This window comes from Salana multivorans (genome assembly GCF_003751805.1).
GTDB lineage: Bacteria > Actinomycetota > Actinomycetes > Actinomycetales > Beutenbergiaceae > Salana > Salana multivorans.
In genome coordinates, this window is the sequence record NZ_RKHQ01000002.1 from 741,728 (window position 1) to 857,070 (window position 115,343).

Below are 115,343 nucleotides of genomic sequence, written 5' to 3' on the forward strand. Positions count from 1 at the left end.
GGCTCCGTCACGTCGGCCGGACGCGCGGGTCCGGAGCCGGTGGACGGGGAGGGCACGGATCGAGTCTACGGTGGGTACCGGCGCGGGTGCGGACCTCCGGCTCCCCGGAGGGCTCGTAACGCGACCGACACATTCGAGTCATGGCAGAGAAACGACGCGCTCGTAGCGTCGCCGCGTGTCCGGTCCACTCGCGGACCCCGGGACGAACCCTTCGATCGGAGCCTCATGTTCAGTTCAGCCGAGGAAGCAATCGCGTATACGCGCGAGAACGACGTCAAGTTCATCGATGTCCGCTTCATCGACCTGCCCGGGGTGCAGCAGCACTTCAACATCCCCGTCGAGGCCTTCAACGACGACGCCTTCACCGAGGGCCTCATGTTCGACGGATCGTCGATCCGCGGGTTCCAGGCGATCCACGAGTCGGACATGAAGCTCATCCCCGACGTGACGAGCGCGTTCATCGACCCGTTCCGGGCGGCGAAGACGCTGGTCGTGTACTTCTCGATCGTCGACCCGTTCACGGACGAGCCGTACGCCCGCGACCCGCGTCAGATCGCGAGCAAGGCCGAGGCGTACCTGCGCTCCACCGGGATCGCCGACACCGTGTACTTCGGCCCGGAGGCCGAGTTCTACCTGTTCGACTCGATCCGGTACGACGCGCGCGAGTGGGAGGCGTTCTACCACATCGACTCGATCGAGGCCGACTGGAACACCGGGCGCGAGGAGGAGGGCGGCAACCTTGGGTACAAGACCCGCTTCAAGGGCGGCTACTTCCCGCTGTCCCCCAGCGACAAGTTCGCCGACCTGCGCGACGAGATGGTCCTGACGCTGCAGCAGATCGGCCTCGAGGTCGAGCGGGCCCACCACGAGGTGGGCACGGCCGGTCAGCAGGAGATCAACTACCGGTTCGCGACGCTGCGCTCGGCCGCCGACGACCTGATGAAGTTCAAGTACATCATCAAGAACGTCGCCTACAACGCCGGCAAGACCGTGACGTTCATGCCGAAGCCGCTGTACGGCGACAACGGCTCGGGCATGCACTGCCACTCCTCGCTGTGGAAGGACGGCGTCCCGCTGTTCCACGACGAGTCCGGCTACGGCGGCCTGTCCGACATCGCCCGCTGGTACATCGGCGGCCTGCTGCACCACGCGCCGTCGCTGCTGGCCTGGACGAACCCCTCGGTCAACTCCTACCGCCGGCTCGTGCCGGGGTACGAGGCGCCCGTCAACCTCGTCTACTCGGCCCGCAACCGCTCGGCCTGCATCCGCATCCCGGTGACGGGGTCCTCGCCCAAGGCCAAGCGCGTGGAGTTCCGCGTGCCGGACCCGTCGGCCAACCCGTACCTGGCGTTCTCGGCCATCCTCATGGCCGGCCTCGACGGCATCAAGAACCGGATCGAGCCGCCGGAGCCGATCGACAAGGACCTGTACGAGCTGCCCCCCGAGGAGCACGCGCAGATCGCCCAGGTCCCGGGCTCGCTGCCCGAGGCGCTCAAGGCGCTCGAGGAGGACAACGAGTACCTCACGCAGGGCGACGTGTTCACCACGGACCTCATCGAGACCTGGATCGACTACAAGCGCACCCGCGAGGTCGACCCGGTCCAGCTCCGCCCGACGCCGCTGGAGTTCGAGCTCTACTACGACATCTGATCGGTCGACGCCTCGTCGACGATCGACGAACCGGCCCCTGACCCCGCGCGGGTCGGGGGCCGGTTCGTCTCTCCCGGGCCGGGTCAGCCGCGGACCACCCGCCGGGTTCCCCGACTCCCGCCGACTCGTCGAGCCCGGCCTCGCCCGGAGCGGTGACGCGGCGGAACGACGGCGTGGTCCCTAGGCTCGGGGGGTGACCTCCTCCCGGGCCCTCGCGCTCGTCCCCGCCCCCGATCACCTCAGCCCCACCGCGGAGGACGACGCCGACGTCGTCCTCCCCGCGGCGCCGCGCGTACGGATCGCCCCGGAGCTGACGGGCGCCCGGGTGCTCCTGCGCGACGTGCTCGGCGTGCGGCTCGGCCTCGACCTCGTCGGCTCCGACGGGACCGACGCCGACGCGGCCGAGACCGACGCCGACGTCGTCCTCCGCCACGACGCCGCCCTCGATCCCGAGGGCTACCGGCTCACGGTCGCCACGACCGGGACCGCGGTCACCATCGAGGCCGCCACCGCGCTCGGCGCGATCCACGCGATCCGCACGCTGCAGCAGCTCGTCGGCCCGCGCGCCTACCGGACGACCCCGATCGACGACGCACCGGTCGTCCTCCCGGCGGTCGTGGTCCAGGACGCCCCGCGGCTGGGCCACCGCGGCCTGCTGCTCGACGTCGCGCGCCACTACCTGCCGAAGGAGCAGGTGCTCCGGTACGTCGAGCTGGCGTCGCAGCACAAGCTCAACATGCTCCACCTCCACCTCACCGACGACCAGGGCTGGCGCCTGCCCGTCCCCGGCTACCCGCGCCTGGCCGAGGTCGCCGCCTGGCGTCACGCCTCCCCCGTCGACGCGGTCCGCGGCGGCCCGGTCGACGGCGAGCCGCACGGCGGCTGGTACACGGCCGACGACCTGCGCGAGATCGTCGCGTTCGCCCGGGGGCGGGGCGTCACGGTCGTGCCGGAGGTCGACCTGCCCGGTCACGTCCAGGCCCTGCTCGCCGCCTACCCGGAGCTCGCCCCCGGCGGTGCGCCGGCCGAGCCGCTCGAGGTGTGGACCAGGTGGGGTCTGAACCCGCACGTCCTCGGCGTGCACGAGGCGGCGCTCGACTTCGCCCGGGCCGCGCTCGACCAGCTCGTCGACATCTTCGACTCCGAGCTGATCTGCATCGGCGGCGACGAGGTGGACACGCGGGACTGGGCGGCCGACGCCGACACGCGCGCACTGGCAGCGGAGCTCGGGCTCGACGGCGTCGACGCGCTCCTGCCCTGGTTCTCGACGCAGCTCGCGGAGCACCTCGCCGCCAACGGTCGGCGCACGAGCGTCTGGGACGAGGTCTCGGGCGAGGGACTGCCGCGGGACGTCGTCATCACCGTGTGGCGCGCGGCGACGAGCGCCGTCGAGGCGATCGCCGGCGGGCACGACGTGATCCTGTGCCCGGAGAGCGTGCTCTACCTCGACCACCGAGCGGGGCTCGGCGAGGAGGAGCCGGTCCCCGTCGGCGGCCTGCACACGATCGAGGACGTCTACCGGTACGACCCCGCCTCGCCCGACGTCGTCGCGGCGACCGGGCTGCCCGGCGCCGGCCGGCTGCTCGGCGCGCAGGCGCAGGTGTGGCGCGAGTACCTGCCCGACTCCCGGCGCACCGACTACGCGACGTTCCCCCGCCTGGCCGCGGCCGCCGAGAGCTTCTGGTCGGACCGGCGGGACTGGACGGACTTCGAGTCCCGCCTCGCCGCGCACCTGGGCCGGCTCGACGCGGCCGGCGTCGAGTACCGGCCGCTCGACGGGCCGCTTCCCTGGCAGCGGCGTCCCGCGCTGCGGGGGCGCGTCATCGGCGAGCCCTGACGTCGGTCGCGTCGGCTATCCGGCTGAGCTCGTGCTCGGGCGGGCGCCCCGGCCGACGAGGACGACGGCCGTCGGTGCCGCGGACGCGAGCCGGGTGCGCACGGCTGCGCCCGCGCCGGCGAGGACCGCGGCGCGGTCGAGCACCGTCACGTCCTGGCTCAGCTGGTTGGTGACCCAGACCTCCTCGCCGTCCACGACGACGTCCCGCGGCCAGCGTCCGCCGGTCGGGGCGGAGGCGACGGCGACGAGGCGGTCACCGGCGATCCGGTGCACGGCCACGGTGTCGGGTCCGCGCACGCCGGTCCACAGGAGACCGTCCGCATCGACCCGCAGCGCCGACGGGTAGGCCGCGCCGTCGGCGCCGGGCGGATCGAGCGGCGCGACGTCCAGCGGCTCGACGTCGGGGCCGGCGACGCGCCCCAGCCACAGCTCGTTGCTCAGCTCGCCGGCGACGACGAGGAGCTCCCCGGTCCGGACGACGTGGCGGGGACCGAATCCGGCCGGCAGCTCGATCGGGTCGTGCCGGGTGCGCAGCCGGCCGTCGCCGTCGAGACCGAGCCGGTGCACCCGGTCGGAGCCGAGGTCGGCGACGAGGACCTCCTCGCCGTCGACGACGACCTGGTGGGCGTGCGGCGCCTCCTGTCGCTCGGCATCGGGACCGGAGCCGGAGAACGCGAGGTGGTCGACCTCCTCGGTGGGCCGCCCGGCCGGGTCGAGCCGCACGCTGGAGACCGAGCCGCTGCCGTAGTGCGCCACGACGGCGAACCGGCCGGCGACCGCGGCGTGGCAGGCCGCGACGCCGGACAGCGCCAGGACGTCGTCCAGCTCGAGCGACGGCGCACCGCCGTCCGACGCGACGCGCACGAGGCCGAGCGTCGACGGGTCACCCTCCCCGACGGCGAGCAGCCGCCCGTCGCCGAGGTCGACGAGCCACGACGGCTGCGAGGCCACCGTCTCGGCGACCCTGCGCCAGGCGCGGTCGCGGGCGTCGTGCGTCCACAGCTCGACGCCGACCCGACCGGGGTCCGCCTCGGGCTCGGTGTAGCCCCCGACCACCGCGACGCGGGTGTCGGGACGGACGATGGCCGCGCGCTCGCTGGACGTCACCCCCGCGAGGCTACGCGAGGTCGAACCGGACGGAGAGCCGCACCGGCGCGGGCCGGAACGTCGCGTTCGGCAGCACGCCGGGACCGCAGGCGGCCGTGCCCACACCGTGCGACGCCGCGTCGAGGTGCAGCCAGAGACGCCCGTCCGGCGTCAGGTCGTGCGGGTGCCGAGCCGCGGCGAGCTCCCGGTCGGTCCAGGGGCGGGCGGTGAGCTCGAGACCCTCGACCTCGGCGACGCCGACCTGCGTCGCGAGCGACGTCAGCGTGAGCGAGCGTCCGCCCGAGAGCGTGAGCGTCGCCGACGTGACGCCGCGCCGGGTCCCGTTCTCCTGCGGGTGCGTGTACCGGGTCTGCCAGTCGGCCACGCGGTGACGCCAGGCGCCGCCGAGCGCCGCCTTGGTGGAGTCGGCGTAGGACTCCTCGGGGCCGAGTCCGCACCAGTCGATCTCGACGGCGGCGGCATCCGGCTCCGTCACCCCGAGGAGCAGGCCGAGGCGCGGGAGGCTGCCCGTCCACCGTCCCTCGGGGACGATGGTGAGGTCGAGCTCGACGCCGGACGCGCCGGCGGCACGCCAGGTGCGGGTGAAGGCGAGGCCGACGTCGGTGGCCGGACCGGCGGCGCGTCCGGTGACGACGAGCTCGCCGTCGACGATCTCGGCCGAGTCGATCCGCTCGCCGAGCAGGGCGAGGCCCTGGTGCGCCCAGACGTCCTCGTCGCTGCGCTCGGCGTCCCAGGCGCGCGCGTGGTCGTTGTCCGTCGCGGCGCGCCAGGCGTCGACGCGCTCGGCGTCGACCTCGAGGCCGCCCAGCTCCAGGAGCCGCCCGGCCCGGTCGAACCGGGCGGGGCCGACCCGGAAGCCGTCGTCGGTCGCCTCCGCGGTGAGGGCGGCGGTCGCGGTCGACGGCTCCGTCGCGGACGACGCGGGGCGGGCCGACCGGAGCCGGAGCTGGCCGGCGCCCAGCTCGAAGTCCTCGGGGAGCCAGGCGGCGTCCGGCCCGGCGTCGGTCTGGACGGCGCGCACGGTCCACCACACGGGCGCCCCGCCCGGCGCGGCCTCGGCGAGCTCCAGCACGTCGTCGGGTGGGGAGAGGAGAAGCTGCTCGCCGGGCGCCAGCGTCTCGTCGACCTCGACATCGCCCGCCGCGAGGACGTCGTGGCCCTGGTGCAGGCTCCACCGCAGCGCGACGTGACCGGCGTCGCGGAAGGCGTACCGGTTGCGGACGAGCAGGTGGTCGGGCTCACCGGCCACGTCACCGTCGCCGGCGGAGCCGCCGAGCGCGACCGGGTCGATCCGGATCGGCGCGAACACGGCGGCGGCCTCGAGCATGCCGGGCGACGGCGTGCGGTCGGGCAGCAGCAGACCGTCCGCGATGAAGGTGCCGTCGTGGAAGGTCTCGCCGAAGTCCCCGCCGTAGCCGTGGATGAGCTCGCCCGTCCCGGCGTCGAGGTCCTCCCGGCGCAGGATGCCGTGGTCCTTCCACTCCCAGATGAACCCGCCCATGAGGCGCGGGTGGGCGTCGAACAGGTGGTCGTAGTCGGTGAGGCCACCCGGGCCGTTGCCCATCGCGTGCACGTACTCGCACTGCATGAACGGCAGGCCGCGGCGGCGGGCGTCGAGCTCGGCGTCGGCCAGGGCGGGCTCCTCGCCGCGCCCGATGAGCTCGACCTCGCCCGAGCCGGCGTACATCCGCGAGTAGACGTCGGCGCTCTCGCAGCTCCAGTCGCCCTCGTAGTGGATCGGCCGGCTTGGGTCGAGCCGGCGGATCGCAGCCGACATCGCGGCGAGGTTGCGTCCGGTTCCCGCCTCGTTGCCGAGCGACCACAGGACGATGCTCGGGTGGTGGGCGTCCCGGCGGACCATCCGGGTAACGCGATCGACGAGGACGTCCGTCCAGGCCGGGTCGTCGGTCGGGTTGCCGCGCCAGCCGGCGTGCTCGAAGCCGTGCGTCTCGAGGTCGTTCTCGTCGACGACGTAGAGGCCGTAGGCGTCGCACAGGTCGAGGAAGTGCGGGTGCGGCGGGTAGTGGCTCGTCCGGACGGCGTTCACGTGGTGGCGCTTCATCAGCAGCACGTCCTCGAGCATCTGCTCGGGTGCGACCGTGCGCCCGGTGGTCGGCTCGAACTCGTGGCGGTTGACGCCGCGGAGCTTGACCGGAACGCCGTTGACGCGGAACACGCCGCCGGAGATCGCGATGGAGCGGAAGCCGATCCGCAGCGTCACCGTCTCGGCGCCGCTGCTCACGACCGCGTCGTACAGACGCGGGACCTCCGCGCTCCACGGCTCGACCGGGACGCTCACACCGGTGCCCGTCTCGACGTCGATCCCCAGCTCCGGCACGCGGACCCGGGCGGCGACGGGGGCGCCGTCGACGTCGGTCGCGGTGACCAGGAGGGTGCCCTCGCCGGTCACGTGGTCGTACTCGGCGCTGACCTCGACGTGGTCGAGGCCGCCGTCGGGCCGGTGCTCGAGGCGGACGCCGCGGAAGATCCCCGACAGCCACCACTGGTCCTGATCCTCGACGTAGGTGTACGCGGACCACTGGGTGACCCGGACGGCGAGCAGGTTCTCCCCCGCGCGCAGCCGGTCGGTCACGTCGATCTCGGTCGGCAGGCGCGAGCCGTGGCTCTGCGCGACGACCTCGCCGTTGAGCGCGACCTCGAACCAGGAGTCGACGCCCTCGAACCGCAGCACGACCCGACCGGGCGTTGCCAACCACTCCGCAGGGACCTCGACGACGCGACGGTACTCCCCCGTCGGGTTCTCCCGCGGCACGCGGGGCGGGTCGAGCGGGATCGGGAAGAGCACGTTGGTGTACGCGGGCCGGCCGTACGGCCAGGAGTCCGGCGCACCCGCGAGCTGCCAGTGGCCGGGAACGGTCACGACGTCCCACGGGTCGTCGGCGTCGGTGCCCGCATCGCCGGGGTCGGCGCCCGTGAGCGCCTCGGGGAACAGCCGGAACCGCCAGTCGCCGTCGAGGTCGAGGACGCCGGCGTCGCTCGCTCCGGCCGGCGGGCGGAACCGGGCCGGACGGACGCCCCGCGGGGGCGTGACGCTCTCGTGGGTCGGCGTGTCGGTCGGCTTCGTCAGGGGTGACATGGCATCTCCGGTGCGGGGTGGCGCTCGGGTGTCGGCGCGGTGCGGAACGGCGGCGTTCTGTGAGCGTTAACGTTACAGCAGCGCGACGCCGATCGTCTCGTCAGTGGCCATCGCGCGCCACCCGGTCGGGGCTCGGTGAGCGCCTCAGTAGTCCGCGGGACGAACGCAGCCGACGCCAGTGCTGATGGACACCACGTCGCGTTCCTGCACGGGATCGATGAAGCGGACCCTCACTCCCACGCCAGGGCGTCTGAGGCCAATGTCCTTGGGGTCGATCTCGTCCTGGTCAAGGGTCCAGCCATCGTCCTCCAGGCCGGGCCAGAGCTCGTCGATGAAGTCCTCATACAGCGCGTACTCGGTCTGGACGACCGCGATCTGGTAGTAGTTCTCACCGCTCTGGTCCCAAGCAGGGTCACACTCGTACCATCCAGCCCCACCGCCAGGAACGATCTCGCCGAACAGCGCGGCGACCTCAGCGATCTCCGCCTGGACGTCGGCCTCGATCTCCGCCCGGGTGCGGTCATCACGAGGCGCGGAGCAGCCGGCGACACCCACGAGGAGACCCGCCAGGAGCGCCACCAACGCGACCCCCGCGCCACGCCTCACGGGACGTCCACCGTGGCGGCGCCGTGGCCAGGGACCGTCCTGCCGCGGGACGAGGACCGCCGAGGGTGCGAGATGTCCATCAGTAGTCCGCGGGGCGGACGCAGCCGACGCCAGTGCTGACGAAGACCACGTCGCGTTCCTGCGCGGGGTCGATGAAGCGGACCACGGCCCCCACACCGTTCCGCGTGAGCGTGATGTTCTTGGGTCTCCTTTGGTCCTCAGGGTCGTCGTGGAGGGTCCAGCCGTCGTTCTCCAGACGGGGCCAGAGCTCGTCGATGAAGTCCTCGTACACCGCGTACTCGGTCTGGACGGTCGCCGTGTAGTAGTAGCGTTCGCCGCTCTGGTCCCACGCGGGATCACACTCGTACCAGTTGGTAGCCCGGTCCTCCACGAGCTCCCCGAAGAACGCTGCCACCTCGGCGACCCTTGCCTGGACGTCGGTCTCGATCTCGGCGCGGGTGCGATCATCGCGAGGTGCCGTGCAGCCGCCGACTCCCACGAGGAGACCACAGAGGAGTGTCACCAGCCCAGCTCTTGCGACGTGTCTCATGGGATGTCGACCTGGGCGCCGTCGTCGGCGAAGCCGGCCACGCCCGACAAGGAGACGAACTGCTCCACGACCCCGCCGGTGAACGCCTTGATCGTGGCGGAGGGCAGGTACAGCGGTGTGCGGTAGGTCTCCACGACCCCGCCGGTGTAGACCCGGTAGAGCTGCTCCCAGGAGTCGGAGTGCTCGTCGTACACGCCGGAGTGGGCGTCCCCACCCAGGATGACACCAGCACGGCTGCCGTCGTCGTTCCTGTAGTAGCCGGTGTGGAGCCGGGTGATGCCGTCGAACTCGTCGGGGTCGGCGCCGTGCCGGCCGGTCGCCTGGGCCACCGTGATCGGGTCGCCCGGCGCGGTCATGACGTACCGGTCCACACCCTGCTGGGACGCAGGCAGGTCGTCGGGGGCGAACACCCCCTTGCCCATCCCGGCGGACTCGACGTGGACGACCCGGTCGGCGTCCAGCCCGTGGGTCTCGGCCAGCCCGACGACGGTCCCGCCGTAGGAGTGCCCATCGACCGTGATCGCGGGCCGGATGGTCGGGTCGACCCGGCCGGATGCGTGATCGATCTCCTGCCGCAGCTCGTGGGAGAACGCCGCCAGCTCGGGTGCCAGCCGCTCGGCGTAGCCAGGGTCGAACGCGTCGACGAACACCTCGTCGGGAAAGTCACCCCCGAGCCACGCGATCATCGCAAGCGACCCAGGGTTATCGTCCTCCGACTGCAGGTAGAAACCCTCGACCCGCTCGGAGAACCCCTGGAACTTGGACAGCTCCGACCCCGTCCCAGGAACGCTCACCACGACGTTCCGCGTCTCCTCGTCGATCCTGCCGTGCAGCTCGACCATCGCGCCGTCAGTGCCGGGGACGCGCGCCGGGTCCAGGTACAGGATCGAGCGGTCCTCCTCGAGGACCGACTCGTACAGCTCGATCCGACGCTGGGACTTCTGCCACTCCTCGACCCCGTCCGCGTCCAGCCGGCGATCGGCCAGCTCCTCCTGCCACGCCCGCTCGCGGGCGAGTGCGTCCACGACCAGGACGCGGTTGGCGTCGGCGCGGTAGGCGAACGGGACCCCGCCCAGCGAACCGACCACCCCCGGGTACAGGAGCGCGAGCATCCGGGCATCCTCCGCGGACAGCGACTCGAACAGCGCCCGAGCCCGGTCCCGCACCCCGGCGGCTCCCCCCGCCGCGGCACCGGCCAGGACAGCGCCCGCCCCGCCGAACACCAGCGACCCCGCGCTGCTCGCGGACGCGCTCACGAGCGCCGCGAGCTCTCCGACCGGCCCCTCCCCCGACATCGGGGTGGCCCGGGCCAGCACCGCCGCCACCTCGGGGTGGCCCTCCAACCACACCGCCAGCTCCTCGGCCCCCATCCCGGCCGTCTCACCGGGCAGCACCCCGGACGCCACCAGACCCGCGCGCGCCCGGTCGACCGCCTCGGACCGCGACGCCGCATGTTCCCGCGCCTCCGCCGCGGTGTCGACGGCCGCGAGCGCGGCGATCGCCCGATCCTCCGCGACCACGACCTCACCCCACCACCGCCGCACCTCGCCCTCGTGCGCGACGACCCGAACCCCCAGCAGGTTCGCCCGCACCTGAGCCCCCACCACCTGATCCGGACCCATCAGCGGCACCGTCCGCTCGAGCTCGTCCAGCTCCACATCGATCAGCGAACGCTGCTCGACCAGCCGCTCCCGCTCCAGCTCCAGCCCCACCAACGCCTCGGCGTACTCGTCCAGAGCCGTCACCCCGCACCACAGTGCCGCGACCGCATCGTCCAGATCCCGCGCCAACCGGGTCATCGCATGCTCCGCCCGCACACTCGCCGGCCCCGACCACGACGCCCCGATCGCCCCCGCATCCGCCTCGTCCGACGCCTCCTGCGTCCGCACCGCAGCAAGACGAACGTCCTCGGCCACCACCCGCGCGCTCGCACTGTCCCCCGTCAGCACGGGGACCGCCCGCGGGCGCCGCGGCAGCACCACCAGCGTCACGACGGCCCCGCGTCCCGTGCGTCACGCATCTCCACGACCCCCATGCATCACAAGTCATCCCAACCTCGATGAAACAGATCAGCGATGCTACTCATGCGTAGCAGTCAGGTGTCAACCTGCCCCTCCGCGCACGCGTCCCGGCGACGGCCGCGCAACCGTGGCGATCCCGCCGGAGCCGGTGCGCCGGCGCGACCCGTCTCATCAGGCGGCCACCGCGTGCCGTCGCGTCACGGCCGGGGAACGACTGCCTAGACTCACCCCGTGACGTCGATCCCCGGCGACGCAGCAGACGTCGACGCCGCCTCCCCCGAGGGTCGTCGCAGCCGCACCGGCCGCGACGACTCCCTCCGTTCGCGCGGTCGCCCCGGGCCGACGCCCGCCGATCGCGGCGATCGCGCGCGCCGGGTCCGGAGGCGCCGCCAGGCCGTCCCCGCCTACGCGATGCTCACGCCCAGCCTCATCGGGGTGTTCGTCTTCCTCCTCGTGCCGGTGGTCGCCGTCTTCGTGCTCTCGCTCATGAAGTGGGACCTCATCTCCCCGGCACGCTGGGTCGGCCTCGACAACTTCGTCGCCGTCCTCACCTCCGAGCGGTTCCTCAACTCCGCCTGGGTCTCGGTCGCGTTCGCGCTGCTGACCATCCCGTTCACGGTCGGGCTCGGCCTCCTGCTCGCCGTGGGGCTCAACCGCCGGCTGCCGGGCAGCTCGCTCCTGCGCATCGTCTACGTCCTGCCGTGGGTCTGCGCCCCGCTGACGCTCGGCATCGTGTGGAAGTGGATCTTCGACCCGACCAACGGCGCCCTCAACGCGATGCTCGGGCGCCGGATCGAGTGGCTGACGGACCTGTCGCTCGCGATGCCGTCCGTCGCGTTCGTCCAGGTCTGGTCCACCGTCGGGTACGTCAGCCTGTTCTACCTCGCGGGTCTCCAGCAGATCCCGGTCGCCGTCACCGAGGCCGCCCGGCTCGACGGCGCGGGCCCCGCCCGCATGCTCCGGTCGATCACGCTGCCGCTGCTCAACCCGACGACGTTCTTCGTCACCGTGACGAGCGTCATCGCGAGCTTCCAGGTCTTCGACCTCATCTACGCCCTCACCCGCGGCGGTCCCGGGATCCCCGGCCGGACCGACGTCATCGCCGCCCGGATCTACGACGAGGCCTTCGTCTCGCTGCGGTTCGGCCGCGCGGCGGCGATGGCGGTCATCCTGTTCGTCGTCCTCGTCGTCATCACGTTCCTGCAGCAGCGGTTCTTCCGCTCCCGACTCACCTACGACCTGTCATGACGAGCGCCACGCCCGCCGCGTCGGCGACCCCGTCCACCACGCCCACGCCGACGAGTGCACGGTCGCGCCGCTCGGGCTCCGCGGCCGGCGCGCGCCGGGTTGCCGACGCCCTGACCTACCTGTTCCTCGGCGCCGGCGCCCTCCTCGTGCTCGGCCCGTTCCTCCTCGCGGTCATGACGTCGCTCAAGACGGCGCACCAGTTCCGGACGACCTCGCCGCTGACGCTGCCCGCCCCGTTCACGCTGGAGAACTTCACCGCCCTGTTCGGGGAGCGCTACGACTTCGTCGTCCCGCTCGCCGTGACCGCCCAGGTCGTCGTCGTGCTCGTCGTGACCCAGCTCGTCTCCAGCGTCCTGGCCGCCTACGCGTTCGCTGTCCTCGACTTCCCCGGCCGCGACGCGCTGTTCTGGGTCTACGTGAGCTGCCTCATGATCCCCGCGGTCGTCACGATCATCCCGCTCTACTCGATGGTCGCCACGCTCGGCTGGCGCAACACGTTCGCCGGGCTCGTCGTGCCGTTCCTGTTCGCCGGGCCGTACGCGATCTTCCTGCTCCGGGAGAACTTCAAGATGGTCCCCCAGGAGATCCTCGACGCCGCCACGCTCGACGGTGCGGGCCCCGTCCGCACCCTGACGCGGATCATGCTCCCGATGAACGTGCCGATCCTCACGACGCTGCTGCTCGTCACCGTCGTGAGCCAGTGGAACAACTTCCTGTGGCCGCTCGTCGCCGCGCCGAAGCCGGAGTGGCACGTCATGACCGTCGCGACGGTCTCGCTCCAGACGCAGTACGAGGGCAACTGGACGCTCGTCATGGCCGCGTCCGTCCTCGCGCTCGCGCCGCTCATCGTCCTGTTCCTCGTCTTCCAGCGGCGGATCACCGCCGCGATCGGGGTCACCGGGGTCCGCTGACCGTACGTCGCGTCCCACGATGTGGGCGTTGCGGCACCTCCCGCGGGGCGGGAGGGTGGGAGGCTTCTAGAGTCGGACCGGCGCCCCCAGCGCCCCCACGGAACTCGGAGGTACCGAATGTCGACCAGCACCACCCGCCGACGCGCAGTCGTCGGCGCACTCGCGACGGCCGTCGCCGTCTCCCTCGCGGCGTGCTCGCCGGCGAGCAACTCCGGCGGCCAGACGCCGTCGGCGTCGTCGTCCGCGACCGACGGGGCGACGGACGGCACCGGCGGCGGTGACACCACGACGGTCACGTTCCGCCTCTGGGACGACGCGGCCGCCGAGGCGTACCGCACGTCCTTCGACGCGTTCGAGGCGGACCACCCGGACATCAAGGTCGAGATCGAGACCATCCCGTGGGCGACCTACTGGGAGCAGCTCCCGCTGGACCTCTCCTCGGGCGAGGCCGCCGACATCTTCTGGGTCAACACCTCGAACTTCGGCAAGTACGTCGACAACGGCAACCTGCTCAACGTCACGGACGCGATCGGCGACGACCACGACCCGTGGAGCGACCTCGTCGTCGACCTCTACACGCGCGACGGCAGCCTGTGGGGCGTCCCGCAGCTGCAGGACTCGATCGCGCTGTTCTACAACAAGACGCTCCTGGACGCGGCCGGCATCGACCCGACCACGCTGCGCTGGGACCCGACGGGCGCGAACGACACGCTGCTGCCCGCGCTCCAGACACTGACGACGGACGCCGCTGGGCACGCCGCGAGCGACGCCGAGTTCGACCCGGCCACGACGGCGGTGTTCGGCCTCAACGCCCAGAACGACCTGCAGGCCATCTGGGGTCCGTTCGTCGGCTCCAACGGCGGCGTCTGGCAGGACGGCGACCTGCTCGCCTTCGACTCGCCGCAGAACGAGCAGACGTTCCAGTACCTGGTCGACCTCATCAACACCTACCACGTCGCCCCGCCGGCGGCCGACACGCTCGCCAACGGCGACCTCTCCCGCGACTACTTCGTCCAGGGCAAGCTCGCGCTCTTCCAGTCCGGCCAGTACTCGCTGCCCGCGCTCGAGGAGATCGGCGACAGCTTCGAGTGGGCCATCGCCCCGCCGCTGGAGGGCCCGGCCGGTCGCGTCGGTCTCGTCCACGGCGTCGCCGCCGTCGCGAACGCGGCGTCGGAGAACCCGGAGGCGCAGCTCGAGGTGCTCCAGTGGCTCGGCTCGACCGAGGGCCAGCTCCCGCTCGCCGAGGCCGGCGCCGCGTTCCCGGGCGCGGTCGACGCGCAGGACGCCTACGTCTCCTACTGGGAGAGCAAGGGCGTGGACATCACGGCCCTGCAGGACGCCGCGAACGGCGAGGCCATCCCCGCCCCCGTCGGCCCGAACATCAACGCCGCCTTCGGTGCATTCGGTCCGTACTTCGAGGAGATGTTCCTCGGCCGCCTCCCGGTGGCCGACGCGCTCAAGCAGGCCGACGAGGCCGGCAACGAGGCGATCAACGAGGGCTGACCCGGCCTGACCTACGCGTGTGGGCGGTGACTCCCCTGGGAGTCACCGCCCACACGTGTCTCGGGTCTCAGGTGCCGCCCTAGACCCACCGCAAGCCACGGGGATAGGCGGTGATGATCCGGCCGTCGCTTCCGGCCACGATCACGAAGACGGTGTAGGTGGCGACAATCTTCCTGTTCGAGTAGATGTATCCGGGGGCCTGGATCGAGTAGGTGTCGTTGCCAGACTTGTAGTGCGCGACGGCATTCTTGCTCTGGAGAGTGCTCCGGATGTTCTTGTCCATCGACACATCCCAGCCAAGGAAGCTGTCGAGCGCTTCCCACTCGGCGGCATGGGAGTCACGGATGTGGAGAAAGCCCCATCCATCCTTGGTCGGGCGTCCGCACCTGAGGGTGTTCTTCCCGTTGGGAATGTTCCGGATGTTGGTGCGCGTGTAGGTCGCCATCGTCTCGTAGGGGTCGCCCCCCTTCGACGGACACCAGAAGATCGAGGCCGCCAACGGCGACGGTCCGGGACGCAACGAGGGTGGACCACCCGACACGAGAGGGCCGACGGAGGAGTGGTCGAGTGAGTTCAGCCGCGCGATATCGGCGGGAGAGAGGCCCTCGCCGCCCTGCGCCGGCGATGCGCCAGCATCGAGCTGGGTGCTGGGTGCTGCGGCCGACACCGGCCGACCGATGTCGGCCGCCGAGGTAACCGCCACACTCCCAACGAGCACCGCCGTCGACAGGACCAGACTCATCGCGCGGCCTCTGCGACGCATCATGCGTCCTCGCCGTTCGTGGTGACGACGTACCCCGGGCCAAGTTCCGCCTGCAGGCTGTCGACGATCTCGGCCAGGAGCTCCATGTACTCGCGTTCGAACGCCGGGGTTCGCCAACCGAACCCGGGGTACACCCCACGGTCGAAGACATCGACGAGCCTTGCCATCTTTGCCTGCAGCGGCGCGCTGACTCCGAAAGCCGTGAGGTCCTCCACGAGGCCGTGGCACCAAACTGGATTCTCCGCGCCGTAATCCGCGAAGACTCGAACCTTGATCGGAGCGTCGTCGGACATCCGCGAACGATGTCACATCAGCGACGGCGTGTCCAGCGATGTCGGACCTCCTCGAACCGGCGGTGGCAATGTCTCAGGTGCCGCCCTCGAGGGCGAGGCGCTCGGCCGCCGCGTGCGCCGAGGCCTCGTCGAGGTAGACACCGCCGCGCACCAGCGGCACGAGCAGACCGTCCAGCTCCGGCCCGGTCGGCTCCACCTCGTACAGCAGCGGGTGCCCGGTGGGCAGGCCAAGGGCGCGGATCTCGGCGTCCGGCAGCCGGTCGACGACGGCGCACAGCGCGCGCAGCGAGTTCCCGTGCGCGACGACGAGGACGTTGCCGCCCCGCCGCAGGAGGGGGTCGACCCGGTCGAGCCAGAACGCGCGGACGCGGACCATGACGTCGGCCAGCGACTCGGTCCGCACGAGGGCCTCCGGCGGGAGGCGGCGGAACAGGTCGGTCCCGGCGAGCGCGTCGTACAGCTCGTCGCCCATCGGCGGCGGCGGCGTGCGGACGCTGCGGCGCCAGGCGAGGAACTGCTCCTCGCCGTGCTCGGCCTTGACGTCCGCCTTGGTCAGCGTGGTGAGCCCGCCGTAGTTGCGCTCGTCGAGGCGCCAGTCGCGCTCGAACGGCGGGAGGTCGGGCAGCTCCTCGGCGAGGACGTCGGCGGTCTGCCACGCCCTGGCCAGCTCGGAGCAGAACGCGGCGTCGAACCGCAGACCCGTCTCGCGCAGCAGCCCGGCCGCGACACGCGCCTCCTCCATCCCGTGCTGGGACAGCGGGACGTCGAGCACGCCGGTGAACAGGCCGGCTGCGTTGGCGGTGCTCTCCCCGTGTCGAAGCAGGACGGCGGCGGCTCGGCGCTGGTTCACCCGGCCATTCTTCCCCCGGACGGCGCGGTGCGCCGCTCCGGAGGTCCCGCTCCGCGCTCGCGTCGGCGCGGACCCTGCCGCACCATCAGCCGACGAGGCCGGCCTCGTAGGCGGCGATGACGGCCTGGACCCGGTCCCGACAGCCGAGCTTGCGCAGGATCTGCGACACGTGCGTCTTCACCGTGTTCTCCGAGACGACCAGCTCGGCGGCGATCTCGACGTTCGACAGGCCCCGCGCGAGGGCCTCGAGCACCTCGCGCTCCCGGTCGCTCAGCTCGGCGATCCCGGGGTTGGCCACACGTGAGCCGCGCTGTGCGACGTCGGCGACGAGCCGCCGCGTCGCCGACGGCCCCAGCAGCATCGACCCCTCGGCCACGAGGTGGACGGCCTCGACGAGCCGCGCGGCCCGCACGTCCTTGAGCAGGAAGCCGCTCGCGCCCGCCAGGAGCGCGTCGTAGACGTAGGCGTCGAGGTCGAAGGTCGTGAGGATGAGCACGCGCGTCCCGGGGTGGTCCCGCACGATCCGCTCCGTCGCGCCGATGCCATCCATCCGCGGCATCCGGATGTCGACGACGGCGACGTCCGGCGCGTGACGCGCCACCGCACGCACCAGCTCGACGCCGTCGCCGGCCGTCGCGACGACCTCGAGACCCGGGTCCGCACCGATCATGGCGGCGATCCCGGCGAGCACCACGGGCTGGTCGTCGGCGACGACCACGCGCAGCCGCCCGGCTTCCGCATCCGGGCTCACGAAGCCGGCTCCGCGTCGTCCCGATCGACCGGCAGCTCGACGACGAGCCGGAAGACCGTCACCCCGCGCTGCTCGGCCGGCCCGTGCCCGAGCGTCCCGCCGAGCGACTCCACGCGCTCGCGCATGCCGGCCAGCCCTCGGCCCGGCCGGGCCTCCCGCGGGTGGTCCGCGGCCATCGGGTCGGCCGGGTCGGCCTGGGCAGCCGCGTCGACCAGGGCGTTGGTCACCTCGAGCAGCAGCTCCCGCCCGACGCGGCCGCGCCTGATCCGCACCGGGCTCCCCGGCGCGTGGCGTCGAGCGTTCGTCAGCGCCTCCTGGACGCACCGGTACAGGGCGTAGCCCTCCGCGTCGTCGACCCGGCCCCACGCCCCCGTGTCGAGCACGTCCTGCCCGGCGTCCCGCGCTCCCGCGACGAGGCCGTCGACGTCGTCGGCGCCGACCTGCGGCTCGCGCGGCGCGTCCTCCCCCTCGACCCGCTGGAGCACCGCGAGGACCTGACGCAGCTCCGTCAGGGCGCTGCGCGCATCCTCGGCCACGGCGGCGAGCACGTCGCGCGCCGCCGGGTCGAGGCCCGGGTACGCGTAGGGAGCCGACTCAGCCCGGACCGCGACGAGCGAGAGGTGGTGGGCGACGACGTCGTGCAGGTCGCGCGCCAGGCGGGCGCGTTCGAGCGTCCTGGCCTCCAGCTCGGCCGCGTCGACCTCGGCGGCGACGGCGTGCCGCAGCGCCCGACCGGCCGCGCGGGTCGCCTCGACCGAGCGCCACCACGCACCGAGCGCAGCCGCGAGCGCCGCGGCCGCCACCGTGAGGAGCGCGATCATCACGACCGTGCCGAACGCCAGCGGGTACGGGCCCCAGGTCGCGGCGGACACCGTCGGCAGCCACGGGGCGACGAGGAGCAGCGCGAACAGCGCGAGCGCTCCCGCCACGAGCGCGCCGAGCCAGTCGCGGACCGCGAGGACGACGCAGACCCCGGCGAGCGCCACGACGTGCGCGAGGACGAGCTGGCCGAGCACGACCACCGACAGCAGCGGGACGGCCGCGGCGAGGATGGACCACCGCGACCCGCGGGCCGCCAGGACGAGCCCCACCAGCCCGAGGACGAGACCGAGAGGGTTCCACACGCCGACGAGGACCTCGGAGGCGGTCGGGCCCAGCAGCTCCGCGACGGCCGCCGAGGCATCGAGCGGGTACGGGATCGCCAGTGGCGGCCCGCAGGCGTCCTGGTCGCAGGTCACGACACCGCTCGGGACGGCACGGGAGAGCGTCACGGCCGCCGCGCCGACGGCCAGCACCCAGGCGAGCCCACCGAGCGGGTCGCGGACCAGCGAGCTCCAGGCGCGAGCGAGCCATCGCGGGACGGCCAGCTCGCCGGCTGGGGCGTCCCCCGTCGTCGTCATCTCCGGCATGTCGTCGATCCTGCCGAGCCGAGGCCGCCCGCACCACCCGCGCGCGAGGGGTCATCGCTCACCCGTTCGGGTGAGCGACGTCAGTCCTCGACGACGCGGATCGTCACCGGGATGTTGCCGCGGGTCGCGTTGGAGTAGGGGCAGACCTGGTGCGCGTCGTCGGCGAGCCGCTGGGCGGTGGCTGGGTCGAGGTCGGGGATCACGACCTCGAGCTCGACCTGCAGCGTGAACCCGCCCTCGGGCCGACGGTCGAGGCCGACCTTCGCTCCGACCGCGGTGTCGGCGATCGCGACCCCCTGCTCCCGGGCCACGCGCTGCAGCGCGTTGTGGTAGCACGCGGCGTACCCGGCGGCGAAGAACAGCTCGGGGTTGAGCCCGTCGCCCGAGCCGCCGAGCTCGACCGGGGAGGCCATGGCGGTGTCGATGCGGCCGTCGCTCGTGCGGACGTGGCCGTTGCGACCGGGACCGGTGGACAGGGCTTCGGCGACGTAGAGGGCATCCATGTCGCCACGGTACGCCTCCCGGGACGGCGGTCCCGGTGTCGCGGCGAGGTCGCCGCGTACGGTGACGGCATGACCGACGACACTCCCCGCACGCTGTACCAGCCGATCGAGCCCCACCAGACCGGGCTGCTGCCGGTCGGCGACGGGCACGCGATCTTCTGGGAGGTCTCCGGGAACCCGGACGGGAAGCCGGTCGTGTTCCTGCACGGGGGTCCCGGCGGGGGGACGAACCCGCGCCAGCGCCGGCTGTTCGACCCCGAGCGCTACCGGATCGTCCTGCTCGACCAGCGCATGTGCGGGCGCTCGACCCCGCACGCCGCCGAGCCGGACGCCGACCTGACGGCCAACACGACCTGGACCCTGGTCGCCGACCTGGAGCTGTTGCGCGAGCACCTGGGGATCGAGCGGTGGCAGGTGTTCGGCGGGTCGTGGGGCTCGACGCTCGCGCTGGCCTACGCCCAGACCCACCCGGAGCGGGTGACGGAGCTGGTGCTGCGCGGCATCTTCACGCTGCGCCAGTCGGAGCTCGACTGGTTCTACGAGGGCGGGGCCGCCGCCGTGTACCCCGACCTGTGGGAGACCTACGCCGGCGCGGTGACGCGTCGCGAGCGGGAGACCTACGTCGCCGCCTACCACCGCGCGCTCTCCGACCCCGACCCGGCCGTGCACGGTCCGGCGGCCGTCGCGTGGACGACGTGGGAGTCCGCGACGGTCACGCTGCTGCAGCGGCCGGAGATGATCGCGGAGTCGGCGGAGGCGTCGCACGCGACCGCCTTCGCGCGGATCGAGAACCACTTCTTCCTCCACCACGGCTGGCTCACGGAGGGCCAGCTCGTGCGGGACGCCGGGCTGCTGCGCGACATCCCGGGCGTCATCGTGCAGGGGCGGTACGACATGTGCACGCCGGCGATGACGGCGTGGGACCTGCACCGGGCGTGGCCCGAGGCCGAGCTCGTCATCGTGCCCGACGCCGGCCACGCGTTCGACGAGCCGGGCATCCTCGACGCCCTGGTCCGGGCGACGGACCGGTTCGCCGGCTGAACCATCGGCGCGACGCCGGCCCAGGGCCGGCGAGGGAGAATGTCCGGGTGACCGACACGCCCCTCCCCTCGCCCCGCACCAGCTTCGCATCGGACAACTACGCCGGCGTCCACCCCGAGGTCCTCGCGGCCGTCGTCGAGGCGAACGGCGGTCACGACGTCGCCTACGGCGCGGACTCCTGGACGGAGCGGCTCGGCGAGGTCATGGCGGGACACTTCGGGCCGGCCGCCACCGTCTGGCCCGTGTTCAACGGGACCGGGGCCAACGTCGTCGCCCTCCAGTCCCTGCTGCCGCGCTGGGGCGCGGTCATCTGCTCCGACACGGCGCACATCAACGTCGACGAGGGTGGAGCCCCCGAGCGGATGGCCGCGATCAAGCTGCTGCCCGTGCCGACCCCCGACGGCAAGCTCACCCCCGAGCTCATCGACCGCGAGGCCTGGGGCTGGGGCTTCGAGCACCGTGCCCAGCCGCTCGTCGTGTCCCTCACGCAGACGACGGAGCTGGGGACCTGCTACACGCCGGAGGAGATCGCCGCGATCACCGAGCACGCCCACGCCCGCGGCATGCGCGTGCACGTCGACGGCGCCCGCCTGGCCAACGCCGCGGCATCGCTCGGCCTCCAGCTCGCGGCGTTCACGAGCGACGTCGGCGTCGACGTCCTCAGCCTCGGCGGGACGAAGAACGGGGCGCTCGGGGCGGAGGCCGTCGTCGTCCTCGACCACGACGCGCTCGTCGGCGGTCCCGACGCCATCCGCTACGTCCGCAAGCTGTCCATGCAGCTCGCGTCGAAGATGCGGTTCATCTCGGCGCAGCTCCTCGCGCTCCACGACGGCGACCTGTGGCTGCGCAGCGCGACCCACGCGAACGCCATGGCCACCCGCCTGCGCGGCGGCCTCGAGGCCGCGGCGGCGGCCGGCCGCGCGCCGGGGCTGGCCTTCACCCAGGCCACCGAGGCCAACGCCGTCTTCGCGACGCTGCCGCGGCCCGCCGCCGACGCGGTGCGTGAGCGGTTCCGGTTCTACGACTGGGACGAGGCCACCGGTGAGGTGCGGTGGATGTGCTCGTTCGACACGACCGAGGCCGACGTCGACGCGTTCGTCGAGGCCGTCGTCGCGGCACTCGCCGGCTGAGCCGGAACGGCTCCGGCCGGGCCGACGCGCACGGCCCCGCTCGCTCGGCTACTCGCCGTAGAAGACCCGGTCCACGACCATCCGCGCCCGCCGCGCGGTCCGCAGGTAGTCGTCCTCGAGCGCCGCGCCGCTCACCGGGACGTAGCCGAGCAGGGCGGCCGTCCCGGTCAGCTCGCGGTGCTCGGCCGGCAGCACGTCGACCTTCGTCCCGCTCGTCCGGCCGGTGACGAGCACGATCGCGTCGCGCGTGCGACTGCTGGAGCGCCACGCCCGCGAGAGCAGCTCGGCGTCGGTCGCCCCGAGGAGCCCGGCGCTCGCCGCCGCGTCGAGCGCCGCGAGCGTCGACGGGGTGCGCAGAGCCGGAACGTCGTGGGCGTGCAGGAGCTGGAGGAGCTGGACCGTCCACTCGACGTCCGCCAGCCCCCCGGGGCCCAGCTTGAGGTGCCGGGTCGGCGTGACGCCGCGCGGCATCCGCTCCCGCTCCACGCGCGCCTTGATCCGCCGGTACTCGCGCAGCTCGCTCTCGCTCAGCCCGCCGCCCGCGTACCGCAGCGGGTCGACCAGCTCGAGGAACGCGATCGCCAGGCCCTCGTCGCCGGCGACCGGACGCGCCCGCAGCAGGGCCTGCCGCTCCCACGGGGCCGACCAGCGGTCGTAGTACTCCTCGTAGGACGCCAGCGTCCGGGTGAGGGGTCCGCTGCGTCCCTCGGGGCGCAGGTCAGCGTCGACCCGGAGCGCCGGCTCGGGGCCGGTCTGCCCGAGGAGCTGCCCCACCCGCTGCGCCACCGCCAGCGCGAACTGCTGCGCCCGGACGGGATCGGCCCCCGGGAGCGGGTCGTGGACGAACATCACGTCGGCGTCGGAGGCGTAGCCCAGCTCGTGCCCGCCGAGCCGTCCCATCGCCACGACGAGCTGACGCGTCGGCGGCTCGTCCCCGTACCCCTGCTCGGCGCCCACCTGCTCGGTTGCGATCCGCAGGGCCCCGCGCAGCGCGGCGTCGGCCGCCGAGGAGATGCCCGGCGTGAGGTCGGCCTCGAGGTTCGTCAGGACGTCGGAGACCGCCGTCCGCGCCAGCTCCCGCCGCCGCAGGTAGCGCACGAACGTCGCTCCGGCCGCCGGGTCGCCCTCACGACGGCGCAGCACGGCATCCATCTCCGCGTCGAGTGCGGCGACCGAGCGCGGTCGCAGGTCGCCGTCCTCGGCGAGCCAGCGGACCGACTCCGGCGAGCGACGCAGCGCGTCGGCGGCATACCGCGAGGAGGAGAGCACGCGCGCGAGGTTGCGGGCCGCGACGCCGGAGTCCCGCAGCAGCTTGAGGTACCAGTGGCTCCCGCCGACCTCCTCCGACAGCGTCCGGAATGCCAGCAGGCCGGCGTCGGGGTCGGCGCCCTGGGTGAACCAGCCGAGCAGGACGGGCAGGAGGTGACGCTGGATCGCCGCGCGCCGCGAGACGCCCTCGGTCAGCGCCGTGATGTGCGCGAGCGCCTGCTCCGGCGAGCGGTACCCGAGGGCCGCGAGCCGCGCGTACGCCGCCTCGGGCGAGAGCGCGGCGTCCTCCGCCGACAGCCGCGCGGTCGCGGGCAGCAGCGGCCGGTAGAACAGGTCCTCGTGGAGCCCGCGCACGTCGCGTCGCGTCCGCTGCCACCGCGCGAGGAGGTCGACGACGAGGTCGCCCGTCTCCCCCGTCGCCTCACCGCCGCCGGCGCCGTCCGCGCCCGGGGGGCGCATCGACCGGGCGACCCGCACGAGGTCCTGCTCGGCGGTCGGCACGAGGTGGGTCCGGCGCAGCCGCTGGAGCTGGATGCGGTGCTCCATGAGCCGGAGGAAGCGGTAGTCAGCCGCGAGCCGCTCGGCCTCGCCGCGACCGACGAACCCCTCGGCCGCGAGCGCGTCGAGCGCCTCCAGCGTCGTCCGCGAGCGGATCCCCGGCGCGAGCCGGCCGTGGACCAGCTGGAGGAGCTGGACGGTGAACTCGACGTCGCGCAGGCCGCCCGTGCCGAGCTTGAGCTCGCGGTCCGCGTCCTTGCGCGGGATGTGGGCCTCGACGCGGCGGCGCATGGCCTGGGCGTCCTCGACGAACCGCTCGCGCTGGACCGCCGTCCACACGAGCGGCCGGAGCGTCTCGACGTACAGCTCGCCGAGCTCGCGGTCCCCGGCGACGGGGCGCGCCTTGAGCAGCGCCTGGAACTCCCAGGTCTTCGCCCAGCGCTCGTAGTAGGCGACATGGCTGGCCAGCGTGCGCACGAGCGGACCGTTCTTGCCCTCGGGGCGCAACGCGGCGTCGACCTCCCACAGCGCCGGCTCGACCCCTGGACCGGAGCAGGCGCGGGCGAGCGCGCTGGCGAGCTGGGTCCCGACGCGGACGACCTGCTGCTCCGACGCCACCGGCTCCCCGTCGGCGTCCAGGGCCGGCTCGGCGACGTAGACGACGTCGACGTCGCTGACGTAGTTGAGCTCACGTCCGCCCGTCTTGCCCATCCCGAGCACGGCGAGGCGGACGGAGTCGGAGTCGGGCACCTCGGTCCGCGCGATGGCGAGGGCGGCCTCGAGCGCGGCGGCGGCCAGGTCGGCCAGGGCGGCGGCGACCCAGGAGAACCCGGCGAGCGGGTCGGGCTGCGTCAGGTCGGCGGCGGCGATCCGCAGGAGCTCGCGACGGTAGGCGCGGCGCATCCGCGCCGTCGCCGCCTCGACGCTCGCCCGGGGTCCCGGCGCCCCGGGGTCGGCGCCGACGGCGCGAAGCAGGCGCCCCCGCACGTCGTCGGCGTCGTCCGGGGCGTCCGTCGAGACGTCGTCGCCCGCGACGACCCCGGTGACGACCGCGAGATCACCCGGGTGGCTGACGAGCGCGTCGCCGAGCGCCTCCGACGCCCCGAGGACGGCGAGCAGCCGTTCCCGCGGGCCGCCACCGTCGCCGAGCACGGCGACGAGCGCGCGCCGCACGTCCTCGTCGGCGCGGTCGTGGATGCGGTCGAGCGCGAGCAGCGCGAGGTCGGGGTCGGCGCTCTCCCCCAGGGCGGCGAGCAGGCCGGCCGCGTCGTCGTCCGCGAGGACGGGCTGCAGCCAGTCGCCGGCGAGGATCGCCTCGGCCCGGGCGAGCTCGTGGAACCCGGACCGCAGGAGCCGGGTCGTTGGCGAGGGTCGCCGCGTCATCGCCTCGGCGGGTCAGAGCGCACGAAGGAACTTGGAGATCTCGTACGGCGTGACCTGCGCCTGGTACTCCTCCCACTCCCGGCGCTTGTTGCGCAGGAAGAACTCGAAGACGCTCTCCCCGAGGGTCTCGGCGACGAGCTCGGAGGAGCCCATGATCTCCAGCGCGTCCTGCAGGTTGTTGGGCAGGGGCGCGATCCCGAGGGCGCGACGCTCGGCGTCGGAGAGGTTCCAGACGTTGTCCTCCGCCTCCTCCGGAAGCTCGTAGTCGCCCTGGATGCCCTTGAGACCCGCCGCGAGCAGGAGCGCGTAGGCGAGGTAGGGGTTGGCGGAGGAGTCGAGCGCGCGGTACTCGACGCGCGCCGACTGCCCCTTGCCCGGCTTGTACATCGGGACGCGGATGAGGGCCGAGCGGTTGTTGTGCCCCCAGCACACGTAGCTCGGGGCCTCGCCGCCGCCCCACAGGCGCTTGTAGGAGTTGACGAACTGGTTCGTCACGGCCGTGATCTCGGCGGAGTGGCGCAGGAGGCCGGCGATGAACTTGCGGGCGGTCGTCGAGAGCTCGTACTCGCGTCCCGCCTCGTAGAACGCGTTCGTGTCGCCCTCGAACAGGGACAGGTGCGTGTGCATCCCCGACCCCGGCTCGCCGGAGAGCGGCTTGGGCATGAACGAGGCCATGATCCCCTGGGTGAGCGCGACCTCCTTGACGATCGTGCGGAACGTCATGATGTTGTCGGCCGTGGACAGGGCGTCGGCGTAGCGCAGGTCGATCTCGTTCTGGCCGGGGCCGCCCTCGTGGTGGGAGTACTCGACGGAGATCCCCATCGACTCCAGGAGCCCGATCGCGGCGCGGCGGAAGTCGTGGCCCGTGCCGCGCGCCACGTGGTCGAAGTAGCCGGCGTCGTCGATCGGGACGAGCGGGCCCTGCGGCGTCGCGGGCTCGTGAAAGAGGTAGAACTCGATCTCGGGGTGGGTGTAGTAGGAGAACCCGGCGTCGCTCGCCTTGGCCAGTGCGCGCTTGAGCACGTTGCGGGGGTCCGCCGCGGCCGGCTGACCGTCGGGCGTGAGGATGTCGCAGAACATCCGGGCGGTGCCGCGGTGGTCGCCGCGCCACGGGAGGATCTGGAACGTCGACGGGTCGGGCCGCGCGAGCATGTCCGCCTCGGAGACGCGCGAGAGACCCTGGATCGCGGAGCCGTCGAAGCCGATGCCCTCGGCGAAGGCGCTCTCCAGCTCGGCCGGCGCGATCGCGACCGACTTGAGGAAGCCGAGGACGTCCGTGAACCACAGTCGGATGAAGCGGATGTCGTGCTCCTCGATCGAACGAAGCACGTACTCCTGCTGCTTGTCCATGGCTCTCCTCGTCCGGACGACAACGCGTTGCTCCTATCATGGCGAATCCCGCGCCGATCACCTACCCGACCGGCGGCCCATCGGCCGTTCGATGGCCTCCCGCGGCCGTGGACCCATGGTCCCGGCGGCCCGGCGGCCGCCCCGTCCTACAGTTGAGGCATGCCCGCACCGCAGGAGTCAACGCCCGTCCCGACGCAGCCGAAGCGGTACCGCGTGCCGCACCTGCGCGCGTCCAAGGAGGCGGGCCGCCCGATCACGATGCTCACGGCGTACGACGCCGTCACCGCGCGCATCTTCGACGCCGCCGGCGTCGACTCGCTGCTCGTCGGCGACTCCATCGGGAACAACATGCTCGGCTACCCGTCGACGCTGCCCGTGACGGTGGACCAGATGGTGGTCGCGACCCGGGCCGTCGCCGGCGCCGCGGCGCGCGCGCTCGTCGTCGCCGACCTGCCGTTCGGCTCCTACGAGGCGAGCGCCGCGCAGGCGCACGCCACGGCCGTCCGGCTGATGAAGGAGGGCGGCGCGGGCGCGGTCAAGCTCGAGGGCGGGCAGCACATGGTCGAGCAGGTACGCCTGCTGTCCACGACGGGCATCCCCGTCGTCGGCCATCTCGGCCTGACCCCGCAGTCGGAGAACGTGTTCGGCGGCATGAAGGTGCAGGGCCGGGGCGAGGCCGCGGCCCAGAAGCTCCTCGCCGACGCGCTCGCGCTGGAGGCCGCCGGGGCCGTCGCGATCGTCCTGGAGATGGTCCCCGGACCGCTCGCGACGCGCGTCACGAAGGAGCTCGCGATCCCCACGATCGGCATCGGCGCCGGTGTCGAGTGCGACGGGCAGGTGCTCGTCTGGACCGACATGGCCGGCATGGCCGACTGGGCTCCCAAGTTCTCCCGCGCGTTCGGCCAGGTCGGGGCAGCGCTGTCGGCCGCGGCCGGCGACTACGTCGGTGCGGTGCGGGAGCGGATCTTCCCCGGGCCGGAGCACACGTTCGACGAGTAGGACGACGAGCAGGACCCCGACGGTCGGGTCGTCAGTCGCCCTCGCGCCAGCGGCGGTCCTCCTCGTCCCAGGCCTCCGTCCGCCGCTGCGCGGTCGCCAGCGCGTGCTCGGCCGCCTCACGCGTCGCGTACGGACCGATCCGCTTCGTCCAGACGGACCGCTGGCCCTTCTCGACCTCGCCGGTGGACAGGTTGTAGTAGTAGCCCTCGTCCTTGAGGCGGGCGTCGGGCTCCTCGATCGGGCCGGGCGTGACGTCGTCGGTCATGTCTCTCCTGCCTCTCCGCCCGCGTGGAAGCACGCGCCGGGCTCTTTCTCCTAGACTCCCATCCTGGCACCGCTCGCACACGGAAGGCGCACACCATGGCAAAGAAGTCGAACAGGGACGCCTCGACGGCCCCCGCGGTCGCCTTCGGCATCGACATCGGCGGATCCGGCATCAAGGGCGCACCCGTCGACCTGGCCAGTGGTGAGTTCACGCAGGACCGCGTGCGCATCGAGACTCCCCAGCCCTCGACGCCGGACGCCGTCGCGAAGGTGCTGACCGAGCTGGTCGGACGGTTCGACCTGCCGGGCAAGGCGCCGATCGGCCTCACCTTCCCGGCGATCATCAAGCACGGCGTCGCCTACTCAGCCGCGAACGTCGACGAGTCGTGGATCGGGACCAACATCGCCGACGTCGCGCGCGAGGCGACCGGGCACGACGCGGTCGTCGTCAACGACGCGGACGCCGCCGGGTTCGCCGAGGTCGCCTACGGGGCCGCGCGGGACGTCTCGGGGCTGGTCATCGTCGTGACGCTCGGCACGGGTATCGGCTCGGCCATGATCTACGACGGCGTGCTCGTCCCGAACGCGGAGCTCGGCCACCTGGAGATCGACGGGCACGACGCCGAGACACAGGCGTCCTCCGGTGTGCGCGAGCGCGAGGGCTGGACGTACGAGGAGTGGGCGCCGCGGCTGCAGCGCTACTTCTCCACGGTGGAGTTCCTGTTCTCCCCCGACCTGTTCGTCGTCGGCGGGGGCATCAGCAAGAAGGCGGACAAGTTCCTCCCACTGCTGGACCTGCGCACGCCGATCATCCCCGCCGCCCTGCGCAACAACGCCGGGATCGCCGGCGCCGCGGCGCTCGCCGCGGCCGGTGCGCGGTGAGCACCGGTCCGTCCGTGCCGCACGACCACGACGAGATCGACGACGGGGCCGAGGAGCTGACGCCGGCCGAGGAGCTTGCGCTCCAGGCCGCCTGGCAGGACGCGTTCCGGCTCGAGGACTGGATCTTCATCGCGCGCGGCGTCGGCGACCAGGTGACGCCGCTCGCGTTCGAGACGCCGGAGGGTGGCGTCATCGCCGTCTTCACGTCGAAGGAGCTGGCGCTGGAGTTCGGCCTGGCGATCGGGCTGCCCGAGGAGGAGGCCGGGTTCCAGCTCGCGATCCCGCGGACCTCGTGCGTCGAGTGGCTGCTGCAGTTCGTGGACGACGGCGTCAGCGCCGCCGTGCTGGACCCCGGGACGACGGACGCCGCCGTCATGCTCGCCGCGCTGCCGCACGTCGAGCAGCTCGCGCTCGCGGCGGCGGACGACGCGCCGGGCGAGGGCGCGACGGGCGAGGAGTCCTAGGCGCCCGCGAGGATGGCGGCGCGCTCGTCGAGGTACTGCTCGGTGGTGAGGGCGCCGCTGCTGCGCAGGTCGTCGAGCTCGATGAGCCGCTCCCCCACGGACAGCCGCGGGGACCGCAGCGCGGTCAGCCGCCGACGGAGGGCATCCTCGACGTGGACGTCGACGACGGGTACGGCCATGGCTTCCTCCCGGGTGGTTCAAGAGTCTGCCTCCGACAGTACGTTGGACCTTCGTTTTTCGCAAACAAATCGTCAAGATGATGGGAATGTCGATGACACAGCTTCGCCTCCGCGAGGGTGAGCCGCCCTTCGGCCCGTGGCAGGTGACGACGCCGGCCGGCCTGCTCGACGTCCTGCGCTCCCGCGCCGCGGCACGTCCGGACGGAGCCGCCGATGCCGCGGCGAGTCGGCGCGGGCCGTTCGTCGTGGCCGTCGACGGGCGGAGCGCCGGCGGCAAGACGACGCTCTCCCGACGCCTGTCCGAGGCCGTGCCCGCCGGCACCGCGGCCGTCCTGCACACCGACGACCTCGCCTGGTGGGAGCCGATGTTCGGGTGGGAGCGCCTGCTGCGGGAGGTGCTCGAGGCCGTCCGGACCGGGGACGCGGTCGCCTTCCGCCCGCCGGCGTGGGAGCAGCGCGGCCGAGAGGGGGCGATCGAGCTCCCGGCCGGGCTGGAGCTGCTCGTCGTCGAGGGCGTCGGCTCGTCCCAGGCCGCCGTCGCCGACCTCGTCGACGCGACCGTGTGGGTCCAGTCCGACTACGAGGAGGCGCAGCGCCGCGGGATCGCCCGCGACGTGGCCGACGGGACGAACGGGGACCTGGAGCAGTCGACCGCGTTCTGGCACGAGTGGGATGCGCACGAGATCCGGTTCCTCGCGGCGGACCGCCCGTGGGAGCGGGCCGACGCCGTCGTCCTCGGCACGCCGCCCGCCGGAACCCTCCCCGACGGGGGCGACGATGTCGCCTGGACCGACGCGCGGGTCGACGCCGACTAGACTCTGGGGTGGATGAGCCGGCCAGGCGGCCGCGTCCGCCGGCGTCGCTCGCGAGGCCGACGGCCGAGGAACGTCCGGGCTCCACAGGGCAGGGTGGTGGGTAACGCCCACCCGGGGCGACCCGCGGGACAGTGCCACAGAGAACAGACCGCCGCCGACGCTCTCGGGCGCCGGCGGTAAGGGTGAAACGGTGGGGTAAGAGCCCACCAGCGTGCCGGGCGACCGGCGCGGCTAGGTAAACCCCACCCGGAGCAAGGCCAGACAGGGAGCGAGCTGCCCGCTCGATGCTCCCGGGTAGGCCGCTGGAGGCGCACGGCAACGTGCGTCGTAGATGGATGGTCGCCACCGCGGCGCCGGCGACGGCGCCGCGGGACAGAACCCGGCGTACCGGCCGGCTCATCCCCCGACCACGGCTCCGGCCTGCGGCGATGCACGCCGGTGACAGCAAAGCGCCGTGCCGCCGCCCCGGTTCTCACTCGTGAGAACTGATGGAGCGGCGACACGGCGCCGAGATCGAACCTGGGATCAGATCCCGCGGATGTTCGTCGCGGCCGGGCCGCGGTCACCCTTCTCGATGTCGAACTCGACGGCCTGGCCGTCGGTGAGGTTGCGGTGCCCGCTGCCGGCGATCTGGCTGTAGTGCGCGAAGACGTCGGGGGTGCCGTCGTCGGGCGCGATGAAGCCGAAGCCCTTGTCGGGGTTGAACCACTTCACGATTCCGGTGGCCATGGTGTTCTCCTTGCTGATCGCGACAACGTGTGAGGCAACGATCGTTGGGTGGCCGACGACGGTCGCCGCCGGCGGGGCGGAGGCGAACGCCCCCGCGGGTCTGAGGGGGTGTCGCTCCAGCGTGTGCCGGACCGGGACCGCGGCTCGGGTGGCCACGACGACATCGTCGGAGGCCCGCTGCCAGCGGAGGGTGGCCGTGAGGCCGGATGAGACGGTGATGGTGAGTCGATTCTCGGCGACCGCGTCGAGTGCGAGGTCGGCCGGGTGGATGAGGCAGATGAAACTGGTCGGCCGACCGGAGCCGACAACCAGCGCTCCCCACTCTACTGCACGCCCGGCCCGACCGATCGCGAGCGACGCGCGGACGATCTCGGCCTCACCGCTCCCGCAGGAGCCAGCGGAGCGCGTCGGGCATGAGGGCGCCGGCGTGGTTGGGACTGTGCCCACCGTCGCCGAGGACGAACCGGAGGTCGTAGCCGGCCTCGACCAGCGCGGCGGCCACCCGGAGGTTCTCGGCGAGCCAGTTGTGGTCGGGCTCGTTCCAGTGCAGGTCGCGGTGGGCGGCCTGGAGCAGGATCCGCAGCGGCTTGCGCGGCGTCGCTCGGACGAGCTCCGGGTACGGGTTGCCGCCGGGGATCTGGGCGAAGCTCGACACGAACCCCAGCACGCGACGGAACCGCTCAGGGAAGTGCCAGCCCACCGTCACGGCGCAGTTGCCGCCGCTGCTCCCGCCGACGATCCCCCAGCGTTCGGCGTCGTCGGTGATCGCGAGCCTGCGCCGCACCTCGGGGACGACCTCCTCGAGCAGGAACCTGCCGTACCGGTTGTCGAACGCGTCGTACTCGACGTTCCGGTTCTTCCGGAGGGTCGGATCCTCGGCCGCCTCCACGACACCGGGGTCGACGAACACGCCGATCGTCACCGGGATCTCCCCGCGCTCGACGAGGTTGTCGAGCACGATCCCCGCCCGGATCTCGCCCTCCGGGTCGAGATACCACCACCCGTCCTGGAACACCAGGAGACCGGCCGGCTCGTCCGGGTCGTACGCCGCGGGGACGTGGATCCAGATCGTCCGGATCGTGCCCGGGAAGACCTCGCTCCGCCACGGCAGCTCGATCGTCGTCCCCGCCGCAACGCCGGGACGAGGAGAGGAGTCCGGCCCGTGCTCGTACCGGACGTCGTCCAGGTCGAGGGGCATCGGGCGGTACGGCAGGGCTTCCGGCACATCGCGAACCTACCGAGCGACCGCGCCCCCCGGCGAGCGCATTTCCACCGGTCGGCCACCGACCGGCCAGCACCCGGCCGGCCGGTCGCCGCCCACCAGCCGAGCGGCCGGCACCGCTCGTAGAATCGACCGGTGCTTCTCGTGCTTCCCCCGTCGCGCGGACAGACGCCCGGCCCCGACGGTGCGCCGGCGCTCGACCCGGCCTCCCTCGCGCTCCCCGAGCTCCTGACCGCTCGCACCAGGCTCCTCGCCGCGCTCGCCGGCACGCCGCACGACCCGGCCTCCACGCCGACGGCCCGCGCGGCCGACGTCCTCACCGGCGTCCTCTACGCCGCGGCCGACCTCCCCGGGCTCCTGCGCCGGCGCGGCTCCGCCCCCGAGCGGACGCGGCGGAGCGTGCTCATCGCCTCACCCCTGCTCGGCGCGGTGACGCCGACCGACCGCATCCCCGCCTCGCGTCTCGCCATGGGGACGGTCGACGGCGTGGGCGGCCTCGGCCCGTTCTGGCGCCCCCATCTCGAGGCGGCGCTCGACCCGCGCGCGGCGGGTCGCGTCGTGGTCGACGTCCGGTCGAGCGAGTTCCTCACACTGTGGCGGCCGCCGGCGGACGCCGCGTGGGTGAGCGTGCGCGTCGTGCAGGAGGCCGACGGCGAGCGGCGCGTCGTCTCGCACTTCGCCAAGCACTGGCGCGGGATGCTCGTGCACCACCTGCTCACGCGCCGCGGGACCGAGCCGACCGACCTGCGCTCGCTCGTGCGCGCCGCGCGCGGTCTCGTCACCTCGGGCGCGATCACGGGCGTCGAGCACGAGGACGCCGCCCGCCCCGGCAGCCCGGCGGTCCTCACGCTCGTCGTTCCCTGAGCCCGCGGGCGCGGGGCTGCGGCCTCGACCCGGCCGGCGTCGACCGGCCGGCTCCGGTTCGGTCGTCCAGACCCGATCGTCAGTCGTCCAGGCGCACCAGGATGTAGCCGTGCTCCTCGTCGCGCAGCAGCTCGTCGGGGCCGGCGGCCTTGATCGCGGCCACCTCCGACAGCGAGAGGTCGAGCCGCACGGGCTCCGTCGTCGAGCCGCGGACGGCCAGCACGGCCAGCCCGGCGTTCTGGCGGCGCACCTTCTCGTACAGGGCGAGCAGGGCAGCGTCGATGCCGTCCACCGCGACCGCGCGGCGGGCGGCGATCTCCTCCTCCTGGCGGGTCAGCTCGGCCAGCGCCTCGTCCCGCTCGGCGGTCAGGCGCGCGACGTCCGCGTCGATCGCCCCCTCCTGCTCGCGGATGCTCGCCAGGTCGGCGTCGGCCGCCTCGAGCGCCTCCATGGCCTCCAGCTCGACGTCCTCGAGGTCGCTCTGCCGGCGCGCGAGCGAGCCCAGCTCGGCCGTGACCGCCTGCGACGTCTTGGCGTCGAACGCCCCGGCGTCCAGCCTCTGCTGGTCGCGCTCGCGGCGCGTGCGCACCTGGGCGACGTCGTCCTCGGCCTTCGTCAGCGCCCGCTTGAGGTCGGCGACGGTCGAGGTCTGCAGCACGGCGGCGCGGTGCAGGTCGGCGGCACGGCCGTCGAGCTCGGCCAGCGCGGCGATCGTCGGGTGGGTCCGCTTGGCGTGCGCGAGCTTCGCGAGCTGGGTGTCCAGCGCCTGCACGTCCAGGAGCCGGCGCTGGTCGAGGTGGGGAGCAGGGGGCACGGGGACCTCGCGATCGATGGTGGAACGACGGGTGGAGCGGTGGAGCCAGGGTGACCGGACGCGCCGACGACGTCAGGCCCGCGCCCCGAACGTTGCCGACCAGGCGTCGGTCCGCAGGTCCGAGACGTGCACCTCAACCGTAGCGCCCCGCGCCCCCGCGTCCGCGACGAGCTGCTCGGCGAGGAACGGCAGCCACGTCCACTCGCTCGCCCAGTGCGCGGCGTCCAGCAGGAACGGCCGCGACGCCACGGCGCGGAAGTCGGTGGCCGGGTGGTGGCGCAGGTCGGCGGTGAGGTAGGCGTCGACGCCGGCGAGCCGCGCGTCGTCCAGGTAGGAGTCGCCGCTCCCGCCGCACACGGCGACGGTGGCGATCTCGGCGTCGAGCTCGCCCGAGACGCGGATCCCCTGGGCCGTCGCCGGCAGCGCGGCGGCGACCTCCTCGGCGAACGCGGCCAGCGTCACCGGCCGCGGCAGCGAGCCGATCCGCCCCGTCCCGGAACCGGGCGGCGCTGCGGGCGACGTGCTCGGCACGAGCGGCTCGACGTCGAGGAGCCCGAGGGTGCGGGCGAGCGAGTCGGAGACACCGCCCGGCGGGTCGTCGGCGTTGGTGTGGGCGCAGTAGAGCGCGACGCCGCCGCGGACCAGACCGGTGAGGACGCGCCCCTTCGTCGTGGTCTCCGCGATCGAGGTGACCCCGCCCCACAGGAACGGGTGGTGGACGAGGAGGAGGTCGGCGTCCAGCTCGACGGCCTCGGCCGCGGTCGCCTCCGTGCACTCGACGGCCACCAGGACCCGGCGCACCGGCCGGCCGGGATCGCCGGTCACGAGCCCGATCGCCGTGTCCCAGGCGGCCGCGGCCGCCGGCGGGTAACGCAGCTCGAGATCGGCGACGACGTCGGACAGCCTCAGGGTCTCGCTCACCCCATCACCCTACGGCGGCGCCCGAGGCCGCGGGCGGTCCCTACGCCGGTGGCTCCCACGACGTAACGGACTCCGCCCCGCGCGAGGTCAGCCCCGGCGGCACGGCTCCCATGACCGCGTTCCGCACCCGCTGGCGGCGCCCCGGCCCGAGGTGCGCCCCGATCGCTCCGGACGCGGCCGACATCCGTGACATGGCCGCGCACCGCGGCCGTCGCACGTCGTCGTACCGGGCCAGCGCCTCGGCGAGGGCCGCGCGCGGACCCCGCGAGCCCGCGGCCTCGCCGTCGGGGACGAGCAGCGTCAGCGTCGCGGCGTCCTCGATCGCCGTCGCCACGCCCTGCCCCATCGTCGGCAGCATGGCGTGGGCGGCATCACCCACCAGGACCGCGCGGCCCAGCGCGTACGGCTGGTCCGTCACCGGCAGCGCGTCGACGTCGTGCCGGATCACCGCCTCGGCCGGGGTCGCGGCGACGAGGTCGCGCACCGGCTCGGCCCACGTCGTGAACCGCCTCGTGGCGGCCGCGTGCTCCGAGCTGAACCGCGCGCCCGCGGCGGTTCGGACGTATCCGTACCAGTAGGTCTCCTCGGCCCCGGTGCCGAGGTGGCCGAACTCCGCGTGCGGCCCCCAGTACTGTCGCAGCTCCCCCTCGCCGACCGCGCCCGGCGCGATCGCGCGCCAGCTCGAGTACCCGCTGTAGCCGGCGTCCCTGCCCGGCTGGACCACACCGCGAACGGTGCTGCGGACACCGTCGGCCCCGACCACGAGGTCGGCCGTCCATGTGCGCTCCCCCGCCCGCACGCTCGCCCGCGCGCCCCGCGCGTCGCCGGTCTCGACCCGGTCGACGACGACGCCCGGCGTCACCGTCGCGCCGGCCTCCCGCGCGGCCTCCAGCAGCAGTGCGTGGAGCCGCGCGCGGTGCAGCCCGACGAGGGCCGTCGCGGTGCGGGCCGGGCCGCTGCCGGGCAGCCGCAGGATCTCGCGGCCGTGCAGGTCCCAGGTGCCGGACGCCCACGTCGGGTGCCCGATCGCGCGGACGCGCTCGGGGTCGATCCCGAGCGCGATGGCCGCCGCCAGCCCGTTGCGGGAGAGCGCGAAACCCGCCCCGAGCTCACGGACGACCCTCGCGCGCTCGAGCACGGTGACGTGCCAGCCGCGACGGGCGAGCCCGACCGCTGAGGCGAGCCCGGCGATCCCGCCGCCGACGACGACGACAGCCTCAGCCATGGCGCGGGGCAGGTCAGACGTTGAAGCCGATGGCGCGCAGCTGGTCGCGGCCGGACTCGGTGATCTTGTCCGGGCCCCACGGCGGCATCCAGACCCAGTTGATCGTGAGGCCGGTGAGCAGCCCGTCGACGGCCTGGATCGCCTGCTCCTCGATGACGTCGGTGAGCGGGCACGCGGCCGAGGTCAGCGTCATGTCGACCGTGCCCGTGCCGTCGGGGTTGAGGTAGACGCCGTAGACGAGGCCGAGGTCGACGACGTTGATGCCCAGCTCGGGGTCGATGACGTCGCGCAGCGCCTCCTCGACGTCGGCGACGTTGGGCGTCGGCGGGGTCGGTGCCATCCCGGTGGTCTCGGTCATCGCTCCTCCTGAGAGCTCGTCGTGTCCGGCCCGGTCACGAGGGCCTTGGCCGTGGCGTCGCGCAGGGCCATCCAGCCCAGCAGCGCGCACTTGATGCGGGCGGGGAACTTGGCCGTCCCGGCGAACACGATGGCGTCCTCCAGACGCTCGTCGCGCTCGTCGCCGAGCTCGGCCCCCCGGTTGTTCATGAGGGCGCGGAAGTCCTCGGCGACCCGGTCGGCCTCGCGCACGCTCCGGCCGGCCACGAGGTCGTTCATGACGGACAGCGACGCGCGGGAGATCGAGCAGCCGACGCCCTCCCAGCCGAGCTCGGCGATGACCGGGGAGCCACCGGCCGCGGCGTCGGGCGCGTCGACGAGGCGCAGGCGAAGCGTCACCTCGTCACCGCACGTCGGGTTGACCTGGAACGACTCGCCGACGCCCTCCGAGCCGGGCTCGGCGGCGACGCGACCGAGTCCCTCGCCGTGCCGCTCCCGGGCATGGTCGAGGATCACCTGCTGGTACATCTGCTCGAGGCCGGACACGGCTCTACTCTCCCAGACCGAAGAACGGACGGACGGTCGGCAGGACGGCGAGGAACGCGTCGACGTCCTCGGTGCTGCTCGCGACGCCGAGCGACGCCCGGACCGACGACGCCGCCCCGAGCCGCCGGTGGATCGGCTGCGCGCAGTGGTGGCCGACGCGGACCGCGATGCCCTCGGCGTCGAGCACCTGGCCGACGTCGTGCGGGTGGACGCCGGCGACCTCGAACGAGACCACGCCGACCCGGTCGGTCGCGTCGGTCGGGCCGAGCACGCGGACGTGCGGCACCCGGGCGATCCCGGCGAGCAGCCGCTGCGTCAGCTCGTGCTCGTGGGCCGCGATCCCCGCCATGCCCAGGTCGGTGAGGTACTGCGCGGCCGCGCCGAAGCCGACGGCCTCGGCGACCGGCTGCGTCCCCGCCTCGAACTTCTGCGGCGGGGGGAGGAACGTCGCCGTCTCCATCGTCACGACCTCGACCATCGAGCCGCCCGTGAAGACCGTCGGCAGCGCCTCGAGCAGCTCGCGCCGCCCGTAGAGCGCCCCGACGCCGTGCGGCGCGAGCACCTTGTGCCCGGAGAACACGGCGAAGTCGACGTCGAGCGCCGTCAGGTCGAGCGGCAGGTGGGGCGCGGACTGGCAGGCGTCGAGGACGACGAGCGCCCCGACCTCGTGCGCCCGCGCGACGATCGGTGCCAGGTCCGTCACGGCCCCGGTGACGTTCGACGCGTGCGTCACGGCCACGACGCGGGCGCGCTCCCCCACGACCGCCGGCAGGTCGGACAGGTCGAGCCGCCCGGAGTCGGTCGCGGGGATCCAGCGCAGCGTCGCCCCTGTCCGGGCGGCGAGCTGCTGCCACGGGATGAGGTTCGCGTGGTGCTCGAGCTCCGTGACGACGATCTCGTCGCCCGGCCCGAGCGCGAACCGGCGGGCCGCGGCGCCGCCGGAGCCGAGCGAGGCGTTCTGCATCGCGTAGGCGAGCAGGTTGAGCCCCGCGGTCGCGCCCGAGGTCCAGACCAGCTCGCCCTCGCCGACGCCGACGAGTCGCGCGACGTCACCGCGGGCGGCCTCGAACAGCTCGGTCGCCTCGCCCGCGAGGGTGTGCGCGCCGCGGTGCACGGCGGCGTTGCGGCTCAGGTAGTAGTCCTGCTCCGCATCGATGACGACCTCGGGCTTCTGGGAGGTCGCCCCCCAGTCGAGGTACACGAGCCGCCGGCCGTTGACCTCGCGCGCGAGGAGCGGGAAGTCCGCCCGCACGCGCGCGAGCTCCGCCGGGCTGAGCACCTGGCCGCCGGCCCCGGGGTCGCCCGGGGCCGGCGGCAGCTGCGTCGTCGTCATCTCGATCCGATCCGGTCCGGTGGTGCGCCGGGCCTCAGGCCCGCGCGCCGGAGAGGAAGCGGTCGTAGCCCTCCTCCTCGAGGCGCTCGGCGAGCTCGGGGCCACCCTCCTCCGCCACGCGGCCGTTCACGAACACGTGGACGAAGTCCGGGTGGATGTAGCGCAGGATGCGGGTGTAGTGCGTGATGAGCATGATGCCGACGTCCGAGGAGTCCTTGAGCCGGTTGACGCCCTCGGAGACGATGCGCAGCGCGTCGACGTCGAGGCCGGAGTCGGTCTCGTCGAGCACCGCGATCTTCGGCCGCAGGAGCTCCATCTGGAGGATCTCGTGCCGCTTCTTCTCGCCGCCGGAGAAGCCCTCGTTGACGTTGCGGGTGGCGAACTCGCCGTCCATCCGCAGCCGCTCCATCGCCTCGCGCACGTCCTTGGTCCACGTGCGCAGCGCCGGGGCCTCGCCGTCGACCGCGGTCTTGGCGGTGCGCAGGAAGTTGGCCACCGTGACGCCGGGGACCTCGACCGGGTACTGCATCGCGAGGAACATCCCGGCGCGGGCGCGCTCGTCGACGCTCATCTCGAGCACGTCCTCCCCGTCGAGCAGGATCTGCCCGTCCGTGACGACGTACTTGGGGTGGCCCGCGATCGCGTAGGCGAGCGTCGACTTGCCCGAGCCGTTCGGGCCCATGATCGCGTGGGTCTCGCCCGAGCGGATGGTGAGGTCGACGCCCTTGAGGATGTTCTTCGGGCCGTCGTTGGTCTCCACGTCCACGTGGAGGTTCTTGATCTGGAGCTCTGCCATGGGATCTGCGTCCTGTCGTCAGTTCTGTTCGTCGTGTGTCGTTGGGGTGGTGCGGGTGGGACCGGTCAGCCGGCCATGGCCGGCGCGTCGGCGTCGACCTGGACGATCTCGCCGGCGATCCGCACCGGATAGGTGGCGACGGGCTGCGTCGCCGGGAGGTTGAGCGGGCGACCGGTCCGCGCGTCGAAGCGCGAGCCGTGCTTCCAGCACTCCACGGCGCAGTCGCCCCCGGGACCGCCGCGGTCGTCCACGTCGCCGTCGCCGAGGGAGGCGCGCCCGTGCGAGCACTCGTCGTCCAGGGCGAACACCTCCCCCGCGCTCGAGCGGACGAGGGCGATCAGCAGCGACGCGCCGCCGTCCGCCTCGACCGAGATGGTCATGGCGGAACCGGGGGCGATGTCGTCGAGGAAGGCCGCGTCACGGAATGTCACGGGGTCACGCGCCCGTCACCTCGAGCTCGGCCTCGATGGCCTCGATGAGCCGCTGCTCGACGCGCTCGACGCCGATCTGCTGGATCAGCTCGGCGAAGAAGCCGCGCACCACCAGCCGGCGGGCGACGTCCTCGGGGATGCCGCGCGCCTTGAGGTAGAAGAGCTGCTCGTCGTCGAACCGACCGGTCGCGCTCGCGTGGCCGGCGCCCTCGATCTCGCCGGTCTCGATCTCGAGGTTCGGCACGGAGTCGGCGCGGGCGCCGTCCGTCAGCACGAGGTTCCGGTTGAGCTCGTAGGTGTCGGTGCCCTCGGCCTCCTTGCGGATGAGGACGTCGCCGATCCAGACGCTGCGCGCGCCCTTGCCCTGGAGCGCGCCCTTGTAGGTGACCCGCGAGCGGCAGTTCGGCGCCGCGTGGTCGACGAAGAGCTGGTGCTCGAGGTGCTGGCCGGCGTCGGAGTAGTAGAGCCCGAACAGCTCGATGTCGCCGCCGGGGGCCGCGAAGGCCGCCGAGGTGTTGAGCCGGACGACCCTGCCGCCGAGGCTGACGACGGTGCCGCGCAGGCGCGCGTCACGGCCGAGCCGCGCCACGACCTCGCCCGCGTGGACGGCGTCGGAGTCCCAGGACTGCAGGAGCACGAGGTTGAGGTGCGCGTTGTCGGCGACGTCGACGGAGACGAACTCCGAGTACGTCGCGCTCCCGACGCGGTCGATGATGACCGTGACCTCGGAGCTCTCCCCGACCGTGATGACGAGGTGACCGCGCACGTCGTCGCCCCGGCCGGTGAGCGTGATCTCGACGGGCTCGTCGACCACGGTGTTCCGCGCGACGGACAGCGCCGTCGCACCGCCCGAGCGCGCGACGGCGATGGCCGCCGCCCGGTCGCCGGGCGCCTGGACGCTCGCGGCGACGGCCGCGGCGGGGTCGAGCCGGGTCAGCGTGACGCCGACCGGAAGCTCCTGCGGCGTCGTCGTCCACTCCAGGTGGCCGTCGGCCGCGCGGTCCGCGAGCACGGGGGCGAGGACGTCGACGGCGGAGAACCGCCACTCCTCCTCGCTGCCCGTGACCTCGGGGAAGTCCGCGACGTCGAACGAGCGCAGGCGCGCGGCGCGGGAGGACTCGGGGGCCTCCCCGACGCCGCCCGGGTCGCTCGAGTGCGTGTGCGCGCCGTCGGCGACGGCGCGGCTGTGGTCGGTCGAGAGATCGGTGGCGGTCATCAGCCGACGGCCCCTTCCATCTGCAGCTCGATGAGGCGGTTGAGCTCGAGCGCGTACTCCATCGGCAGCTCGCGCGCGATGGGCTCGACGAACCCGCGCACGATCATGGCCATCGCCTCGGTCTCGGGCATGCCCCGGGACATCAGGTAGAACAGCTGGTCCTCGCTCACCTTCGAGACGGTGGCCTCGTGGCCCATCTCGACGTCGTCGACGCGGACGTCGACGTACGGGTAGGTGTCGGACCGGGAGACGGTGTCGACGAGCAGCGCGTCGCACAGCACGTTCGACTTGCTCGCGTCGGCGCCCTCGAGCACCTGGACGAGGCCGCGGTAGGACGCGCGGCCACCGCCGCGGGCGACGGACTTCGACACGATGGACGACGACGTGTGCGGCGCCATGTGGACCATCTTCGAGCCGGTGTCCTGGTGCTGGTCGACGCCGGCGAACGCGATCGAGAGCGTCTCGCCGCGCGCGTGCTCGCCCATGAGGTAGACCGCCGGGTACTTCATCGTCACCTTGGAGCCGATGTTCCCGTCGATCCACTCCATGACGCCGCCCTGCTCGACGGTCGAGCGCTTCGTCACGAGGTTGTAGACGTTGTTGGACCAGTTCTGGATCGTCGTGTAGCGGACGCGGGCGTCCTTCTTCACGATGATCTCGACGACGGCGGAGTGCAGCGAGTCGCTCGAGTAGATCGGCGCGGTGCAGCCCTCGACGTAGTGCACGTAGGAGCCCTCGTCGGCGATGATGAGCGTCCGCTCGAACTGGCCCATGTTCTCCGTGTTGATCCGGAAGTAGGCCTGGAGCGGGATCTCGACGTGGACGCCCTTCGGCACGTAGACGAACGAGCCGCCCGACCACACGGCCGTGTTGAGCGAGGCGAACTTGTTGTCACCCGTCGGGATGACGGAGCCGAAGTACTCCTCGAAGAACTCGGGGTGCTCCTTCAGCGCCGTGTCGGTGTCGAGGAAGATGACGCCCTGGCGCTCGAGCTCCTCGTTGATCTGGTGGTAGACCACCTCGGACTCGTACTGCGCGGCGACGCCGGCGACGAGACGCTGCTTCTCCGCCTCGGGGATGCCGAGGCGGTCGTAGGTGTTCTTGATGTCCTCGGGCAGGTCGTCCCAGGTCTGGGCCTGCTTCTCGGTCGAGCGCACGAAGTACTTGATCTGGTCGAAGTCGATCCCCGTGAGGTCGGCGCCCCAGGTCGGCATCGGCTTGCGGTCGAAGAGCTGCAGGGCGCGCAGGCGACGCTTGAGCATCCACTCCGGCTCGCCCTTCAGGGCCGAGATCTCGCGCACGACGTCCTCGTTGAGCCCGCGGCGCGCGGTCGCGCCGGCGGTGTCGGTGTCGTGCCAGCCGAAGCTGTAGTTGCCGATGGAGGCGATCGTCTCCTCCTGCGTCATCGGCTCGCCCGGGCTGCTCCCGGTGTCGGTGAGCGGAGCGGTCATGTGAGTCCTTCCTTCGCGCTCAGGTGGTGGTCCGGTGGTCTGTGTCGTCGGGTCGGTCCGTCCGGTGGACGGCGACCCGCTCGTCGGGCGCGGCGCCGAGGCGTCGCGCGGCGTCGGTCAGGTGGCGTGCGCGATCGACGCCGGCGCCGAGGGCGGAGGCGGCGCCGACAGCCCGAGCGGGACGCTCGTGGTGCAGGCGTGCCCGCCGGCAGCGATCGTGGCGAGCCGCTGGACGTGGACGCCCAGCAGCCGGGAGATGACGCGGGTCTCCGCCTCGCACAGCTCGGGGTAGCGCTCGGCCGCCTGCTGCACCGGGCAGTGGCCCTGGCAGAGCTGGAGGACGGGCAGCTCACCCGCCGGGCGGCGGGTCGAGGCGGCGTAGCCGTCGGCGGTGAGCGCGTCGGCGAGGGCGCGCGCCCGGGCCGGGATGTCGTCGCCCGCGGCCTCGACGACGGTGAGGTAGCGGGCCTCGAGCTCGGCCAGCCGACCGTCGGCGAACGTCGCGACGCCGGGCTCGCCCAGCGCCGCCGCGATGAAGTCGAGCGCCTCGACCGCGAGCTCGCCGGACGCGTCCGGCAGGTGCTCCTGGGCTCCGGTCGTCGCGACGTACTCACGCGGCGGCCGACCGCGCCCGCGCGGCCCGGTGACGGGGACGAGGCGCTCGGCGATCTCGCCGGCGGCGACGAGCGCCTGGAGGTGGCGCCGGACGCCGGCCGGGGTGAGGTCGAGCTCCGCGGCCAGGCGGGCCGCGTCGATCGGTCCCTGGGAGACGACGAGCGCACGGACCCGGGTCCGCGTGCTGTCCGCGTCCGGGGCCGGGACGAGGTGGTGGGGCGCGACACCGGTGTGGCTCGGGTCACCGGCGGGTCCGGCCGTGACGACCGAACCGGCGATCGACTCGTTCATCCGCCACCTCCACTGACCGCATCACGGCGCCCGCGCGACGCCTCTTTAGGTAACAGTGTCATGCGGTAAATCCATTCCTTCAAGCAAGGAGAGCCTCACCTCCGGGCCACGGCACGTAGGATCGGGAGCCGTGCCAACAGCCGCGCTCGAGATCACGGATCTCCTCGTCCGATACGGACCCCGGACCGTGGTCGACGGCCTCTCGCTCGTCGCCGAGCGCGGACGCGTCACCGCGGTGCTCGGCCCCAACGGCGCGGGCAAGACGACGACGATCGAGTGCGCCGAGGGGCTGCGCCGCCCGGACGGCGGCTCCATCAGCGTCCTCGGCCATGCGCCCGGCTCCCGCGCGGCCCGCGCCGGCACGGGCGTCATGCTCCAGGACGGCGGCCTCCCCCTCGGCCGGACGGTGCGCGACGTCATGGCCCTCGCCGTCGCCCTGCACCCGGGCGGTGCCACGAGCTCCGACCTGCTCGACCGGGTCGGGCTCGCCCCCGTCGCCGGGACGACCGTGCGCCGGCTGTCCGGCGGCCAGCGGCAGCGCCTCGCGTTCGCCGTCGCACTCTGCTCGCGCCCGGAGCTGCTCTTCCTCGACGAGCCGTCGGCCGGGCTCGACCCGCACGGGCGGCGCGACGTGTGGGACCTCGTCCGCGAGCGCAGCTCGGCCGGGAGCGCCGTCGTCCTCACCACGCACCTGCTCGAGGAGGCCGAGGAGCTCGCCGACGTCGTCCACGTGCTCGACGGTGGCCGGATCGTCGCCAGCGGCAGCCCCCTCGAGCTGATCGCGCGCTACGCGGGCTCCGACACCGTCCGGGTGACGCTGCGCCGTCAGCTCGCTCCCGAGGAGGAGCGCTCGCTCGCCGCCACCCTCGCGCCGTGCCGGCTCGAGCGGGAGTCCGGGGCGTACGTGGTCCGAGGCGCCGAGCCCGCCTCCGGGTCCGCCTCGGGCCCGGACGCGCCGCCGGACGCGTCGCGGGCCGGCTCCTCCACGGCGATCACCCGCGCGATCGCGACGTGGTGCGACGAGGCGGGCGTCCAGATCGTGACGCTGCGCGCCGGCGGCGGGACGCTCGAGCACGCCTACCTCGCCCTCACGGCCGACGCCGCGACGGTGTCCCGATGAGCGCGACGGGGCGAGCGTCCGGCGCGACCGCGACCGCCGCGACCGCCGCACCCGCCACGCGGAGGGCGTCCGCCGTCGGCCGCGTCCTCGCCTACGCGCGGTTCGAGACCGTCGGGATGCTGCGCAACGGGGAGCAGCTCCTCGTCGCCGTCGTCCTGCCGGCGCTGGCGCTCGTCGGGCTCGGCGCGGCCGACATCGTGCGGCTGCCGGGTGACGCCGCCCGGATCGACGTCGTCGCACCCGGCGTCATCGCCCTCGCCATCGTCTCCTCCTCGTTCACCTCCCAGGCCATCGCGACGGCGTTCGACCGCCGCTGGGGCGTCCTGCGCCAGCTCGCGACGACGCCGCTCGGGTCCCCCGGCATCGTCCTCGGCAAGGGCCTCGCGGTGCTCGCGGTCCAGGTGATCCAGATCGCGCTGCTGACCGGCCTCGGTCTCGCGCTCGGGTGGCGACCGGAGACCGGCGCGCTGTGGGCGGCGGTGCTGGCGTGGTGGCTCGGGTCGCTGTCCTTCACGGCGCTCGGCCTCGTCCTCGCGGGGCGGCTGCGGGCCGAAGCGGTCCTCGCGGTCGCCAACCTGGCCTGGGTCGTGCTCGCGGGGGTCGGCGGACTCCTCCTCCCGACGTCGGGCGACACCCCCGTGCCCGTGCCGGCGATGGCCTGGCTGCCGACGGGAGCGCTCGGCGACGCGCTGCGCGAGACGCTCGGCGCCGGCGCGGTCCCGGGCGTCGGACTGGTCGTCCTCGGGGTGTGGGCGCTCGCCCTCGTCCTCGCGGCGACGCGCTGGTTCCGGCCCTCCGAGTAGCGCCAGGTCCGCTAACAGGAAAACCGGGCTGTTGCTTGGGACCAACGTCCCTTACGGTTGGTCCCACTGCCCGCGGCGTCGATGCGGCGGGCGGCCTCGACGGGCAGGAGGGGGCCCCTCCCGTCACCTGACACCGAGGAGCACCCAGTGACCGCAGGTCAAGTGAAGAAACACCAGTCCCATCGCGCGAGGCGCACCGTCCTGGCCGCCACGGCCGCGGCAGCCACGGCGCTGTCCCTGACCGCCGTCGGGGTGGCGGCGGCCCAGGCCGCGCCGGACGACGGCTCGGGCGGGCGAGCCCCGACGATCCCCCTCCAGCACCCGCAGCACGTCGACGCGGGCCAGTCGCTCCACGAGCGCACCGGCGTGTCGAGCTACTACGTGCGTTTCGACCTGCCGTCGGTCCGCGAGGAGCTCGAGGCGACCAAGAACCAGCGCGTCTCCCAGGCCGCCGTCGTCGACCGCACCACCGAGGCGATCGAGAGCGCGGCCGAGGAGGTCGTCGACGAGCTCGGCATCGGCGAGGACGACGTCCTCTACACCACCGTCAACGGCCTCGCCGGTGTCGCGGTGCGCGCGGACTCGGCCGATCTCGCGCAGATCGCCGAGCGCGACGACGTCATCTCCGTGACGCCGATCTCGCCGAAGCAGCTCACCTCGAACTCCGGCTCGAACCTCCTCACCGGCGCCGCCGCGACGTGGGACTACGTCGGCGTGACGGGCGAGGGGCAGACCATCGCCGTCATCGACACGGGCATCGACTTCTCCCACCGCGACTTCAACCCCTCGTTCGAGGGCAGCTACCCCGCCTCCTACGACGCGGGCTTCTTCGAGTCGCAGCCGTCGTGGGGCGAGGACACGGGCAAGGTGATCGGCGGCTACGACTTCGTCGGCCACCTCTACACCGGCACCGACGGCTCGCCCGCGGCCCGGCCCGACCCGAACCCGATGGACGAGAGCGCCGCGATGTGCCCGGGGATCGACCCCAGCATTCCGCGCGGCGGCGGCCACGGCAGCCACGTCTCCGGGACGGCGGCCGGGTACGGCGTCAACGCCGACGGCAGCACGTTCCAGGGCAGCTACGCCGACCTGGACGACGAGGAGCTCCGGTCGATGAAGGTCGGCCCCGGCTCCGCCCCGGGGGCCGACCTCGTGGCGCTCAAGGTCTTCGGCTGCGCCGGCTCGACCGAGTACGTCGCGGCCGCGCTCGACTGGCTGCTCGACCCGACGAACGAGACGGCCGCCAAGGTCACCGTCGTCAACATGTCGGTCGGCTGGACCTACGCCTCGCCCGACGACCCGGACAACCTGCTCGTCGAGGAGCTCACGCAGGACGGTGTCACGGTCGTCATCTCCGCCGGCAACGACGGCGACGTCTTCGACGTCGGCGGCTCCAACGGCAACTCCCCCGCAGCGCTCACGGTCGCGAACTCGATCGGCGACACGTTCGTCTACGAGACCGTCGACGCCAGCGCCCCGGAGGACGAGGTGAGCGAGCTGCTCGCGGGCCAGTACAGCGTCAACTTCGCCGGCACCTACCCGGACCAGACGTTCGAGGTCGTCGCGCTGCCCTCGGCCGGCAAGTCGGTCAGCTACCTCTCGGGCTGCGAGGCGTTCGACGCCGCGGACGCCGCGCTCGTCGCGGGCAAGGTCGTCATCCTCGCCTGGGACGACGCCGCCGCCCTCCCGTGCGGGTCGCTGGTGCGCTTCAACAACGCCGCGGCGGCCGGCGCGACGGGCGTCCTGCTGACGAGCACGACCAACGTGTTCCTCGCCGGGATCGGCGGCAACGCCGGCCTCCCCGGGTTTCAGCTGACGGCCGACGCGACCGCGGGCTTCGTCGAGTCCTACGACCCGGCCACGGGTGCGATCACGCTGCCGGCCGAGGGCCGGACGGTCACGTTCGCCTACGGCCCGACGGTCGTCCAGCAGTTCGACGACGAGGCCGACACGCTCAACGCGTCCTCCTCGCGCGGCAGCCACGGCACCTTCGGCGCCGTCAAGCCGGACGTCGCGGCCCCGGGAACGCTCATCGCGTCGGCCGGCGTCGGCTCGGGCGACGACCTGGCGATCATGTCGGGCACCTCGATGGCCTCGCCGCACGTCGCCGGTATCGCGGCACTCGTCCGCGCGGCCAGGACGGACCTGCCGAGGGAGGCCGTCAAGGCGGCCATCGTCAACACGGCAACGCACGACGTGACGATCGACGGGATCCCGTTCGGGCCCGGTCGCGTCGGGTCCGGCCGCGTCGACGCCGAGCGGGCCGCCACGACGCCCGTCGTCGCGTACGACAAGGCTGCCCCCGAGGCCGTCGGCGTCACGTTCGGCGTCCTCGAGGTCGGCGAGGCCGCGCTCACGGTCGAGCGGACCGTCGCGGTGCGCAACCTCAGCGGTCAGCAGCAGTCCGTGGCCGTCTCCTTCGAGAGCCAGTCGGACGTCACCGGGGTCGAGTACACGGTGAGCCCGTCCGAGGTCAGCGTCGCACCCGGCACGACCGCCGACGTCACGGTGACGCTCACGGTGGCCGACCCGACCCAGCTCGCCAAGGACCTCGACCCGACCATGGATCTCGACTCCGGCATCGGCCTCGTCCGCGACTTCCTGGCGACGCCGTCCGGCTGGCTCGTCCTGAGCCCGATGGAGCAGGAGAGCCTCCTGGTGCCGGTCGCGGCCGCGGTCAAGCCGCACGCCGACATGTCCGGCTCGGACGTCGTCTTCGCCGACGCCGAGGCCACGACGTCGCAGATCGACCTGTCGGGCCGCGGCCTCGACCAGGGCAGCGGCGACCCGGAGGACCCCCAGCACTACCAGTCGGTGATCGTGCCGACCCAGCTGGTGGCCCAGTCCCCGCGGCTGCCGATGGACGACCCGACGACCGAGGAGGTCGAGGGGCTGCTCAACACGACGGCCTCGACGGTCGACATCGCCTCCGTCGGCACCACGGCGTTCCTGGCGGAGTGGGAGGACGACCAGGGCATCCTCCGGACGAGCTCCTACGTCGGCTTCGGCATCGAGACCTGGAACCCGTGGTCCTACCTCGGCACCCAGTTCGCCACCATCGCCATCGACGTCTACGTGCCAGGTGCCGAGGAGCCGTACGTCGTCTGGGTCGAGAAGTACCTCAGCAACACGGGCGACTACGTCGACACGTCCGTCGTCTCGGTCTACGCCCCGGACGGCAGGAACACCGGGCTGGAGCTGCTCAACACGCTCGACGGCTCGATCGACACGAACGTGTTCGACCAGCGGCAGGCCTTCCTGCCGGTGGACCTCACGGCGTTCGGGTTCACCCCCGAGCAGATCGAGGCGGGCGACGTCAGCTTCACGTTCGACGTCTGCGGCTACTCGGAGTGGTCGAGCGACCCGCAGACCAAGTGCGTTGACACGGTCGAGGACCTCGAGTTCGACCTCGCCTCGGCGTACACCTTCGGTAACGGCTACAACGCGGTCTACCTCGACACCCCGGGCACGTCCATCCCGGTGACGCGTCCGGCCGCGGCCCCCGCCGCGCCGATCGTCCCGCTGGCCGCCGCCGCGGCGGCGGAGCCGGGCGAGGCCACGCACGTCGGCGACCTCCTCCTGCTGCACCTGCACAACGGGGTCTCCACGAGCGAGACGGGGCCGGCGCAGATCGTGCCGGTGCTCGAGCTGGCCGACGAGACGCCGAGCGAGGAGCCGAGCGAGACGGTCTCGCCCTCCACCGACCCGTCGGACACCGGGTCCCCGACGGCCTCGACGACGCCGACGGACGGCGGGAGCTCCTCACCGTCGCCGTCCGCCAGCTCCGGTGGGCCGCTCGGCAGCACGGGTGCTCCGGTCATCGGCGCCGTGATCGCCGCCGTCGCGCTCCTGCTCGGCGGTGCGGTGCTCCTGCTGGTGCGCCGGCGGCGGGGCCTGACCTCGTAACGGACGGACACAGCGAGGGCCGGGTGCCCGGGTCGCAGGACCCGGGCACCCGGCCCTCGCCGTCGCTAGGCTGTGCTGGTGTCCGCGCTCCCCCCGCACCCGGTCCCCGCGCCCTCAGGCTCCGCCGACGCCACCGACGCCGGGGGCTCCCCGTTCGGCTACGAGACGCCCCGTCCGGCTCGGCCCACGCGCCTGGTCGTGTCGCTCGCGTGGGGCAACCTGGCGCTGCAGCTCCTCATCATCCTGACCGGAGGGCTCGTCCGTCTCACGGGCTCGGGCCTCGGGTGCTCGACGTGGCCGCAGTGCGAGCCCGGTCAGTTCTCGCCCGTCCTGCACGAGGCGGCGAGCTACCACCCGTTCGTCGAGTTCGGCAACCGGGCGGTGTCCGTCATCGTGTGCCTCGTCGCGGTCGGCCTCCTCGTCGCGGTGTGGACCTCCCCCGGGACGCGGGAGCGCCGACCCGTCAGGCTGCTCGCCATCGCACCGCTCGCCGGCGTCCTCGCGCAGGCCGTCATCGGCGGGATCACCGTGCTCGTGGAGCTGCACCCGGCCGTCGTCGGCTTCCACTTCCTCATCTCCGCGGTGCTCGTGTGGGTCTCGACGCTGCTCCTCGTCCGGCTGCGCGAGGGCGACGCCCCGCCGCGGCAGACGTTCGCGGCCGCCGGCTGGAGCGGTGCGTGGCTGCGCTGGGCTCCCGCGACGTTCGCGGTGCTCACGGCGCTCGTCGTCGTCCTCGGGATCCTCACGACGGGTGCTGGCCCGCACTCCGGCGACGAGGAGGTCGGCTACCGGTTCGCGCTCGACCCGGCCCACCTGGCGAAGAGCCACGCGATGGCGGTGTGGGCGTTCGTCGCGGCCGTGCTGCTGACGCTCTGGCTCATCGCCCGCGCGGTCCCCGGCGGTACCTCGCTCGCCCCGGTCCGGCACGCCCGGCGCGCCTGGGGCGTCCTGGTCGTCGTCACCCTCGCCCAGGGGCTGATCGGGTACGCGCAGTACTTCTCGGGACTGCCCGTCCCGCTCGTGGCGCTCCACCTCGTCGGGTCGGGTCTGCTCGTCGCGGCGGTGACGGCGGCCGTGCTCTCCCTCCGCGTCCGCTGAGGCGTCCGGCCCGGGCGCCGCGACGGTGGCGGGCGCGAGCCGGCGGGGCCGCGGCGCGGATCAGGCGGGCGTGCGGTCCGGACGCAGCACGAACGGCGCGGAGACGTCGCGCAGCGAGGTGAACCCCGTCCGCTCGCTCGCCGCGGCCGCGAGGACGCCGAGCGTGGCGCTCGGGCTGTGCATCCGTCCGGCGAGCACCGCCTCGACCGCCTCCGCGAGGGGCACCCAGGCGAGCTCGATCTCGGACTCCTCCCCCTCGCGGACGAAGTCCGAGCGCAGTGCCGCCTGGGGGTCGCGGGCGAGGAAGACCCGGATGGCCTCGTCCGTCGCACCCGGCGTGGTCGCGAAGTCGACGAGGACGTCCCACCGCCTCGCGACGAGGTCGGCCTCCTCGGCCAGCTCACGCTGCGCCGCGAGCAGGAGAGTCTCCTCGGCTCCCCCGTCGAGCAGCCCGGCCGGGATCTCCCACAGGTAGGCGCCGACCGGCACGCGGTACTGGCGCAGCAGGAGCACCTCGAGGCTCGCCCGCTCGCGCAGCACGACGACGGCGACGGCCCCGGGGTGCCGGGTGAACTCGCGCGTCACGACGCCGGCCTCCCCGAGGTCGACGTCCCGGGAGACCAGGTCGAAGACCCGGCCGTCGTGGATCGTCCGCTCGGCGAGGACCGGCCGCGGTGCGAGCTCGTCACCCCAGGCGGGCGACCCGGTGGCGCTCATCGGGTCGGCTCGACCTCGAGCAGGCGCGACTCGCGCTGACGCTGCAGCGCGGCCGCGACGAGCCCGGCGAACAGCGGGTGCGCCTTCGTCGGCCGCGACTTGAACTCGGGGTGGGCCTGCGTCGCGACGTAGTACGGGTGGACCTCGCGCGGGAGCTCGACAAACTCCACCAGCGAGGAGTCCGGCGACGTCCCGGAGACGACCAGGCCCGCCTCCTCCAGCCGCGGACGGTAGGCGTTGTTCACCTCGTAGCGGTGCCGGTGCCGCTCGGTCACGGTCGTGGCGCCGTAGACGTCAGCGACGACCGAGCCCGGCGTCAGCTCCGCCTCGTAGGAGCCGAGACGCATCGTCCCGCCGAGGTCGCCGGCGCCGTCGACGATGTCGAGCTGCTCCGCCATGGTCGCGACGACGGGGTCGGGGGTCGCGGCGTCGAACTCGGTCGAGCTGGCGTCGGCGAGGCCGAGCTCGCTGCGCGCGTACTCGATGACCATGCACTGCAGGCCGAGGCAGATCCCGAGCGTCGGGACCTGGTTGCGACGCGCCCAGGTGAGCGCGCCGAGCTTGCCCTCGATGCCGCGGACGCCGAAGCCGCCGGGCACGAGCACGGCGTCGACCCCCTCGAGCGCGCGGCGGGCGCCGTCGGGCGTCTCGCACCGGTCGGACTCGACCCACCGGATCGAGACGCGGGCCTCGTTGGCGAAGCCGCCCGCGCGCAGCGCCTCGGTCACCGACAGGTAGGCGTCGGGCAGGCCGATGTACTTGCCGACGAGCGCGATCTCGACCTCGTGGCGCGGGTGGTGGACGGCGTCGAGCACGGTGCCCCAGCTCGACCAGTCGACGTCGCGGAACGGCAGGTCGAGGCGGCGCACGACGTACGCGTCGAGGCGCTCCTCGTGCAGCACCTTCGGGATGTCGTAGATCGACGGCGCGTCGACGGCGTTGACCACGGCGTCGCGGTCCACGTCGCACATCGCGGCGATCTTGTGCTTGACCCCCTCGGGCAGCGCCCGGTCGGAGCGGCACACGATGGCGTCGGGCTGGATGCCGATGCTGCGCAGCGCGGCCACGGAGTGCTGCGTCGGCTTGGTCTTGAGCTCCTTGCTCGGGCCGATGAACGGCACGAGGGAGACGTGGAGGAAGAACACGTTGTCGCGGCCGACGTCCTGACGGACCTGGCGCGCGGCCTCGATGAACGGCTGCGACTCGATGTCACCGACCGTGCCGCCGATCTCGGTGATGATGACGTCCGGCGCGCCGGGCCCGTCGGCCTGCGCGCGCATCCGGCGCTTGATCTCGTCGGTGATGTGCGGGATCACCTGGACGGTCGCGCCCAGGTACTCGCCCTTGCGCTCCTTGGCGATGACCGTCGAGTAGACCTGACCGGTCGTGACGTTGGCGCCGCGGTCGAGGTCGACGTCGAGGAACCGCTCGTAGTGACCGATGTCGAGGTCCGTCTCGGCGCCGTCCTCCGTGACGAACACCTCACCGTGCTCGAACGGGTTCATCGTCCCGGGGTCGACGTTGAGGTAGGGGTCGAGCTTCTGCATCATGACGCGCAGGCCGCGCGCACGAAGGAGCTGACCGAGGGAGGAGGCCGTGAGTCCCTTGCCCAGCGAGGAGACGACACCCCCCGTCACGAAGATGTGCTTCGTGATGTCGTTGTGACCGAGGGCGCTTCTGCGAGAGGGATCCACCACGGAGTTCGACCCTAACAGGCCCTCACCCCGAGCGCGAGGAGCGGCGCTCGTGCCGCGCCTCCCGCGCCCGCCGCGCGTCGCGCGCGAGCTCGGCCCGGGACCACCACTCCTCGAGCTGGTCGAGCGTGTCCTCGAGGGTGGGCAGCGTCGCGGCCCGCGCCAGCGCGGCCTCGCGGAGGACCGCGACCCGCTCGGGGTCCGCGAGCAGCCCGCGCACGGCCGAGGCGAGCGCGTCGGGTCGCGGCGGGACGAGCTCGGCCGCGTCGCCGGTCACCTCGTGCGTGCCGCCGACGTCGGTGGCGACGACCGCGGCGCCCAGGTGCAGGGCCTCCTGGACGGCGATCGGCTGCCCCTCCCAGCGGGCCGTGCTGACGACGACGTCGGCCGCCGCCACGAGGTCCGCGACGTCGTCGCGCCGGCCGAGGAAGCGCACGGGCAGCGCCTCGTCGGCGGCCTGGCGCTCCAGGTCGCCGAGCAGCGGCCCGTCGCCGGCGACGACCCAGACGACCTCGCGCGGGCCTGCCTCGAGCAGGGCGGCCGCGTCGAGCAGCAGGTCGAGCCCCTTCTGCGGGGCGAGCCGCGCGACGGTGACGAGGAGCGCCGCGTCCCGCGGCACGCCGAGCTCGTCGCGCACCTGCGCGGCCGTTCGCTGCGGCACCGGCCGCGGCGGGGCTGGCACGAGGGCGCGCGTCGTGTGCCGGGCACCCCGCAGCCGGGCCAGCTCGACGAGATCGCCCGAGACGCCGAGGACGACGTCGGCGCCCCGGCCGACGAGCTCCTCCAGACCGCGCGCGATGGCGCGCACGCTCCTCCCGCCGACCGGCAGGTTGTGCAGCGTGACGACGACGGCCGGCCGGTCGCCCCCGAGGCTGCGCGCCGCGAGGACGGCCAGCGCGCCGGCGCGAAGGCCGTGGGCGTGCACGACGTCCGCCTGCCGGGCGAGGACCCGCAGCCGCTGGAGGGCCGCCGCGTCGTCCTTCCCCGGCCGGTCGGAGATCTCGAGCCGCGCGACCGGGACGCGACCGGGCGCGAGGATCTGCTCGTGCAGGTCGAGCGGTCCCGCCACCCGGACGTCGCGTCCGCGTCGACGCGCTCCCGCGGCGATCTGCGCGACGTGCCGCACGACGCCGCCCGCGCTCGATCCGAGCACCTGCAGGACGTACCCGCCAGCCTCACGTGTCATGTCGCTCCCTCGTCGCCGTCGTCGCTCTGGTCACGGTCTCTCGTCCCCGTCCGGGGTCCCGGGGGCCGCCACGGTGGGTGGCGGCGTGGTCGTCGCTGTCGTCGCTGTCGGCGCTGTCGGCGCTGGCACGGCCTGCGGTGCCGCGGCCGGGGCACGGCGGCGCAGCACGACGCGCAGGAGCTGCCGGTCCCCGAGCGCGAGCACGCCACCCGTGACGCCGAGCGCCACGAGCCCGGCGGCGGCCCCGATCCCGAGGTCGGCCGCGAGCCCGCCGCCGTCCAGCCCCGCGACCCCGAGCCCGGCGAGCGCACCGACGACGGCCCCGGCGAGCGCGACGGCCGTCGTCCGCGCCACCCCCGCGAGGGCGGGCGAGCCGACCTCGCGCCGGATGAACAGGGCCAGCAGGACGCCGCCGGCGAGCGTCCCGATGCTCGTGGCGAGCCCGAGCGAGCGCAGCACCGCGACGGCTCCCCCACCGCTGGTCGCGACCAGGACGAGCGCCAGCAGCGCCACGAGCAGCCAGCCGGCGGACGTGGCGACGAGGACGAGGCGGCCCCGCTCCAGCGCGAACAGCACGCGGGCCAGGTGGAACAGCAGGGCGAGGCCGAGCACGCTGAGCGCGGCGGCCGCGATCGAGACGCCCATGCCCTCGACGGCTCCCCCGCGCGCGAACAGCTCGAACACGCCCTCGATCCGCCACGCCGCGGCCACGAGCGCCGCGGCACCGGCGAGGGAGACGGCGACGATCGCGCGCGTCGAGGTCGCCGTCCGCGCGGCCAGCAGGTCGTGCCGGCCGGTGCTGGCGTGCTCGGCCAGGCGCGGGAACAGCGTCGTCGCGAGCGGCACCGCGAGCACCGCGTACGGCAGCATGACGACGGCCGTCGCGTACTGGTTGATGTTGATGACGCCGGCCCCACCCGAGCCGTTGGCGAGCCGGGCGACGACGAGCACGCTGAGCTGCTGGGCCAGGAGGCCGCCGGCGCCGGCGAGCGCGAGGGAGCGCGCGCGCCGGGCCACCCCGGGCGGGAAGCGCAGCGTGAGACGCAGCCGGACGCCGGCACGCCAGGCGGGCACGAGCAGGGGCAGGCTGAGCGCGGCGACACCGGCCGTCGTGCCCCAGCCGAGCCATGCCACGGCCTGCGGGGTGAGCGTGGCCGGGGTGACCCCGTCGGCCGTGAGGAGGCCGTAGGCGTAGTAGGCGCCGATGACCACGACGCTCGACAGCAGCGGCGCCAGCGCGGGGCCGATGAACCGGCGGTGCGCCTGGAGGACGCCCGAGAGCACGACGCCGACCCCGTAGAGCGGGATCTGCAGGGCGAACATCCGCAGGAGGCTCGCGCCGAGGTCGACCTGGGCCGCGGCCGCCCCGCCGCCGAGCATGGCGCGCATGATGGCGGGCGCGGCGAGCCAGGTGAGGGCGCCGAGCGGCACGAGCGCGACGAGCGCCCAGGTCAGCAGCGCCGAGGAGGTCCGGTCGACGTCGCCGCGCAGGTCCTTCGCGATCGCGCCGGCGAGCACCGGGACGATCGCACCGGCGAGAGCGCCGCCGGCCGCGACCTCGAACAGGACGTTGGGGACGATGTTGGCGGTCGCGTACGCCGTGCCGATCTCGTTCGGGCCGACCCACGCGTTCTGCGCGAACCACCGGCCGAACCCGAGCAGGCGGGTCGCCAGCGTGAGGACCGTGACGACCGCGGCGGCGCCGGCGACGCCCGCCGTGATCCGGGCGAGCCGGGAGGTGCTCATGGCCGACTCAGCCGGTGCGCCGGCCGGCCTGGTCGAGCGCGCGCAGCCACGCCGTCCGCTCGATGACGGCCGAGAAGCTGACCCGCTCGCTGGCGAGCGTCCCCGCGACGACGACGGCGAGCGCGCCCAGCCGGACGGCGGGGTGGGGCGAGGCGGCCAGCGCGACGCCGAGACCGGCGCCGAGGGCGTTGGCCCCCGTGTCGCCCAGCATCGTCGACTCGGCGAGGTCGCCGGGAGCGGCGGCCGCGGTGGCGCCGAGGACCCCGGAGGCGACGGACGTGGCGGGCCCGGGCACGACGGCGAGCGGCAGCGCGACGGCGGCCACCGCCTTGAGCGCGCGTCCCGGCCGCAGGTCGAGCAGGTTGACCAGGTTGGCGGTCCCGGCGACGAGGGCGCCCGAGGCGACGGAGTCCGCGATCCCGCGCCAGGTGCGGGTCGACCCGCGGGCGCCGGCGAGGATCGTGCCGGCGGCGAGGCCCGCGAGCCCGATGCCGGCGAGCTTGAGGAACCCGGTGGTGACCTGGCCGTCGCGCAGGGCGCTCAGGTGTCCGCGCAGCCCCTTGGTCGAGCGGTCCTCCGGCTGCTCGCCGAGGTCGTCGAGCGCGCCGAGGGCCCCGGCCGGGGCTACGGCGACGACGGCGGCGAGCCCGGGCCGTCCGCCGGCGGAGGCGACGCCGGCGAGGGCGCCGACCGCGGCCGCGATCCCGCCGGCGAGGCTGACGGTGCGGCCGGCGAAGTTCGTCCGCTCGAGCCGCTGGACCGCGTCGTCCGACAGGACGTGGAGCTGCAGCCGGGCACCGACGGTCATGGCGGCCGCGTTGACCGCGGGGACGAGCCGGCTCACGCCGCCTCCTCCTGGGGCTCGTCGCTCGCGACGTCGGTGGAGCCGTCGGTGGACTGGTCCGTCGCGCCGTCCGTGGAGCCGTCGGTTGACTGGTCCGTCGCGCCGTCGGTCGCACCATCCTCCGTGGGCGCAGTGCCGTCCGTCCCGGCGTCGGTCGGCGTCGGCGTCGGCTGGAGGACGAGGGGCGGCTCGAGCTGTTTGGCCCCCGGGACGACGCCCGCGACGCCGCTCCCGAAGCCGTAGGCCGCGGGCTCGTCGCCGGCCGCGACGCCCGCGAGCGCGAGCACCGCGATGATCCGGCCGGAGGCGGAGCCGAGGTCGTCGGTCGTGGTGACGCCGCCGATCTGGCGCACCGCTGGCAGCAGGTCGGTGGCGGTGCCGACGTCGCCGGCGACGACCGAGGGCCCGGTCTTCGCGATCTCGACGATGACGGAGCTCCACGCGGCGAGGCTGTCCGCGTCCGCCGTGTAGCCGTCGGCCGGGTCGCCGCCGGCCGGCGTCAGCACGAGCACGAGGTCGGCCGGCTGGGAGATCTCACCGGTCACGAGCGGGTCGGCGCCGCTGCTGAGCGCGGCGAAGATCTCGCTCGCCACCGTGCCGGGCACGCGCGGGTCGTCGGCGCTCGCGCCGCGGAGCGCCTCGGACAGCCCGCGCGCCAGCAGCGTCCGGTCCTCGCTCCCGTCGTCACCCGATGGCGCCGGCTCCGCGAGGATCGACGCGAGCTCCCGCGCCGCCTTGGCCCGGAAGGCCTCCTGCGCGGGGTCGGCCCACAGCGACCCGAGCGTCACGTCGGCGACGACCTCGCCGCCCGCCTGCTCGATCCGCTCCGTCACCGCCGCCACCACGTCGTCCGTCACCTGGGGGGCACCCCCGGTCGGGGTGTCCGTGCCCGCGGCGAGGACGGGGACACCGGGCGAGCGGACCACGGCGACGCGGTACTCGGGCAGCGCGCCCGACACGAGCCGCTCGGCCGTGGCCTGGATGAACGCGTCGGAGTCGGCCGCCTGGCGCTGGACGCTGTCGAGCTCGACGCGCAGCCCGTCCTTCTCCTGGCGCAGCTGCTCGACCTGGCCCGTCAGCTGGTCCGAGATGGTGTCGCGCAGCGGCCCGGCGCCGAGCACGATGCCGACGGCGAGCGCGAGGAACACCGAGATGAGCGAGACGAGGTGGTAGCGGAAGTCGATCACGCGTCACCCTCCTTGAAAGAGTCTTGACACCCAGGAGACGAGGTCGTCCCACCGGGCGAGGGTGATCTCGGTCGCCGCCTGGCCGGCCGGAGTGACCGCCAGCGCGACGAGCAGGGCGGCGAGCCCCGCGAGGACGAGCAGCACGAGCTGCCAGTTGGAGATCGACGGCCGGTACAGCCGCGAGACCCCCTTGGCGTCGACGAGCTTCCCGCCGACGCGCAGCCGGGTGAGGAACGTCGAGGCCATGCCGTTGCGGCCCTTGTCGAGGAACTCGATGAGCGTCGCGTGCGTGCCGATCGCCACGATGATCTCGGCGCCCATGTCGTCGGCGAGGAGCATCGCGACGTCCTCGCTCGTTCCGGTCGCCGGGAACACGACGTGGGGTGCGCCGAGCCGCTCGACCCTCGCCTGCCCCGGCGCGCGGCCGTCGCGGTAGGCGTGGACGACGATCTCGGCGCCGCAGGTGAGCGCCTTGTCCGAGACGGAGTCCATGTCGCCGACGATGAGGTCCGGCGTCCAGCCAGCCTCGATGATCGCGTCGGCTCCCCCGTCCACCCCGATGAGGACCGGCTTGCTCTCGCGGATCCACGAGCGCAGCATCGCGAGGTCCTCCTTGTAGTGGTACCCGCGCACCACGATGAGGACGCCGCGCCCCTCGATGGGGGTCGAGACCTTGGGGACGCCGATGCCGTCGAGCAGCAGGTCGCGCTCGGAGACCATGTACGCGAGCGTGTTCGCCGCGAACGCCTCGAGCTGGTCGGACAGGCCCTCGCGCGCCTCGTCGAGCGCGGCCGTCACGGTGGTCTCGTCCTGCAGGACGCCCTCGGCGACGAGCTGCGAGCCCGCGTAGACCCTGTTCCCGTCGACCCGCAGCGTCGTGCCCTCCTTGACGGCCATGACGTCGGCGCCGAGGTGGTCGACGAGCGGGATGCCGGCGTCGAGGAGGATCTGCGGACCGAGGTTCGGGTAGCGCCCGGAGGTCGACTCGGCGGCGTTGAGGACGACCGCCGGGTGGCAGGCGACGAGCGCCTCGGCCGAGACACGGTCGATGTCGCGGTGGTCGATGACGGCGACGTCGCCGGAGGAGAGCCGCTTCGTGAGCGCCTTCGTGCGTCGGTCGACGCGAGCGGGACCGACCAGGCCGGTGCCCGGGTCGGCGGTGGAACGGTGTGGTCGCAGTCTCATGTCGCCGACCATCGTTGCACGCGGGACCTGTCGAGGAGGTCGGCGGCGTGCTGGAGCGCGGTGTCGGTTTCCTCACCCGAGAGCATGCGGGCCAGCTCGGCCGTGCGCTCGTCGCCGGAGACGATCCGGACGGTCGTGGCGACCCCGCCGTCGTCCGGGCCCTTGGCGACGACGATCTGGCGGTCGGCGAACGCCGCGACCTGGGCGAGGTGGGTCACGACGAGCACCTGGGCGCCGGTCGCGAGCCGGGCGAGCCGCTCGCCCACGGCCGCGGCCGTCCGCCCGCCGATCCCGGCGTCGACCTCGTCGAAGACGAACGTGGTGGCGCGCCCGTGCCGCTCCGCGAGCACGACCTCCAGGGCCAGCATGACGCGGGACAGCTCGCCGCCGGACGCGCCGACGCCCAGCGGCGCCGGAGCCGCGCCCCGGTAGGCGGTGAGCACGAGGGTGACGGCGTCGTCGCCCGTCGGGCCAGGCTGGGCCGGCGCGACCTCGACGTCGACCCGAGCCGCCGGCATGGCGAGCCCGTGCAGCTCGGCGGTGACGGCGGCGGCGAGGTCGGCCCCGGCGGTGCGCCGGGCGGCCGTCAGCTCGGCCGCGACGGCGCCCCGCTCGGCGAGGGCCTGCGTCAGCGCCTCCTGGAGCGCCTCGGCGTCCTGGCCGGGGTCGGTCAGCTCGGCCAGCCGCTCGCGCGCCCCGACCGCCCAGGCGAGGACGGCGTCGCTGCTGCCGGGCGGCGGGTCGTCCGGACCGGGCTCGCCGAACGCCGTCCCGTAGGTCCGGGCGAGCTGGGCGAGCCGGGCGCGGCGGGAGTGCACGGCGTCGAGCCGGTCGGGGTCGGCCTCGAGCGCGGCGACGTAGCGGCCCAGCTCACCCTCGAGGTCCGCGGCCAGATAGGCGGCGTCGAGGAGCTGCGACGCGAGCGTCGCGAGGGCGGGATCGTGCTCGCCGGCGCGCGCGAGCGAGCGGGAGGCGTGCTCCAGCAGCGCGATGGCGCCCGAGCCGCCCTCCCCGCCGGCCGGGTCGCCACCGAGAGCCGCCCCGGCGAGCGCCGCGGCCTGCGTCAGGTGCTCCATGTTGTCCAGCCGGGCGGCCTCGTCGCGCAGCGCGACGTCCTCCCCCGGCTGGATCTCGGCATCGTCGATCTCGGCCAGGGCCGAGGTGAGGGACGCGATCTCCAGCTCCCTGGTCCGCTCGCCGGCGCGGACGCGCGCGAGCGTCTGCTCGAGGTCGCGCGCGCGAGCGTGCGCGCCGCGCATGCGCGCGAGCAGGTCGGCGTGCCCGCCGTAGGTGTCGACGACGTCCCGCTGCCGCGACGGGGAGCGCAGCCGCGTCTGGTCGGACTGGCCGTGGATGGTGACGAGGTCCTCGGCGAGCTCGCCGAGGACGCCCTGCGGGACGGAGCGCCCGCCGAGGTGCGCGCGCGAGCGGCCGGTGGCCGGCACGGTGCGGGCGACGATGAGGACCCCGTCGTCGAGGTCGCCTCCGGCCTCGCCCACCCGCTCGACGACGGAGCCGGGCAGGTCGGCGAACCGGCCCTCGACGAGGGCGCGCTCGGCGCCCGGCCGGACCAGGCCGGCGTCGGCTCGGCCCCCGAGGAGGAGCTCGAGCGCGGTGAGCAGCATCGTCTTGCCGGCACCGGTCTCGCCCGTGACGGCGGTGAACCCGCCGGCCGGTTCGAGGCGCGCCTCGGCGATGACGCCGAGGTCGTGGATCTCGATCTCCTCGATCACGTGTCGTCCTCCCCCCGCCAGCCCGTGACGGGGAGCGCGAACTTGCGCACGAGACGCGCGGTGAAGGGCCCCGGCCGCAGGCGGGCGAGGATGACGGGCTGGGCGCCGCGGCGCACCTCGACGCGCGCGCCCGGGGCGAGGTGGATGGTGCGCCGACCGTCGCACCACATCGTGGCGCCGCCGCGGTTGCGCTGGAGCAGCTCGACCTCCAGGACCGACGACGGGCCGACGACGAGCGGGCGGGCGAACAGCGCGTGCGCGTTGAGCGGGACGAGCAGCAGGGCCTCGACGTCCGGCCAGACGACCGGGCCGCCGGCGGAGAAGCCGTACGCGGTCGAGCCGGTCGGTGTGGCCAGCACGACGCCGTCGCAGCCGAAGCTCTCGAGCTCCCGGCCGTCGACGCCGATCGCCAGCTCGACCATCCGGGCGACCGCGTCCTTCTCGACGCTCGCCTCGTTCATCGCCCAGCCGAGTCGCACCGTGCCGTCCGGCTCGACGACGCGCACGTCGACGGTCATCCGGCGCTCGACGTCGTAGGCGCGCTCGTCGATCTGGCGGACCGCGTCCCGCACGTCCCCCTCGTCCAGCTCGGCGAGGAAGCCGACGTGGCCGAGGTTGACCCCGAGGACGGGCACGTCGTGGCCGCGGACCAGCTCGGCCGCGCGCAGGATCGTCCCGTCGCCGCCGAGGACGACGGCGATCTCGACGCCCCCGGGCAGGAGCACCCCGCCGTCGCGGTCCCGTTCGAGCTCGGCCTCGCCCACGATCTCGATCCCCCGGGCGCGCAGCAGCTCCGTGAACTCGTCGCGCACGACGCGGGCACGCTCGTGGACGTGGGAGACCAGGAGCACACGGCGGGGTGGGGTCGACGCAGTCACGTGCCCCATTCTCCGACACGGCACCGACACGCGGGGCCCAGGTCTGTGGACAACGCGCCGAGCGGATCGCCGGAGGCCGCCGGCGATCCCGGCTCGCCGGACGCGAGCAGCACGGTCTCCCCCGCCGCCGCAGCAGCCGCCGCCTCGGTCAGCCGGCAGTCCGCCGCAGCCGGCCCGGTGGTGCCGACGGGCGGGGCGGCGGCGCTCGACGGTCCGTCCGCGAGCCGCAGCCAGGCCAGCAGCTCGCGGTTGCCGTGCTCGCCCGCGACCGTGCTCGGCAGGACCGCGCGCACGTCGAACCCGGCCGCCCCGGCCGCGTGCAGCACCCGGGCGAGCGCGGCCGCGCGCGCCCCGTCGTCGTCCACCACACCGCCCTTGCCGAGCGCCGCGCGACCGACCTCGAACTGCGGCTTGACGAGGACGACGGCGTCGGCCCTAGGCGCAAGCGCCCGGGCGAGCGGGGCGAGGACGAGCGTGAGCGAGATGAACGAGAGGTCGGTGACGAGGACGTCGGGGGCCGGCGCGACCTGGGCGGGGTCGAGGTCGCGCACGTTGACGCCCTCGAGGCTGGTGACGCGCGGGTCGTCGCGCAGGACGGCGGCGAGCTGGTCGTGACCGACGTCGACGGCGACGACGTGCGCGGCGCCCCGCTCGAGCGCCACCTGGGTGAAGCCGCCGGTCGACGCGCCCGCGTCGAGCACCCGCCGCCCGGCGAGGGACGGGGCACCGAGCGGTGTGGCCGCCAGCGCGTCCAGGGCGCCGACGAGCTTGAGGGCCGCCCGAGAGACGTAGTCGCGCGCGCCGCCCGGCGCCGGCGCGACGTCGAGCGGGTCCTCGGCCCCGATCGGACGCGAGGGACGGTCGACGACGGCGCCGCCGCTCCGCACGCGTCCGGCCTCGATGAGGCGGCGCGCGGTCGTGCGGGACGTCGCGAGGCCTCGCTCCACGAGGGCGACGTCGGCGCGCACGGGCGCCGGAGGCCGGGCCGGCGTGGTCATGGGCGCCGGGTCAGGCCTGGTCGTCGAGCTGCTCGGCCAGCCGGGCGTGCAGCGTCTCGAAGACGGCGACGTGCTGGCGGACCGGCATCTCCTCCAGGTCGACCGGGTCCGGGAGGAGGCCGTCGACGTCGAGCGGGCGTGGCCCCTCGTGCTGGCCCGGCGTCGGTCCGGGTCGCGGCGCGCTCACGCGACCGCCTCCGCCTCGCGCGTGCCGGCGACGACCAGGTCGGGTGCGAGCGTGCCGACCGGCAGGGGCGCCCCGGCGTCGGCACGGCTCCAGAACGCGACGCACAGGGCGCGCAGCTCGTCCAGGGTGACCGTGAGGCCCGAGGTGAGCTGGACGTCCTGGTCGTCCCGGACGAGCACGACGCCGTCGCCGTCGACGCGGACCCGGGCCTGCCGGCACACCGTGTGGCCGTCCGCCGTCGTGACCGCCGGGTGGGTCTCGAGGAGGGCCCGCAGGTCGAGGCCGAGGAAGCTCGGCCGCTCCGCCGGCGTCGCCGCGAGGAGCGCCGGTGCCTGGCTGACGCCGGTGAGCACGTGCAGGCCGGGGTAGCCGGCGTTGCGGGCGCCCGCGAGGTCGGTGTCGAGGCGGTCCCCCACCATGACGGGGTGCGTCGCGCCGACGAGCTCGGCCGCCTCGTGGAAGATGCCGGGCTGCGGCTTGCCCGTCGAGATCGGCCGCACGCCGGTCGCGCTGACGACGGCCGCCACGAGCGAGCCGTTCCCGACCGCCATGCCGCGCTCGGTCGGCAGTGTCGCGTCGAGGTTCGTGGCGAAGTAGGCCGCCCCGTCCTCGATCGCGTAGGCCGCCTGGGTGAGCTGCGACCAGCCGACGTCGGGACCGTAGCCCTGGACGACCGCGACCGGGCCGTCGTCCGCGGACGTCACGACCTCGAAGCCGGCGTTCGCGACCGCCTGGTGCAGGCCGGCCCCGCCGACGCAGAGGACGCGGGCACCCGGGGACAGCTCGCGGTGCAGCATCGTGGTGACCGCGAGGGACGCCGTCATCACGTGGGCGGGATCGGTCGGGATGCCCAGGCTCGTCAGCTGGTCGGAGACCACGCTCGGCGGCCGCGAGGCGTTGTTCGTGACGTAGACCGGGGGGATGCCGGCGCGCGTCAGGGTCGCGAGGACCTCGGACGCGTGCTCGACGGCCTCGGCTCCCCGCCAGACGACACCGTCGAGATCGAGCAGGACGGCGTCCGCCGTCTCGGCGAGCGGGACGTCGCAGGAGGACAGCGTGGCGTCGGACATGTCAGAACAGCATCCCGTCGGTGTCGTCCTCGGCGATCTCGGCGTCAGCGTCAGTCTCGGCCTCGGCCTCGGCGTCGTCCTCAGCCTCAGCGTCGTCCTCAGCCTCAGCGTCGTCCTCAGCCTCAGCGTCGTCCTCAGCCTCAGCGTCGTCCTCAGCCTCAGCGTCGTCCTCAGCCTCAGCGTCGTCCTCAGCCTCAGCGTCGTCCTCAGCCTCAGCGTCGTCCTCAGCCTCAGCGTCGTCCTCAGCCTCAGCGTCGTCCTCAGCCTCAGCGTCGTCCTCAGCCTCAGCGTCGTCCTCAGCCTCAGCGTCGTCCTCAGCCTCAGCGTCGTCCTCAGCCTCAGCGTCGTCCTCAGCCTCGGAGGCCTCGGCGTCGGGACTGATCTCGGCGTCGAGGGAGACATCCTCAGCGGCCTGGTCCTCGACCTCGTCCACGTCGTGCACGGCGGGCTCCCGAGCGGCGTCGGCCTCCTCGTCCCCCGTACCCTCCTGGCCGCCCTCGGCGGCGGGGGCGCTCTCAGGCTCCGCGCCCTCCTCGTCCCGGGGCTCAGGATCTTCCGCGCCCGTCGGATCGGACTCCGGCTCGGCCGGGTCGAGCCCCTCGAGCATCTGCTCGTCCAGGGTCGCGGCAGCCTCGACCGACTCGATCTCGGCCAGCTCGGCCTCGACCTCGGCCGCCAGGTCGGCGATGGCGATCGCCTGAGCGGCGCCAGCCGCGGCAGCGGTGCCGCCGCCATGACGGTCGACCTCCTCGGCCGCGCGCTCGGCCCTCTCGACGGCCGGCTCACCGTCCGCGGCGGGCTCGTCGGGGTCCTCGTCGAGGTCGAACACGACGATCGGGTCCTCGTCGAGCTCCGCGGCCGGCTCGTCCTCCTCCTCGGGCAGTGCATCCGCCTCGGCGTTGCGGCCGAGCGCGCGGAGCGCGAGCTCACGCACCTCGCGGATGCGACCGGGCAGGTCGGGCAGTCCCTCCGGGACGTCGAGCTCGTCGAGCAGGATCAGCGCGGCCTCGGCCTCGCCCAGGTCCACCCGGGCGGCGGCCTCGACGACGGCGAGCTCCGCCAGCTCCAGCGGGGTCACCCGCGGTCGCGCGGCCCGGATGACGTCGAGGGCCCGCTCCGGCCGGCCGAGCCCACGCTCGCTGTCGGCCTCGAGGGTGGCGTAGGCGTCGACGCCGGAGAGCCGGCGAGCGGTCCGGATCTCGCGCAGGGCCTCGGCGTACCGGCCGCTGGCGTGCGCGGTCAGGGCGAGAGCCTCGCGCACCACGTCGATCCGGGCGGCGCGTCGTCCGGCGGCCTGGGCGTGCTCCCAGGCCAGCTCCGGGTCGACGTCGATGAGCCGGCCCGCCATGACGAGGTGTCGTCCGACCGTCTCCGCGTTGTCCTTCGTCAGGCCGCGCAGCGCCTTGCGAGCCTCGCGCGAGAGCATCGAGAACTCGATCTCCTCGGGGAGGAACGGGTCGTCGACGCGCTCGGCGCGACGGTCCTGGCCCGGGCGCTGGTTGCGGTCCGGGCGACCCCGCTCGTCGAACGAACGAGGCGGGCGCGAGTCGGACGGGCGCCGGCCGCGGTCGTCGCCGTCACGGCGAGGCCCCCGGTCGTCGCCGTAGGAGCGACGCGGACGATCATCGCCGTCACGACGTGGGCCGCGGTCGTCGTAGGAACGCTTCGGACGGTCGTCGCCGTACGAACGACGGGGGCGCTCGTCACCGCCGCGACGCGGGCCGCGGTCGTCGTAAGAACGCTTCGGACGATCATCGCCGTAGGAACGTGCGGACCGCTCACCCTCACGACGAGGGCCGCGCTCCTCGTACGGACGCTTCGGACGGTCATCACCGTAGGAACGACGGGGACGCTCGTCACCGTCACGACGAGGGCTGCGGTCGTCGTAGGAACGCTTCGGACGGTCATCACCGTAGGAGCGCGCGGGTCGGTCAGCACCGTCACGACGCGGACCACGGTCGTCGCCGTACGAGCGACGCGGACGGTCATCACCATAGGAACGCGCGGGACGCTCGCCCTCACGACGCGGACCACGGTCCTCGTAGGAACGCTTGGGCCGGTCGTCGTAAGAACGACGGGGACGCTCGTCACCGTCGCGACGCGGGCCACGGTCCTCATAGGGACGCTTGGGGCGGTCATCACCGTACGAGCGGCGCGGCCGGTCTTCGCCCTCACGGCGCGGACCGCGGTCGTCGTAGGAACGCGCGGGCCGGTCAGCACCGTCGCGACGCGGACCGCGGTCCTCGTACGGACGCTTGGGCCGGTCGTCGTAGGAACGCGCGGGCCGGTCACCCTCGCGGCGCGGACCACGGTCCTCGTACGGACGCTTCGGACGGTCGTCGTAGGAACGCGCGGGCCGGTCACCCTCGCGACGGGGACCGCGGTCGTCGTAGGAACGCTTCGGACGGTCAGCACCGTCACGACGCGGACCACGGTCCTCGTACGGACGCTTCGGACGGTCGTCGTAGGAACGCGCGGGCCGGTCACCCTCGCGGCGAGGACCACGGTCCTCGTAGGAACGCTTCGGACGGTCAGCACCGTCACGACGCGGACCACGGTCCTCGTACGGACGCTTCGGACGGTCGTCGTAGGAACGCGCGGGACGGTCACCCTCGCGGCGAGGACCACGGTCCTCGTAGGAACGCTTCGGACGGTCAGCACCGTCACGACGCGGACCGCGCTCCTCGTACGGACGCTTCGGACGGTCGTCGTAGGAACGCGCGGGACGGTCACCCTCGCGACGCGGCGCCCGGTCGTCGTAGGAACGACGAGGACGCTCGTCACCATCGCGACGCGGTCGCGAGTCGTAGCTGCGGCCGGCTCGGTCACCCTCGCGGCGGGGCCCGCGGTCGTCGTAGGAGCGCTTCGGACGCTCGCCCGAGGACCGCTGCGGTCGGTCGTCGTAGGAACGCTTGGGGCGATCGGCTCCGTCGCGGCGCTTGCCGGGGTCACCGGTACGGTCTGACACGTCTTCTCCTGTTCCAGGCGAACCGATCGGCTCGAGCCTGCACGTACTTCCCGCTGGGATCAACAGGACCGCTCCACGATACCGGGCGTTGCCGCCGGGCATCGCATCCGACCTCGGTCGGCGTGGTCGTGTGGGTCACGTGACCGCGGTGCGGATCGGGCTCGTCGATCGTGGGGCTGGGTGCCCTGGGGAATGCGAAAGACCCCCAGCACGCGTGGTGCTGGGGGTCTTTCGTGGTTGGGGTGGCGGCGGTGTCCTACTCTCCCACACCCTGGCGGGTGCAGTACCATCGGCGCTGAGGGGCTTAGCTTCCGGGTTCGGAATGGGACCGGGCGTTTCCCGCCTCGCTGTGGCCGCCGCCACGACTGTATGAACTTCTCAACCCGTGCACCCCAGGGGGTGGGTTGGTGGTTCGGGAACCGCACAGTGGACGCGTAGCACAACTCTTGATCTTTGGTTGTGGGTAAGTGGTCGGCCTATTAGTACCGGTCAGCTCCACAGGTCTTTAGTCCCTGCTTCCACTTCCGGCCTATCAACCCAGTGGTCTACTGGGGGCCTCTCCACCCTCAAAGGGGTGATGGAAACCTCATCTTGAAGTAGGCTTCCCGCTTAGATGCTTTCAGCGGTTATCCCTTCCCAACGTAGCTAACCAGCAGTGCTCCTGGCGGAACAACTGGCACACCAGAGGTTAGTCCGTCCCGGTCCTCTCGTACTAAGGACAGCACTTCTCAAGTTTCCTGCGCGCGCAGCGGATAGGGACCGAACTGTCTCACGACGTTCTAAACCCAGCTCGCGTGCCGCTTTAATGGGCGAACAGCCCAACCCTTGGGACCGACTCCAGCCCCAGGATGCGACGAGCCGACATCGAGGTGCCAAACCATGCCGTCGATATGGACTCTTGGGCAAGATCAGCCTGTTATCCCCGGGGTACCTTTTATCCGATGAGCGACGGCGCTTCCACAAGCCACCGCCGGATCACTAGTCCCGACTTTCGTCCCTGTTCGACCTGTCGGTCTCACAGTCAAGCTCCCTTGTGCACTTACACTCAACACCTGATTGCCAACCAGGCTGAGGGAACCTTTGGGCGCCTCCGTTACATTTTGGGAGGCAACCGCCCCAGTTAAACTACCCACCAGGCACTGTCCCTGAACCGGATTACGGTCCGAAGTTAGATGTCCAAAGCGACCAGAGTGGTATTTCAAGGACGACTCCACAACCACTGGCGTGGCTGCTTCACAGTCTCCCACCTATCCTACACAAGCCGCTCCGAACACCAATACCAAGCTATAGTAAAGGTCCCGGGGTCTTTCCGTCCTGCTGCGCGTAACGAGCATCTTTACTCGTAGTGCAATTTCGCCGAGTTCGCGGTTGAGACAGCGGAGAAGTCGTTACGCCATTCGTGCAGGTCGGAACTTACCCGACAAGGAATTTCGCTACCTTAGGATGGTTATAGTTACCACCGCCGTTTACTGGGGCTTAAATTCTCAGCTTCGAACCCGAAGGCTCTAACCGGTCCTCTTAACCTTCCAGCACCGGGCAGGCGTCAGTCCGTATACATCGTCTTGCGACTTCGCACGGACCTGTGTTTTTAGTAAACAGTCGCTTCTCCCTGGTCTCTGCGGCCCTTGCCCGCTCTACCCAGCAAGTGGGTGTCACGGTCCGGGCCCCCCTTCTCCCGAAGTTACGGGGGCATTTTGCCGAGTTCCTTAACCACGATTCACTCGATCGCCTTAGTATTCTCTACCTGACCACCTGAGTCGGTTTAGGGTACGGGCGGCTAGTCCCTCGCGTCGAGGTTTTTCTTGGCACCATAGGATCACCATATTCCCACATACGTGGTCACCATCACCTCTCGGAGTACATGTTTCCCGGATTTGCCTGGGAAACCTCCTACGGGCTTGGAAGGAGACAACCATCGCTCCAACTGGCTACCTTCATGCGTCACCCCTGTTAATACGCTTACCTACTACCAGGCGAGGTCCCACGCGCCCCGTGCCCGGTGGGCTCCCGAAGGAACCCTATGGGCACGGTTTGGGTGGTTAGTACACCTGAGCTCGGTATGGGCGGTCCTTCGCCGGTACGGGAATATCAACCCGTTGTCCATCGACTACGCCTGTCGGCCTCGCCTTAGGTCCCGACTTACCCAGGGCGGATTAACCTGGCCCTGGAACCCTTGGTCATTCGGCGGACGGGTTTCTCACCCGTCTTTCGCTACTCATGCCTGCATTCTCACTCGTGTAGGCTCCACCACTGGATCACTCCGCGGCTTCACTGCCCACACGACGCTCCCCTACCCATGCGAACGCCTGAACCACGAAGGCTTAGCAAAGTTCGCATGACACAGCTTCGGCGGTGTGCTTGAGCCCCGCTACATTATCGGCGCGGAATCACTTGACCAGTGAGCTATTACGCACTCTTTCAAGGGTGGCTGCTTCTAAGCCAACCTCCTGGTTGTCTGGGCAACTCCACATCCTTTCCCACTTAGCACACGCTTAGGGGCCTTAGCTGGTGTTCTGGGCTGTTTCCCTCTCGACTATGAAGCTTATCCCCCACAGTCTCACTGCTGCGCTTGGCTTACCGGCATTCGGAGTTTGGCTGACGTCAGTAACCTGGTAGGGCCCATCGGCCATCCAGTAGCTCTACCTCCGGCAAGGAACACGCAACGCTGCACCTATATGCATTTCGGGGAGAACCAGCTATCACGGAGTTTGATTGGCCTTTCACCCCTACCCACAGGTCATCCCCCAGGTTTTCAACCCTGGTGGGTTCGGTCCTCCACACTGTCTTACCAGTGCTTCAACCTGCCCATGGGTAGATCACTCCGCTTCGGGTCTAGAGCACGCGACTGAAACGCCCTATTCGGACTCGCTTTCGCTACGGCTTCCCCACACGGGTTAACCTCGCCACGTACCACTAACTCGCAGGCTCATTCTTCAAAAGGCACGCCGTCACCCCTGCTAAGGAGGCTCCGACGGATTGTAAGCAGCCGGTTTCAGGTACTATTTCACTCCCCTCCCGGGGTACTTTTCACCTTTCCCTCACGGTACTTGTCCGCTATCGGTCATCAGGTAGTATTTAGGCTTAGCAAGTGGTCTTGCCAGATTCACACGGGATTTCACGGGCCCCGTGCTACTCGGGAACACTCCAAGGAGACCATGCCGTTTCGTCTACAGGACTACCACCCTCTACGGTCGGCCATTCAAGACCGTTCGACTACGACACGATTTTCTCACTCCCTACAGTCACGGCAGCGACTGTCAGAAGGTCCCACAACACCGCACACACAACGCCTGCCGGCTTGAACATGCGCACGGTTTAGCCTCATCCGCTTTCGCTCGCCACTACTCACGGAATATCTCTTCCTGCCGGTACTGAGATGTTTCACTTCCCGGCGTTCCCTCCACACACCCTATATATTCAGGTGCGGGTCACACAACATGACTTGTGCGGGGTTTCCCCATTCGGACACCCTCGGATCACAGCTTGTTTGCCAACTCCCCGAGGCTTATCGCAGGCTACCACGTCCTTCTTCGGCTCCTGATGCCAAGGCATCCACCGACTGCTCTTAAACACTTGACCACAAAAGATCAAAGATGCTCGCGTCCACTGTGCAGTTCTCAAACAACCACCCCACCAACACACCACCAGACACAACAGCCTGGAAGCGGCCGGGGCACACCCAGAGGCGTGTTGCCTCAGGACCCAACAGCATGCTCATGACGAACCATGTTCCACCCAAAGAGGAAAGCCACGACACCCCACACAACACACAACGCGTCATGCTTCGGTCGACACACCCACCACCCCGACCCCCGCAACAGCAGGACCCAGAACGCATGGATGCGACATGATGGCTCCTTAGAAAGGAGGTGATCCAGCCGCACCTTCCGGTACGGCTACCTTGTTACGACTTAGTCCTAATCGCCAATCCCACCTTCGACAGCTCCCCCCACAAGGGTTGGGCCACTGGCTTCGGGTGTTACCGACTTTCATGACTTGACGGGCGGTGTGTACAAGGCCCGAGAACGTATTCACCGCAGCATTGCTGATCTGCGATTACTAGCGACTCCGACTTCATGGGGTCGAGTTGCAGACCCCAATCCGAACTGAGACCGGCTTTATGGGATTCGCTCCACCTTACGGTATCGCAGCCCTTTGTACCGGCCATTGTAGCATGCGTGAAGCCCAAGCCATAAGGGGCATGATGATTTGACGTCATCCCCACCTTCCTCCGAGTTGACCCCGGCAGTCTCCCATGAGTCCCCACCACTACGTGCTGGCAACATGGGACGAGGGTTGCGCTCGTTGCGGGACTTAACCCAACATCTCACGACACGAGCTGACGACAACCATGCACCACCTGTGCACGAGTGTCCAAAGAGACCACCATCTCTGGTGGCTTCCCGTGCATGTCAAAGCTTGGTAAGGTTCTTCGCGTTGCATCGAATTAATCCGCATGCTCCGCCGCTTGTGCGGGCCCCCGTCAATTCCTTTGAGTTTTAGCCTTGCGGCCGTACTCCCCAGGCGGGGCACTTAATGCGTTAGCTACGGCGCGGAACCCGTGGAATGGACCCCACACCTAGTGCCCAACGTTTACGGCATGGACTACCAGGGTATCTAATCCTGTTCGCTCCCCATGCTTTCGCTCCTCAGCGTCAGTAACGGCCCAGAGACCTGCCTTCGCCATCGGTGTTCCTCCTGATATCTGCGCATTCCACCGCTACACCAGGAATTCCAGTCTCCCCTACCGCACTCTAGTCTGCCCGTACCCACTGCACGCCTCAAGTTGAGCCTGAGGATTTCACAGCAGACGCGACAAACCGCCTACGAGCTCTTTACGCCCAATAATTCCGGACAACGCTCGCGCCCTACGTATTACCGCGGCTGCTGGCACGTAGTTAGCCGGCGCTTCTTCTGCAGGTACCGTCACCCAAAGGCTTCTTCCCTACTGAAAGAGGTTTACAACCCGAAGGCCGTCATCCCTCACGCGGCGTCGCTGCATCAGGCTTTCGCCCATTGTGCAATATTCCCCACTGCTGCCTCCCGTAGGAGTCTGGGCCGTGTCTCAGTCCCAGTGTGGCCGGTCACCCTCTCAGGCCGGCTACCCGTCAAAGCCTTGGTAGGCCACTACCCCACCAACAAGCTGATAGGCCGCGAGTCCATCCCAAACCAGACAAGCCTTTCCACACACCACCATGCGATAATGTGTCATATCCAGTATTAGCCACCGTTTCCGGTAGTTATCCCAGAGTCTGGGGCAGGTTACTCACGTGTTACTCACCCGTTCGCCACTAACCAACCCAGCAAGCTGAGCCAGTCCGTTCGACTTGCATGTGTAAAGCACGCCGCCAGCGTTCGTCCTGAGCCAGGATCAAACTCTCCGTCAAAAACATTCAACAAAAGAGAGCAAGAAAACAAGCTCCAAACCCATCCACCCAGAAACGAGGAACCAGGCAGACAAGCAAAACAACAAACAACCACACCCACGACAAAACATGAGCATGATCAAATGGCATCATTCGTCACAAACACACTGTTGAGTTCTCAAACAACACACCCCACACAGACAAACCCAACCAACCAAAGCCAGCCAGACCCACCCGGGGCAACCTCTCCACCCTACACACTCGACTCGCTCTAGGCAAATCGACCGTCTCGCAGGAGGGAGTGGTCTGGGATCTCCGACCGGCTCGATGGCCGTTCGTTCCGATCCCCCGCCGCCACTCGCTCTCCGGCTTTCGCTCGGCCTCGCGGGGCAACGGGTAGATAACTTACGCGGGTCTCGGCGTCCGGCGCAAATCGGCTGACGCCCGGGCGTGTCGCACCCGTCGAAGCGCCTTTGACCTGCGACAACGCTACCGGAGCGCCCTCTGAGCTCCAGCCGGGGGCCGACCGGTCGGAGTTCCTCCCGGTGTGGCCTGGACCACGTCCGACGCTTCACCTCTCCCGTGCGGTTCCTTGCGGGCGGGCGGACGTGGGGAGGCGGAGACGGGCACCCGCCGAACCCGCCGCCGACGACGGCCGATCCGACCCCGGCGCACCCGGCGGCCCCCGGCTGCTCCAGGCCGCGGCGAGCACCGTCGTCGTGGCGCCCCCCGCGGGGACCACGGCCGTGGTTGCTGCAGGTGGCCGAGCACGGGCTCGTCAGAACGCCTCCGCGACCACCGGCCCGCGGCGGCTCCGGACCACTGCGTGACACCCCGTGCGGACCCCGGCCCGCGTCGCTGCGCGCAACCGAACGCGGACCCGCCACGACACCCCACGCGACCACCGCCCCGCGGTCGCTTCTGTGACCACCGTCGTCGGGACACCCGTGTGGACCCCGGCCCGCCATTGATGCGGGCAACCGAGCGCGGACCCGCCACGACACCCCGCGCGACCACCTGCCCGCGGCGGCTCCGGACCGCTGCGAGCACGCCCGCGCACGCCACGGCCCGCGGTTGCTGCAGGTAGTCGGGCACCGGCCCGTTACGACGCCCCGCGCCGGCAGTACGAGGACGTCGGGCGCCACGGTGCCCGCCCCCGTCCTGCCGACTCCCACGCGTCGTCACCGGCGACGCCGCGATCCGAGGACCACGACCGCTGCACCGGGCTCTCCGCGCCCCGCGCGACGTACCTCCGACCGGCAGCTAGCCCGCGCGCGCCGCCCCACACACCCAGCTCGACGGGTCCCGTCGGTACCGTGACGGGATGACGACGGTCGAGGGCGACGTGTTCGCGAGCTACCAGCAGATCGAGCTGCACCCGGGGGACGACGGGACGGCACCGGTCGGACTCGACGTGGGACTGGCGACGACGATGGGCGAGGCGCCCTACGTCACCCTCCTGGTCCCCGTCCACACCGCAACCGTGCGCGTCACCGGTGTCCTCACCTCGTCGCCCCCACCGCCGGAGGACTGGGAGTGCGCCGTGGAGCTCTCCGTGCTGGCCGACCCGAGGATCGTCGTCACCGGGTGGGCCGGCGGCGGCGTGCTGGAGCTTCCCGACGTGGAGCCGGGCTGGTACCGCGTGCGCTACGTCGTGCCCGACGGACAGGCGTGGCAGGACGCGGACGAGCGCGGCGAGGAGTACCCGGGCACCTGCGTGCTCCAGCTCTGGCCCGCGCCACCGGCCCCACCGGAGATCCTGGCGAGCCGGGTGCCGTGGAGCCACTACTGGACGTACGGACCGGAGGCGCGCCACGCCGCCGACGCGGCCCGCGCCGCGCACCCCACCGACCCGGCGGAGCAGCTCACCCTGGTCATCGACCTCGCGCTCTCGCGCCACCCGGAGGTCGCCGACCGCATCGCGGCCGGCGACCTCCGGTACCAGCTCGGCGTCATCCGGTACGTCCAGGCGCTGCGCTCCGGCCCCGGTGCGTACGACCCCGACGCCGTGGCGGACCTCATCACCGAGCGCGCCCGCCTCGGCCGACCGGGCGGGTAGAGGGGCGACGGACCGCGACCCGGGGCAAACCGCCAGCCGACCGGCGCAGCGCCGCGGGTCGCGCCGAGCGCGCCCGAGGAACCGCCTCGTCGGGTCACCAGCATCCGCCCCGGAGCGAGACCCCGACCCGGAACGGGACCTGCGTGCCGCCGCTCCCCCGCCCCGGCTCAGCCCTCGGCCGTCACGACCCCGAGCGTCCGCCGGCCCCGGCGCACGAGCGCGTGCCGGCCGTGCAGCAGGTCGCCGGTCTCGATGACCCGCTCCTCGTCGCCGACCTTGACGTTGTTGAGGGACGCGCCACCCTCGCCGATGGCCCGCCGAGCCTCGTTGCGGCCCTTGACCAGACCGGTCCCCACGAGCGCGTCGACGATGGTCATGCCGGGCTGGTACGGCGTGGACGGCAGCTCGGCGACGGCCGCGTCGAGCACGTCGGCGCCCAGCTCCGACACCTCCCCGCGCCCGAACAGCGCGGCGGACGCGGCGATCGCGGCCTCGGTCGCGGCGGCGCCGTGAACGAGCGTCGTGACGTCCTGGGCGAGCGTGCGCTGCGCGAGCCGCAGGTGCGGCGCCTCGCCGTGCTGGCGCCCGATCGCCACGATCTCCTCCGGCGAGCGGAACGTGAACGTCCGCAGCCAGCGCACGGCGTCGGCGTCGGCCGCGTTCACCCAGAACTGGTAGAAGGCGTACGGCGTCATCATGTCCGGCGCGAGCCAGACGGCACCGCCCTCGGTCTTGCCGAACTTGGTCCCGTCGGCCTTGGTGATGAGCGGCGTCGTCCACGCGTGCACGCTCGCCCCGTCGGCCTTGCGAATGAGCTCGACGCCGGCCAGCAGGTTGCCCCACTGGTCGTTGCCACCCGTCTGCAGCGTGACGCCGTACCGGTTGCGCAGCTCCCGGAAGTCGTTGCCCTGGAGGAGCTGGTAGCTGAACTCGGTGAACGAGATGCCCTCGTCGGACGCGAGCCGGCGGGCGACGGTCTCCTTGGCGAGCATCGTCCCGAGCCGGAAGTGCTTGCCGATCGAGCGCAGGAGGTCGATCGCGGTCAGCTCGCCCGTCCAGTCGAGGTTGTTGACCATCCGCGCGGCGTTCTCCCCCTCGAACGAGAGGAACGGCTCGATCTGCGCGCGCAGCCGCTCGGCCCAGTCGGCGACGACGTCCTCGGAGTTGAGCACGCGCTCCCCCGACTGGCGCGGGTCGCCGATGAGCCCGGTCGCCCCGCCGACCAGCGCGATCGGCCGGTGTCCGGCGAGCTGGAGGTGGCGCAGCAGGATGAGCTGGACGAGGTGGCCGTGGTGCAGGCTCGCGGCCGTCGGGTCGAACCCGCAGTAGTAGGTGACCGGACCCGCGGCGAGCGCGGTGCGCAGCGCGTCGATGTCGGTGTGCTGCTGCAGCAGGCCGCGCCAGCGCAGCTCGTCGACGAGGTCGTCGCCGGGCAGGACGTCGGCCTCGCTGACCTCGGTCGTCTCCGTGGTGATGTCGGACATGGTGGATCCTCGGCTGGGTCGTTCGGAAGAGGTGGGTTGGTGCGCGCCGCGTCCCGCGGCGCCGGGCTCACGCGGCGCGATATCGCGAGACGGTCGGGTCCCCGGCGATCCAGTAGCGCCAGGGGAACTCCGCGGCCGATCCGCCCGGACCGCTCACGCCGGTGCGCGGCCCGCGCTCCCACGCCGTGACGCCCGCGGGCGCCGCCCGCAGCTCCACGACCATCGACCCGGTCCCAGCAGCAGCCGCGCCGCCGATCTCGAGACCGTCGTGCTCACCGGTCAGGCCGAGCGCCTTGGCCAGTCGCGCGGGGCCGCTCGCGAGGTCGCGGTCGGACCGCGAGGACGGCCGACGACGACGCGCGAGCTCCAGTCCCTCAATCACCTCGCCGGCGCGGAGCAGCACGGCCGACCCCTCGCCCTCGGGACCCGTGACGAGGTTGGCGCACCAGTGCATGCCGTAGGTGAAGTAGACGTAGACGCGGCCGGCCGAGGCGAACATCGAGGCGTTGCGGGCGGTCGGCCCGCGCCGCGCGTGCGAGCCGGGGTCCTCGGCACCGCCGTAGGCCTCGACCTCGGTGAGGCGTACGGTCACCGTTCCCTCGGCCGTCGTCGCGCTCAGCTCGGCGCCGAGCAGGTCGCGCGCCACCTCGTTGACGTCGCGCGCGAACCACTCCGCCGGCAGCGGAGTGACGTCGAGCGAGAGGTTGGGCACGCCCCCGATCCTCCCACACGGGCACGCGGCGGGCCTCCCCGCCTCGCCCGCCCCGACACCGCGGCGCACCGTCCGTCGCGCCTGGTCAGTCGCGTCCCGCCGTGGCGGTCACCACCATGAGGCGCTCGTCCCCCGTGAACGCGGTCCCGGCCCAGTCGCCGTCGATCCGCACGGCACCGAACCCCGCGCGGGCGAGCTGCCGCTCGATGGTCGCGCGGTCGCGAAAGACGAGCGTCTCCTCCCGCGTGAGCGTCTCGCCGAGGTCGAGGAGCTCGTTCCGCCAGACGAGCCGGACGAGCCCGCCGCCCAGATCCGTCACGTCGAGACCCTCGCGGAGCCGTCCGCTGGGCGTCGCGCGCGTCGTGATCGGCCACGTCGCCCACTCCTCCCACGCGCGCCGCGCCGGGTTGCGCGACTCGAACGCCACGACGCCGCCGTCCGCCATCGCGCGGCGCAGGTCGAGGAGCGTCAGCTCCCACGCAGGATCGAGGATGTGCTGGGCGACGTTGCCGGTCATCACGGCCAGGTCGACCGGGTCACCACCGGCGCGGTCGCCACCCGCGCGGTCGCCACCGGCCCGGTCACGGCGCAGGACGCCGCTGTCCCCCTCGATCCAGGTGACGGCGTCCGCGCCGTCCCTCGCGCGCGCCGCCCCGAGCATCGCCCGGGACGGATCGATACCGACGACGCGGCGGTCGTGGTCGTCCGCGGCGAGCGCGACGGTGAGCAGCCCGGTCCCGCAGCCGAGGTCGACCACGTGCCGCGCGCCGATCCGCCGCGCGAGGGCGCGGTAGAAGTCGTGGTCCTCACCGGCGGGGTTGTCCTCGTCGTAGAGCGCCACGAGGCGCGGGTCGTAGTCGGTCACCGCGTCACCCCGGGGAGGCGCCGTCGTCGGGACGAGACGTCGTCCCGGGCGCGGTCGTGTCGACGACGACGTCGGCGCGCTCCCGCGTCCGGTCGCGCTCCGCGAGGCGCAGCTCGTCCGCCATCCACCCGAGCCAGTGAGCGCGCGCCTCCTCGCCGTCGCGCGCCAGGCCTCGCGCGAGCCGCAGGTCGTCGGGCGCCTCGACGTAGATCACCAGCGCGGCCAGCTCACCGACCTCCGGAGGCGCGCTGCCGCAGCCCTCGAGGACGACGACGTCGCTGGGCAGGACGGTCGTGACCGCGTCCTCGAACGCGCCGGCGAGCCAGTCGTAGCGCCGGTACCGCCCCGGCCGGCCGGCCCGCAGGGGCGCGACGACGTCACGCGCGAGCGTCGCGCCGACGTCGAGGAGGCCGCCCCACCCGGCGAGGAGATCGTCGACGTGCACGACGGTGGCGCCGAGCCCGCGTCGCGCCGCCTCCTCGGCGATCCGCCTCGCCAGCGTCGTCTTGCCGGCTCCCGCGAGACCGTCGACGCAGACGAGCCGGGTGTCGCCGGTCCCGGCGGCGTCGCCGTCGCCCCGGGGCGCGAGCACGCGGCCGGCGAGAGCGCGGTCGAGCAGGTCGGCGACGACGGCGCGGTCCCCGGCGTCCGGAGCGCTCACGCCGGGTCGGGTCCCGCACCGACGCCCGCGCCGACGCCCGCGCCGACGTCGGCGACGGCCCAGGCGCGCAGCAGCTCCGCGCGCTCGCGCGCGGCGGCGAGCTGCTCCGCGACGCGGACGGGCGCGGTGCCCCCGGCGCCGTCGCGGGAGGCGATCGAGCCGGCGACCGTGAGCACCTCGCGCACGGCCGGCGTGAGGTGCGGTGAGATGGCGGCCAGCTCGGCGTCGGTCAGCTCGTCGAGCCCGATCGCCGGCTCGTGCGCCTCGCACGCCCGCACGCAGGCACCGGCAAGCTCGTGCGCCTCGCGGAACGGCACGCCCGCGCGCACGAGCCACTCCGCGATGTCGGTGGCGAGCGAATAGCCCTCCGGCGCGAGCGCCGCCAGCCGGTCGGTGTGGAAGGTGAGCGTCGCGACCATCCCCGCGACGGCGGGCAGCAGCACCTCGAGCTGCGTCGCGGCGTCGAAGACCGGCTCCTTGTCCTCCTGCAGGTCGCGGTTGTACGCGAGCGGGAGGCCCTTGAGCGTCGCGAGCAGACCCGTGAGGTCGCCGATGAGCCGACCGGCCTTGCCGCGCGCGAGCTCCGCGATGTCCGGGTTCTTCTTCTGCGGCATGATGCTCGACCCCGTCGAGTACCCGTCGTGCAGCGTGACGAACCCGAACTCCCTGGTCGCCCAGAGGATGACCTCCTCCGACAGCCGCGAGAGGTTGACGCCGATCAGCGCCGCGACGAACGACCACTCGGCCACCACGTCGCGCGAGGCCGTCCCGTCGATCGAGTTCTCGACGGGCCCGGCGAAGCCGAGGTCGGCGGCGACGGCGGCGGGGTCGAGCCCGAGCGACGACCCGGCCAGCGCGCCCGAGCCGTAGGGCGAGAGCGCGGCCCGCGCGTCCCAGTCGCGCAGGCGGTCGACGTCGCGCAGGAGCGGCCAGGCGTGCGCAAGGAGCTGGTGGGCGAGCAGCACGGGCTGAGCGTGCTGGAGGTGGGTGCGCCCCGGCATGGGGGCGTCGCCGTGCGCCGCGGCCTGGTCGACGAGGGCGTCGACGACGTCGAGCACGCCCCCGGCGACGGCGCGCGCGTGCCGGCGCAGGTAGAGCCGGACCAGCGTGGCGATCTGGTCGTTGCGCGAGCGCCCGGCCCGCAGCCGGCCGCCGACCTCCGGCCCCACTCGCTCGATGAGGATGCGCTCGAGGGCGCCGTGGACGTCCTCGTCACCCGGGTCGGGCAGGAGCGTGCCGGCCGCGACGTCGGAGGCCATCCCGGCCAGGGCGTCGACGAGCGTCGTCAGGTCGGCGTCGGAGAGCAGGCCGGCCCGGTGCAGCGCCCGGGCGTGGGCCCGCGAGCCGGCGAGGTCGAGCTCGGCCAGCGCCCAGTCGAACTGCGTCGAGCGCGAGAGCTCGCGCAGCGCCGGTGACGGCCCCGAGGCGAACCGGCCGCCCCACAGGGCGCCGGTGTTCGTCGTGCCGCCGCCGCTGGCGCCGTCGGGCGCGCCGGTGCCGTCGATCTGGGAAGTCACGCTGGGTTCTCCTCGGGGTGGGGTGGTTCGGTCTCGCCCCACGTCTCGCCGCGCGAGGCGAGCTCGAGGAGCTGCTCGACGACGCCGCCGGCCCCGTCGACGTCGCGCGAGATGACGAGGACCGTGTCGTCGCCGGCGATCGTGCCGAGGACGCCGGGCAGGATCGACTGGTCGATCGCGGAGGCGAAGAAGTGGGCGGCCCCGGGCGGGGTGCGCAGGACGGCGAGGTTGCCGCTCGACTCGGCCGACAGGAGCAGCTCGGCCGCCAGCCGCTCGAGCCGCCGCGCGAGCATGGTCGGCTGCTCGACCTGCCGATGGGCGTGGTAGCCACCGCCCTCGGGCGGCAGCGTGTAGACGAGGCCCTCGGTCGTGTGGACCTTGAGGGCGCGCAGCTCCATGAGGTCGCGGGACAGCGTCGCCTGCGTCACGTTGACACCGTCGGCGGCGAGCACCTCCGACAGCTCGCCCTGCGAGCGGATCGTGCCGCGGCTGATCGCGGTCGCGATGAGCGCGTGCCGGGCGGCCTTCGTCGCCGGGACCCCGTTCACCGCTAGGTCCGTTCGCCGGCGCGGGCGAGGAACGTGAGGATGGCCTTCTGGGCGTGCAGCCGGTTCTCGGCCTGGTCCCAGACGACGGCGCGCGGCCCGTCGAGCACCTCGGAGGTGATCTCCTTGCCGCGGTAGGCGGGCAGGCAGTGCAGGACGACGGCCGACGGGTCGGCGAGGTCCAGCAGCTCGGCGTCGAGCTGGTACGGGACGAAGACCTCCTCGCGCTTGTCGGCGTCGCCCTCCTGGCCCATCGACACCCAGGTGTCGGTCGCGACCGCGTCCGCCCCGACGACCGCGAGCCGCGGGTCGTCGTGCACGCTCACGTGCGCGCCCGTCTCGGCCGCGATCGCCTGCGCGCGGGCGAGGACGTCGGCGCGCGGCCCGAACTGCGGCGGGCAGCCGACGTGGACGTCCATCCCGGCCAGCGCGGCGCCGAGCAGGTAGGAGTGCGCCATGTTGTTCGAGCCGTCGCCGACGTAGGCGAGCGTCCGGCCCGCGAGCGCCGGCCCGCTCGCGGAGAACCCGCCCGCGTGCTCCGCGATCGTCAGCAGGTCGGCGAGCACCTGGCACGGGTGGTAGTCGTCGGTGAGCGCGTTGACCACCGGGACGCCGGACCACGCCGCCATGCCCTCGAGGTCGCTCTGGTGGAAGGTCCGCCAGATGATGGCGGCGACCTGGCGGCCGAGGACGCGGGCGACGTCGGCGACGGACTCGCGCGTCCCGATCTTCGCCAGGTTGCCGTCCACCATGAGCGGGTAGCCGCCGAGCTCGGCGACGCCGGTCGTGAACGAGACCTGGGTGCGCAGCGTCGGCTTGTCGAAGATGATCGCGACGGATCGCGGGCCGGCGAACGGCTGCTCCGCGTGCCGGTCGGCCTTCAGCGCCGCGGCGAGCTCGAGGACCTCGCGCTGCTCGGCACTCGTCAGGTCGTCGTCGGCGAGGAAGGAGCGGACGCGCGGCGCCGGGCTGGTCGTGGTCGGTGTGCTCATGCTGGGGTCTCCCGGGAGGGGGCGGCCGACGCCGCCCGGACTGCTGCGTCGACGAAACCGGGCAGGGCCGCCGTGAAGCTCTCGGCCTGCTCCGCCGTGAGGACGAGCGGCGGCGCGAGCCGCAGCGAGGTGGGCGTGGGGGCGTTGACGACGAAGCCCGCGTCCAGCGCGCGACGCTGGACGTCGGCCGCCACCGGCTCGGTCAGCTCGACCGCGACGAGCAGCCCCTCGCCGCGGGCCTCGGCCACCCCGGGCACCGCGGCCAGCGCGGCCCGCCAGGACTCGCCGAGCCGCGCGACGTGCGCGAGCAGGCCGTCCCGCTCGATGACGTGGAGCGTCGCCAGCGCGGCCGCGGCTGCCACGGGGTTGCCGCCGAAGGTCGTGCCGTGGTTGCCGGGGCCGAACAGCGCACCGGCCTCGCCGTAGCCGATCACCGCGCCGATCGGGAAGCCGCCGCCGAGGCCCTTGGCGAGGGTGACGACGTCGGGGACGATCCCGCCGCCGAGCTGCGGGAGCTGGTGCGCGAGCCACGCGCCGCAGCGTCCGATGCCGGTCTGGACCTCGTCGAGCACGAGGAGCGCCCCGTGCTGCCGCGTCAGCTCGCGCGCCGCGGCGAGGTAGCCGGGCGGGAGCGGCCGGACGCCGGCCTCGCCCTGCACCGGCTCGGCGAACAGCGCGGCCACGCCCCCGGCCTCCAGCGCCGTCCGGAGCGCCTCGACGTCGCCGGCGGGGATGAACTCCACCCCGCCGGGAAGCGGCTCGAACGGTTCGCGGTAGGCGGCCTTCGAGGTGAGCGAGAGCGCCCCCATCGTGCGGCCGTGGAAGGAGTGCTCGAGCGCGAGCACCCGCGTCGCGCCCGTGGCACGGCCGTGCAGCCGGGCCATCTTGAGCGCGGCCTCGTTGGCCTCGGTGCCGGAGTTGGTGAAGAACACGCGCGTCCCAGCGGGCGGCTGGGCCCCCTCGACGACGGACAGCTCGAGCAGCAGCTCCGCGAGCGCGACCTGCGTCGGCGTCGCGAAGAAGTTCGAGACGTGGCCGAGCGTGCCGAGCTGCGCCGCGATGGCCGAGACCAGCGTCGGGTGGGCGTGACCGAGCGCGTTGACCGCGATCCCCGCGAGGAGATCGAGGTAGCGGTTGCCGTCCGCGTCCCACACGTACGCGCCCTCGCCACGCACCAGCACGCGCTGGGGTGCGCCGAACGTGTTCATCAGGGCGCCCGAGTACCGCTCGGCGAGCTCGAGGCCCGTGGCGCCCTGCGTCGTCGTCATGGTGGTCATGCGTTCCCTCCCGCAGCTCCCGCGCCGCCAACGACGGGCGCGGCGTGCCGCCCGCCCCCGGCGTCGAACTCCGGCTCGCGCGAGCCGGGCAGCACCATCGTGCCCACACCGTCGGAGGTGAAGATCTCCAGCAGCAGGGCGTGCGGGCTGCGTCCGTCGATGACGTGCGCCTGCGGCACGCCGCCCTGGACGGCGCGCAGGCACGCCTCCATCTTCGGGACCATGCCGGACTGCAGGCCCGGCAGCAGGTCGGCGAGCTGGACCTCGCCGAGCCGGCGCACGAGTGATGACCGGTCCGGCCAGCTCGCGTAGAGCCCCTCGACGTCGGTGAGCACGACGAGCTTCGTCGCGCCGAGCGCGACGGCCAGGGCTGCGGCCGCGGTGTCCGCGTTGACGTTGAGCACCTGGCTCGGGTCGGCGGCGTCGACCGCGATCGTCGAGACGACGGGGACGCGGCCGGCGTCGAGCAGGTCCTGGACGGCGGCGGGATCGACCGACGTGACGTCCCCGACCTGGCCGAGGTCGACCTCGACGCCGTCCACGACCGTGCCGCGCGGCGTGCCGAGGAACAGGCCGCCGTCCTCGCCGGACAGGCCGACCGCGTAGGGGCCGCGCTCGTTGAGCATCGTGACGAGGCGGCGCTGCACCTGGCCGGTCAGCACCATCCGGACGACGTCCATCGCCTCGGGCGTCGTGACGCGCAGGCCTCCGCGGAACTCGGACGCGATGCCGAGCCGGCTCAGCATCTCGCTGATCTGCGGGCCACCGCCGTGGACGACGACCGGTCGAAGCCCGACGCGACGCAGGAACACGACGTCGTCGGCGAAGGCGCGCTCCAGGTCGGGGTCGACCATCGCGTTGCCGCCGAACTTGATGACGACGATCGCGCCGGCGAACTTCTCCAGCCACGGCAGGGCCTGGATGAGGACCTCGGCCTTCTGGAAGGCGCGCAGGTCGCGCGCGGTGTCGAGCCCAAGCGTGTCGATGGGGTCGTGGGTCGGTTCGCTCATGTGGAGTACGCGCTGTTCTCGTGGACGTAGTCGTGGGTGAGGTCGTTGGTCCAGACGGTCGCCTCGGCGTCGCCGGCGTGCAGGTCGAGCTCGACGCGCACCTCGCGCGCACCGGCCAGGTCGACGAGCGTGCGGTCCTCGCCGACGCCGCCGGCGCGGCAGACCTGGACGCCGTTGATGCTGACGTCGAGCGTCAGCGGGTCGTACGGCGCGACGCTCTCGGGCACCGTGCCGGCGGCGGCGAGGACGCGGCCCCAGTTCGGGTCGTTGCCGAAGATCGCGGCCTTGAACAGGTTCGACCGGGTGACGGCGCGCGCGACCGCGACCGCGGCGTCCTCGCTGCTGGCGTTGCGCACGGTGACCGCGATGTCGTGGCTCGCGCCCTCGGCATCCGCGACGAGCGCGCGGGCCAGCTTGGCGCAGGCCAGCTCGAGCGCGGCCTCGAGCTCGCCGGCACCGGGGGTGACGCCGCTCGCACCCGAGGCGAGGAGCAGGACGGTGTCGTTCGTCGACATGCAGCCGTCGGAGTCGACTCGGTCGAACGTGCGCCGGGTGGCGCCGCGCAGGGCGGCGTCGGCGCGCTCGGCGTCGACGACGGCGTCCGTCGTGAGGACGACCAGCATGGTGGCGAGGCCGGGCGCGAGCATGCCGGCGCCCTTGGCCATGCCGCCGACGCTCCAGGCGGGACCGGTGGCGTCGTCGCTGGCGTCGGGGCCGGGGACGTGGACGGTCTTGGCGACGGTGTCGGTCGTCATGATGGCGGCGGCCGCCGCGTCGCCGCCGTCCGTCGAGCGGTCGGCGACGGCCGCGACCGCGGCGTCGATGCCCGCGAGGAGCTTCTCCATCGGCAGGCGCTCACCGATGAGCCCGGTCGAGCAGACGAGCACGTCCTGCGAGTCGATCCCGAGCGCGGCGGCGAGGTGCTCGGCGGTGCGGTGGGTGTCGGCGAAGCCCTCGGGACCCGTGCACGCGTTGGCGCCGCCGGAGTTGAGGACGACCGCGCGGGCCACACCGTCGGCCACGGCCGTGCGCGACCAGACGACCGGTGCCGCGACGACACGGTTGGTCGTGAAGACGCCGGCCGCGACGGCCAGCGGGCCGTCGTTGACCACGAGCGCGAGGTCGCTGCGGCCGGACGGCTTCAGGCCGGCCGTGACGCCGGCGGCGCGGAAGCCGGCGGGGGTGGTGACGGTCATGCGGTGCTCCTCACGGGGCTCGACGTGCTCACGGGGCGACTCCGGTGACCGGCAGGCCGGCGGTCTCGGGGAGCCCGAGGGCGAGGTTGAGGGACTGCACGGCGGCGCCGGCCGTCCCCTTGACGAGGTTGTCGATGGCGCAGGTGACGACGACACGGCCGGCGCGCTCGTCCACCTCGACCGCCATGATCGCGGTGTTGGCGCCGAGGGTGCTCGCGGACGTCGGCTGCGCGCCGGCGGGGAGGACGTGGACGAAGGCCTCGTCGTCGTACGCGGCACCCCAGGCGGCCCGCAGGTCCGCCTCGGTGACGCCCGGCCGGATCGGGGCCGTCACCGTGGCGAGGATGCCGCGCGACATGGGGACGAGGACGGGGGTGAAGCTGAGCCGGACGTCCGCCAGCCCGTCCCGCCCCGCGCCGGCGACGCGCAGGTTCTGCACGATCTCCGGGTTGTGCCGGTGCCCGCCGCCGACGCCGTAGGGAACCGCCGCGCCGGCCGCCTCGCTCGCGAGCAGGTGGGTCTTGGCCGTCTTGCCCGCGCCGGAGTAGCCGACGGCGAGCACGGCCACGACGTCGCCCGGGTCGACGAGCCCGGCGGCGACGCCCGGCTGGAGGGCGAGCGTGACGGCGGTGACGTTGCAGCCGGGGACGGCGACGCGACGGGTCGCGGCCAGCGCGGCGCGCTGGGCCGAGGCCGAGGACTCCCCCGCGTGCAGCAGCTCCGGCATGCCGTAGGTCCAGGTGCCGGCGTGCTCACTGCCGTAGTAGTGCCGCCAGTCGTCGGGGTCGACGAGCCGGTGGTCGGCTCCGACGTCGATGACGAGGACGTCCGGGTCGACGGCCTGGAGCGCGGCGGCGACCTCGCCCGAGGCCCCGTGCGGGAGCGCGAGGAACACGACGTCGTGACCCGCGAGCGCCTCGGGCGTCGTCGGGGCGAAGACGCGGCCGGCGATCGCCGGGTGGGCCGCGAGGTGCGGCTGCTGGGCGGCGACCGGCTCCCCGGCGTTCGAGTGCGCCGTGAGGGCGCCGAGCGTCAGCCCGGGGTGGTCGAGCGCGAGGCGAGCGAGCTCGCCGCCCGCGTAGCCGCTCGCGCCGGCGATGGCAACGGATACAGTCACCCGCATAACTATACATAGTGCTGACCGGGCGGACGCGTGAACCACCGGACGGCGGCCGGCTCCGCGGGTAGGTTCGAGGCATGCGCGCGATCCAGGCAACCACGGCAGGCGGTCCCGACGTCCTCGAGCTGGTCGAGCTGCCGGACCCGGTCCCGGGGCCCGGCGAGGTGCTCGTCCGGGTGGCGGCGGCCGGGGTCAACTTCATCGACACCTACCGCCGCGGCGGGGTCTACCCGATGCCGTTCCCGCACGTCGTCGGCTCCGAGGGGGCCGGTGTCGTCGAGCGGATCGGTGACGACGCGAGCGACGTCGAGGTCGGCGACCACGTCGCGTGGTCCGACGCGCCCGGCTCCTACGCCGAGCTGGTCGTCGTGCCCGCGGCCAGGACGCTGCCCGTGCCCGCCGACGTGCCGCTCGACGTCGCGGCGGCGCTGCCGCTCCAGGGGATGACGGCGCACTACCTCGCGTGCTCGACCTACCCGGTGCAGCCGGGTGACGTCGCGCTCGTGCACGCCGGCGCCGGCGGTGTCGGCCTGCTGCTGACCCAGCTCGTCGTCGCACGCGGCGGACGCGTCGTCTCGACCGTCTCGACGCCCGAGAAGGCCGAGCTGTCCCGGGCGGCGGGGGCCGAGCACGTCATCCGGTACGACGAGCTGGACGACCTCGCGACACAGCTCCCGGCGCTCGTGCGGGAGGCGACCGGCGGCGACGGCGTGAGCGTCGTCTACGACGGGGTAGGCCGGTCGACGTTCGACGCGTCGCTCGCCTCGCTGCGCCGCCGCGGGATGCTCGTGCTGTTCGGCGGCGCGAGCGGCCAGGTTCCGCCGTTCGACCTGCAGCGGCTGAACTCGGGCGGCTCGCTCTACGTCACCCGCCCGACGCTGGCCGACTACGTCGCCACGCGCGAGGAGCTCGTCGACCGGGCAGACGACCTGTTCCGCCGGGTCGAGGACGGGACGCTGGACGTCCGGATCGGGGCGCGCTTCCCGCTCGCCGAGGCCGCGGCGGCCCACCGGGCGCTGGAGGGGCGGGAGACGACGGGCAAGGTGCTGCTCGAGGTCTGAGGCCGACGATCACCGTCGGCATTCGCGTGGCTCGACGATGGCCGAGTCCGTTGTGCGCGTGATCGAAAGATCGACGATGCCTAGACTCCATACGACTCTCCCCACCGATGGAGCCAGATTCGCCGTGACCGACACCGCCGTCCCCGCTTCGCGTCCTACGTTCGCCCCCGGGAGCACGGTCGTCGTGCGCGACGAGGACTGGCTCGTCCAGAACGTCGAGCAGGTGTCCGAGCACGAGGTACACCTTGCCGTGCGCGGTATCAGCGGCATCACCCGCGACACCGAGGCGATCTTCTCCACGGCGATCGACCACATCGAACCGGTTGATCCGCGCAGGACCGCCGTCCGCCCCGACCCCTCTCCCGGCTTCCGAACCAGCCGGCTCTGGCTCGAGTCGATGATCCGCCGGACGCCGGTACCAGTGGCCCATCCGCACCTGACGGCATCGACAGGTGCGCTCGCCACCGTCCTGCCGTTCCAGCGCTCGGCCGTGCATCAGGCGCTCGACCCGGAGAACCTGCGTCCACGGATTCTGCTCGCCGACGCCGTCGGGCTCGGCAAGACGGTCGAGATCGGCATGATCCTCTCGGAGCTCGTCCGCCGGGGACGCGGGGAGCGCATCCTCGTGGTCACTCCCAAGCATGTGCTGGAGCAGACGCAGTTCGAGCTGTGGACACGGTTCGCCCTTCCCTTCGTCCGACTCGACTCGGTGGGGATCCAGCGCATCCGGCAGCAGCTCCCGGCGGGGCGCAATCCCTTCACGTTCTACAAGCGCGTCATCATCTCGATCGACACCCTGAAGTCCGATCAGTACATCCCGCACCTGCGCCACCAGTCCTGGGACGCCGTGGTGATCGACGAGTCCCACAACGTGACCAACTCGAGCACCAAGAACAACCGCCTCGCTGAGCTGCTCTCCCAGCGGACGGACGCCCTCATCCTCGCCAGCGCCACCCCGCACAACGGCAGGGCCGAGTCGTTCGCCGAGCTGGTGCGGATGCTGGAACCCAGTGCCGTGCTCCCCGACGGCACCCTGAACGAGGAGCTGGTGAAGCGTCTCGTGATCCGGCGTCACCGCCACTCCCCTGAGGTCGCCAGCGCCGTCGGCGCCGACTGGGCCGAGCGCCTCCCCCCTGACAACCGCGAGGTTCCGGCCTCCCCGATCGAGAACGAGATCGCCGCGGAGCTCGAGAGCACGTGGCTCTGGCCGGAGGGCGAGCCGCCGACCGCGAACCGTCTGTTCCCCTGGACACTCGCCAAGGCGTTCCTTTCCTCGCCGAGGGCACTGGAGGCCACCATCGCCGAGCGGCTCGGGCGACTGCCGCAGACACCGGCATCGGTACCGGAGCGCACGGCTCTGGAGCACCTGGGCATCCTCAATCGTCGCGCACTCGCCGAACCCAGCGCCAAGTACGGTGCGCTCCTCGACCGTCTGCGTGAGATCGGGGTGTCCCCGTCGTCGGAGGCGCGCGCGGTGGTGTTCGCCGAGCGCGTGCCAACGCTGCTGTGGCTGCAGGAAAAGCTACGGCGGGATCTGACACTTCCCGCCGAAGCGGTGGCTGTGCTGCACGGAGGACTGTCCGACGTGGAGCAGCAGGAGATCGTCGAGTCCTTCAAGCTCGCGGCCTCACCGATCCGAGTGCTCGTCACCGGCGATGTCGCGTCCGAGGGCGTCAACCTCCACGCCCAGTGTCACCACCTCATCCACTTCGACATCCCGTGGTCACTGATCAGGATCGAGCAGCGCAACGGCCGAATCGACCGGTACGGCCAACGTCGTCAACCGCAGATCACCACGCTGCTTCTGAAGCCCACCAGCGAACGGTTCGCCGGCGACTTCCGGGTGCTAACCCGGTTGGTCGAGCGGGAGCACGAGGCACACCGGGCGCTCGGGGACTCCGCCTCGCTCATGGGCACTTACTCAGTGCGCGCCGAGGAGGATGCTGTGCTCGACGTCGTTCGAGGAGCGCGGCAGTTCGACGCCGTGGTTCGCACGGTCGAGCAGGTCACCAGCGATGCGTCCCCGAACGGTCTGCTCGCCAGACTTCTCGCGCTGGGGACGCAGTCCGAACAGTCGACCGCCCCGACCACGAACGACACCGGGGCCGGAGCGACGTCCGGGCTCTACGCCCACGACCTCGACTTCCTGAGAGACGCGTTGATGCACGCGTACCACGGCACACCGAGCAACTCCTCGGCGGCCGGTGGCGTTGCCTGGACCGAGCACACGCGCCACTCACTTGCCAGTCTGGAACCTCCGCGCGACCTGAAGCAGCGCCTGCGCGTGCTTCCGGAGAGCTACCTGAGATCACGGCGAGTCACCGAACGGCTCATGCTCGCCACGACGAGCGACAAGGGCTCCAGCGAGATCGCGGCCGCCAGGGAGGCACGGGGCGACACCGCCTCTACCTCATGGCCGGAGGCGCACTACCTCGCGCCCCTCCACCCCGTCCTGGAGTGGGCGGCGGACCGAGCACTGGCGGCGCTGAGCAGAGGCCAGGTGTTCGCCGTCACCGGCGCCGTCGAGGAGATCACGGTACTCCTGCAGGGCACGCTCACCAACAAACGAGGCCAGGTGGTGGCCGGGAGCTATCTGACCGTTGGTTTCTCAGGTGGGCCGGGGTTCGGCGCTGTCACCGCACATACCTCGGCCCAGGCTGCCATCGCCTCGCTCGGCGTCTCCGCCGTCAACCGCGGAACTCTCGTCGGAGACGAACTGGATCGCTACATCTCGACCGCCGTCGATGCGGCTGCGGCGGCAGTCGATGTCCAGGTCAACGCCATCCGCGCCCAGACGAGTGAGCGTGTCAACCGGTGGCAGCAGCGCGTGCACGACTGGGAGAAGCAGGCCGAGGGTCGCACGCTCTTCACAGCTCTGCGGGAACGACGCGGCGTGATCGAGCAGGAACGTCGCCTTGCCGACTCGATGCTGCCGGACCGCACCCTGATCCGACCTCTGCTGGTCGTCGTCCCCGAGGAGTCCTGACGTGACCACCGACGCCATCACGAACGGGGAGAGCTTTCTCTCCGAGCACTTCCTCGCCGCCTCGGGCAGCCAGTCGTTCCAGGGCAGGGTCACAGACCGCCGCAAGGTCTGGGATGCCTCTAGCAAGGACGGCGAAGAGACTCCGCGCACCCGGTTCGCCGCGAGCCGACAGACTCTGATCTCCCAGCTCGCGGAGGTCTCCGGCGCCATCACCGAGCGGGAGGGTCGCGGCGGCGATGGTGACCGCGCTGATCTCGTCGCGAAGATCCGCCCCCACCACCTGAGCTGGCGTGCCGTGCTCGGCTTTGAACGAATCGGACTTGTTCACCGCACCGAGGGTCCCGTCCACTGGATCAGCGCCGCCGGTCTCTCGGGTGCTACCCCGCTGGCCATCGTCGAGGCACTTCCAGGCGATCTGGAGTCGCTCTTGGCAAAGGACTCGGTCAACTTGATCGAACCGTTCGAGGTCGACGAGAAGCTGCACCTGGTGTCGGTCTCGCGCCTGCTCTCACACCTGTTCACGCTTGCGGAGGCGCCGTCGTTCGCGCTGGTGCAGGCAGGCCCGCTGGCGCTCCTGGCCGAGCAGTCCCGGTGGCACGAGGGTCGGTACCTCGCCGTCGACCTCCAGCTCGTCGCCGACCGCAACGACGGCAAACGGGGCGGTGAGATCGACCAGGCCCTCACGACGCTCGCGGCCGAGTCACTGGCGCCCGATGCCGAGGGCTCGATCTGGTGGGCCGACCTCCTGGAGGAGTCCGTCAAGAACACCGTCGGAGTCTCGAAGGACCTCCGCGAGGGCGTTCGACTCTCCATCGAGATCATCGCCAACGAAGTCGTGCGTCGACGCACGGATCAGGGCCTTCCCTCACTGCCGCCGGATCAGGCGCAGCGGCTGGCGAAGGAGTCGCTCCGGTTCCTGTACCGGATCCTCTTCCTGCTGTATGCCGAATCCTCACCGCACCTTCAGGTGCTCCCGACAGGGGTTACGGCCTACGACCGTGGCTACGGGCTCGACCGACTGCGCGAGCTCACCCTCGTGGAGATCGAGGACGAGCGCGACCGGCGAGGCTCGCACCTGTATGACTCGCTCGCGGTGCTCTTCCGGATGGTCGACGAAGGCCACGACGGGACAGTCGATGCCCAGGACGACCTGGTCCGGGAGCAGCCGCTCTCGTTCGCCCCACTCAAAGCGGACCTGTTCAAGCCGGACGCCGTAGAGCTGATCACCGAGGTGGGCCTTGGCAACGAGGCCATGCAGCGGGTGTTGCGCCACCTCCTGCTGACCAAGCAGGGCAAACGCAAGCGCGACGAACGCGGCTTCATCTCCTACGCCGACCTTGGCATCAACCAGCTCGGAGCGGTCTACGAGGGCCTCATGTCCTACTCCGGCTTCTTTGCCGACGAGGACCTGTTCGAGGTGGCCAAGGACGGCAACTCCGAGAAGGGTTCCTGGGTCGTTCCGGTCGACAGGTCGGACGAGATCGCGGACAAGGACTTCGTCACTGCCGAAGACCCGTTCACCGGGGAACGACGACGGGTGCTTCACTCCCGCGGGACCTTCGTCTACCGTCTCGCCGGGCGGGAACGGCAGCAGTCGGCGAGCTACTACACCCCCGAGGTGCTGACCCGCTTCACGGTGAGCCAGGCGCTGGAGGAGCTCCTCGACCAGAACGGAACGAAGACCAGCGCGCGGGAGATCCTCGACCTGACGGTCTGTGAGCCGGCGCTCGGCAGCGGCGCGTTCGCCATCGAAGCGGTGCGCCAGCTGGCGGGCGAGTACCTGCAGCGACGCCAGGACGAGCTCGGGACTCGGATCGACCCCGATGCCTACCCGGCCGAGCTGCAGAAGGTGAAGGCGTACCTGGCGTTGCACAACGTCTACGGCGTGGACCTCAACGCAACGGCGGTGGAGCTCGCTGAGATCTCGCTGTGGCTCGACACGATGGGCCAGGGACTTCAGGCGCCGTGGTTCGGGCTGCACCTACGCCGCGGGAACTCCCTCATCGGCGCGCGCCGGGCGGTGTTCCGGCGCGACCAGGTGGCGGCGAAGACGTGGTTCACGGACATGCCCCAGGATCTTCCTCTGACGTCGAGCGACGGTATCGGTGACGGGGTTCATCACTTCCTGCTGCCCGCGGAGGGCTGGGGCAGCGCGATCAACGCGAAGGAGGCGAAGAACCTTGCGCCCGAGGCGCTGGCACGACTCAAGGCGTGGCGCAGATCAGTCCTGGTGAAGCCCACGCGTCAGCAGGTCGACCAGCTCGGGAAGCTCGCCCAGCGCGTTGAGGTGCTGTGGCGGCATGCGCTACAGCGCCTCACCATCGCGGAGGAACAGATCCGGCGTTCGATCGACGTGTGGGGAGCAGAGGACCTGCCAGTCGGTGGGGCCGTCACGCGCCAGGAGATCGAGGAGTCCCTCGTCGACGCGCGAGGGGCGTACCAGCGACTCAAGACCGTGATGGATGCGTGGAATGCACTGTGGTTCTGGCCGCTGACCGACGAGCTCATCTCGCGAGTCGTGGTGTCCGACGACGGCTCGCAGCGGGTGGAGCGAGTTCTCCCACCGTCCCTGGACCAGTGGATCGACGGGCTGCGTGGACTGCTCGGGTGGAGGTCCGAGGAGTCCAGCACCGGGCGGGGTCGCCGCTGGCAGGGGGGCGATCAGACCCTTGCCGCGGGCGCGGAGTGGGCTGAGCTCGCGGTGGCCGAGACGACCGACCTCGCGTTCGCCGGCGCCGAGACCGACCTCCCGGCGCTGTACGGCAGACACCGGTGGCTCGAGGTCTGTGCGGCGATCGCCGCGCAACAGGGCTTCTTCCACTGGGACCTCATGTTCGCCCCCGTGTTCGCCCAGCGGGGCGGGTTCGACCTCCAGGTGGGAAACCCGCCGTGGGTGCGGCCGCGGTCAGACGTCGACGCGCTGCTCGCCGAGGGCGACCCGTGGTTCCAGCTCGCAGTGAAGCCGACGCAGGCCGAGGTGAAGCGCCATCGGGACGCAGCACTCGCCCTGCCCGGGATCGAGACGCTCGTCATCGACGGCACGGCGGACGTTGCCGTCACCGCCGCGTACCTCGGTAGCAAGCAGCAGTACCCCCACCTCGTGGGTCTTCAGCCCGACCTCTACCGCTGCTTCATGGAGCAGACCTGGAGAGCAGCCAGACCCACGGGTTCAGGGGTGCCAAGCGAGTCGAGGGTTCCGTCCGTTGCGCCCGGCGAAAATGCTGGAGGCACGGTCGGGCTCATCCATCTGGAGTCGCACTTCACCGATGAAGGAGCTGGCCCACTACGGGCCGCCACCTACCGTCGATTACGACGACATGCACAATTCGTCAACGAGACGAAGCTCTTTCCAGAAATTCAGAATCAGAAGCGATATGGAGTCGCGGTCTACGGCAGCGCTAGGACCCCGGGCTTCATTCAGGCCACGAGTCTGTACTCGCCAGCAACCTTCGCCAGCTCGTTGCGGCATGATGGTGGTGGTCCGGAGCCAGGGATCAAGGACGAGGATGGGAACTGGGATCTGCGGCCCCATGCCGCCCGGATCGAGCGGGTCGACCTGGAGGTACTGCGGGCGTGGCACGGGCTCCTGGAGGACGATACGACCCCCGTTGAGCAGACGCGGATGGTCTACACGGTCAACCGGGCGGCTTCGAGCGTGCTGACCAAGCTAGCGCGCGCCCCACGACTTGGAACCATCGGGTTCAGGTTCTCAAGGGGGTGGGACGAGAGCATTGACCGAAAAAGGGGGCGTTTTGAGACGTTATGGGGTGTGCCTGAATCGTGGGATCAGGTCATCCTGCAGGGGCCACACCTCTACGTCGGCAACCCCTTCTACAAAGCTCCAAACAAGAGTATGAAGAACCACCTCGACTGGACGCCGGTCGATCTGGAGGCACTCCCAGCGGACGCGATTCCCACGACATCGTACAAGCCAGCCGGCGACGAGTACGAATACGACTGCGCCTACACCGACTGGGGCACAGAGGAAAACCCCGACCCAGCCCGAGACCACTACCGAATCGCCTGGCGAAACATGGCGGCAAACACCGGAGAACGCACGCTCATACCAGCACTAATCCCCCCCGGAGCGACCCATATCCACGGGCTGTCTTCGATCGGTTTCCCCGGCGATCCTCTCACCACTCTCGCCGCCTCAGCTATATTAGGCTCGTTGTTGAGTGACTTTATTGTGCGCGCAGCACCAAAGTCAACGATCACTGCGGGTGTTGTTGGGAGGCTAGCGTATCCAGTCGGAAGCGGCGTCGTTGCCGAACTCGCCTTGCGAGCCGCAGGATTGCAGCTATTGACCAAGGATTACGCGTCTCTTTGGGATGAGGCTACTAGCGATAGCCAAGCCTTGTCGGACGAAACCGGGCGTGGCGGCGTGTTGGAGCGACCGACATGTTCCGCGACCGCAAGACTAAGCAACCCGGTTCCGTTGCGTCGGGCGAGTGATCGTCGGCAGGCTTTGATCGAGATTGATGCGCTAGTTGCGCTTGCGCTTGGAGTGACGGCGGATGAGTGGTGCACGATATATCGTACTCAGTTTCCTGTACTGTACGGATACGACCGAAACACCTACTACTATGACGCCAACGGCAGACTCGTTCCCACCTCCGTACTACAGGCCTGGCGTAAGAAGGGCAACGCCATCACCGGCAGTGAAAGAACCCATGTGCACCCGGGTAGCGGCGTTTCCTACACATATGAGCCCCCGTTCATCACTCTCGATCGCGAGGCCGACTTCCGCGAGTCCTACCACCGCTTTACGCAGGGGGATTTTCGATTAGGTCTGCCTGAGATCATTGATCTACGGCTCGTCTGACCCCTGGCATCTCCTGGGGTGCGGCACTCAAAACCGAACTCGTTGCAGCCGCGCCAGGGCAGAGGGGCCCGGGATGTCCGAGATAGCTTGCCCTCCTCGGCGACCTACGCGGCTTGAGTAGGGCCATCCCTCCAAAACCTCCATTCGGAACATCTCCTGAACCAGAGAATCCCTCGGCGTGAGATCAATCGACGTCAACAATCAGTTGAGCAAAGCGGTGGTAGGACTCGCGGAAGTCGGCCTCGCGATCGAGAGTGATGAACGGGGGCTCATATGTGTAGGAAACGCCGCTACCCGGGTGCACATGGGTTCTTTCACTGCCGGTGATGGCGTTGCCCTTCTTACGCCAGGCCTGTAGTACGGAGGTGGGAACGAGTCTGCCGTTGGCGTCATAGTAGTAGGTGTTTCGGTCGTATCCGTACAGTACAGGAAACTGAGTACGATATATCGTGCACCACTCATCCGCCGTCACTCCAAGCGCAAGCGCAACTAGCGCATCAATCTCGATCAAAGCCTGCCGACGATCACTCGCCCGACGCAACGGAAAAGCCCATGTCCAGGCAGACGTATCGACTTCCAATTCTGGCCTGCCCGCGTAATCAAGCCCCCCGGCCCACGGCGAAGTGAACGTGCCGCTCAGTTCCTCATGGACGGCGACTCGTGCGCGATCCCATTCCTTTGAGACGAACCCTATCCGGGCGGCTCGGATCAGAAGCTCACTCCGGAGCTTTGCGTTGGGTGAGTAGGGGAGGCGCTCGAGCGTCGAATAAAGGATGTCGTTCTTTGGGGCAGACCGCACGACAAAGTCTGCGAGCAGTGTCGACGCGAAGGCAAGGGCCACTGTTGTCATACTTGCTCGATGTGATCCGGCGCTCGCCGAGTAGATGAGATGAGTGTGGGCAGACCCGGGAGGGATCAATGTGGCGACTAGTGTGCGTTCGCCAGTATTGGCAGCCATCCGTCGCCAGGCGATTCGGTAGTGGTCTCGGGCTGGGTCGGGGTTTTCCTCTGTGCCCCAGTCGGTGTAGGCGCAGTCGTATTCGTACTCGTCGCCGGCTGGCTTGTACGATGTCGTGGGAATCGCGTCCGCTGGGAGTGCCTCCAGATCGACCGGCGTCCAGTCGAGGTGGTTCTTCATACTCTTGTTTGGAGCTTTGTAGAAGGGGTTGCCGACGTAGAGGTGTGGCCCCTGCAGGATGACCTGATCCCACGATTCAGGCACACCCCAGTCCACGTCGAAGTACCCACGCGTTCGATCGTTCGTCTCGTGCCATCCCGGTGAGAACCTGAACCCGATGGTTCCAAGTCGTGGGGCGCGCGCTAGCTTGGTCAGCACGCTCGAAGCCGCCCGGTTGACCGTGTAGACCATCCGCGTCTGCTCAACGGGGGTCGTATCGTCCTCCAGGAGCCCGTGCCACGCCCGCAGTACCTCCAGGTCGACCCGCTCGATCCGGGCGGCATGGGGCCGCAGATCCCAGTTCCCATCCTCGTCCTTGATCCCTGGCTCCGGACCACCACCATCATGCCGCAACGAATTTACCGCGGTCGCAGGCGAGTAGAGCGAGCACGCACCAACGTAATTAGGTTCTGCCCGTTCCGTGCCGTAGACGTTTATCCCGTAGCGCTTTTGGTGCTGTATCTCAAAATACTGCAGCTCATTGATGAACTGCCAGTGTCGTCGTAATCGACGGTAGGTGGCGGCCCGTAGTGGGCCAGCTCCTTCATCGGTGAAGTGCGACTCCAGATGGATGAGCCCGACCGTGCCTCCAGCATTTTCGCCGGGCGCAACGGACGGAACCCTCGACTCGCTTGGCACCCCTGAACCCGTGGGCCATCTGATTAGTTCATCCGTCATACGAACTGTATTCCGGAGGCGTGAGGCGGCAGGCTGACCTGCATGGACGCGATCACCGCTGGCACTGCCCCTGCCACACAACTACTCCCCTGGCCCTCCGAGATCGCGGCCTTCTGCACCGCGATGGCGGCGCGCCGTCTATCGCCGGAGACCATCACCCTCCGTCGGTACCACCTCCAACGCCTCGCCCGCGAGATCGGTACGGAGACTCCGTGGACCCTCACCGCAGACGACCTCCTGCAGTGGACCGGCGAACATGACTGGAAGCGCGAGACCGCTCGTGCCGTACGGTCCTCGCTCCGGCGCTTCTGGGACTGGGGTCACACCACCGGCCGCACTCAGACGAATCCCGCTGCCCTCCTGCCCGCCATCCGACCCGACCAGCCCACGCCACGTCCCGCGACGCCCGGCACGGTCAACCGGGCCCTGAAGAAGGCCACCGCTCGCGTCGAGCTCATGCTCCGGTTCGCCAACGAGCTCGGCATGCGCCGGGGCGAAGTAGCCCGCATCCACCCGCACGATGACCTGATCCGCACGGCCTCGGGCTGGTCCCTCGTGGTCCACGGCAAGGGTGATCGGGAGCGAACACTGCCGCTCCCCACGGATCTGGCCAAGGTGCTCAGAGATGCGCCCGACGGCTACCTCTTCCCCGGAGCGGAGAACGGCCACGTCTCGGCCCACTGGGTCGGCACCCTCGTCTCGCGCGCCCTCGGCGATGGCACGACGATGCATCAGCTCCGGCACCTTTGTGCGACGGAGATCCACGACCAGACGCGCGACCTCCGACTCGTCCAAACCCTGCTGGGCCACGCCTCTCTCGCCACGACCCAGCGCTACATCGCCGTCGACGACAAGGCTATGCGCCGTGCCGTCGCCGCGCGCTCACGCCGATGGAACCCGACCGAGCACGCCTGAACAACTGTGTACACAGATCGACTTGATCGTCCTCCGCCAAGCAGATCCGAGAGCTGCCAACGGCCGAACGCATCCGCGTACAAGCGGCGTGCGCGCCTCTTGCCGAGGATCCGCGCCCCTCGGGTGCCTGCAAGCTCGTCGGGACGCACGCAGCATGGCGGATTCAAGTCGACAGCTATCCGATCAGCTAGGAGGTGACGGATGGCTAGCTGCTCATCCTTGTTCTTCGCGCGACCCACCGCCAAGAGGCATACCAAGACTGAGTCGCTGACTGTCGGAGGTCGTGAGTAGGGTCAGAAACGTCAGCATCGAACGGCCAGCGGGGGCATCCATCGTGACCGAACTTCTCCCGCTCGAACAGGCTGCCGCGCTACAGCGCAACCTGCTCGAGTACCTCGGCACCACCTTTGCCCTCAGCGACCCCACCACCCGCCAGGCGCTGACCGCGTTCCTGGACGACGCCGACTCCGGGCTCTTCCGTGGCCCCTACGTTCGCGCTCGCCTCCCGTTCCGGGTGGCCGAGCAGGACTGGCGCGACCACCTCGACGTCTACAACGGACCGGCCCCGTACGGGCACCAAGCGCGTGCCTTCGAACGTCTGAGCACCAAGCATCGTTCGCGTCCGCTCCCCACCGTGCTCACCACGGGCACCGGGTCGGGGAAGACCGAGGCATTCCTCGCCCCGATCCTCGATCACGTGGTGCGCGCCAAGCGGGCCGGAATCGCGGGGACGAAGGCGCTGATCCTCTACCCGATGAACGCTCTCGCCAACGATCAGGCGCAACGCATCGCGACGGCCATCACCTCGACCCGGGAGCTCGCGGGAGTCACCGGAGCCCTCTACACGGGTGACGCCGGCGCTGCCACGACCTCGCGCACCCGCGTCGGCCCTGATGGTCTGATCACCGATCGCGACCTGATCCGGGACACCGCACCGGACATCCTGCTCACCAACTACAAGATGCTCGACCAGCTGCTGCTGCGAGCGGCCGATGCCCCGATCTGGCGGCAGTCGGCGCTCTCGCTGCGCTACCTCGTGATCGACGAGTTCCACACCTACGACGGAGCTCAGGGCACCGACGTCGCTCTGCTCCTGCGGCGCCTGGCACTGACGCTGGCCAGCCATTGGCCGGCCGAGCACCCCGACCTCACCCCGCAGGTCCGCGAGCGCCCGCTGGGTCTGCTCACGCCCGTCGCCACCTCCGCGACCCTGGGCGATCAGGACGACCCCAGCACCATGCGTACGTTCGCCGCAACGGTCACCGGCGTGGAGTTCGAGCCCGAGGCAGTCATCACGGAGTCACGCCAAGCGCTCGAAGAGTGGATCGACGACGCACGGGACCGGGTGGCCGCCCGTGGTCTGACGCCGTTGCCGGTCGATCCCACCCTCATCCACGACGTCGATGCCACGCTGCGAGCGCACGAGCGAGAGCACGAGGGTTCGGCAGTTCAGATAGCCGGTAATGCCGACGACGCGACCCGGGCCCTTCTGAGTCATCTCTACCGACAGGTGCCCGACGGTCAGACTGCTCATGCCGTGGCCCGCGACTGGGCGGCACCCGATCTCACAACCGCCTCCCTGGAGGAACTGGTCGACCTCGTCAAGGCTCACCCGTTCCTGAACACACTGGTCGAGGAAGCCACCGGCGCCGTGGAGCTCTCCGCGCTCACTCGCACACTCCTGCCAACCCTTCGGCTGCGCGGTGGTCGCACAGCCGACCCGGCGATCTTCCTCACGGTCTGTCTCTCCGTTCTCAGCCATCTCCGCGCGGCGGTGGGCCGCGCCATGCCCTCGATCGAGGCACATCTGTGGGTGCGCGAGCTGACCCGGATCGACCGCTATGCCGCCCCCACCCCCTCCTTCCGCTGGCACGACGACGGCGGACTCACGGGATCGGCGCCGGACGCCGAGCAGCCTCACACCCTGCCGGCCATCTACTGCCGTCACTGCGGCCGGTCCGGATGGGGCGTCCTCCTGACCCCGACCGGCACCAGCCTCGAGAGTGAGATCGATCCCCGTGGGGCGCACGCCGGGCGCAACGACCGGTTCCGACCGTTGATCTTCGCGCCACGCGAGGCGGACGACGCGGAGCGGCAGGACGGTCAGCCGCGCCCCGGTCTGCAGTGGCTCAACGTCTCGGAGCACTACCTCATGTCTCGCCCACCGATGCAGGAGGACGTGGTGCGAGACGCCGTCCTGCCCGTCCTCACCCATACCGGCGACGACGCGGCGCGGAGCTCCACCGCAGACACCTGCCCCGCGTGCGATGCGCCGGACGGGATCCGATTCCTGGGATCGGCGATCGCCACCATGCTGTCGGTGGGGCTCTCCGGTCTCTTCGGCGACGCGCAGCTCGACGAGCGCGAAAAGAAGGCCCTGGTCTTCACCGACTCCGTGCAGGACGCCGCCCACCGCGCCGGCTTCGTCCAGTCCCGCTCCCACGTGCTCACCCTGCGCTCCGTGCTGCGCGAGGCGATCCCGGAGGACGAGGTGATCAACCTCGTGACGCTGCGTGACGAGGTCCTTCGGCTGGCCGGCGATGACCCGATCCGTCGATACCGCCTGCTGCATCCCACGCTCGCCGATCGCGAGCAGTTCGCCAAGTTCTGGCGGGAACCCGGCCGCCTGAACTCCAGGGTGCGAGGCCGGGTCGCGAAACGACTCGACCTCGACATCGCCATGGAGCTGGGGCTACGCAGCACCGTCGGTCGGACCCTGGAGGAGACCTCGACCGTCCTGGTGGACGTCGACGCACCGCTCGTGACAGCCCTGGCAGCGGCCCGGGACGCCCTCACCGCCGTCGGCAGCCAACAGCTCGGTGGACTCGACCCCGATGCGACTGATCTCACGCACTGGGTCATGGGCGTGCTGTGGCGCATGCGCACTCGCGGGGCGATCGCCCACCCCTGGTTTGAGGAGTTCCGTCGCGAGGACGGCAACCGGTGGCGAATCTGGGGCGGTCGGGCGCGCGCCGAGGGGATGCCGGGGTTCGGGCCGGGGCAGTCGGCTCCCGGATACCCCTACATCGGCGGGAAGGCCAAGGGAGAGGATCTCGAACCGGCATCCTCTGCGCGAGGTTGGTACGCCGGGTGGACCGTGAAGACGCTCCAGGTTGATCGAGCTGCGGGGGCGGCCCTTTCCCGCGCACTGCTGGTCGAGCTGGCCAAGCGTGGCCTCATCGGTCAGCAGGCAGCGAGTAGCGGACTGACCACGTTCCACCTCGACCCGAGCCGGGTCGTCGTGGGGAGGGCGCACCTGGAGGACATGCACGCGCACAGGACCCTCCTGGGCTGCCAGACCTGCGGCGGCCACGTCCGTGGTGGTCCCGATCTGGTGGAGCGCCTGACCGGGGCGCCCTGCGTGGTGGACCGATGCACCGGTCGCCTGGAATCGAGCCGCGCCGAGGACAACTACTACCGCCGGTTGTATGGCGGCAGTAGTACCCGTCGCATCGTTGCCCGGGAGCACACCAGCCTGCTGCCGACCGACGTCCGGCTCGACTACGAGACCCGCTTCAAGTCCAGCGACACACGTCCGGACGCCCCGAACGTGCTCGTCGCGACTCCGACCCTCGAGATGGGCATCGACATCGGTGACCTCTCCACCGTCGTCCTCGCCTCGCTGCCCCGCTCCGTAGCCTCCTATCTGCAGCGGGTGGGGCGGGCAGGACGCCTCACGGGAAACGCGCTCACGGTGGCGTTCGTGACAGGGAGGGGGCAGGCCCTCCGCCGACTCGGCATGCCCCTGGAAACCATCAGTGGTGCCGTCCGGCCGCCGGCCACCTACCTCTCGGCCCTCGAGATCCTGCGCCGCCAGTACCTCGCCAGCGCCGCCGATGTCATGGCTCGAACCCCCGGTGCTGCGCACCCGAGAACCGCGATCGACGCTCTCGACCTCGCGGCCGATGACGGCTACCTGCGACAGCTGATCGAGCTGGCCGAGCTCCCCGCGGCCATGGACCGGTTCTGCGCCACACTTCCGCAGCTGGGCGAGTCGCTCGCCGCTCTTCGCGACTGGGCCACCCCGAGGACCGAGAACAGCGTCGCCATCCCGGGGACAAGCGAGCTTGCCGAGCGCTGCCGTCTCGCCGCGAGCTCGTTCCAGGCCCAGGTTGACGAGCTCACCTTTCGGATCCGCGACCTCGAGACCGCGCTGCCGGAGCTCCAGCGGATCGCTGAGACCCCGGCCGCCAGCGAGAGCGAGACGGAGGACCTGCGGACGACGTACGCCTCGCTGCGCCTGGCCAGGCGGCGACGGGCCGACCTGACCGGGAAGCACTGGATCGCCGTGATGGAGCAGGCTGGGCTCTTCCCGAACTACACACTCCTGGACGACGCGGTCGAGCTCAACGTCGCGCTGTCCTGGCTCGACCCCGAGACCGATGAGTACGAGCACGAGGACCTCACCCTCGAACGGGCCTCCGCGCGGGCGCTCCGAGAGTTTGCCCCTGGAGCCACCTTCTACGGGCGCGGGTACGGCATCCGGATTGACGCTGTCGACCTCGGCCGCGACGGTGAGGCGATCGAGATCTGGCAGTGCTGCCCTGACTGCGGCTACGTGGCGGTTCACCAGCGTGGCCGGGCGACCGCGATCGGCCGCTGTCCCCGGTGCCGCAGTGAGGCGATCGCCGACGTCTCCCAGCAGCTCGAGACGATCGTCCTGACCGAGGTCTCCTCGACGATGCGGCGCGACGACGCAGTGATCGACGACCGCCGCGACGAACGTCGGGCAGAGTCGTTCACGGTCCGGACCCTCGCCGACATCGACGCCGACGCGTGCACCTCATGGTTCGCCGAGAACACCGGTTTCGGGGTCCGCCATGCGCGGGACCTCACACTCCGCTGGGTGAACCTCGGACGGGGGGCCTCGCGCGGCGCTGCTTACACCCTCGCGGGTTCTCGGAGCGAGGCACCGCTGTTCCGAGTCTGTGCTCGGTGCGGCCAGCTCGATGGCGAGAGCGGCGCCAACAGCCGGCGCGAGCACCGCCCGTGGTGCCCACAGCGCAAGGAGACGACCGAGAACACGGTCTCCATCGCGCTCGGTCGTGTGCTCGTCACCGAAGGGCTGCTGCTCCGGCTGCCCGAACGGCTCACGCTCGGCGAGCGGCTCGCCCTGCCCTCGCTGATGGCTGCCGTCCGTCTTGCGCTGCGCGAGCACCTGGGTGGGGACCCCGACCACCTGGCAGTCAGCATCGTCGTGGACCCCTCCCCCGACGGCGGCACCGCCGATGCCCTTCTCGTGCACGACACGGTGCCTGGCGGGACGGGGTACGTCGAGGCGCTGGCACATGCTCCCCGGCTCTGGGACGTGCTGCACGAGACCTGGGCGTTGCTGCGGGACTGCCCCTGTGGCACCGAGGAGCGTCCGTGCTGCGAGCGCTGCTTGCTGCCCTACGCCCCGACCAACGCGATCGAGACGGTCTCCCGCGCCGTAGCAGAGCGATTGCTCCGTAACCTCCTGATCGGCACCGCCGATGCTGAACCCGAGGCGAGCATGGGGTGGACCATCACGCGCGACGAGCCTCGGCCAGAGGATCCGGAGTCTCACCTGGAGCAGCTCTTCCGCGAGGTGCTGAGGCAGCGCCTCGAAGCACTTGGGGCCACCATCCGGGAGACGCCCGGTCCCTACGGGACAGCGTGGCAGATCAACCTGCCTGCCGGGGGCAGATGGCGGCTGGAGCCCCAACCATTCCTCCACGGCTCGCGGCCGGACTTCGTGCTCACCAGTGCTCGCGGTGATGTACCCCCCACAGCAGTCTTCACCGACGGCTACCGCTACCACGCGATACCGGGGCGCAACCGGCTCGCCGACGACGCCGAGAAGCGCGAACGTCTGCGAGCCCATGGGTACCGCGTGCTGTCGCTGACGTGGCAGGACCTGCGCACTCCCGGTGACACGCCGGTGAGCGTTCCTTGGTACGCGGACCTGGCCCGCCAGACCGTCCAGGCCGCCGCCGGGCATCGGCTCGATCCCCACGCCCTCGACCTCGTCACCCGATCCCCGTTCGAGCTCCTCATCGACTGGCTGCACGAGCCCGACGCCACGGAGTGGGAGGGCGTGGCGCAGTGGCTGCCCTGGCTCGTCGCGGCGAGGTCGACGCCTGTGCTGGTCGATGAGCAGGCCGATCTGGCCGGGGTTGCGCTCGCCGTGCTGCGCTCCCAGACGCCCCCGGGAGGCACCTCGGTCACCCTGACCTGGAAGCATGGCCAGCTTGCGCTTGCCTTGCGTCCGCGCGACGAGAGCACCGGGACGATCGCGGTGGCGGCCGTGCTCGACGATGCGGACAGCGCCTTCGACGACGCACACCAGGAGAGCTGGCAGGAGTGGCTGAGACTGTCCAACCTGCTGAACTTCCGGTATGCCGAGACTGCCATCGTGACCTCGTCCCAGGTCGAGTCGGGTCACCTGGTGCTGCCTGCGCCGGCGGAGACCGTCATCGCGACCGACAGCGCGGCAGAGTTCGAGGTGGCGGAGTGGGAGGAAGCCCTTGCTGACGCCGAGGAGAGCGTGCGTCGGGTTCTGCTGGGTCTCGTCGACCTTCAGCACGCAGTACCGGGGCCGGTGGTGGGGCTGGAGGTCGGTGACGGCATACCCATCGATCTCGCCTGGGAGAAGCACCACGTCATCGCGCACGACGGCGACCTCGCCGACGGCGAACGCGCTGACCTCCTTGTCCAGGGGTGGCGGATCGTGCCGCTCTCGGCCGACGCGATCCGCGAGGCTCTGGGCCTCGCGCTGTCATGACCAGTCGATAGGGTCAAGAAGTCGCCCACTCGGCAGAATCGGAGATCGTCAGCAATGGCACAGATCATTCTCGGACCGCACCCCAAGCTGGACGGGAGTGTGAAGAAGGCCGCCTACACCTTCCTAGAGAAGATCCAGACCGACGACTCCGCCCCCGGGCTGCACATCGAACCGATCGCGGGGTCCCTCGACCCGCGTGTCCGGACCGGTCGCGTCGACCAGTTCTACCGCGCCGTGCTGGTCAAGCTGCAGGGGCAGGCAGACACAGCCACCTACGTGTACCTCGGTACCTACCCACACGACGAGGCGATCGCGAAAGCCAAGACCTCCAGCATCACGATCAACCCGCTCAACGGTGTGGCTGAGCTCGTCACCCTGACTCCTCCAGTCAGTCCCGCGGCCGCCACCCCGACCTACGATCCGTCGGTGCGAGCGCGCTCGGACGAGGCGCCAGCTGCCGCGCCGCGCAGACCCTCCACTGGTCCCGAATACCCGGTGCTCGGTTCGCGGGGCCTCGGACTCTCGGACCTGCGCGCTCTCGGCTTCGCCGAGGAGTTCGCGCGAGCCGCGATGGCCATCCGCACCCAGGACGATCTGCTCGATCTTGCCGCGAACGAGGCACCGGCCTCCTGGCAGGGCGAGGCTGTGCTGGACCTCGCCTTCGGGGCCAGCGTGGCAGAGGTCCGTCTTCGCTACGGCTTCACCTCGGAGGCCGAGCAGGAGGACGGTGACGAGGCGACGCCCGACATCGAGCTCGCCGGCGACCCCGCCGTGGACTCCGATGTTCTGCGAGCCCTGGAGCGGCCCGCCTCACGGATGGAGTTCCAGCTCATAGATCCGGGCGCAGCGGGGAACGAGGAGCTCCGTGCCGCCATCGAGGACGGCGACTTCGCCGCCTGGCGGACCTTCCTACATCCTCAGCAGCGCGCCTACGCCGAGCGCAGCCGCAACGGCGCCTTTCGCCTTACCGGAGGTGCGGGTACAGGCAAGACCGTGGTGCTGCTCCACCGTGCTCGGCACCTCGCGAACCAAGACCCGAGAGCCCGCCTGGTGCTCACCACGTTCAACCGCACGCTCGCGAACGGTCTGCGCACTCAGCTCGAGAGTCTGGACGCCACACTGACCCCGGCGGCGCTCGGCGAAGCCGGCGTGTGCGTGGCGGGTGTAGATCAGCTCGTCCATCGGGTGTTGAGCTCGGCGGGTGAACAGGCACTCGGTGCTGGGTCGAGTCAGCAAGGTGCCGTCCAGCGGGTGCTCGGCGACCGCACTCCGCGAATCCTCGACTCCACTTCACCCAGCGCATGGGTCGAGGCGATCGCCCTGGTACCCGAGCTCCCGGCACACCTCGCCCGGTCCGCCTTCTTCGAAGCCGAGTACGGACTCGTCATCCTCCCCGCCCGGATCACCAAGGTCGAGGAGTACCTCGCGGCTCGGCGCCCCGGCCGCGGCGTAGCACTGACTCGCTCGATGCGGCGCCTGGTATGGCAGGTGGTGAGCCACTACCGGGCGAGCGCTGCGGCTGCGGGAACCACCGACTGGGACGAGAAGGCACTCATCGCGGCCACCTTTCTCGACGGCGAGGTGGCCAACGGTCGTCAGCGTCCCGCAGATCACGTGCTCGTCGACGAGGCGCAGGACCTCACCCCATCACGGTTGCTGTTCCTCCGTGCTCTCGTCAGTCCCGGACGCAACGACCTCTTCCTTGCCGAGGACGCTCACCAGCGGATCTATGGTCGCCCTGTCGTTCTGTCCCGTCTGGGCATCGCGATCCGTGGGCGATCGAGACGGCTCTGGCTCAACTACCGGACCACCCTCCAGAACCTCCGCTACGCCCTCGGTGTGCTCGAGGCAGAGGATGTCGCGTTCGAGGACACCGAGGGCGAGGTGGTTGACACCTCCGGGTACCGCTCATCCCGCCGGGGTCCAAGTCCGAGACGGCTCGGTCTCAGGTCACTCGCCGAGGAGTACGACACCGTCTCAGATCTCGCGAGGGAGTGGATCGAGGCCGGGGTTGAACCCGCTGACATCGGCATCCTCTGCGTCTCCACCTACGCCGGGACGAAGCTCGTCGGTGCGCTTCAGGAACGTGGAGTCGCCGCAAAGCTCGTCGATCGTGACGCAGTCCCATCGACTGGTCTCGTCACGGTCATGACGATGCACCGGGCGAAAGGCATGGAGTTTCCTCGCGCGGTGCTGTTCGGCGCCAACGCTGCGGCGACGATCGGTGCCAAGGACCACAGCACGCTCACGGAGGACGAGCGAGCTGAGAACGATCTACTAGTCCGCTCGGTCCTGTACGTCGCTGCCACACGTGCTCGCGACGAGCTCGTTGTGATCTGGCATGGGGAGCCTCATCCGGCTCTACCCGCTGTCGCCGGATAGACGCCGCCTCGCCGAGTGCCGATGTTCAGCGGTCGGGCCGGGCCTGTGGGGTCGCGCGCGCGAGGTCGGCGGCGACACCCGTCGCCCAGGCCTCGACGCCCTCCCACTCGGTGTACTCGCCGTCCTTGGCCCGCACGGCCGCCAGGAGCGACTTCTCGCGCATGGACAGCCCGTCCCGCGTGATCCGGCCGCCGAAGACGACGCGCTCGCCGGCGTTCTCCACCGTGCGCGCCGCCGTCCAGCGCGGGTCGCCCGGGTCCGGGGTCAGCTCGAGCACCCCGACCGCGAAGGCGTAGACCCGCACGCCGCGGTCGAGCAGCAGCTCCTGGGCCTGGGTCGCGCGGGAGAGCCAGGTCTTCGTGTAGACCGAGCCGCCGACGACGACCGCGTCGTAGCCCGTGGCGTCGACGACGTCGCCGACGACGTCCCTCTCGTCGATGGACCGGCGCGTCACGTCGTGGCCCGCGGCACGCAGAACGTCAGCGACCGCGTCCCCGACGCGGGAGGTCCACCCATGCCGCGACGCCGTCGTCACGAGGATCTTCATGTGGCAACTTTCCCCGGACGACGCCGTGGAAAGGTAGGCCCGAGGTCCCGGGTGCCCCGGACGACGATGTGCTTGAACCGTCAACCAGCACGAAAACGCCCGGCCGCCGCGGCCGGCCGCGAGGACGGGGAGCGCCGCGTCTCAGTCCGCGAGCGGGTCGTCGCTCTCCCAGGCCAGTCCCCAGGGCAGGACGCCGAGCGTCCGGTCGCGCGGGCCGGGCGCACCGTGGGCCGCGAGCGTCTCCGGGGTGTCGTGCGTGACGCGCAGGTACCGCCCCGACCACGCATCGAGCTCGCCGCCCGCGATCGCCCGGACGAGGTCGACGACGCGCTCCACGGGCGTGAACTCCGTCCGTCCGGCGTGCATCCGCATGCCCGTCGACATGTCGGTCGCCACGACCCCCGGCGCGACCGCGAAGGCCCGCAGTCCCAGGGCGTGCCCCGCGAGGTGGACTCCCCCGACCGTCCGGATGAGCGCCGCCTTCGAGGCCGTGTAGGCGCTGGCGACGGCCAGGTCCTTGGCCCCGGCGCCGGACGCGAGCTCGACGCTCCGGCCGCCGCCGCGCTCGACCATCGAGGCCAGCACGACGCGGGAGACGTGGAACGAGCCGACCAGGTTGGTCTCGACCACGCGGCGCCACTGCGCGGGGTCGGCCTCCCACAGGGGCACCTCGTCGTCGATCACCCCGGCGTTGTCGACCAGCAGGTCGATCGGTCCGAGCTCGGCGACCAGCCGACCGACCGCCGACGTCACGGCCGCGAGCTCCGTGACGTCGGCGACGGCGCGTGCGGCACGTCCGCCGGCCGCCTCGATCTCCTCGACGACGAGGTCGAGCGCCTCGCCGTCTCGCGCCAGCAGGCCGACGGCCAGCCCGTCGGCGGCGAGGCCGAGCGCGAGCGCCCGGCCGATGCCGCGCGAGGCCCCGGTGACGAGCGCGACGCGCGCCGGGGCGGGATCACCGGTCGACGCGCCGACCACGCCGGTCACCTCGCTCACGCCCGCAGCTCTCCGCCCAGCCGCTCCGCCACGAGCGCGACGGCCGCCTCGCGCACCGCGGCCGTCTCGGCGGCCGTCAGCGTGTGGTCACCGGCGCGCAGCCGCAGCGCGAAGGCGAGCGAGCGCCGGCCCTCGCCGACCTGCTCCCCCTCGTAGACGTCGAACAGCTCGACGCTCTCGGCGAGGTCACCGGCCGCCTCGAGGATCGTCCGGCGCACCGTCTCGGCCGGCACGCGGGCGTCCACGGCGAACGCGAGGTCCTCCTTCGCGAGCGGGAAGGTCGAGAGCTTGCCGACCGGACCGGCCGCGAGGCCGTTCCCGGCCGCGGTGACGAGCGCGCCGAGGTCGAGCTCGAGCGCGGCGGGGCGCGCCCCGAGCCCGAACGCCCTCGCGACCGACGGCGCCAGCTCGCCGGCGTGCCCGAGGACGAAGCCGTCGGGCGTCGTCAGCTCGGCGCAGCGCCCCGGGTGGAACGGCGCGCGCGGGGAGCTGACGGGGCGCGCGTGGACCTCGACGACTGTGCCGAGCGAGGACGCGAGCCGCACGGCGAGCGCGATCGCGGTCTCGGCACTCTCGGCGCCGGACCCCGCCCGACCGGCCGAGGCGAGCACCGCGGCGGCGTGCTCCTCCTGCTCCGGGACCGACTTCAGCAGCGCGGCCACGACGTCCTCGCCCGGGTAGCTGCCCCCCGCGGGGAGCAGCCCGGGGCCGCCGGGGCGCGTGCGGGTCACCATGCCGACCTCGTAGACCGCGACCTCGCCGGCACCGCGCGCGAGGTTGCGGGCCGCGATGGGCAGCAGCGTCGCGAGCAGGCTCGTGCGCAGCTCGGGGGCGTCGTCCGCCATGGGGTTCGCGAGACGCTCGGCGGACCGCCGCTCGTCCCCGACCGGCTCGCCGAGGTCGTCGTGCACCTGCGGCGAGACGAACGGGAAGCTGAGCACCTGGACGAGACCCGCCTCGGCGAGCGTCCGCTGGGCACCCCGGCGCAGCCGCTGCTCGCGCGTGAGACCGTGCCCGACCGCCGCGTGCGGCAGCACCGACGGCACGGCGTCGTAGCCGCGCAGACGCACGACCTCCTCGATCAGGTCCTCCGGCGCCGTGAGGTCGGGCCGCCAGGTCGGCGGCGTCACGAGCAGCTCGTGGGTGACCGAGGAGTCCTCGCCCGAGCTGAGGATCGCCTGGACGTCGGCCCCGATCTCGACGAGTGTGTCGTGCACCTCGTCCTCGGTGTAGTCGACGCCGACGAGCGCGGAGACCGCCGCCGGGTCGAGCACGATCGGCGCGGCGGCCGTCGTCACCCCGACGTCGCCCACCCGGGCGTCGTCCGCGGTGCCGCCGCCGTAGGTGACGAGGAGGCCGACGACCCGCTGCGCCGCGATCGCCTGCAGCCGCGTGTCGACGCCGCGCTCGAACCGCCGCGAGGCCTCGCTCGGCAGCTTGTGCCGACGGGCGGAGCGCGCGATCGTCACGGGGTCGAAGTGGGCCGCCTCGACGAGCACGTCCGTCGTGGCGTCCGAGACCTCGGTGCTCGCCCCGCCCATGACACCGCCGATGCCGATGGGGCGTGCGCCCCGCACCCCGTCGGGCGAGTCGGTGATGAGGAGGTCCTCGGCGTCGAGCGCGCGGTCGGCGTCGTCGAGCGTCACGAGCCGCTCGCCGGCGCGCGCGCGGCGCACCACGATCGGCTCGTGCACCCGCGCGAGGTCGTAGGCGTGCAGCGGCTGCCCGAGGTCGAGCATGACGTAGTTCGTCGCGTCGACCGCGAGGGAGATCGGGCGCATGCCGGCCTTGCGCAGCCGCTCCTGCAGCCACTGCGGGCTCGGGGCGGCCGGGTCGACGCCGCGGACGACGCGCGTGACGAACCGGTCGCAGCCGACGACGCCGTGGATGGGCGCGTCGTCGTCGATCTCGACGACGAACGCCTCGGTCGTCGGCTCGGGTGTCGCCGGCGCGCTGCCGGCCGGGGCCGGTAGGCCGGGGTCGGTGAACCGTGCCCCCGTCGCGTGGGCGTACTCGCGGGCCACCCCGCGCACGCTGAAGCAGTAGCCGCGGTCCGGCGTCACGTTGATCTCGAGGACCTCGTCGGCCAGGCCGAGGAGCGCGAGGGCGTCCGTCCCGGGGGCGAGGTGGGCCGAGTCGGCCGAGTCGTCGGCGAGCTCGGCCGCCGTCGCGAGGACGATGATCCCGTCACCGGCGTAGCGCGGGTCGTCGGCGAGACCGAGCTCCTCGGCCGAGCAGATCATGCCGTTCGAGACGTGGCCGTAGGTCTTGCGCGACGCGATGACGAAGTCGCCCGGCAGGACGGCCCCGGGCAGCGCGACGACGACCGCGTCCCCCACCTCGAAGTTGTGGGCACCGCAGATGACGCCGCGCGGGACGACCTCGCCGTCCTCCGTCCGCTCGCCGGTGTCGAGCTGGCACCAGTTGATGACCTTGCCGTTCTTCTGCGGCTCGGGCGTGCGCTCGAGGACGCGTCCGACCACGAGCGGGCCGGTGACGCCGCTGGAGTGGATCGCCTCCTCCTCCAGCCCGACCCGGACGAGGTCGGCCGCGAGGCGCTCGGCTGTCAGGTCCTTCGGCAGCTCGACGTGCTCGCCGAGCCAGGGCATGACGACGTACGGCATCAGGCCTCTCCTCCCTCTCCGGCGACGGCGAACGCGCGGGACAGCCGCACGTCGCCCTCGATCAGGTCACGCATGTCCTCGATGCCGTAGCGCAGCATGACGGCGCGCTCGATGCCCATGCCGAACGCGAACCCCTGGTACTCCGCGGGGTCGACGCCGACGCTGCGCAGCACGTTCGGGTTGACCATCCCGCAGCCGCCCCACTCGATCCAGCCAGCGCCGCCCTTCTTCTGGGGGAACCACAGGTCCATCTCGGCGCTCGGCTCGGTGAACGGGAAGTAGCTGGGCCGCAGGCGCGTGCGAGCCTCGGGACCGAACATCGCCCTCGCGAAGTGGTCGAGCGTCCCCTTGAGGTTGGCCATCGTGAGCCCGCGGTCGATCGCGAGACCCTCCACCTGGTGGAACACCGGGGAGTGGGTCGCGTCGAGCTCGTCGGTCCGGAAGACCCGGCCGGGCGAGACGATGTAGAGGGGCAGGTCGCGCGCGAGCACGGCCCGCGCCTGCACCGGCGAGGTGTGCGTGCGCAGGACGAGGTGCGCGTCCTCGCTCGTCCCGTCGGCACCGACGGGGTTCGCCAGGAAGAACGTGTCCTGCATCTGCCGCGCCGGGTGGTCCGGGGTGAAGTTGAGCGCGTCGAAGTTGAACCACTCGTGCTCCACCTCGGGGCCCTCGGCGATCTCCCAGCCCATCGCGACGAAGATGTCGGCGATCTCCTCGGAGATGCGCGCGATGGGGTGGCGGGCGCCGGCGAGCCCGGTCGTCGCGGCACCGACGCCACCGCGGGCGACCGGGAGCGTGACGTCGATCGTCTCGGTGAGCAGGATCTGCTGCGCGCGCTCCTCCTCCAGGACCGCCTCGCGGTCCTTGATCGCGGCGCCGAGGCGGCCGCGGGCACCGCCGACGAGCTTGCCGGCCGCGGCCTTCTCGGGTCCGGGCAGGTCCTTGATCGCGCGGTTGGCGAGCGCGAGGGGGCTTCGCTCCCCCGTGTGGGCGATCCGCGCCTCCTTGAGCGCCTCGAGGTCGGCCGCCGCGGCGACGGCGGCGAGGGCCAGGGCGAGCGCGCGCTCGACGCCCTCGGTGTCGGTCGGTGAGATGGCCGCGTGATCCTCGGCCCGGTCGGAGCCGGTCGAGGTGTCGGTGGCGTGCGGCAGCGAGTGGTCGCTGGTCATGCGTCGTCCTTGGGTCGGTGGTCTGGGGCGCCCCGGCGTCGGCTCGTCGTGGAGACGCGGGCGCGGCGGTCACGGTGGACCCGGGTCATCCCTCGCGCGGCGGCGGATGAGAGCCCGGGCTACCGAAATCGGCGTGCGACACGTGGGCTGGACACGGGTCAATCCTGCCACGTCGGACCCCGCGACCGTTCCGCCTGTGGACGACGGGCTATGGACTAGAGGCTCGCCCGGGCGGCTCAGCGGCCGGCGTGCGCGCGCGAGGACGCGTACAGCACGACCGTGGCCGCCATCGCGACGTTGAGGCTCTCGGCGTGGCCGCGCAGCGGGATCGACACGACGGCGTCGGCCATCCCCCGCGCGTCGTCCGAGATGCCGTGCGCCTCGTTCCCCATGACCCAGGCGGTCGGGCGGCTCAGCAGGTCGGTGGTCTCGACGTCCACGGCTCCGTCGCCGTCCGCGGCGAGGATCGTGAGGCCGGCGCCCCGCAGCGCATCGACCGTCTCGGCCAGACCGGGCCCGCGCACGACGGGCAGGTGGAACACCGATCCCGCGCTGGACCGGACGACCTTGGGGGACGTGACGTCGACGCTGCCGGCCGTGAGGACGACGCCGTCGGCCCCGGCGGCGTCGGCCGCGCGGATGATCGTCCCGGCGTTGCCAGGGTCGGCCAGGGCCTCGCACACCACGACGAGCCGGGGGCCGTCCGCCGGCTCAGCGTCGCGGCCTCCCCCGTCGGTGCCGGCCGCCAGGACGTCCGCCAGCGTCGCCTCCGCCCGATCGACGACGGCGAGGATCCCCTGCGCGTCGCCTGACATGCGCACGAGGACCTCGGGGTCGCACGGGTGGACGTAGAGGTCGGCGGCCAGCGCCTCGTCGATGATCTCCCGCCACCGGGTCAGCGCGTCGGAACCGACGTACAGGTCGCGGACGCGAGCCGCGGCGAACCGGACGGCCTCGCGGACGGCCTGCGGGCCCTCGACGAGCATGCGCCCCGACCTGTCGCGGGCCGCGCGCTGGGCGAGCTGGCCGACGGCGCGGACACGCTCGGCGCGCGGGTTGGTCAGGGGCGAGGTCATGGGCACGGGAGCAGTCTTCCATCCCGCCCCGGCGCCGCCGTCGACGTCGCCCGCACACGAACGCGGCCCGCCCCCGGGGTGGGGACGGGCCGCGTCGATGGCGCTGGTGCGCTGGAGCTCTCGGAGCTCAGGCCGCCGACCTCGGAGCGTTGACGTCCTCGGGGAGCGCCGCCTTGGCGAGCTCGACGAGGGCCGTGAACGCGGCCGCGTCGTTGACCGCGAGCTCGGCGAGCATGCGACGGTCGACCTCGATCTCCGCGGCCTTGAGGCCCTGGATGAACCGGTTGTAGGTGATGCCGTTGGCGCGGGCCGCAGCGTTGACACGCTGGATCCACAGCCGGCGGAAGTCACCCTTGCGGGCGCGACGGTCCCGGTAGGCGTAGCCGAGCGAGTGGGTGACCTGCTCCTTGGCCTTGCGGTACAGGCGCGACCGCTGACCGCGGTAGCCGGAGGCCTGCTCGAGAACGACCCGGCGCTTCTTCTGGGCGTTGACCGCCCGCTTCACGCGTGCCACGTGAGTCTCCTTCTTCTAGTCTCAGGCCCGCGTCAGCGGCCGAGAAGCTTCTTGGCCTTGCGGACGTCTGCAGCGTCGACGACGACATCGGAGGACAGCCGGCGCTTCCGAGTCGAGGTCTTGTGCTCGTTGAGGTGACGCACACCCGTCTGCTCGCGCATGATCTTGCCGCTCCCCGTCACGCGGAAGCGCTTCTTCGCACCGGAGTGCGTCTTGTTCTTCGGCATCTCGCCATTCCTGTCGTCCTGGCACCCGGAGGAGACCCTCCGGATGCACGTCGTGCTGGTCCTGCTGTGGTCCCGCCAGCACGGGCGGGACCGCGTCCTCGTGGCTGCGTCGAGGCGGACCTCGACGCGGCCGGTGCACCGTCGATGCCGACGGTGCGGGTGTCGTCGCGTGCCGTCAGGCGCGCGGACCGGGCTTCGGCGAACCCGTCGCGGAGCTCGAGCGCGGGGCGGCCGGAGCCGCCTTCGGCTTCGGCGCCGCCGGTCGGGGTGCGGCCGCGGGCTTGGGCGTCGCGGGCGTGCCCGTCCCGGCAGCCTCGGTCGCGTCGGACTCCTTCGGAGCCTTCGCCGCTGCGGGCTTGGCGGCGGCGGCTCGGGGCGCTGCGGCCCGCGGAGCCGCGGGAGCCTTAGCTGCCCTGGGGGCTGCCGGAGCCTTCGGAGCCGCGGACTCGGCCGGCGCCGTCTCCGCCGGAGCAGCCGCGACCGGGGCCGGCGCCTGGTTCTCCACCACCTCGACCGACTCGATCACCTCGCGGGTGGCCTCGGCCGCCTCGGGCGTCTCGTCGGCGCGCTGGTCCTGCCCGGCCTGGCGCTCGGCCCGGCCGTGCCGCGGAGCCTGCTCACGCTCGGCCTGGCGCTCGGCCCGGACCTTGCGCTGCTCCTGCATCGCCTCCACCTTGCGCTTGGTCGGCGCGATGACCATCGTCATGTTGCGGCCGTCGAGTCGCGGCGAGGACTCGACGGTCCCGAGCTCGGCGATCTCCTCGGCCAGCCGCTGCAGCAGCCGCATGCCCATCTCCGGGCGGGACTGCTCCCGGCCGCGGAACATGATCATGACCTTGACCTTGTCCCCCGCCTTGAGGAACCGCTCGACGTGGCCCTTCTTGGTGGCGTAGTCGTGCGGATCGATCTTGAGCCGGAACCGGATCTCCTTCAGCACGGTGTTGGCCTGGTTGCGTCGCGCGTCGCGCGCCTTCTGGGCCGCCTCGTACTTGAACTTGCCGAAGTCCATGAGCTTGCAGACCGGGGGTCGCGCGTCCGGGGCGACCTCGACGAGGTCGAGGTCGGCCTCCTCGGCCAGGCGAAGCGCGTCCTCGACGCGAACGATGCCGACCTGCTCACCGTTCGGGCCGACCAGACGTACCTCCGGCACGCGGATCCGATCGTTGATGCGGGGCTCGCTGATGCTGTGCTCCTAGGGGTCTCGTGATCGATCGACCCCGCACACGGGAAAGGCCCCCGGGTGCGAGCGCACGCGGAGGCCTTCAGGTCGTGTTCCCACCGCGGTGGGAACACGTGGACGACCGGTGGCGACGAGGCCGCCGGGCCGTCCGACCTGGGACCTGCTCCCGGGACGGGAACGAGGTGGGAGGATCTCCGCTTGCGCACCGACGCGGCTGGGCTCTCACGTGGCGTGCACGTCGAGCACCCGGCCGATGATCGGCTGGTCAACGTGAAAGACTACCAGACGTGACCGACCCCACCGAGCTGCCCGACTCCCCCACCATCGACATCGCGGAGGCCACCGCCGTCGAGATCATCGGGTCCGCCGCGATCCACCTCATGAGCGCCGCCGCCGTCAAGTGCGGGCTCGCGCCCGACGAGGACGGCGTGCGAGGCGAGGACCTCAAGGATCTCGCCGAGGCCCGCAAGATCATCACGGCGCTCGCCGGGCTGGTCACGGCCGGCGCTCCCGAGATCGGCGACCGGCACGCCCGCCCGATCCGGGACGGGCTGCGCTCGCTCCAGCTCGCGTTCCGCGAGGCCTCCCCCTTCCCCGACGCCCCCGGCGACGGCCCGGGCGAGAAGTGGACCGGCCCCGTCAGCTGACGCCTGCCGCGTCCTCGTCCCGCCGGCCGGCTCGGCTGCGGATCGGCAGCCAGTCGAGGACGTCCTGGATCCGCGCGTCCCAGTAGGGCCAGTCGTGCTCGCCCGCGCTCCACAGGTGCGTGACGTCGAGCCCGCGCGCCCTGGCGGCATCGACGAACGGCTGCTGCATCCCCCACAGGTCGTCCTCCGTCCCGCACGCGACGAACAGCCGGGGCGTGTCCGCCGGCGTCGCCCGCGCCAGGAGCGCGTGGAGGTCGGCGTCCGTCCCCGCGATCTCCCGGCCGCCGAACGCGTTCTCGTACAGGTCGGGGCGCTGACGCGGCATCTCCGGGTCGGCCATGTCGAGCGCCCCGGACAGGCTCGCGGCCGCCGCGAACAGCTCCGGCCGCAGGAGCGCCAGCCGCATCGCCCCGTAGCCGCCCATCGAGAGACCGGCGACGAAGGTGTCCTCGCGGCGGTCGGAGACCCGGAACAGGCTCCGGACGATCCGGGGCAGCTCCTCGCTCACGTACGTCCAGTACCGCTCGCCGTGCGCCATGTCCTGGTAGAAGCTCCGCTCGACGCGCGGCATGACGACCGCGATCCCCCGGTCCTGCGCGTACCGCTCGATCGACGAGCGGCGCACCCACGCCGTGTCGTCGTCCGACAGCCCGTGCAGCAGGTAGAGGACGGGCGGGGGCTCGACCGACTCCGTCTGGGGCAGCACGACCGCGAGGGACGTGCTCATGAGAAGGGCGTCGGACGTGACATGGGTGAGCGCGAGGGCCATGCCAGGAGTCTCGCGCATCGCGTCCGCTCGGTCGGCTCGCGGGCGGCGGCTCACGGACGCGCGGCGGTTCTCCGCGTGTGTGTCGGACGCAGCGGCTAGCCTCGGCCGCGTAGCCGCACCGCCGCCCGTCACCGTCGTCCCGGAGGTCCCGATGTCCCTCGCAGCCCTCGCCCGCCCGCTCATCGCGCTCACCGAGGCCGCGTCGAAGGCGCTCAGCGTGAGCCGCGTCTACGGCGAGCCGATCACGGCCGGCGAGACCACGATCATCCCCGTCGCGACGGTCATCGGCGCCCACGGCTTCGGCGGCGGGGAGGGCGAGCCCGACCGCGCCGCGACCCCGGACGGCGACCCGGCCGAGGGCGTCCCTGCGGACGGCGACGACATCGCCGGGGGCAGCGGCGTCGGGGGCGGCTTCGGTGTCCTCGGCTGGCCAGCGGGCGCCTACGTCGTCGAGAACGGCCGGACGACCTGGAAGCCGGCGGTGGACGCGAACCTCGTCATCCTCGGGGCGGCGGCGCTTGCCTCCTGCGTCGTCGCG

General features: G+C 72.0%; 89 protein-coding genes, 3 rRNA genes and 1 other RNA gene (2 of these 93 running past the window's edge). 27 read left to right on the forward strand and 66 right to left on the reverse strand.

Annotated elements, in window-relative coordinates:
- Positions 1-56, reverse strand: the beginning of a protein-coding gene (locus EDD28_RS15560) for an RDD family protein (RefSeq protein WP_123740640.1). Its footprint begins 406 nt before the window's first position; only the first 56 of its 462 coding nucleotides appear in the window; its start codon is at positions 54-56; its stop codon lies off the left edge, out of view.
- Between the two features lie 169 nt (positions 57-225).
- On the opposite strand from EDD28_RS15560, the gene glnA reads away from it, so the two are divergent.
- Entirely contained in the window at positions 226-1,650 is a 1,425-nt protein-coding gene (gene glnA / locus EDD28_RS15565) for a type I glutamate--ammonia ligase (protein ID WP_123740641.1), read from the forward strand.
- A 193-nt stretch (positions 1,651-1,843) separates the two neighbouring features.
- The gene (locus EDD28_RS15570) at positions 1,844-3,487 is read left to right on the forward strand and encodes a beta-N-acetylhexosaminidase (protein WP_123740642.1); all 1,644 of its coding nucleotides are present in this window, start codon (positions 1,844-1,846) and stop codon (positions 3,485-3,487) included.
- 15 nt (positions 3,488-3,502) lie between these two features.
- Here the strand turns inward: EDD28_RS15570 and EDD28_RS15575 are convergent, their stop codons facing one another.
- The 5 genes from EDD28_RS15575 to EDD28_RS15595 form a co-directional block, all read right to left on the reverse strand.
- Positions 3,503-4,594 carry a lactonase family protein gene (locus EDD28_RS15575; RefSeq protein WP_170169523.1) on the reverse strand — a complete coding sequence of 364 codons (1,092 nt, stop codon included), beginning with the start codon at positions 4,592-4,594 and terminating at the stop codon, positions 3,503-3,505.
- 10 nt (positions 4,595-4,604) lie between these two features.
- Complete coding sequence (locus tag EDD28_RS15580; RefSeq protein ID WP_123740644.1) at positions 4,605-7,691, reverse strand: glycoside hydrolase family 2 TIM barrel-domain containing protein; 3,087 nt, start codon at positions 7,689-7,691, stop codon at positions 4,605-4,607.
- 144 nt (positions 7,692-7,835) lie between these two features.
- Complete coding sequence (locus tag EDD28_RS15585) at positions 7,836-8,297, reverse strand: hypothetical protein (protein WP_123740645.1); 462 nt, start codon at positions 8,295-8,297, stop codon at positions 7,836-7,838.
- 79 nt (positions 8,298-8,376) lie between these two features.
- Entirely contained in the window at positions 8,377-8,847 is a 471-nt protein-coding gene (locus EDD28_RS15590) for a hypothetical protein (protein ID WP_148059645.1), read from the reverse strand.
- Positions 8,844-10,592: an alpha/beta hydrolase gene (locus EDD28_RS15595; RefSeq protein ID WP_148059646.1), complete on the reverse strand. Its 1,749-nt coding sequence runs from the start codon at positions 10,590-10,592 to the stop codon at positions 8,844-8,846. The genes EDD28_RS15590 and EDD28_RS15595 overlap by 4 nt, the downstream gene beginning before the upstream one ends.
- Before the next feature lie 507 nt (positions 10,593-11,099).
- Between EDD28_RS15595 and EDD28_RS15600 the strand changes: the two genes are divergently transcribed.
- The 3 genes from EDD28_RS15600 (at position 11,100) to EDD28_RS15610 (ending at position 14,530) form a co-directional block, all read left to right on the forward strand.
- Positions 11,100-12,116 carry a carbohydrate ABC transporter permease gene (locus EDD28_RS15600; RefSeq protein ID WP_245968118.1) on the forward strand — a complete coding sequence of 339 codons (1,017 nt, stop codon included), beginning with the start codon at positions 11,100-11,102 and terminating at the stop codon, positions 12,114-12,116.
- On the forward strand, positions 12,113-13,027 hold the full coding sequence (locus EDD28_RS15605) for a carbohydrate ABC transporter permease (RefSeq protein WP_123740648.1): 915 nt from the start codon (positions 12,113-12,115) through the stop codon (positions 13,025-13,027). The genes EDD28_RS15600 and EDD28_RS15605 overlap by 4 nt, the downstream gene beginning before the upstream one ends.
- Positions 13,028-13,144: 117 nt before the next feature.
- Positions 13,145-14,530: an ABC transporter substrate-binding protein gene (locus tag EDD28_RS15610; RefSeq protein WP_123740649.1), complete on the forward strand. Its 1,386-nt coding sequence runs from the start codon at positions 13,145-13,147 to the stop codon at positions 14,528-14,530.
- A gap of 79 nt (positions 14,531-14,609) precedes the next feature.
- Here the strand turns inward: EDD28_RS15610 and EDD28_RS15615 are convergent, their stop codons facing one another.
- The 6 genes from EDD28_RS15615 to EDD28_RS15640 form a co-directional block, all read right to left on the reverse strand.
- Positions 14,610-15,272 (reverse strand): hypothetical protein, encoded by a 663-nt coding sequence (locus EDD28_RS15615; RefSeq protein WP_123740650.1) that lies wholly within the window; start codon positions 15,270-15,272, stop codon positions 14,610-14,612.
- Between the two features lie 20 nt (positions 15,273-15,292).
- Positions 15,293-15,586, reverse strand: coding sequence for a hypothetical protein (locus EDD28_RS15620; RefSeq protein WP_123740651.1), 294 nt, complete (start codon positions 15,584-15,586; stop codon positions 15,293-15,295).
- A gap of 73 nt (positions 15,587-15,659) precedes the next feature.
- Positions 15,660-16,436 (reverse strand): 2,3-bisphosphoglycerate-dependent phosphoglycerate mutase, encoded by a 777-nt coding sequence (locus EDD28_RS15625; protein WP_123740652.1) that lies wholly within the window; start codon positions 16,434-16,436, stop codon positions 15,660-15,662.
- Between the two features lie 85 nt (positions 16,437-16,521).
- The gene (locus EDD28_RS15630; protein ID WP_123740653.1) at positions 16,522-17,187 is read right to left on the reverse strand and encodes a response regulator transcription factor; all 666 of its coding nucleotides are present in this window, start codon (positions 17,185-17,187) and stop codon (positions 16,522-16,524) included.
- On the reverse strand, positions 17,184-18,596 hold the full coding sequence (locus EDD28_RS15635; RefSeq protein ID WP_123740654.1) for a sensor histidine kinase: 1,413 nt from the start codon (positions 18,594-18,596) through the stop codon (positions 17,184-17,186). The genes EDD28_RS15630 and EDD28_RS15635 overlap by 4 nt, the downstream gene beginning before the upstream one ends.
- An 80-nt stretch (positions 18,597-18,676) precedes the next feature.
- Positions 18,677-19,099 (reverse strand): organic hydroperoxide resistance protein, encoded by a 423-nt coding sequence (locus tag EDD28_RS15640; RefSeq protein WP_123740655.1) that lies wholly within the window; start codon positions 19,097-19,099, stop codon positions 18,677-18,679.
- Between the two features lie 69 nt (positions 19,100-19,168).
- On the opposite strand from EDD28_RS15640, the gene pip reads away from it, so the two are divergent.
- Complete coding sequence (gene pip, locus EDD28_RS15645; protein WP_123740656.1) at positions 19,169-20,140, forward strand: prolyl aminopeptidase; 972 nt, start codon at positions 19,169-19,171, stop codon at positions 20,138-20,140.
- Between the two features lie 47 nt (positions 20,141-20,187).
- Positions 20,188-21,270 carry a threonine aldolase family protein gene (locus tag EDD28_RS15650; RefSeq protein ID WP_123740657.1) on the forward strand — a complete coding sequence of 361 codons (1,083 nt, stop codon included), beginning with the start codon at positions 20,188-20,190 and terminating at the stop codon, positions 21,268-21,270.
- 48 nt (positions 21,271-21,318) lie between these two features.
- Here EDD28_RS15650 and EDD28_RS15655 read toward each other — a convergent pair whose 3' ends face one another.
- Both EDD28_RS15655 and EDD28_RS15660 read right to left on the reverse strand, forming a co-directional pair.
- On the reverse strand, positions 21,319-24,420 hold the full coding sequence (locus EDD28_RS15655; protein WP_123740658.1) for a bifunctional [glutamine synthetase] adenylyltransferase/[glutamine synthetase]-adenylyl-L-tyrosine phosphorylase: 3,102 nt from the start codon (positions 24,418-24,420) through the stop codon (positions 21,319-21,321).
- 12 nt (positions 24,421-24,432) lie between these two features.
- On the reverse strand, positions 24,433-25,770 hold the full coding sequence (locus tag EDD28_RS15660; protein WP_123740659.1) for a glutamine synthetase family protein: 1,338 nt from the start codon (positions 25,768-25,770) through the stop codon (positions 24,433-24,435).
- A gap of 159 nt (positions 25,771-25,929) precedes the next feature.
- Between EDD28_RS15660 and panB the strand changes: the two genes are divergently transcribed.
- The gene (gene panB / locus EDD28_RS15665) at positions 25,930-26,769 is read left to right on the forward strand and encodes a 3-methyl-2-oxobutanoate hydroxymethyltransferase (protein WP_123740660.1); all 840 of its coding nucleotides are present in this window, start codon (positions 25,930-25,932) and stop codon (positions 26,767-26,769) included.
- Positions 26,770-26,800: 31 nt separating this feature from the next.
- Here panB and EDD28_RS15670 read toward each other — a convergent pair whose 3' ends face one another.
- Entirely contained in the window at positions 26,801-27,034 is a 234-nt protein-coding gene (locus tag EDD28_RS15670) for an SPOR domain-containing protein (RefSeq protein WP_123740661.1), read from the reverse strand.
- A 95-nt stretch (positions 27,035-27,129) separates the two neighbouring features.
- Here EDD28_RS15670 and ppgK point away from each other — a divergent pair, with 95 nt between their 5' ends.
- Together ppgK and EDD28_RS15680 are read left to right on the forward strand one after the other, a co-directional pair.
- Positions 27,130-27,915, forward strand: a complete 786-nt coding sequence (ppgK, locus tag EDD28_RS15675) for a polyphosphate--glucose phosphotransferase (protein WP_123740662.1) — start codon at positions 27,130-27,132, stop codon at positions 27,913-27,915.
- Positions 27,916-27,929: 14 nt separating this feature from the next.
- On the forward strand, positions 27,930-28,379 hold the full coding sequence (locus EDD28_RS15680; protein ID WP_148059647.1) for a hypothetical protein: 450 nt from the start codon (positions 27,930-27,932) through the stop codon (positions 28,377-28,379).
- On the opposite strand, the gene EDD28_RS15685 is transcribed toward EDD28_RS15680, so the two are convergent.
- Positions 28,376-28,558 (reverse strand): hypothetical protein, encoded by a 183-nt coding sequence (locus EDD28_RS15685; RefSeq protein ID WP_123740664.1) that lies wholly within the window; start codon positions 28,556-28,558, stop codon positions 28,376-28,378. The two genes, EDD28_RS15680 and EDD28_RS15685, sit on opposite strands and share 4 nt — an antisense overlap.
- A gap of 92 nt (positions 28,559-28,650) precedes the next feature.
- Between EDD28_RS15685 and EDD28_RS15690 the strand changes: the two genes are divergently transcribed.
- Both EDD28_RS15690 and rnpB read left to right on the forward strand, forming a co-directional pair.
- On the forward strand, positions 28,651-29,373 hold the full coding sequence (locus EDD28_RS15690) for a uridine kinase family protein (protein WP_211339246.1): 723 nt from the start codon (positions 28,651-28,653) through the stop codon (positions 29,371-29,373).
- Positions 29,374-29,386: 13 nt separating this feature from the next.
- Positions 29,387-29,776, forward strand: an RNA gene (gene rnpB, locus EDD28_RS15695) — RNase P RNA component class A.
- A gap of 122 nt (positions 29,777-29,898) precedes the next feature.
- Here rnpB and EDD28_RS15700 read toward each other — a convergent pair.
- Positions 29,899-30,102: a cold-shock protein gene (locus EDD28_RS15700; RefSeq protein ID WP_123740971.1), complete on the reverse strand. Its 204-nt coding sequence runs from the start codon at positions 30,100-30,102 to the stop codon at positions 29,899-29,901.
- A 376-nt stretch (positions 30,103-30,478) separates the two neighbouring features.
- The gene (locus tag EDD28_RS15705; RefSeq protein WP_123740665.1) at positions 30,479-31,327 is read right to left on the reverse strand and encodes an alpha/beta hydrolase; all 849 of its coding nucleotides are present in this window, start codon (positions 31,325-31,327) and stop codon (positions 30,479-30,481) included.
- A 132-nt stretch (positions 31,328-31,459) separates the two neighbouring features.
- Here EDD28_RS15705 and EDD28_RS15710 point away from each other — a divergent pair, with 132 nt between their 5' ends.
- On the forward strand, positions 31,460-32,188 hold the full coding sequence (locus EDD28_RS15710; protein WP_123740666.1) for a YaaA family protein: 729 nt from the start codon (positions 31,460-31,462) through the stop codon (positions 32,186-32,188).
- A gap of 79 nt (positions 32,189-32,267) precedes the next feature.
- On the opposite strand, the gene EDD28_RS15715 is transcribed toward EDD28_RS15710, so the two are convergent.
- The 11 genes from EDD28_RS15715 to EDD28_RS15765 form a co-directional block, all read right to left on the reverse strand.
- Positions 32,268-33,002, reverse strand: coding sequence for a zinc ribbon domain-containing protein (locus tag EDD28_RS15715; protein ID WP_123740667.1), 735 nt, complete (start codon positions 33,000-33,002; stop codon positions 32,268-32,270).
- 72 nt (positions 33,003-33,074) lie between these two features.
- On the reverse strand, positions 33,075-33,923 hold the full coding sequence (locus tag EDD28_RS15720; protein ID WP_211339247.1) for a Nif3-like dinuclear metal center hexameric protein: 849 nt from the start codon (positions 33,921-33,923) through the stop codon (positions 33,075-33,077).
- 40 nt (positions 33,924-33,963) lie between these two features.
- Positions 33,964-35,148 carry an FAD-dependent oxidoreductase gene (locus EDD28_RS15725; RefSeq protein WP_123740668.1) on the reverse strand — a complete coding sequence of 395 codons (1,185 nt, stop codon included), beginning with the start codon at positions 35,146-35,148 and terminating at the stop codon, positions 33,964-33,966.
- A gap of 13 nt (positions 35,149-35,161) precedes the next feature.
- Positions 35,162-35,506 (reverse strand): metal-sulfur cluster assembly factor, encoded by a 345-nt coding sequence (locus tag EDD28_RS15730; protein WP_123740669.1) that lies wholly within the window; start codon positions 35,504-35,506, stop codon positions 35,162-35,164.
- A complete protein-coding gene (sufU, locus tag EDD28_RS15735; protein ID WP_123740670.1) occupies positions 35,503-36,030 on the reverse strand; it encodes a Fe-S cluster assembly sulfur transfer protein SufU in 528 nt (175 codons plus the stop codon). The genes EDD28_RS15730 and sufU overlap by 4 nt, the downstream gene beginning before the upstream one ends.
- A gap of 4 nt (positions 36,031-36,034) precedes the next feature.
- Positions 36,035-37,363, reverse strand: coding sequence for a SufS family cysteine desulfurase (locus tag EDD28_RS15740; protein ID WP_123740671.1), 1,329 nt, complete (start codon positions 37,361-37,363; stop codon positions 36,035-36,037).
- Between the two features lie 34 nt (positions 37,364-37,397).
- On the reverse strand, positions 37,398-38,159 hold the full coding sequence (sufC, locus tag EDD28_RS15745; RefSeq protein WP_123740672.1) for a Fe-S cluster assembly ATPase SufC: 762 nt from the start codon (positions 38,157-38,159) through the stop codon (positions 37,398-37,400).
- Between the two features lie 65 nt (positions 38,160-38,224).
- Entirely contained in the window at positions 38,225-38,590 is a 366-nt protein-coding gene (locus tag EDD28_RS15750) for a Rieske 2Fe-2S domain-containing protein (RefSeq protein WP_123740673.1), read from the reverse strand.
- 4 nt (positions 38,591-38,594) lie between these two features.
- Complete coding sequence (sufD, locus tag EDD28_RS15755) at positions 38,595-39,806, reverse strand: Fe-S cluster assembly protein SufD (RefSeq protein ID WP_123740674.1); 1,212 nt, start codon at positions 39,804-39,806, stop codon at positions 38,595-38,597.
- Positions 39,806-41,257 carry a Fe-S cluster assembly protein SufB gene (sufB, locus tag EDD28_RS15760; protein WP_123740675.1) on the reverse strand — a complete coding sequence of 484 codons (1,452 nt, stop codon included), beginning with the start codon at positions 41,255-41,257 and terminating at the stop codon, positions 39,806-39,808. Before sufB ends, sufD begins: the two co-directional genes overlap by 1 nt.
- Positions 41,258-41,374: 117 nt before the next feature.
- On the reverse strand, positions 41,375-42,163 hold the full coding sequence (locus EDD28_RS15765) for a helix-turn-helix transcriptional regulator (RefSeq protein ID WP_123740676.1): 789 nt from the start codon (positions 42,161-42,163) through the stop codon (positions 41,375-41,377).
- Between the two features lie 130 nt (positions 42,164-42,293).
- On the opposite strand from EDD28_RS15765, the gene EDD28_RS15770 reads away from it, so the two are divergent.
- The 4 genes from EDD28_RS15770 to EDD28_RS15785 all read left to right on the forward strand — a co-directional run bounded on the left by EDD28_RS15770 (position 42,294) and on the right by EDD28_RS15785 (position 49,090).
- Positions 42,294-43,283: an ABC transporter ATP-binding protein gene (locus EDD28_RS15770; protein WP_245968119.1), complete on the forward strand. Its 990-nt coding sequence runs from the start codon at positions 42,294-42,296 to the stop codon at positions 43,281-43,283.
- On the forward strand, positions 43,280-44,086 hold the full coding sequence (locus EDD28_RS15775; RefSeq protein ID WP_123740677.1) for an ABC transporter permease: 807 nt from the start codon (positions 43,280-43,282) through the stop codon (positions 44,084-44,086). Before EDD28_RS15770 ends, EDD28_RS15775 begins: the two co-directional genes overlap by 4 nt.
- A 162-nt stretch (positions 44,087-44,248) precedes the next feature.
- Entirely contained in the window at positions 44,249-47,992 is a 3,744-nt protein-coding gene (locus EDD28_RS15780) for a S8 family serine peptidase (RefSeq protein ID WP_170169524.1), read from the forward strand.
- 78 nt (positions 47,993-48,070) lie between these two features.
- Complete coding sequence (locus EDD28_RS15785) at positions 48,071-49,090, forward strand: COX15/CtaA family protein (protein ID WP_245968120.1); 1,020 nt, start codon at positions 48,071-48,073, stop codon at positions 49,088-49,090.
- Positions 49,091-49,150: 60 nt separating this feature from the next.
- Here EDD28_RS15785 and EDD28_RS15790 read toward each other — a convergent pair whose 3' ends face one another.
- The 13 genes from EDD28_RS15790 to EDD28_RS17545 are packed head-to-tail and all read right to left on the reverse strand — an operon-like array spanning position 49,151 to position 63,941.
- Positions 49,151-49,807, reverse strand: a complete 657-nt coding sequence (locus tag EDD28_RS15790) for an NUDIX domain-containing protein (RefSeq protein WP_123740679.1) — start codon at positions 49,805-49,807, stop codon at positions 49,151-49,153.
- Positions 49,804-51,522 carry a CTP synthase gene (locus tag EDD28_RS15795; RefSeq protein ID WP_123740680.1) on the reverse strand — a complete coding sequence of 573 codons (1,719 nt, stop codon included), beginning with the start codon at positions 51,520-51,522 and terminating at the stop codon, positions 49,804-49,806. Before EDD28_RS15795 ends, EDD28_RS15790 begins: the two co-directional genes overlap by 4 nt.
- A 4-nt stretch (positions 51,523-51,526) precedes the next feature.
- The gene (locus EDD28_RS15800) at positions 51,527-52,687 is read right to left on the reverse strand and encodes a glycosyltransferase family 4 protein (RefSeq protein ID WP_123740681.1); all 1,161 of its coding nucleotides are present in this window, start codon (positions 52,685-52,687) and stop codon (positions 51,527-51,529) included.
- Positions 52,688-52,717: 30 nt separating this feature from the next.
- Positions 52,718-54,433, reverse strand: a complete 1,716-nt coding sequence (murJ, locus tag EDD28_RS15805) for a murein biosynthesis integral membrane protein MurJ (protein ID WP_123740682.1) — start codon at positions 54,431-54,433, stop codon at positions 52,718-52,720.
- A 7-nt stretch (positions 54,434-54,440) separates the two neighbouring features.
- Complete coding sequence (locus EDD28_RS15810) at positions 54,441-55,277, reverse strand: hypothetical protein (protein ID WP_245968121.1); 837 nt, start codon at positions 55,275-55,277, stop codon at positions 54,441-54,443.
- On the reverse strand, positions 55,274-56,464 hold the full coding sequence (locus EDD28_RS15815) for a copper transporter (protein ID WP_123740683.1): 1,191 nt from the start codon (positions 56,462-56,464) through the stop codon (positions 55,274-55,276). Before EDD28_RS15815 ends, EDD28_RS15810 begins: the two co-directional genes overlap by 4 nt.
- Positions 56,465-56,467: 3 nt before the next feature.
- Positions 56,468-57,649, reverse strand: coding sequence for a putative cytokinetic ring protein SteA (steA, locus tag EDD28_RS15820; protein ID WP_123740976.1), 1,182 nt, complete (start codon positions 57,647-57,649; stop codon positions 56,468-56,470).
- Positions 57,646-59,382, reverse strand: coding sequence for a DNA repair protein RecN (gene recN, locus EDD28_RS15825; RefSeq protein ID WP_123740684.1), 1,737 nt, complete (start codon positions 59,380-59,382; stop codon positions 57,646-57,648). Before recN ends, steA begins: the two co-directional genes overlap by 4 nt.
- A complete protein-coding gene (locus EDD28_RS15830; RefSeq protein ID WP_211339248.1) occupies positions 59,379-60,269 on the reverse strand; it encodes an NAD kinase in 891 nt (296 codons plus the stop codon). Before EDD28_RS15830 ends, recN begins: the two co-directional genes overlap by 4 nt.
- Positions 60,257-61,258, reverse strand: coding sequence for a TlyA family RNA methyltransferase (locus EDD28_RS15835; RefSeq protein ID WP_123740685.1), 1,002 nt, complete (start codon positions 61,256-61,258; stop codon positions 60,257-60,259). The genes EDD28_RS15830 and EDD28_RS15835 overlap by 13 nt, the downstream gene beginning before the upstream one ends.
- Positions 61,259-61,268: 10 nt before the next feature.
- Positions 61,269-61,445 (reverse strand): hypothetical protein, encoded by a 177-nt coding sequence (locus EDD28_RS17540; RefSeq protein ID WP_170169525.1) that lies wholly within the window; start codon positions 61,443-61,445, stop codon positions 61,269-61,271.
- The gene (locus EDD28_RS15840; RefSeq protein WP_123740686.1) at positions 61,442-62,515 is read right to left on the reverse strand and encodes an HAD-IIA family hydrolase; all 1,074 of its coding nucleotides are present in this window, start codon (positions 62,513-62,515) and stop codon (positions 61,442-61,444) included. The genes EDD28_RS17540 and EDD28_RS15840 overlap by 4 nt, the downstream gene beginning before the upstream one ends.
- A 1-nt stretch (position 62,516) precedes the next feature.
- Entirely contained in the window at positions 62,517-63,941 is a 1,425-nt protein-coding gene (locus tag EDD28_RS17545; RefSeq protein WP_170169526.1) for a hypothetical protein, read from the reverse strand.
- Between EDD28_RS17545 and EDD28_RS17550 the strand changes: the two genes are divergently transcribed.
- Positions 63,870-65,480 carry a hypothetical protein gene (locus EDD28_RS17550; protein WP_170169527.1) on the forward strand — a complete coding sequence of 537 codons (1,611 nt, stop codon included), beginning with the start codon at positions 63,870-63,872 and terminating at the stop codon, positions 65,478-65,480. The genes EDD28_RS17545 and EDD28_RS17550 overlap by 72 nt on opposite strands.
- A 246-nt stretch (positions 65,481-65,726) precedes the next feature.
- Here EDD28_RS17550 and rrf read toward each other — a convergent pair.
- From rrf to EDD28_RS15860, 3 genes are all read right to left on the reverse strand, one after another.
- Positions 65,727-65,844 (reverse strand): 5S ribosomal RNA (rrf, locus tag EDD28_RS15850).
- Between the two features lie 98 nt (positions 65,845-65,942).
- Positions 65,943-69,062 (reverse strand): 23S ribosomal RNA (locus tag EDD28_RS15855).
- 283 nt (positions 69,063-69,345) lie between these two features.
- Positions 69,346-70,870, reverse strand: a 16S ribosomal RNA gene (locus EDD28_RS15860).
- The 16S, 23S and 5S rRNA genes sit together here, the layout of an rRNA operon.
- A gap of 1,303 nt (positions 70,871-72,173) precedes the next feature.
- Between EDD28_RS15860 and EDD28_RS15865 the strand changes: the two genes are divergently transcribed.
- Entirely contained in the window at positions 72,174-72,908 is a 735-nt protein-coding gene (locus EDD28_RS15865) for a hypothetical protein (RefSeq protein ID WP_123740687.1), read from the forward strand.
- A gap of 167 nt (positions 72,909-73,075) precedes the next feature.
- Here the strand turns inward: EDD28_RS15865 and tyrS are convergent, their stop codons facing one another.
- The 11 genes from tyrS to argC form a co-directional block, all read right to left on the reverse strand.
- A complete protein-coding gene (gene tyrS, locus EDD28_RS15870) occupies positions 73,076-74,392 on the reverse strand; it encodes a tyrosine--tRNA ligase (protein ID WP_123740688.1) in 1,317 nt (438 codons plus the stop codon).
- Between the two features lie 67 nt (positions 74,393-74,459).
- Positions 74,460-75,104 (reverse strand): DNA-3-methyladenine glycosylase, encoded by a 645-nt coding sequence (locus EDD28_RS15875; protein WP_123740689.1) that lies wholly within the window; start codon positions 75,102-75,104, stop codon positions 74,460-74,462.
- An 85-nt stretch (positions 75,105-75,189) separates the two neighbouring features.
- Positions 75,190-75,969 (reverse strand): class I SAM-dependent methyltransferase, encoded by a 780-nt coding sequence (locus EDD28_RS15880; protein ID WP_123740690.1) that lies wholly within the window; start codon positions 75,967-75,969, stop codon positions 75,190-75,192.
- A gap of 4 nt (positions 75,970-75,973) precedes the next feature.
- Positions 75,974-76,630, reverse strand: coding sequence for a uridine kinase family protein (locus EDD28_RS15885; protein ID WP_245968122.1), 657 nt, complete (start codon positions 76,628-76,630; stop codon positions 75,974-75,976).
- Positions 76,627-78,135 carry an argininosuccinate lyase gene (gene argH / locus EDD28_RS15890; RefSeq protein WP_123740978.1) on the reverse strand — a complete coding sequence of 503 codons (1,509 nt, stop codon included), beginning with the start codon at positions 78,133-78,135 and terminating at the stop codon, positions 76,627-76,629. Before argH ends, EDD28_RS15885 begins: the two co-directional genes overlap by 4 nt.
- Positions 78,136-78,143: 8 nt before the next feature.
- Positions 78,144-78,695: an arginine repressor gene (locus EDD28_RS15895; protein WP_123740691.1), complete on the reverse strand. Its 552-nt coding sequence runs from the start codon at positions 78,693-78,695 to the stop codon at positions 78,144-78,146.
- Between the two features lie 2 nt (positions 78,696-78,697).
- The gene (gene argF, locus EDD28_RS15900; RefSeq protein ID WP_123740692.1) at positions 78,698-79,684 is read right to left on the reverse strand and encodes an ornithine carbamoyltransferase; all 987 of its coding nucleotides are present in this window, start codon (positions 79,682-79,684) and stop codon (positions 78,698-78,700) included.
- A complete protein-coding gene (locus EDD28_RS15905) occupies positions 79,681-80,961 on the reverse strand; it encodes an acetylornithine transaminase (protein WP_123740693.1) in 1,281 nt (426 codons plus the stop codon). Before EDD28_RS15905 ends, argF begins: the two co-directional genes overlap by 4 nt.
- Positions 80,958-81,971: an acetylglutamate kinase gene (gene argB / locus EDD28_RS15910; protein ID WP_123740694.1), complete on the reverse strand. Its 1,014-nt coding sequence runs from the start codon at positions 81,969-81,971 to the stop codon at positions 80,958-80,960. Before argB ends, EDD28_RS15905 begins: the two co-directional genes overlap by 4 nt.
- A complete protein-coding gene (argJ, locus tag EDD28_RS15915; protein WP_123740695.1) occupies positions 81,968-83,167 on the reverse strand; it encodes a bifunctional glutamate N-acetyltransferase/amino-acid acetyltransferase ArgJ in 1,200 nt (399 codons plus the stop codon). Before argJ ends, argB begins: the two co-directional genes overlap by 4 nt.
- Positions 83,168-83,195: 28 nt before the next feature.
- A complete protein-coding gene (gene argC, locus EDD28_RS15920) occupies positions 83,196-84,290 on the reverse strand; it encodes an N-acetyl-gamma-glutamyl-phosphate reductase (RefSeq protein ID WP_123740696.1) in 1,095 nt (364 codons plus the stop codon).
- Between the two features lie 74 nt (positions 84,291-84,364).
- On the opposite strand from argC, the gene EDD28_RS15925 reads away from it, so the two are divergent.
- The 3 genes from EDD28_RS15925 to EDD28_RS15935 all read left to right on the forward strand — a co-directional run bounded on the left by EDD28_RS15925 (position 84,365) and on the right by EDD28_RS15935 (position 93,159).
- Positions 84,365-85,348 (forward strand): quinone oxidoreductase family protein, encoded by a 984-nt coding sequence (locus EDD28_RS15925; protein WP_123740697.1) that lies wholly within the window; start codon positions 84,365-84,367, stop codon positions 85,346-85,348.
- A gap of 124 nt (positions 85,349-85,472) precedes the next feature.
- Entirely contained in the window at positions 85,473-88,334 is a 2,862-nt protein-coding gene (locus tag EDD28_RS15930; protein WP_245968123.1) for a helicase-related protein, read from the forward strand.
- A gap of 1 nt (position 88,335) precedes the next feature.
- A complete protein-coding gene (locus tag EDD28_RS15935) occupies positions 88,336-93,159 on the forward strand; it encodes a class I SAM-dependent DNA methyltransferase (RefSeq protein WP_211339249.1) in 4,824 nt (1,607 codons plus the stop codon).
- Positions 93,160-93,343: 184 nt separating this feature from the next.
- Here EDD28_RS15935 and EDD28_RS17190 read toward each other — a convergent pair whose 3' ends face one another.
- Entirely contained in the window at positions 93,344-94,975 is a 1,632-nt protein-coding gene (locus EDD28_RS17190) for a hypothetical protein (RefSeq protein ID WP_148059649.1), read from the reverse strand.
- A gap of 81 nt (positions 94,976-95,056) precedes the next feature.
- On the opposite strand from EDD28_RS17190, the gene EDD28_RS15940 reads away from it, so the two are divergent.
- The 3 genes from EDD28_RS15940 (at position 95,057) to EDD28_RS15950 (ending at position 105,056) form a co-directional block, all read left to right on the forward strand.
- Positions 95,057-95,929, forward strand: coding sequence for a tyrosine-type recombinase/integrase (locus EDD28_RS15940; protein WP_211339250.1), 873 nt, complete (start codon positions 95,057-95,059; stop codon positions 95,927-95,929).
- A gap of 334 nt (positions 95,930-96,263) precedes the next feature.
- Positions 96,264-102,674 (forward strand): DEAD/DEAH box helicase, encoded by a 6,411-nt coding sequence (locus EDD28_RS15945; protein WP_123740698.1) that lies wholly within the window; start codon positions 96,264-96,266, stop codon positions 102,672-102,674.
- A 54-nt stretch (positions 102,675-102,728) separates the two neighbouring features.
- Positions 102,729-105,056, forward strand: coding sequence for a UvrD-helicase domain-containing protein (locus EDD28_RS15950; protein WP_123740699.1), 2,328 nt, complete (start codon positions 102,729-102,731; stop codon positions 105,054-105,056).
- 25 nt (positions 105,057-105,081) lie between these two features.
- Here EDD28_RS15950 and EDD28_RS15955 read toward each other — a convergent pair whose 3' ends face one another.
- From EDD28_RS15955 to infC, 8 genes are all read right to left on the reverse strand, one after another.
- The gene (locus tag EDD28_RS15955) at positions 105,082-105,603 is read right to left on the reverse strand and encodes a flavodoxin domain-containing protein (RefSeq protein WP_123740700.1); all 522 of its coding nucleotides are present in this window, start codon (positions 105,601-105,603) and stop codon (positions 105,082-105,084) included.
- A gap of 141 nt (positions 105,604-105,744) precedes the next feature.
- Positions 105,745-106,599, reverse strand: a complete 855-nt coding sequence (locus EDD28_RS15960) for an SDR family NAD(P)-dependent oxidoreductase (RefSeq protein WP_245968124.1) — start codon at positions 106,597-106,599, stop codon at positions 105,745-105,747.
- The gene (pheT, locus tag EDD28_RS15965) at positions 106,596-109,223 is read right to left on the reverse strand and encodes a phenylalanine--tRNA ligase subunit beta (RefSeq protein WP_123740701.1); all 2,628 of its coding nucleotides are present in this window, start codon (positions 109,221-109,223) and stop codon (positions 106,596-106,598) included. The genes EDD28_RS15960 and pheT overlap by 4 nt, the downstream gene beginning before the upstream one ends.
- Positions 109,223-110,392, reverse strand: a complete 1,170-nt coding sequence (gene pheS / locus EDD28_RS15970) for a phenylalanine--tRNA ligase subunit alpha (RefSeq protein WP_123740702.1) — start codon at positions 110,390-110,392, stop codon at positions 109,223-109,225. Before pheS ends, pheT begins: the two co-directional genes overlap by 1 nt.
- 236 nt (positions 110,393-110,628) lie before the next feature.
- The gene (locus tag EDD28_RS15975) at positions 110,629-111,468 is read right to left on the reverse strand and encodes a TrmH family RNA methyltransferase (protein ID WP_123740703.1); all 840 of its coding nucleotides are present in this window, start codon (positions 111,466-111,468) and stop codon (positions 110,629-110,631) included.
- 127 nt (positions 111,469-111,595) lie between these two features.
- Positions 111,596-111,982 carry a 50S ribosomal protein L20 gene (gene rplT / locus EDD28_RS15980; RefSeq protein ID WP_123740704.1) on the reverse strand — a complete coding sequence of 129 codons (387 nt, stop codon included), beginning with the start codon at positions 111,980-111,982 and terminating at the stop codon, positions 111,596-111,598.
- A 32-nt stretch (positions 111,983-112,014) separates the two neighbouring features.
- Entirely contained in the window at positions 112,015-112,209 is a 195-nt protein-coding gene (gene rpmI, locus EDD28_RS15985) for a 50S ribosomal protein L35 (RefSeq protein ID WP_123740705.1), read from the reverse strand.
- Between the two features lie 175 nt (positions 112,210-112,384).
- Positions 112,385-113,359, reverse strand: a complete 975-nt coding sequence (gene infC / locus EDD28_RS15990; protein ID WP_245968125.1) for a translation initiation factor IF-3 — start codon at positions 113,357-113,359, stop codon at positions 112,385-112,387.
- Positions 113,360-113,676: 317 nt separating this feature from the next.
- Here infC and EDD28_RS15995 point away from each other — a divergent pair, with 317 nt between their 5' ends.
- On the forward strand, positions 113,677-114,036 hold the full coding sequence (locus EDD28_RS15995) for a DUF1844 domain-containing protein (RefSeq protein WP_123740707.1): 360 nt from the start codon (positions 113,677-113,679) through the stop codon (positions 114,034-114,036).
- Here the strand turns inward: EDD28_RS15995 and EDD28_RS16000 are convergent.
- Positions 114,029-114,805, reverse strand: a complete 777-nt coding sequence (locus EDD28_RS16000; RefSeq protein ID WP_123740708.1) for an alpha/beta hydrolase — start codon at positions 114,803-114,805, stop codon at positions 114,029-114,031. The two genes, EDD28_RS15995 and EDD28_RS16000, sit on opposite strands and share 8 nt — an antisense overlap.
- 151 nt (positions 114,806-114,956) lie before the next feature.
- Between EDD28_RS16000 and EDD28_RS16005 the strand changes: the two genes are divergently transcribed.
- Positions 114,957-115,343, forward strand: the 5' end (the start) of a protein-coding gene (locus EDD28_RS16005) for a hypothetical protein (RefSeq protein WP_123740709.1). Its footprint extends 399 nt past the window's final position; the window shows 387 of its 786 coding nt (coding positions 1-387); its start codon is at positions 114,957-114,959; its stop codon lies off the right edge, out of view.

Bases quoted from the DNA above. Each gene is read 5' to 3' on its own strand.
- glnA (WP_123740641.1), top strand. From the start codon at position 226: ATGTTCAGTTCAGCCGAGGAAGCAATCGCGTATACGCGCGAGAACGAC.
- EDD28_RS15580 (WP_123740644.1), bottom strand. From the start codon at position 7,691: ATGTCACCCCTGACGAAGCCGACCGACACGCCGACCCACGAGAGCGTC.
- EDD28_RS15590 (WP_148059645.1), bottom strand. From the start codon at position 8,847: ATGAGACACGTCGCAAGAGCTGGGCTGGTGACACTCCTCTGTGGTCTC.
- EDD28_RS15605 (WP_123740648.1), top strand. From the start codon at position 12,113: ATGACGAGCGCCACGCCCGCCGCGTCGGCGACCCCGTCCACCACGCCC.
- EDD28_RS15610 (WP_123740649.1), top strand. From the start codon at position 13,145: ATGTCGACCAGCACCACCCGCCGACGCGCAGTCGTCGGCGCACTCGCG.
- EDD28_RS15615 (WP_123740650.1), bottom strand. From the start codon at position 15,272: ATGAGTCTGGTCCTGTCGACGGCGGTGCTCGTTGGGAGTGTGGCGGTT.
- EDD28_RS15620 (WP_123740651.1), bottom strand. From the start codon at position 15,586: ATGTCCGACGACGCTCCGATCAAGGTTCGAGTCTTCGCGGATTACGGC.
- EDD28_RS15635 (WP_123740654.1), bottom strand. From the start codon at position 18,596: ATGCCGGAGATGACGACGACGGGGGACGCCCCAGCCGGCGAGCTGGCC.
- EDD28_RS15640 (WP_123740655.1), bottom strand. From the start codon at position 19,099: ATGGATGCCCTCTACGTCGCCGAAGCCCTGTCCACCGGTCCCGGTCGC.
- pip (WP_123740656.1), top strand. From the start codon at position 19,169: ATGACCGACGACACTCCCCGCACGCTGTACCAGCCGATCGAGCCCCAC.
- EDD28_RS15655 (WP_123740658.1), bottom strand. From the start codon at position 24,420: ATGACGCGGCGACCCTCGCCAACGACCCGGCTCCTGCGGTCCGGGTTC.
- EDD28_RS15660 (WP_123740659.1), bottom strand. From the start codon at position 25,770: ATGGACAAGCAGCAGGAGTACGTGCTTCGTTCGATCGAGGAGCACGAC.
- panB (WP_123740660.1), top strand. From the start codon at position 25,930: ATGCCCGCACCGCAGGAGTCAACGCCCGTCCCGACGCAGCCGAAGCGG.
- EDD28_RS15670 (WP_123740661.1), bottom strand. From the start codon at position 27,034: ATGACCGACGACGTCACGCCCGGCCCGATCGAGGAGCCCGACGCCCGC.
- ppgK (WP_123740662.1), top strand. From the start codon at position 27,130: ATGGCAAAGAAGTCGAACAGGGACGCCTCGACGGCCCCCGCGGTCGCC.
- EDD28_RS15685 (WP_123740664.1), bottom strand. From the start codon at position 28,558: ATGGCCGTACCCGTCGTCGACGTCCACGTCGAGGATGCCCTCCGTCGG.
- EDD28_RS15690 (WP_211339246.1), top strand. From the start codon at position 28,651: ATGACACAGCTTCGCCTCCGCGAGGGTGAGCCGCCCTTCGGCCCGTGG.
- EDD28_RS15700 (WP_123740971.1), bottom strand. From the start codon at position 30,102: ATGGCCACCGGAATCGTGAAGTGGTTCAACCCCGACAAGGGCTTCGGC.
- EDD28_RS15725 (WP_123740668.1), bottom strand. From the start codon at position 35,148: ATGGCTGAGGCTGTCGTCGTCGTCGGCGGCGGGATCGCCGGGCTCGCC.
- EDD28_RS15730 (WP_123740669.1), bottom strand. From the start codon at position 35,506: ATGACCGAGACCACCGGGATGGCACCGACCCCGCCGACGCCCAACGTC.
- EDD28_RS15740 (WP_123740671.1), bottom strand. From the start codon at position 37,363: ATGACGACGACGCAGCTGCCGCCGGCCCCGGGCGACCCCGGGGCCGGC.
- sufC (WP_123740672.1), bottom strand. From the start codon at position 38,159: ATGGCAGAGCTCCAGATCAAGAACCTCCACGTGGACGTGGAGACCAAC.
- sufD (WP_123740674.1), bottom strand. From the start codon at position 39,806: ATGACCGCCACCGATCTCTCGACCGACCACAGCCGCGCCGTCGCCGAC.
- sufB (WP_123740675.1), bottom strand. From the start codon at position 41,257: ATGACCGCTCCGCTCACCGACACCGGGAGCAGCCCGGGCGAGCCGATG.
- EDD28_RS15765 (WP_123740676.1), bottom strand. From the start codon at position 42,163: ATGAACGAGTCGATCGCCGGTTCGGTCGTCACGGCCGGACCCGCCGGT.
- EDD28_RS15775 (WP_123740677.1), top strand. From the start codon at position 43,280: ATGAGCGCGACGGGGCGAGCGTCCGGCGCGACCGCGACCGCCGCGACC.
- EDD28_RS15790 (WP_123740679.1), bottom strand. From the start codon at position 49,807: ATGAGCGCCACCGGGTCGCCCGCCTGGGGTGACGAGCTCGCACCGCGG.
- EDD28_RS15800 (WP_123740681.1), bottom strand. From the start codon at position 52,687: ATGACACGTGAGGCTGGCGGGTACGTCCTGCAGGTGCTCGGATCGAGC.
- murJ (WP_123740682.1), bottom strand. From the start codon at position 54,433: ATGAGCACCTCCCGGCTCGCCCGGATCACGGCGGGCGTCGCCGGCGCC.
- steA (WP_123740976.1), bottom strand. From the start codon at position 57,649: ATGAGACTGCGACCACACCGTTCCACCGCCGACCCGGGCACCGGCCTG.
- EDD28_RS15830 (WP_211339248.1), bottom strand. From the start codon at position 60,269: ATGGGGCACGTGACTGCGTCGACCCCACCCCGCCGTGTGCTCCTGGTC.
- EDD28_RS15835 (WP_123740685.1), bottom strand. From the start codon at position 61,258: ATGACCACGCCGGCCCGGCCTCCGGCGCCCGTGCGCGCCGACGTCGCC.
- EDD28_RS15840 (WP_123740686.1), bottom strand. From the start codon at position 62,515: ATGTCCGACGCCACGCTGTCCTCCTGCGACGTCCCGCTCGCCGAGACG.
- EDD28_RS17545 (WP_170169526.1), bottom strand. From the start codon at position 63,941: ATGCTCTCGCGCGAGGCTCGCAAGGCGCTGCGCGGCCTGACGAAGGAC.
- EDD28_RS15865 (WP_123740687.1), top strand. From the start codon at position 72,174: ATGACGACGGTCGAGGGCGACGTGTTCGCGAGCTACCAGCAGATCGAG.
- tyrS (WP_123740688.1), bottom strand. From the start codon at position 74,392: ATGTCCGACATCACCACGGAGACGACCGAGGTCAGCGAGGCCGACGTC.
- argF (WP_123740692.1), bottom strand. From the start codon at position 79,684: ATGAGCACACCGACCACGACCAGCCCGGCGCCGCGCGTCCGCTCCTTC.
- EDD28_RS15905 (WP_123740693.1), bottom strand. From the start codon at position 80,961: ATGACCACCATGACGACGACGCAGGGCGCCACGGGCCTCGAGCTCGCC.
- argB (WP_123740694.1), bottom strand. From the start codon at position 81,971: ATGAGCGAACCGACCCACGACCCCATCGACACGCTTGGGCTCGACACC.
- argJ (WP_123740695.1), bottom strand. From the start codon at position 83,167: ATGACCGTCACCACCCCCGCCGGCTTCCGCGCCGCCGGCGTCACGGCC.
- argC (WP_123740696.1), bottom strand. From the start codon at position 84,290: ATGCGGGTGACTGTATCCGTTGCCATCGCCGGCGCGAGCGGCTACGCG.
- EDD28_RS15925 (WP_123740697.1), top strand. From the start codon at position 84,365: ATGCGCGCGATCCAGGCAACCACGGCAGGCGGTCCCGACGTCCTCGAG.
- EDD28_RS15940 (WP_211339250.1), top strand. From the start codon at position 95,057: ATGGACGCGATCACCGCTGGCACTGCCCCTGCCACACAACTACTCCCC.
- EDD28_RS15950 (WP_123740699.1), top strand. From the start codon at position 102,729: ATGGCACAGATCATTCTCGGACCGCACCCCAAGCTGGACGGGAGTGTG.
- EDD28_RS15955 (WP_123740700.1), bottom strand. From the start codon at position 105,603: ATGAAGATCCTCGTGACGACGGCGTCGCGGCATGGGTGGACCTCCCGC.
- pheT (WP_123740701.1), bottom strand. From the start codon at position 109,223: ATGCCGTACGTCGTCATGCCCTGGCTCGGCGAGCACGTCGAGCTGCCG.
- pheS (WP_123740702.1), bottom strand. From the start codon at position 110,392: ATGACCAGCGACCACTCGCTGCCGCACGCCACCGACACCTCGACCGGC.
- EDD28_RS15975 (WP_123740703.1), bottom strand. From the start codon at position 111,468: ATGACCTCGCCCCTGACCAACCCGCGCGCCGAGCGTGTCCGCGCCGTC.
- rpmI (WP_123740705.1), bottom strand. From the start codon at position 112,209: ATGCCGAAGAACAAGACGCACTCCGGTGCGAAGAAGCGCTTCCGCGTG.
- EDD28_RS16000 (WP_123740708.1), bottom strand. From the start codon at position 114,805: ATGGCCCTCGCGCTCACCCATGTCACGTCCGACGCCCTTCTCATGAGC.